Genomic DNA, 115,343 nt, shown 5'->3' on the forward strand with positions numbered 1-115,343 from the left:
CCGAATACGAAATCACCATGCAGAAAAAGTGGAAAGCGGAAAAAGTGTCCAGGATTACTTGACCACCACAGGCCGCCCCGCACAGGGGCAACGCTAATAGACCACTAACAATGCAAGGAAAGGCACGAAAGCCAGAACAAGGAAAGACCAACACCCCAAGAACAAGAACAAACAACCGCCGAGCAGGCCCCCCCTCCATCACTGTCGCACAACAACAACATCCCGCTGCGCCAACCAGCACCCCACCAAAACCTCCGACGACCGTCGGACCATTAATCCAACAAGTGAGACACACAGTCAATTTGAACGAGTAGCCCATGATATAGACACGCACCACGTGGAACCCACCGATAACGTTTGCGAAGCCTTAATCGACGGGCTATTCCACTGGAGCAAATGAAGCAAACAAACTGTTAATTCGAATTTAACATTTACACATTTTAAAAATGATTAGCTAAAATTTAACGCTTTCATAAACATTCGGAAAACGTTTGCGCCGCCTTAATCCCCCGGCTTCGTCGGCAAAAGTCCCCTTTCACGGCTACGACTCGCCGCCGCGGGCGCGCCCGATAGGGGAAATCCATTGTGAGATAAGGCGAAATACGCGTTAGAATGCGCGTCGATTCACCATCAATGGCCGCTTGTTCAAACGGCGCTCACGTGAATCCAGTCGGCAGTTATTGAATCCGATCGATTGTTCCCGGCGTATATGGGAACTGCCGGTAATTATCGGCGACGGGCAAGTCAGATCGGTAAATAAGGGCGCGCCATATTAACGGGTGCCCCGCATTGCCCGCCGCCAATAAAACATTCAAATAAAGATCGAGGACATATGCCAACGAGGATTCTGTCGATTTTCGGCACGCGGCCGGAAGCCATCAAAATGGCGCCGCTGGTCAAACAACTGGAAGCGGACGCCGGCATCGAGTCGGTGGTCTGCGTCACAGGCCAGCATCAGCAGATGCTCGATCAGGTACTCGATCTGTTTCAGATCCAGCCGCATCACAATCTCGCCCTGATGACCGGCAACCAGACGCTCAACGGTCTGGCGTCGCGCCTCATCGCTGCGCTCGACGACGTGCTCGCAAGCGTTCAACCCGATCGTGTGCTGGTCCACGGCGATACGACCACCGCGTCCGCGGCGGCGCTGGCCTCGTTTCATCGGCGGATTCCGATCGGTCATGTCGAAGCGGGACTGCGTACCGGCAACCTGATGCAGCCGTGGCCGGAAGAAATGAACCGCCGCGTGGTGGACGTCATGAGCGATCTGATGTTCGCGCCCACCGCGAGCTCGAAAGCGAACCTTGCCCACGAAGCGCTGCACGGCAAGATCATCGTGACCGGCAATACGGTGATCGACGCGCTGAATCTCACCACCGCGCGCATCGACAATGACGCCACACTGCGCGCCGAGCTCGACGCGCGCTTGCCGTTCCTCGACGGCGCGCTGCCGGTGTTGCTCGTCACGGGCCATCGCCGCGAGAGCTTCGGTGCAGGCTTCGCGAATATTTGCGCCGCACTCGCGGATCTGGCGGGGACCAACCGGGTCCAGATCGTCTATCCGGTGCATTTGAATCCGAATGTGCGCGGCCCGGTGCAGGAAACCCTCGGCACGGCGCGCAACGTACATCTGATCGATCCGCTCGACTACCTGGGTTTTGTGCGTCTGATGCAGCGGGCATCGATCATTCTCACCGACTCCGGCGGCGTGCAGGAAGAAGCCCCCGCGCTCGGCAAACCGGTGCTGGTGATGCGTGACGTGACCGAGCGTCCGGAAGCGGTGGCGGCCGGCACGGTTCGCCTCGTCGGCACGGAGCGCGAAGCGATCGTCCGCGCGGTGACGGCCTTGCTTGACGACGCTGGCGAGCGCGACGATTTCGCGCATCGCGTCAACCCATATGGCGACGGGCACGCATCGCAACGGATCGTCGCAGCGTTGACCGGGCGTCCGTTCGACGAGTTCGTGAGCGGCGGCGTCGGTGGGGCGGGGCAGGTTATGAACGCGCAGCGCGCGGAAGCTGTGCAATAGCGTCGCGCAGGGCCGCACGGCCAATGCAGACGGAAGTGGCTGCATTTCGTGCCGGTACGACCGCCGCGCAGGGCTATCGGACATTGGGGCCTGAATATGCCGGGCATGCGCGGACCGTACCGCGAACGCTCACTGGCCGCTGTCGAGAGCGACTAGGCTTAGCAAATGGCGAACTCCGGGCAAGGCCCGGGCATTGCCCCGGCAGGACCACCGGCAACGACGCTCGCCGTAGCGGGATCGCAGTTCCAGACAATCCATGCAGTGCGAATCAGCTTCACTGTTTGCGCGCTAATTAAGAGATAAACAACGTGACCTCCAATACGACAATGCGCCGCCTCGCGCGCCCCCGCCTGAATGCATTTGCCGTGCTGCTGTTGCTCGCCGCGGCGGCCCAGGCTCAACAACCGGCCGACGTCGCCGGCAGCTTCGCGCAACTCGGCAGCGGCCGTCTCGCAACGCGCACGGTGTCGCTGGCAGAACTGGGGATGCGCGATCCGGTCGTGCTGCGCGCGCCGGACGGTCGCCAGGAACTGTATCTGCCGGTGCCGGCCGGCGTGCCGTTGAGCGACGCGGCCTTGCAGATCGACGGCAGCTATCTGCGCGGCAATGGCGGACGCACGACCATGCTGGTGTCGCTCGACGGCGCACCGGTGCTCTCGCGCAGCCCGGCACAGGACCAGGGTGATGCGTCGGCGAATCTCGGTGTGGACGGCGCGGCGCGGCCGAGCGGTTTCGTGCGCGTGGGCCTCGACTGGTCGTCGGTGCTGAGCGATAACGTCTGTACCGATCAGACCGCGATCGGCAACGTCTGGCGCATCGCGCCGACTTCGCGCCTGACTTATCGCTACGATCCGGATGCGATCGTCGATCTGCGCAGCGCATGGAGCGCCTTGCCGCAAAAGCCGGTGGTGATGCTCGGCGCGAATACGCTCGCGGCGCCGGCGTTCGATGCAGGCTGGCGCGTCGAAGCGCTGCTGCAACGCGAAGGCCGCACGCCGGCAACGCGGGCGTGGCCGGCCGTAGGCGACACGGTCGATCTGAGCGACATCGAGGTGCCGGCGCCGCTGCGCGCCGTTCCGGCGTTTGCTGCGCTGGCCGCGGGCGGTTCGCACAAGCTGGCGAACCCGGCGGAAGCGGGGGCCTTGATCGCACTCACGCCGCGCTCGGCGTTCGCGCCCGACGTGATCGTCGCCGACGACACGGTGCGCAACACGCTGAAGACTTCCCTCGACGCCTTGCGCGAACAGGTCGTCAGCGCCGTGCCGGACGCAGGCGAGGCATTCGATGCATGGCGTGTCCGCACAATCGATCCGATCGCGAAGCCGCTCGCTTCGGGCGAAGTGCGCCTCGCTCACCTCGGTGGCCAGACCGCGATCGTGGTCGGCGATAACGACGGCGTGGCGGTCCTCGCACGCTCGTGGCGTCCGATTGACGTGACGAGCCGTCTCGTGGTTCATCAGATCGACACCGCACCGAACACGCGCGGCGACGAAATCGCACTGTCGCTGCTGGGCGGCCAGCCGCGCACGCTCGATGTGCAGGGCCGCGCCACCTGGGACGCGAGTTTCGATCTGGGCGCGGCGTCGGGCAACGGCAAGCTGCCGGGCACCGTGGTGCTCGACGTGGCCGCATCGCCGGCGCTGAACAACACCGCGCAAACCGCTTCGATCTATTTCAACGACGTGCTGATCGGCTCGCAATTGCTGACCGCCAATGGCAAACCGCAGCGCATCACCGCGCGCGTGCCGCATTACGCGCTCGCCCCGAACAACCTGCTGCGCGTGGTGTTCCAGCGTCAACCGGAAGGCGGCTGCCAGGCGCGCGGCCAGGGTCATCCGATTGCCGTGCTGCCGAGCAGCCATCTGACGCTCGCCGATGCGAAAGTCGGCGACGACTTCACCGGCATGGTGGCGCGGTTCGCGTCGGACGCGAATGTGATCGTGCCGGCCGCGTATCTGAACGACGCCACACAAGTGCTGCCGCGCATCGCGCGACTGGCGAACGCGAGCGGCATCGCGCCGACCCGTGCGACTTTCAGCGTCGCGCGTGATGGCGAAGCGGCGAGCCCGAAGGGCGCCTTCCTCGCAGCCGACGTCACGCTCGCCGATGAGAAGAGTCTCGCTCATCTGTCGAAAGACCGTCTGTCGCTCACCGATGCATCCGGCAAGATGCTGGCGGATATTTCGGGGTTGAACCGCGTCGGCGTGATCGAAGCGGTCAAGTCGGGCAACGTATCGGGCATCGTCTATCGCACGGTGGGCGACACGGCGGCGATCCTGCCGGCGTCGTTGCAACTGTCGCGCGGCGATGTCGCGATCGTCGACGGCAGCGGTACCTTGCGCCAGTTCGATACGCGTCATCCGGGTGAAGTGGTTGGCACAGACGACGTGGAAGGCCCGTGGTTCATGCAGAGCTGGGTACGCTGGGGCATCCCGGCCGGTCTCGTCGGCTTGCTGATCGTGTTGCTGCTGGTGGCCAGCGTGGCGCGCCGCAGGAATCAGGACAAGTCGTGAGCTTCGCGCTAATCAAATGGTATGCGGGCTACGCGGTAGCCCACTATTACCAGGGGCTCGAATACGTCGCGGCGTTCGTGGCGTTCGTCATCCTGCTATCCAGCCTCGACGATCTGTTCATCGACCTCTGGTACTGGACCCGTACGCTCTATCGCCACTTCACGGTGCAGCGCGCCTACAAGCCGCTCACCAGCGCGCAGCTGTATCAGCGCGCCGAGCAGCCGATTGCGATCATGGTGCCCGCGTGGCACGAGTACGACGTAGTCGCGGCGATGATCGAAGACATGGTGCGGGTGATGGACTACCGCAACTATGTGGTGTTCGTCGGCACCTATCAGAACGACCCGCAAACCATCGCCGAAGTCGAACGGATGCGCCGCCGCTATAAGCAGTTGCGTCGCGTGGAAGTGCCGCACGACGGTCCGACCTGCAAGGCCGACTGTCTGAACTGGGTGATCCAGGCGATCTTCAAGTATGAGGCAGAAGCGGGCGTCGAATTCGCCGGCGTGGTGCTGCACGACAGCGAGGATGTGCTGCATCCGGTCGAGCTGCGCTTTTTCAATTATCTGCTGCCGCGCAAGGACATGATCCAGTTGCCGGTGGCCTCGCTCGAGCGCAACTGGTTCGAACTCGTGGCCGGCACCTATATGGACGAGTTCGCCGAATGGCACGCGAAGGACCTGGTGGTGCGCGAGAGCCTGGTCGGCTCGGTGCCTTCGGCGGGCGTCGGTACGTGTTTTTCACGGCGCGCGTTACTCGCGCTGAACGCCGAAACCGACAACCAGCCGTTTAACACCGAGAGTCTCACCGAGGATTACGACGTCGGCGCGCGTCTCGGCAAGATGGGCATGCAATCGATCTTCGCGCGCTTTCCGGTGCAATTCGCCACGCGCCGCAAGGCGTGGTTCGGTCTCGGCAAGGAACGCGACATCACCGTGACGATGCCGCTTTGCGTGCGCGAATTCTTCCCCGATACGTTTCGCACCGCCTATCGGCAGCGCGCGCGCTGGACGCTCGGCATCGGCTTGCAAGGGTGGAAGCAGACTGGCTGGAGCGGTTCGCTTGCCAATCGCTATCTGCTGTTCCGTGACCGCAAAGGCATTGTTACCGCGTTCGTCGGCATCATCGCGTATGCGCTGGTGATCCAGTTTCTGCTTTTCGCCGGCGCCGATCTGCTCGGCTGGATGCCGGAGCTGATCGCTTCGCCGTTCGCCGATTCGCCCTGGCTGCAAGCGCTGCTGTGGGCCAACGGTTGCGCGTTGCTGTTGCGCGTGGGGCAGCGGATCTATTTCGTGACCCGTCTGTACGGCTGGGAGCACGGCGTGCTGTCCGTGCCGCGCATGGTGGTGGGCAACTTCATCAACTTCATGGCTGTCTCGCGTGCGTGGAAGATGTTCCTCACGCACCTCGTGACCGGCAAGCGCCTCGCATGGGACAAGACCATGCATGACTTCCCATCGGCCGACGGCTTTAACAATCGCCGTCAACGTCTGGGGGAACTGCTGCTGTCGTGGCAGGCCATTGATCCGGACAAACTCGAGCAGGCGCTCGGCGAAAGCCATGCGCGTGAGGCGCCGCTCGGCCGCGTGCTGATGGCCAAGGGCTGGCTCGACGAGGAAACCCTCGCGGAAGCGATTGCTTTCCAGTCTGATTTGCCGCGTGGCCGTGTGGCGCTCGAACGCATCAAGGACGATGCGAAGCGCTTGCCGCTCGAAGCGATCGTGCGCCATCGTGTGTTGCCGCAGGCCGACGCTGCGAATGGCCGCACGATTCTGCTGAGCGCGAGTCCGCTCGCCGAACCGGTGTTCGCGGAATTGAGCGCGCTGGTCGGTGGCGTGGTCGTGCAGGAGATCGTTCGTGAGGGCGAGATCGCCGCGGGGCTGCGCGTGTTGCGCGGCGTTGAGATCGCAGCGCCGGCGGGCGAGGGCGGGCAGGTGGGTACGGCGAGTGCGGTGGAAGATGGGGCAGCCGGCGCATCTTCGGCCGGCGCTGCCGAGTCTGTGCCGGCACGCAGCGTGCCGCTGATCGGCGATCTGCTGATCGAGCATGGCCACGTGCGCCGCGAGGCTTTCGAAGCGGCGATGCAGGACTACCGCCCGGATCGCCATGGCCGCATCGGCGACTACATGGTGGCGCGCGGTGTGATCTCGCGTGCCGCACTTGAGAACGTAATTGAGCAACAGCGCCGCCTTCAGGGCGCTCTGGCGGCATCCGAATGAGCGATTCTTTTTTCTTCCGCCGTGCGTGGATGGCGCGCGCTTCTTTGGCGGCTCCGGCCTCTGGCTCAACGGTGGCGTCTGCTGCCGCTTCCGCGTGCGCTGCAACGACGGGTTCGACGACAGCTTCAACGGCAACTTTGACTACGGCTTCGATTGCGGCTTCTGCATTTACGTTGCGTGGCGTCACTGCTGCAATGGTGGCCGGCGCGTTGTGCTTGAGCAGCGCCGTGGCGTTTGCGCAGAGCGCAGCAGCGACCTCATCCGAACACAATGCGCTGCCGTTGAGCGGCGCCGCCTACCGAGTGGCCCAGGACGCGTATGCCGCCTATGGGCGCGGCGACTACACTGGCGCGATCACGCGGGCACGCGAGGCGATTCGCCAGCGCCCCGATGTCGTGTCGTTGCGCGTCCTGCTCGCCAACTCGCTCGCTGCGCTTCGCCGTTATAACGAAGCAAGCCGTTCGCTCGGCGATGCGATCGCGCAGATCGGCCGCGATCCGGCGCTGGTTTCGCGGCGCAAGCAGATCGACGCGCTGAACGTGTCGACCCGCGCGGCCTCACGCGCCGGCCGTCAGCAACCGGGCGACCCGAACGCGCTGACCGGTGCTGCATTGACGGCCGCACAGCAGGCCTACAAAGCGTACGCAGCGAAGGATTTCTCGGGCACCGTCAGGTATGCGAACGAGGCAATCGCGCTGCGTCCCGAGCTGCTGCGCCTGCGCTTGCTGCTGATCGACGCGGCGAGCGCGGCCGGTCAGGACACCGATGCGTGGAACGCCGATCTCGATGCAACCGAACGTTTCGGCGACAACGACGAACTGCGCGTGAGGCGCAGCTTCATCGGCAGCCGTCTGGCGCCGAAGTCGTCGGGTGCGTCGTTCGCGGCGCGCAAGAAGGGCGACTACGTGGAAGCCGCCGCGCTCGCGCGCGAGGCGGTCGCCTATGCGCCGGATCTGGTTGGCTACCGCATTCAACTGATCGACACGCTGTTCGCCGCGAACGATCTGCCCGGTGTGCAAGCGGCGGCGAGTGCGGCCATTGCCGCCGACGATACGGAAATCATGCCGCTCACGCTGCGTGGCTACACGCTGGCCGCGCAGGGCAAAACGGCAGAAGCCGAGGCGGACTTCGCCAAGGCGCTGCACGCCAACGACGCGACCCAGCGCAACCAGCGCGTGGCGCGCGTGATCATTGCCGATGTGTGGATCGCGGAAGGACAGCCGCAGCGCGCACTCGATCTGCTCGCGCCGCTGAAGATGAATCGCGATGACACCGATCCGCCGATCGCTCTGCGCCGATATCAGGCGAGACAGTTGTTGGCGCATGCATCGAGCGCTTCGAACGCAACCAGCGCAGCGACCGTCCCAACGGCCTCATTCGATCCGGCCCGGCGCCCGGTCATCGACTGCGTCGTCGATCAGTTCGGCGCAAGCTGCGATGTCTACGCCGCGGATCCCGGTTTCACCGCGGCGCGCGCCACGGCTACCGCCGCAGCCGCAAACGACAAAACCGGTGCGGTCGGCTATGCACGCGAAGCGGTCAAGGCAGCTCCGGACGACCCGCAGCACCGTGTGGACCTGATCAACGCACTGAGCACGGCCGGCGACGATGCCGCCGCAACGCGCGAAGCGCAAAAGATGATCGATGCCGGCATGCTCGACGCCATGCCCGACATGACAGCCGCGTATATCGCGCAACGCGCCGGTAACAACAAGGTCGCGTACCAGCGCTTCAGCATGGCCGACAAGGCCGGCACCATGCCGGCCAGCGCCGCAGCCGACGCGGGCTATGCGGCGGTCCAGGCGCACCGCAATCGCGAAGCCGCCCAGTACTTCGAGCGCGCGATCGACGCGAGCGCTACGCCAACGGACGACACGCCGCCCGCCACACCGGCGCAACTGAACGAGATGCGCAGCGCGCACGCCGAGGCCACACGCAACTGGGGCTTCGACGCTTCGCTCAACTATCGCGGCGCGGGCATGCAGCCGGGCTATGCGTCGTCGCCGACGCCGGGCACGTCGAACAACTGGCAGGCCGGCGTGGAAGCTTACTGGCGTCCGTTCGGCAGTCTCGGCGATCGCATGTTCGAACTCTACGCGCGCGGCTATGAAAGTTTCGGCGTGAAGAACGGCGGCGCGAGCGGCATCGATACCTTGCAGGCCACCGTCGGCGCGCGCGCCAAGCCGTTCTCGCAGATCGATGCGATCGTCGCTTTCGAACGGATCATTCCGATCGGCTCGCAGGTCAATCCCGACTGGCTCGCGCGGCTCGCGTATTCGGGTGGCTACGGGATCGAGCGCCGGGTGGACGTGCCGTCGTGGTGGACCGCGCAGGTCTACGCTGAAACGGGCGCCTATCTGAACGCGGGATCGGTCTACGCGACTACCAATCTCGAACTGGGCCGCACCTTCCGCATGGATCGCTACAGCCCGAAGTGGACCGTGTTCCCGTATGCCGTGATCGGCGCGGACTACGACTCGAGTGTCAACCACAGCATTCCGCTCGGCGCGGGCGTGGGGATTTCGACGCGTTACTGGTTCCGCGACAGCAAATATGACGCACCGCGCTCGTATGTCGATCTGTCGGTGCAGTACCGCCTGAAGATCACGGGTGACGAACGCGCGCGCGGCGTGTTCTTCGGCGCGATCTACTCGTATTGACTCCGGATCAATCAAATGAAAAGAAACCGCTTGGGTAAATCGAAGGTGGCAACGGCAACGGTAATGACAGCGGCAGCGGCAGTGACCACAGCTGCGCTGCTGTCGGCCGGTGTGGCGCGCGCGGCTGCTGACGATGTCGCGAGTCTGTATGGGCCGCAGCCGCCCGCCAATGCGTCGTATCTGCGCGTGCTGAACGCATCGTCACAGGCAGTGCACGTCGCGCTTGCCGGCAGCGAAGCGCCGCAGACGCTCGCGCCGGGCGCGGTCACGCGCTTTAGCGTGCTGACGCAAGGCACGCCGGCTCGCGTCACGGTCGATGGCAAGGGTGTGGAGGATGCCGCCGGTTCGGGCAATGCGACGGCAAATACAACGGCTCGCGCAGGCGACGCTGTCACCGTCGCGCTGCGTCATGACGTGAAGGGATGGCATGCAACGCGGATCGTCGGCCGCTATGAGCGCGTCGACGGATTGAAGGCAACCTTGCGCGCGTTCAATTTCGCGCCCGGTTGCAGCGCGAAGATCGGCGTGGACGGCAACGGTCCGACGGTGTTTGCGCAAGTGGCCGCGGGTGCGCAGGATACGCGCGCCATTAATCCGGTCAGCGCGAAGCTGGTGGGACAGTGCGGCGCTGTGGCGAGCGCGGCGCTGCCGTTGCCGGCACTTGCTGCCGGCGATAGTTACAGCCTGTTTGTTACCGGAGATGCGGCAAAGCCGGTGTTAAGCGGCACGCGCGATGCGCTCGCGTGGCCGCCGGCCGCTAATTGAACGGCACGCGTTGGCGAAACGAAATAGCAGCAAGAAGTAGCAACAAGAAATAGCAGCAAGAAGTAGCGGGAACACCAACAGAAGGCCGCAACGCGGGCCGCGCTTCAGCGCGCGCCGTCGACGTTGTGCCACATGAGAGATGCTTCAAATCAGTCCGGGGAACACGACATGACCGACTCCTGCCGTTCGCTCTTCCAACCGCCCATCCAGGCCGGGCCACTCAACAACACGCGTCGCCGCCTGCTGCTCGCCCTGGCCGCGGCGCCGCTCGGCGGCGCGCTATCACTGCTGCCGCGCCGCGCGTTTGCCGCGGCGTCGACCAGTGTGATCGAGGGCCGCAATCTATGGCTGTATCCCGGATGGGAAAGTCTCACCGATGACGCAACGCCCGCGTGTCTGAAAGCCGTCGATCTGATTCATCAGGCGACGGACCAGCTGGCGGCGCGCGGCATCCGTAGCGTGATCGTGATCGCGCCGCTAAAAGCCCGTTCATGCCCGGAAAATTTGCCGGACGGCACTGCGATGTCCGCGGGTGTTGCGAGCCGCTACGCTGCGATCCGTACGCATGGCGCCTCGCTCGGCTTGCAGATAGTCGATGGCGACGGCGCGATCGCCGCGGTCGATGCTTCGCAGGAAAAGTACATTCGCGCCGATTATCACTGGAGCGGTCATTCCGCCGAAGCGGTCGCCGCGCGTGTCGCCAAACGCCTCACGGCGGCCGGTCCGCTGAAGGGCACGGCGGGCGCGGGCAGCCGGCTCGGCAAGTGGAACGAGGAAGTCCGTTATGGCGACCTCGCGGCTTTGCTGCCGCCGGAGCGCAAGAAAACGGTCGGCAAGGATCACTTCATCGTGCGCACGGTGGTGGCGTCGCCGGATCTCGTCGACGGCGGGCCGCCGGTTGTGCAGGTGGTCGGCAACAGCATGGTCCAGCCGTACCTTGGTTTTCCGCAGAAGCTTTCGAACGCGATCGATCGACCGGTCGGTTTGACGTGGACTTTCGGGGACACCGGTCCGTGGAAGACGCTCCTCAACTACGTCGAATCGCCGGCCTTCAAGGCGAATCCGCCGCAAGCGATCGTCTGGCAATTCAACGAAGGGCAGATGATGAATCTGCCGGGCGCGGCCGGGCAGTGGGACGCCGCTTCGGTCATGACTGACGATACCTTCCTCGCACGCCTCACCAAGGCTATCGCCTGATGAGCGAGTCAGTCGGACGCACGCCGGCGCGCACGGTGGGTCGCACAGCGGCGGGCTCAGCGGGCAACGAGACCGGCGCGGCGCACGGTCACGCTGCTGCGGCGGCGCCAGGGCCGCTTGCTGAGCCGCTCGCGCGGGCGCATCGGCGCGTCGCGTGGCTGGTTGCGCTGTTGCTCGGCCTGGGTTGCGCGTGCGCGCTGATGTCGCTTGTCATGCAGTCGCGCGACGGCGCGTCGTTCGATGTGCATGGCTGGCGTGACGGCAGCCTCGGCCGCAGTCTCGACCGCGCGATCGACGTGCCGTATGCGCGGTCGCTGCATCGCTGGCAAGCGGCAGCGCGTTACCGGTTGTTCGGCGACCTCGGACATCAGGTACGCGAGGGCTGCCCCGGCTGGCTGTTCTACGCAGACGGTCTGCGCGCGCCGGTGCAACCGGGACATGATCCCGTTGAGCGCGCCGATGGCGGCGACGCGCTGACCGATGCGCGCATCGCCTCGTTGCATCGTTACGCGGATGCGCTACGCAGCGCCGGGATTCAACTGGTGGTCGTGACGGTGCCCGACAAAGCGCGTGTGGAGAGCGAAGCGCTGTGCGGGCTGCGTCAGGACGCGCGAATAACGCAACGTCTGAATGTATGGAACCGCGCGTTGTCCGCGAGCAACGTCGCACACGTTGAATTGCTGCCGGCGTTGCAATCTGCACGTCCCGCGTTTTTCCGTACCGATGTGCATTGGAACGCGCGTGGTGCGCAAGCGGCTGCACAGATGGTCGGCGCTGCGGTGTTGCCCTTGCTCGGCAAACCTGGGGGTACCACATTCACGCACACGACGGCCCAACCCGCGCCGCGCATCGGGGATCTGCTTACGCTCGCCAATCTGAATGACGTGCCGGATGCGTGGCGCCCGGCGCCTGATGTCGTCGCTGCGGAAACGCTTCAGGCACAACGCACAGGCGGCCTGCTCGACGACGGTCCCGCCGCCGACGTGTTGCTTGCGGGCAGTTCGTTCTCGCGCCGCAGCGCGTTTGCCGAGCGCCTCGGCGAGCAGCTTGGCCGCGAAGTGTGGAACGTTAGCCTCGACGACGGCCAGTTCGATCGCGCGATGCAGGCGGTTTGGCGCGAGCGCGCCACATGGCCCAAGAGTGTGCGTGTGGTGATCTGGGAGATGTCGGAAGACGCGCTGTCGATGCCGGTTGATGTGGTGCCACCGTTAGGTGCTGTTCAGCGTGCAGTGAAAACTGATAACACCACGGTCGCTGCAGCTACGGCTACGGCTACGGCTACGGGTGCGGCCACGGCTACGAGTACGGCTACGGGTGCGGACACCAGGCCGGTCGTTGCCGCTCCGTCCGGCACCGCTCTCGCACCTGTCAGGCAGGACTGACCCCGATGCTATTCAATTCATTCATCTTCCTCACGCTGTTCTTGCCGCCGGCGCTGGCCGGCTACTACCTGCTTGGCCAGCGCATGCCACGCGCCGCGGCGGCGTGGCTCTGCGGTGCGTCGATCGTGTTCTACGGCTGGTGGAATCCGGCGTTTGTCGCCTTGCTGGTGGGGTCGATCGCGTTCAACTACGTGATGAGCTGTGCGATAGTCGCGGCGCCCGCACAGTCGGCTCGCCGCCGCTGGTTGCTCGGCCTCGCGATCGCCGCCGACCTCGCACTGCTGGTGCGCTACAAATATCTGGCGACGCTGCTAACCACACTCGTGCACGCAAGCGGCATCGCGCCGGCCGACTGGCTCGCGCACGGCATGCAGGATGTGATCCTTCCGCTCGGCGTGTCGTTTTTCACCTTCACGCAGATCGGCTATCTGCTCGATTGCAACGCGGGCATCGTCAAGGAGCGCGACCCGCTCGGCTACGTGCAGTTCGTCACGTTCTTTCCGCATCTGATCGCCGGGCCGATCCTGCATCACAAGGAAATGATGACGCAGTTCGCGCAGCCGGCCACGTATAAGCTGCGCGCGGAAAACCTGTCGATCGGTGCGTTCGTCTTCACGATCGGCCTCGCGAAGAAGTTGCTGTTTGCCGACACCATTGCACCGTTCGCCGACGCGGGTTTCGCCGCGCCGCACGAGTTGCAGTGGCTGGCTGCGTGGGGCACCTGCCTTGCTTACGCGCTGCAGCTTTACTTCGATTTCTCCGGCTATTCGGACATGGCCGTGGGCCTCGCGAAGATGTTCGGCGTGCGTTTCCCGCTGAATTTCAATTCGCCGTTCAAGGCGGCCAGCATCATCGACTTCTGGCAGCGCTGGCATATGACGCTCACGCGCTATCTCACGGCTTACCTGTACTACCCGCTGGCGATGCGGATCAACCGCAGCCGTGCGTTGCGTGGCCTGCCGATCGGGCGCCTCGCGCAACGCTCGACAAGCGGCTTTCTGTCGACGGTGGCTATGCCGACTTTCTACACGATGGCCTTGGCCGGCATCTGGCACGGCGCGGGTCTGCAGTATCTGATTTACGGCTTGCTGCACGCGTTGTATCTCACTGTGAATCACGCCTATCGGGCGTGGCGGGCGGCGGCCGCGCCGACAGTTGCGGCGAGTGTGACTGGGACAACTGCGGCGGGGGCGGCACGGGGCGCAGGGATGGCTGCTGGGCCGGCACGGGCGATCGGGAAAGCAGGAACAGTAGGGACAGCGGAGACGGTAGGGACGGTAGGGACAGCAGGGACAGCAGGGACAGCGGGAACAGCGGGAACAGCGGGAACAGCAGCGACAGCAGGAACAGCAGCTACAGCAGGAACAGCAGCGACAGCAGGAACAGCAGGAACAGCAGCGACAGCAGGAACAGCAGGGACAGCAGGGACAGCAGGGACAGCAGGGACAGCAGGAACAGCAGGAACAGCAGGAACAGCAGGAACAGCAGGAACAGCAGGAACAGCAGGAACAGCAGGAACAGCAGGAACAGCAGGAACAGCAGGAACAGCAGGAACAGTCGCGGGACTCACATTGAGTTTCAAAGCACGCGTTCGCCATGCCGGCAACGTCCTGCTGACCTTCGTGGCGGCGCTGGTCGCGTTTGCGTTTTTCCGGGCACATGGCGTTGGCGATGCGCTCGCGTTATTGCAGGGCATGGCCGGTTTGCGCGGTATCGAAGCGCTCGACTGGCCAGCCTGGAGCACCGCGAATATGGGCCTTGGCGAGTGGCTGCATCTGGTCGCCGGCCGCTCGATGCTCGCGTTGCAGATCGTCGCGTTGCTGGCGATCGTCTGGTGCACGCCGAATTCACATCAATTGATGGGCCGCTTCTCGCCGGCGCTCGACCGCGCGGCAAAAGGCTTGCCCGCAGCGCTGACATGGCGGCCCTCGCTGCGCTGGACCGCCGCCATGCTCGGCGTGCTGGTGTTCTGCGTCGCGCAGTTGCATGGCGAAGTGCGTTTTCTCTATTTCCAGTTCTGATTGCCGGAACGACGTTTGCGCAAGGAGCACACTATGACTCAACATGAAACGCTGCACGCCGATGTGGCGGCACTGGTCGAATCCGTCGTACTGCGCCTCGTGCGCGATGATGAATTGCTGCTCGAAACGGGGCTGGTCGATTCGGTGCTGGCCGTCGAAATCGTAATGGGCGTCGAAATGCAATTCGGCGTGCGGATTCCGCCAACCGAGATCGCCGAGCACCTTGCATCCGTGGATGCACTTTGCGCATTCATCGCCGCCAATCGCTAGGCGCGTCATGAGATTCGATCTGAGCGCGAACGGCTTCGCCGATACCGATGTTCGTGCCGACGCGTGGGCGGTGATCGGCGCCGATCGCGCGTTGCGCTGGCACGAGTTGTCGGAACAAGCCCACGCGTGGGCCAGCCTGGCGCGCGCACACGGTTTCGCTGCGGATGTGCCGGTGATCATCCGTGGTCACAAGGAGGCGGGATTTTTTGTGGCGATGGTGGGGGCGCTGCTGCTCGGCGCGCCGTTCGTGCCGGTCGATACGATCTATCCGGATGAACGGATGCAGCGCATCGCGAGCACGCTCGGCGCGCAGATGTACTTCGACGCGCATCGCGGCCGCTTCGTGAGTGTGAGCGGGCAGGGTGCGTGGATCGAATTTGACGCGGTAGAGGGGGAGGAAGGTTCGATTTCGGAGTCAGAGTCGGCTTCGACTTCGGCATCCGGATCGGGATCGACATTCGCGTCGACGTCGATGGCATCGCCATCGGCATCAGGATCTACATCGATATCGACAGCATCAACAGCACCAACACCGCCGGCATTGCACGAAAAAAACCTCGCATACGTGCTCTTCACCTCCGGCACGACCGGTGAACCCAAAGGCGTGCAGATCGGCCGCGAAAGCGTCGCCGCGCTGGCCGACTGGATGGTGGCCGATTTCGCGCTCGGCGACGCGCCGGTGTTCCTGAATCAGGCGCCGTTCAGTTTCGATCTGTCGATGTACGAAGTGTTCGGCACGCTCGCGCTCGGCGGCACCGTGGTGCTCGCCTCGCGTGCCTTGACGGCGCAAGGCGCGGCGTTTCTCACCACGCTCGCACGTCATGGCATGACCACATGGGTGTCGACACCGTCGTTTGCACAACAGCAACTACTCAACCCGCAGTTCTCGCAGGACGGTTTGCCTGCGCTCAGGACCTTCCTGTTCTGCGGTGAAGTTTTACCAGTCGCACTCGCGCGGCAATTACGCCAGCGCTTCCCATCCGCACGGATCATCAATACGTACGGACCCACAGAGGCGACGGTGGCCACCACCTGGATCGTCGTCGACGATGCGGTGCTCGCCCATCACGCGCGCCTGCCGATCGGCCATGCCAAGCGCGACGCCGAGGTATTCGTCGACGCTGGCGAATTGTGCATTGCCGGCGCGCACGTGATGCGCGGCTATCTGAACCGCGAAGACCTGAACGCGGCACGCATGTTCACTCACAACGGACAGCGGGCGTTTCGCACGGGCGATCTGGGCGCGGTCGACGGCGACGGACTGCTGTTTTGCCACGGACGTATCGACGATCAGATCAAGATGGGCGGCTACCGGATCGAATTGATGGAGATCGACGCAGCTTTGCGTGCACTGCCCGGCGCCGCGAGCGCCGCAGCCGTGCCGTTGCGGCGGCCGGACGGCTCGGTCGCGCGGATCGTCGCGTTCGTCGCAACCGGCAACGACGATGGCCGTCTGCCCGACGCGTTGCACGACTGGAAGACGCTGCTGGCCGCACGCCTGCCGTCGTATATGATCCCTTCAGAATTGCTCGCGTGTCGGTCCCTGCCGGTATCGGTCAACTTCAAGATCGATCGCGTGCAACTTGCTCAGGATTATCGTGACGTTCATTTCAAAGCACAGCGCCAGCACAATGCGTAATCCACACGAGGTTCAGACTCGGGAGGGCGAGCCGGTCTCGCCGCGCCGCCGCGCACTGCTGGCGGCGAGCGCGTGCGCCGCGCTCGTGTACGGCTGCTCGGCGCCAGGTACGGGCGACGCCGGCGCGTTGGCGCAGGGCGTGGTGTGGCAGCTCGACGACGATCATCTCGACCCGCAAGGCGACTGGAATCGCCTCGGGGTGGCGGATCTGCTGGTGCAATGGACGGCAGTGGACGGCATGTCGTTTCTGCCCGGCACCACCATGCAAACGTCCCGACGTCTGCCGGACTGGACACGGATTGCCGGCGAACCGTGGGCGCGCAATGTCATCGTCGGCCTCGCCGGACGTTTCGACGAAACCACGGCCCGTGCGCAGGTAGCGCAACTGGTCGAGCAATCGAAGCAGCTGGCGGCCGTGCGGCCTGCGGTTCACATCGATGGCTATTACTTTCCGGTGGAAATCGATCCGACCTGGAAGGACGCCGCCGCGCTCGCGCCCTTGCTAAACAAGCTGCCGCGGCCGCTGTGGATCAGTGTCTACGACAATTCGAATATCGGCGGCACGGCGCTCGCAGCGTGGCTGGACGGCTGGCTGCCGCGCGATGTCGGCGTGTTTCTGCAGGATGGCTGCGGTGTCTATGCGCGCGGCCCGGCTGCTGCGCGTGAGTATGCGGATGCATTGGCGGCGCGACTCGGCAAGGATCGTGTGCGGATCATCGCCGAGGCGTTTCGTCCCGCCCAGGGTGGGGCATTCCGCCCGGCGACGGCAGCCGAACTGTCGCCGCAATTGCTCGCGTATCGCGGCTACCGGACCTATCTCTTCGACGGGCCGCATTACGTGTCGGCGCAACTCGTGCAGGACCTGCTTGGCATGCAGCAGGTGCAGAAGTAGGGCGCCTGCCGGCAATCACCGCAACTGTGTCACCGCCAGCAGCAATACCATGCTGCCGATCGCGCCATCCAGCACGCGCCACGCCGTCGCGCGGCGAAACAGCGGCGCCAGCGCACGGGCGCCATAGCCCAGACCGATAAACCAGACCCCGCTTACCGCCATCGCGCCGAGCGCGAATGCCACCCGTGCGCCGTCCGGTTCGCGCGCGCCGGCCGTGCCGATCAGCAGGAAGGTGTCGAGATACACGTGCGGATTGAGCCACGTGAAGGCCAGCGTCATCAGGACGATCGGCAGCGCACGCTGCGCGGGGGCTGCTGCGCTCGTGCCTGGCGCCGTGCCGTCCGTCCTGGCGTCCAGTACCGCATGTCCCGGGCGCACCGCACGGCGCAGCGCGTTGATGCCGAACCACGCCAGATAGGCGAGCCCCACATACAGCATCGTGTGGACGAACACCGGATAGCGCTCCACCAGGACCGACGCGCCGCCGACGCCTGCGCCGATCAGGATGCAATCCGACAGCGCGCACAGTGCGACGATCTTGCCGACGTGCGAGCGCATGATGCCCTGACGCAACACGAAGGCATTCTGGGCGCCGATCGTCACGATCAGCGACGCGCACAGGGCAGCACCGTGGGAAAAAGACAGCCAATTCATAATCGATCCAGTAGACGGGGAAAGCGAACGAGGCTAGTCTGCGGTTTTGCTGCTCATAAGAGAAGCTAATTTACTTAATGCCGATTAAGGAACGCTAATGCTCGACTATGCGTTGCTCGATGCGCTGGCCGCCGTGGTGCGGCACGGTTCGTTCGACCGTGCGGCCAGCGAACTGAATGTGACGCCCTCGGCCGTATCCCAGCGGGTCAAGCTGCTGGAGGAGCGGGTGGGGAGCGTACTCGTGAAGCGCGGTCAGCCGTGTGTCGCGACTACCTCGGGGGCGCTGCTGTGCCGCCATACCGAGCGCGTGCTGTTGCTGGAAGCAGAACTGACCGGGCGGCTGCCGGCGCTGCCCGGCGCGTTGGTCGAACCGTGGCCGGCGCTGCGCGTGGCCGTCAACGACGACAGCGTGGGCACCTGGTTCATCGACGCGGTGGCCCAATTCTGTGTGGAACGGGAGATGCTGCTCGATCTGGTGATCGACGACCAGGACCATACCGCACAGCGGATTCGTGATGGCAGCGTGCAAGGCGCGGTCACCACGCAAGCCGAGCCGGTGCAGGGCTGCCGCTCGACGCGTCTTGGCCGGATGCGCTATCTGGCGGTCTGCACGCCGGCGTTTCGCGAGCGTCATTTTGCTGACGGCGTCACGCGCGAGTCGTTACGGCGCGCGCCGTGCGTCGATTTCAACCCGAAGGATCAGTTGCAGAAGCGCTTCATGCGCCGCATCACGCGCGCGGATCTGGATCCGCCCTTGCACTGGATTCCGCACGTCGCCGGTTTTTTGCGCGCCTGCGTGACGGGTATGGGCTGGGGCATGTGTCCCGAACGGATGATCGCGCCACATCTGGCCAGCGGCGAGTTGATCGAAGTGGCGCCCGGCAAGCATATCGATGTGGATCTGTACTGGCAGAGCTGGCGCCTGTCGATCGGCTGGCTCGACGATTTCGGCGCAGTGCTGCGCAAGCGGGCGACGGAGTTTCTCGATTGAGCGTCGTGGGCGGCGTTTTCTGAATCTGAGAATCTGAAAGACGCCGCCCGCGTTTGCTAATTTCAGTGCAAGCGGATCACCGGATGCACGCGTCGACGCAACCAGTGGCTCGCCGAATCGAGCGCCATGCGTGCGAAGCCGGTCAATGTCATCACGTGACGGCGATAGATGAGCTTGTAGACGGCAGTCGCCAGCCAGCCGTCGACGAACACCGGCTGCGTCAGCAAACTATTGCTCAGGCTGCCGATCGTGCCTTCGCGGCCGAAACCGACCAGCGTGCCGGCGTCGCGATAGACGAACTCCGGCAAGGGCTCTCCCGCTATCCGGCACTTCAATGCCCGCGCCAGAAACAGCGCCTGCTGGTGCGCGACTTGCGCGCGCGGCGCCAGAAACGCGTCCGCGTTTTCAGAAGAAGGGCAGGCCGCGCAGTCGCCGAGTCCGAATATATTCGCGTCGTTCGTACATTGCAGCGTGCGGTTCACCTGCACCTGTGCGTTGCGATTCACTGCGATGCCGTCCAGCGTGCGCAACACCGGCGGCCCAGCGATGCCGGCGGTCCAGATCGCGATGTCGCTGGCGAGCGGTGCGCCTTCATTCGTCAGCACGGCGTCGGCGCGCACTTCAGTGACGCGCGTGGCGTTTAACACGTCGACACCGAGACTGCCGAGCATCTTTTGCGCGCGCGCCGAGATCGTTTCGGACAGGGCGGGCAGCACGCGCTCGCTGCTTTCGATCAGACGGATGCGGAAGTCGCGCACGGGGTCGAGCGAAAACGGGCTATAGCGGTTCAACAGGCGCACCGTATCGCGCAACGCAGCGGCGAGTTCAACGCCCGTTGCTCCAGCGCCGATGATGTTGATCGACACTGGTGTGTCCGCCTGCGCGGTCCGTGCGCGTCGCGCATGATTCGCACGCAGACAGGCGTCGAGCAGCTTGCGGCGAAACGCTTCCGCATGGGCGACCGATTCGAGCGGCAACGCGTGTTCGGCCGCGCCGGGCACGCCGAAATATTGCGTGACGCTGCCCATGGCCAGCACCAGCGTATCGAATGCAAGTTGCCGTGACGGCAGGATTTCGCGGCCGTCGGCGTCGTGGAGCGCATTCAGTGTGATGTGCCGGTTCGTTCGATCGAGCGCGGCAAGCTCGCCCTGTTCGAATTCGAAGCCGTGCCGTTGTGCCTGCACTGCGTATTGCAATTGATGCGTGGCCGGATCGAGCTGGCCCGACGCAGCTTCATGCAGCAAGGGCTTCCAGAAATGCGTCGGCCAGCGATCCACCAGCACGATCTGCGCGAGACCGGCGCGTCCGAGCGTTTCCGACAGTCGCGTAGCGAGCCCAAGGCCACCGACGCCACCGCCGACGATCACGACGCGATGTGCCGCCGCTTGCTGCACGTGCTCCCGGTGTTGCGCGGTAGAGGCTCCCTGCTGATCGATTGCAGCCATGATCCGTATCCTCCTGAAGTTATCTTTGCCGAGCCGGCGAAGGCGTCCCGGGGCTATGTCCGGTATTCGTTCGCCTCATCTGTCGGGGCCAGTATAGAATCGGCTGAAACCGCAGCACAATTTAATGTTTATGCACAACATATAGGTTTTTACTTATGTTAAAAACTGCCACGTTTCGTCAATTGAAAGCCTTGCATACGGTCGCGAAGCTTGGCAGCGTGTCGCGCGCGGCCGAAGAATTGAAGCTCACACAGCCGGCTGTGTCGCTTCAGGTGCGCCTGCTCGAAGAGGCCGCGGGCGCGCCGCTATTGCAGCGGGTGGGCCGTGGCGTGCAGTTGACCGCTGCGGGCGAAATCCTCGCGCGCTATGCGCTGGAAATCCTCGATCTATGGAACGGCGCGGCGGACGATCTTGCGGCCTTGCACGGCGAGCAGGGCGGCACGCTGCGCATTGGCGCGATCACAACCGCCGAATATCTGATCCCGCCTTTTCTGGTGCGCTTTACGGAATCGCGCCCGCAAGTGAAGGTGCAATTCAAGGTCGGCAATCGCGCCGACATCATCCGCATGCTGGCCACGCATGAAATCGATCTCGCGGTCATGGGCAGCGCGCCGCGCGAATTGCGCACAGTGGCCACGGCGTTCGCCAAGCATCCGATGGCGTTCGTCGCCTCGCCCGCTCATGCGTTGATGAAGAAGAAGCGCCTGTCGCTGGACGATCTGCAGACCGCGAATCTGTTCGTGCGGGAGCGGGGCTCGGGCACGCGCTCGACGGTCGAGAATCTGTTTCGGCTCGCCGGCCACAAGCTGCATATCGGGTCTGAGCTATCGAGCAACGAAGCGATCAAGCAACTGGTCGAGGCTGGGCTGGGCATTGCGTTTCTGTCGCTGCATGCGTGTTCGCTGGAATTTCAGGCAGGCTTGCTGGCGTTATTGCCCTTGCCCGCGAATCCAATCGAGCGCGACTGGTACGTGATGCATGTGTCCGATAAACGCCTGCCACATGTCGCCGGACTGTTCCGCGATTTTCTGATCGAGCACGGCATGTCCGGCGCGGTGCCGGTCCCGCTGCCGACTGTTGCCGCTGCGAAACGGCGCCGTCAGACGCGTGAGGCAAGCGCGGTTTGAGGTACGGATTCTCGCTATTCGCTTCGACGTTTGCGTTCCGCCAGGCCCGAAGGAGGTCCCCGCGTGGCCTCCGGTTACATCCGTAGAACCTTATAGGACGGGCATTTCGGCTTACATCGCCCGCGATCGAAGTAAAGGTTGGGCGGGCGATATTTTTGCCCGCGCCGATTGTCTTTACAGTGACGTCCAGACATCCGAGAAAAGTGGACGCCGCATCCTCGTGGCGAGCCATTGTGATTGACCTGGCCGTTACAGGAGTTGGAGACAATGAGCAGCAACAGCATCACCCAAGTCGAAACATTCGGTTTTGAACGCATCCCGGATCGCTCGCGTTATGCGCGGCCGATCGATCTGTTCCGCTTGCTGTTCGGCGGTTGCAATACCTTTTCCACCTCGGTGCTCGGCAGCTTTCCGGTGCTGCTCGGTCTGTCGTTCAAGGCGGGCGTTTATTCGATCGTGCTCGGCGTGGTGATCGGCTCGTGCATTCTTGCGCCGATGGGCCTGTTCGGTCCGCGCAACGGCACGAGCGACCCGGTTTCGTCGGGTGCGCATTTCGGCATTCATGGCCGGATCGTCGGCTCCTTTCTGGCGGTGTTGACCGCCGTCGCGTTCTTCTCGCTGGCAGTGTGGAGTTCGGGCGACGCCCTCGTGGGCGGCGCGAATCATCTGCTCGGACTGCCGGTCAACTGGATGACGCTGAGCTTCGCGTACGGTCTCTTTGCGGTGCTGGTGCTGACGGTCTGCGTCTACGGTTTCCGCTTCATGCTGTGGGTCAACAAGATCGCCGTGTGGGCGGCGAGCCTGCTGTTCGTGGTCGGCATTGTGGCGTTCGCCGGGCCGTTCAATAGCGCGTACGCCGGCAAGGTGGCGCTCGGTTCGGTGGGTTTCTGGCCGGCCTTCGTGAGCGCTGTGCTGGTTGCAATGAGCAATCCGGTGTCGTTCGCCTGCACGCTCGGCGACTGGGCCCGCTATATTCCGCAGAACACGCCGAAGAAGCGCACGATCCTTGCAGTGATGCTCGCGCAACTGGCCACCTTCGTGCCGTTCTTCTTCGGTCTCGCCACCGCGACGATCATCGCCAGCAAGGCGCCGGATTTCATCGCCTCGAATAACTACGTGGGCGGCCTGCTGGCGATCTCGCCGAACTGGTTCTTTCTGCCGGTGTGCCTGATTGCCATCATCGGCGGGATGTCGACAGGCACCACCGCGCTGTACGGCACCGGGCTCGATATGTCGAGCATGTTCCCCAAGTTTCTGAACCGCGTGCGCGCCACGTTGCTGATCGGCAGCCTTGCCATCGGCTTCATTTTTCTCGGCCGCTTCGCGTTCAATCTGGTCGAAAGCGTGTCGACGTTCTCGGTGCTGATCAACGTCTGCAGTTGCCCGTGGATGGTGATCATGATTATCGGCTTCGTGACGCGGCGCGGTTTCTATCTGTCCGACGATCTGCAGGTGTTCAATCGCGGCGGACGTGGCGGTCACTACTGGTTCACGCACGGCTGGAACTGGCGCGCGATGGGCGCATGGATTCCGAGCGCGGTCATCGGCCTGTGCTTCGTCAATTTGCCGGATCAGTTCGTCGGCCCGCTCGGGCAGCTTGCCGGTGGTCTCGACATCAGCATGCCGGTTTCGCTGACGCTGGCCTGCGCGTTGTATATCGCGCTGCTGCAGTGCTTTCCTGAACCGGACGGCGTGTATGGGCCGCTTGGCCGACGCTGGTTGCGTAGCGGTCCGCAGCGCCATGCGACCGTGCACCCGGTGGTGCCGGCGACCAAGCTTAAGGCTGGCGGCGCGCAAATGAAGACGCAAATGAAGACGCAAGCGCAGCAGCGCGCCGTGCGACGTGAACGCGAAGAAGTGCTGGACACGCAGGACGCGGGTTGAATCGTGCGGCTCGAGGTGCTCACTGCAGGGCGCAGTGAGACGGCGCCGAACGCAGCAATCGAGGTTATTGGAAGCTGCGTAAAAGCGCCACAGAGGGCCGCATCGAAGCAACAGTCGCGCAGTAAATGCAATGGTATTCAAGTTGAGTAGGCAAACAAAATGAGCGAGTCAGTAAAGCGCGCGTTTGAAGGTGTAAAGCTGTTTCCGTTCTGGCTGGACAATCCGCGTGCACCGGCTGTCGAACGGGAGTTGATCGGTCCGACTTCCGCGGATCTGGTGATCGTTGGCGGTGGGTTCACGGGTTTGTGGGCCGCGATTCAGGCGAAAGAAGCCGACCCGTCGCTCGACGTCGTGCTGGTTGAAGCGGGGAAGGTGGCTTACGGCGCATCGGGTCGCCCGGGCGGGATCATTTCCACGTCGGTGATGCATGGTCTGCCGAATGCGACGCGCGTATTTCCGCAAGACCTCGACGTGCTGGAAAAGCTGGGCCAGGAGAATCTCGACGGCTTCAAGGAATCGTTGACGCGTTACGGCATTGAAGCGGACGTCGAATGGAATGGCGAGATGACAGTCGCGGTCGACCCGGGACATCTCGGTCATCTGAAAGGCGATTACGAACTGCACGTGGCCCACGGGCATGATGTCGTTTTGCTCGACAGCAAAGGTGCGCGCGAACAACTCGATTCACCGCTCTTCGCAGGCGCGATGTGGTCGCGCAATCGCAGCGGCACGATTCATCCGGCGAAGCTCGCATGGGGCCTGAAGGCCGCTGCGTTGAAACTCGGTGTGCGTTTGCACGAACACTCGCCGATCACGCGCATGGAAGATCTCGGCGCAACGATGATGGTGCACACCCAGGCGGGCAGCATCGAAACGCCACGCGTGCTGCTTGGCACCGGCACCGCAGACGTGGGCGTGACCGACATCAAGCGCCGTGTAATGCAGGTGCGCGACCACATCATCGCGACTGCGCCGTTGAGCGACGAGCAGTTGGCGCGCATTGGCTGGAACAATCGCCAGGGCATCTACGATACGCGTACGCAGCTCAATTATTTCCGTCTCACCAAAGACAACCGGATCATCTTCGGCGGCCGCGTGAGCTATCACTTCGGCGGCGATCCAAATCCGGCCGCGGATCGTGACGAGAGCACATACTACAAGCTCGCCGAGGCGTTCTACCGCACGTTCCCGCAACTGGACGACGTGCGCTTCACCCATGCATGGGGTGGCCCGATCGACTATTGCTCACGCGGTGCCGTGTTCGCGCGCCGCTATCACGGCGGCAAGAGCGTGTTCGTCGCGGGCTATACGGGTTTCGGCGTGGCGGGCAGCCGCTTTGGTGCGAAGATGGGGCTCGACATGCTGTGGAATCGCGAGACGCTGATTACGTCGCTGGATATTTCGCGCAAGGGGCCGTCGTACATTCCGCCGGAACCGCTGCGCTGGATCGCCGCGAAGATCACCTTCAACGCATTCGACGGCGCCGACGATCGCGGCGGCTGGCGGCGTCTCTGGATCAATTCGATCAAGGCGTTGGGCTTTCCGATGTAGTTGATGCGGGAGGTGTCGATGTGACTGGCGGTTTTTTATTCATTGCCGCCAGAATAAAAAAACCGCACCTTAAGGGGTGCCGCACCTTACGGTGCGGGGGTGCGGTTCTAGTTGAAGCAACGTTGCGATGCAGTATGAATCAACCGCAGTACACGATGCTGTACTTCTTGGTCGCTACCGGCATGTGCCACGTGCCCGAGAAGCCCTTGTGCAGGATGAAGGCGTCGCCGGCGGCATAGCGTTCGCTGCGGCCGTCGTCGCTGGTGATGACGACTTCGCCTTCGATCAGCACGCAGACTTCGTGGATCGGCAGATCGGCCAGCTTCAGCGTGCCCGCATCGCATTGCCATACGCCGGCGGACAGCATGTTGCTCGCGTCGGAGAATGCGTTGAGGGCGTGCGGCGCCTTGGCGCCTTCGAGAATGACGTCGGCGGGATCGTGCAAGGCGGGGTTCAGACCGGAAGCGCCGGGGCCTTTAGCGTCGATGCGGGTGAAAGTGATGGTGCTCATGTGTCTCTCCTGGTTAATGTGTTTCGAAAGCGAGTGATTCGATGACGGAATCGAAGCAGAACCGGAGTCTGAGCCAAAGCTGCGTAGCGATGAATTTCGATTTGAAGACATTCAGATTGAGCGGCGTCGATGTAAAGCATTCGATACCGCTCCCGGGCGCTTTGCCGGCCCAAGGTCTGACCCAACCATTCATGTAAAGGACAAGCCCATGCAACACGCCAAACAGTTTTATATCGACGGACAATGGGTCGATCCGCAAAACGCGGCTGGCGCTGCCACGCTCGACGTGATCGATCCGTCCACGGCTACCGCGTTCGCGCAGATTTCGCTCGGCAGCGCGGCTGATGTGGACCGTGCTGTAGCCGCGGCGAAGCGTGCCTTTCCGGCCTACAGCGAGACGACGATCGCGCAGCGCATCGATCTGCTGCAAGCGATCCTGGACGTCTACCGCAAGCGCTACGACGACATGGTGCATGCGATCAGCCGCGAGATGGGCGCGCCGCTGCAATATGCGAACGACGCGCAGGCATGGACCGGCGTCGCGCATCTGGAAACAATGATCCGCACGCTCGACACGTTCGAATTCGAGTACGTGAAGAGCAGCATTCTGATCCGCAAGGAAGCAGTCGGCGTGTGCGGGCTGATCACGCCGTGGAACTGGCCGGCCTTGCAGATCGCCACCAAGGTCGTGCCCGCGCTCGCGGCCGGCTGCACGATGGTGCTCAAGCCTTCTGAACTGGCGCCGCTCTCCGGCATCATCTTCGCCGAGATCCTCGACGAAGCGGGCGTGCCGGCCGGCGTGTTCAACCTCGTCAACGGCGAAGGCGCGACGGTGGGCGAGGCGATGTCGCGTCATCCGGATATCGACATGATGTCGTTCACCGGCTCGACGCGTGCGGGCGTGCAGGTCGCGAAGGCCGCGGCGGATACGGTCAAACGCGTGCACCAGGAGCTGGGCGGCAAATCGGCCAACCTGATTCTCGAAGATGCCGATCTGAAGCAGGCTGTGACGCGTGGCGCCCGTGCATGTTTCGACAACAGCGGCCAGTCGTGCGATGCGCCCACGCGCATGTTCGTGCCGCGCGCACGCCTCGCCGAGGCATTGGCATATGCGAAGGAAGCGGCTGAAGCCCTGGTGGTCGGTCCCGCGGATGCGAAGGGCATCGATCTCGGACCGGTCATCAGCGAGCAGCAGTTCGACAAGATCCAGCGGCTGATCGGCGTGGGCGTTGAAGAGGGCGCCACGCTGGTGGCCGGTGGCCCGGGCCGTCCCGAAGGATTGAAGGATGGTTACTTCGTCCGCCCGACGGTGTTCGGCAATGTCACGCCGAACATGACGATCGCGCGCGAAGAGATTTTCGGACCGGTGCTGTCGATCCTCGGCTACGACTCCGAAGATGAAGCGATCGCGATGGCCAACGACAGCCTCTACGGTCTCGCGGGCTATGTGCAGTCCGCCTCGATCGAGCATGCGCATGCCGTGGCGAAACGCCTGCGTACCGGCACGATCTATCTGAACTACGCGGACTACAACCCCGATGCGCCGTTCGGCGGCTTCAAGCAATCGGGCAATGGCCGCGAGTACGGCGAGTTCGGGCTCGAGGATTTTCTGGAGATCAAGGGCGTGGTGGGTTACGCGAGCTGAGGCTGCGCGACGGCCGGTCGGTGAGAGCCATCATCGCGTCGGCCGTTTTCCGATGGCGGTTCCAATCTGCGAACTCCGTTTGCGGGCGTCTATAATCTTTGCCGGAATTCGCCATCGGATCTTGAACCTGTGAAAACGACTATCGCTATTGCACTTGCGGCGCTTGCCCTGAGCGGCTGTATGTCCGCCGAAAAACAGGAAGCTCAGGCGCGTGACTTTACCCGCTCAGAGAACCTGCTCGATAGCGCCCAGCGTAACGCCGCGGTCGGGTGCGCGGATCAGGCGCAATGCGACAAAGCCTGGTCGCTCACGAAGGACTACGTGGCGGCGCATTCTTACACGTCGATCGTCCGCGCGGACGCGGTAGCAATCGAGACCGATGTGCCTGGCCGCTCGGGCCATGCGGTCTATTCGGCCACGCGCGTGGCCAAGGGCAGCGGGGCGACGATCACGCTGTACGCGCAGTGCCGTGGCATGTACGGCCAGGATCGCGCGATGGGCTCCGACTACGATGATTGCGTCAAGCAAATCGGTCCGACTCAAAACGGCTTCGTGCCGTATCTGAAGCAACACCTGTCCAGCCAGTAAAGAACGTACCTTCGAACGAACTTTCGAACGAACCTTCAGGTCGCGGAGTGACGCGACATCATCCGTTCGAATGCATCGACGATACGCTGCACGTATGGATTCTTGTGGGCGAGGGTGCCGGTTGCGCGTTCGAAGTGCGCCAGCATGGTCGCGTTCGCTTCGAAGATCAGCACCTGTCCGTCGGGCAGCACCGTGAAGTCGATTCCACCGTAGTCGAGATCGAGCCGTTTGCCGATCGCCGCGATCGCCTTCATGACACGCTCGCCGAGCGCAGTGTGCGGATTGTCGAGGAAGCGCCGCTCTTCCTCCAGTTTCCACGGATGCTGTTCCATGTCGGCGGAGTAGTAGTGCACCATCCAGTGCGGCGAAATCGCCAGATGGTAGGGAAACGGCTCCCGGTCGACAAAAATGATCCGGTATTTGCGGTAGAAACCGTCGGCGCTGCGATAGTCGCGAAACGCCGTGAGATAACAAACTTCGGTTTGTGCCGAGCGCCACGATTCGAGCGCGGCGGGACTCTCGCATAGCGTCAGCCCTTCGCCGCCGTGTGTCGCGGCAGGGCGCGCGAGGACCGGAAAGTCGATGCCAGCCGCCACGAGCTGGGCGTCAAGCGCGCTGTGTGAAGCTGGCGTGGTTTCGCTGCGTACGCAAGGCGCTACCTGCACGTCCGGCAATCCATCGAACAGGCTCGCGGTGTGATGCCGTTGGGTTCGGGCGATAGCGTCAGGCGGATTGAGCACGGGTCGCGCACAGCGCGAGACGAAGCGCGCGAGTCGCCTGGAGAGCGGGGCGGCGATATCCGCATCGCCGATCGCGTTGAACACGAGGTCGTAGGCGGGCAACTGCTGGTCTTCTTCGGCCGCGGCGTAGTCGATAGCGTATTTGATGCGGCAGCAGGTCGTGCTGGGCAGCAGGGCATCGAACGGCACATTGCCGGCAGTGTGTGCCGCGCAGAGGATCAGCACGCGGCGCTGCCCGGCGCCGCTTCCCTCGATAAAGACACGCTGGATCCGATAGGCACGTTCCCGATACGCGGCGGCTTCGCTTGCGCGTTCACCGTCTGCGAGGATGGCAGCCAGATTCTGGCAAGCGACCGCGACGTGGGGATCGAGCGTCAGAACGAGGCGATACCAGTATTCGGCGATCTCATGATCGCTTTTCATGAAGTATCCGGTCGCGACATCGCAGAGATTCGCGGTACTGGCGTTGGGTGCCGCAGCGGCGTAGGCGTCCAGCGTGTGGGCGGCGATCAGATGCGCGACTGCGGCCAGCTCGTCGCCGTCGGCGCGTCGCGTTTCGGCGAGCGCGCGGTGACGGGACGGGTCGAGCGAGGCGCTGCCGCCGGCATACCCCGCTGACGTGCTCGGAGGCTGTGCCTTGCGGTCGGCTTCGTTGTGGGGATTCTGGGTCACGGTCGATCGGGATAGCGGCAGGGCGACGCGCCGCTGCGCACTCGGAGCATAGCGGGCGTGCATGCGATTCAGCTTACAGCGCCGCGGGTCCGCCAGCCCGCCACCCCGCCACATCACTACAGCAGCAGTTCGATCGAATGAAACAGGCGGCGCAATTCAGGGTCTTGCGAGCGCGCGCCTTCGTCGACGACTTCGCGCAAACACTCGAGAAAACACGTGGCTGCCGGACTCGTCGGCGCGCCGCGGCGTGACGTGATGCTGACGATGGTTTCATCCACCGTCTCGCGCAAGGGCAGCGCCCATAGGTTTTCCTTCGCGATGAGCACCTCGACGAGCGGCCACGGAAAAATGCTGACCATGTCCGTTCGTGCGAGCAGGCCGAGCACGACCGAGAGCGAGTGCGCGAGGTGGATTGTGTGCGGCACCTTCATGCCGCGCTTGCGAAACAGATTGTCCGAGATCGACTCGCGGCTTGCCGGGTCCCAGTTGAGCACCCATTCGGCGTCCTCCAGTTCGAGCAGCGTGCGGCAACCCGCCTTCGGATGGTCACGCCGCGCACACACGGCCGAATGCGTTGAAAACAGCGGTACGTTGTGAAACTCCGATTGCGGCGAAGCAGGCGGCGGACGGCCGATCGAGAAGTCGAGACTGCCGTCGCGCAGACGCGGTTGCACGACGCCCAGCAGCCCCTCAAAAAATTCCAGTTGCACCTCCGGCATGCGCTGCCGGAAACGCTGCACGGTGGGCGGCAGAAAAGTCAGCGCCACCCACGGCGTGACGCCGATCGACAGTTTGCCGGCCGCCGCGCCGCGCATCGCCTCGATCTCCGCTTCCGCGCGCTGCAACTGACCGAGCACCAGCCGCGCATGCACGACCAGCGCGCGCCCGAACTCCGTGAACGCGACGCCGCTCGCGCCGCGCACCAGCAATGGCGCGTGCAGATCGGCCTCCAGTTCGCGCATGGCCTTGGTTACGGCGGCCGGCGAAAGGTCGAGCGAACGGGCGGCGGCCCGGATACTGCCGGTATCCGCAATGGCCGCTAAGGTGCTGAGTTGATGCAGTTTCATCTGGAAAACCCGTATATGGGTGGCAACCATAGGTTGCTGGCGCAACGATTCTACGCCTGCCGCTGGAAAATCGGCGTGGTTATGCTCGGTTCACGCTTTCATAGACGGAGACAACATCGTGAACACCATGGCCATCCCGGCGGGCATCGCCGAACTCGAAGACGAAATGATCGCGCTGCGCCGCCGCATCCACGCGCAGCCCGAATTGGCTTACGAAGAGTTCGCTACCGGCGACCTGGTCGCCGAGCGCTTGCAGGAGTGGGGCTACACCGTGCATCGCGGGCTGGGTCAGACCGGTGTTGTAGGGCAACTGAAAGTAGGCAATGGCACGCGCAAGCTCGGCCTGCGCGCCGACATGGACGCACTGCCGATCCACGAGACTACCGGCCTGCCGTACGCGAGCACCGTCCCCGGCAAGATGCATGCATGCGGCCATGACGGCCACACGGCGATCCTGCTGGCGGCCGCCAAGCATCTGGCGCAGGAAAAAAGTTTCGACGGCACGTTGAACCTGATTTTCCAGCCCGCTGAAGAAGGTCAGGCCGGCGCGAAGAAAATGCTCGAAGACGGCCTGTTCGACAAATTCCCGTGCGACGCGGTCTTCGCGATGCACAACATGCCCGGTTTCCCCACCGGCAAGTTCGGCTTCCTGCCGGGCTCGTTCATGGCTTCGTCCGATACGGTGATCATCAAGGTGACCGGCCGCGGCGGTCATGGCGCGGTGCCGCACAAGGCGGTCGATCCGGTGGTGGTGTGCGCGCAGATCGTGCTGGCTTTGCAGTCGATCGTGTCGCGCAACATTGCGCCGCTCGACATGGCGATCATCACCGTCGGTGCGATTCACGCCGGCGAAGCGCCGAACGTGATTCCTGAAACCGCGGAGATGCGCCTGTCCGTGCGCGCGTTGAAGCCCGAGGTTCGCGACTATTTGCAGGAGCGCATCACGGCGGTCGCCTGCGGGCAGGCGGCGGTGTTCGGCGCACGCGCGCATGTGGACTATCAACGACGTTATCCGGTGCTCGTCAACGATGCGCAGATGACCGGTCTCGCACGGCAGGTCGCGCTCGACTGGCTTGGCGAAGACGGCTTGATTGCCGACATGCAACCGCTGACCGGCAGTGAAGACTTCGCGTTCCTGCTGGAGCGTTGCCCGGGCAGCTACCTGATCATCGGCAATGGCGACGGCGAGGGCGGTTGCATGGTCCACAACCCGGGCTATGACTTCAACGACGACTGCCTCGCGACCGGCGCGGCGTATTGGGTGCGGCTTGCGCAGACGTTCCTTGTCTGAGGCAGATGGCATCGCGTTGAACTGAGGCCGTGCAAGGCTCCGAGGATCACGAATATCCGCGGGGCCATCGAGGCCGTGTTGGAGCCAGTCAGACCGTCCATCGCTTTCAGGCGCGCAAGGCCGCAGGTCTGCGCATTGGCAGGAAGGACACCATGGAGACACAGATGGACTATTCCGCTACACCGCAACCCGCAGGCACCGACGCGTTGAATCTCGGTGACGCGTCGGCCATGCCGCCGGCCAAACGCACGGGCCACGCCAAAGCGATTGCTGCGATCACGCTCGGCAACGGCCTCGAGTTTTTCGATTTCACGATCTACAGTTTCTTCGCAACGATCATCGGCAAGTTGTATTTCCCGGTGGAAGGGCAGCTTGCGCAACTGATGCTGGCGGTCGGCACGTTCGGCGTGGGATTCATCATGCGTCCGGTGGGCGGCATTGTGCTCGGCGCCTATGCCGACCGCGCCGGCCGCAAGGCCGCGATGAGTCTCACACTGTGGCTGATGACGCTCGGTTCGGCGATCATCGCGTTCGCGCCGACGTACGCGGCGATCGGCATCGCCGCGCCGTTGCTGGTGATCCTTGCGCGATTGATTCAGGGCTTCGCGCTGGGCGGTGAGATCGGTGCATCGACATCGTTGCTGCTTGAATATGGCAGCGACAAGACGCGTGGATTCTACGGAAGCTGGCAGTTCGTGAGCCAGGGCTTGAACACCGTATGTGGCTCGCTGCTGGGTGTTGCGTTGGCGGCGGCGCTGTCCACTTCGGCGCTGGAGAGCTGGGGCTGGCGTGTGCCGTTTGTGATCGGCATGGCGATGGGGCCGATTGGCATTTACATCCGGCGGCATCTGGACGAAACGTTGCCGGGCGTGGAAGACGGTACGGTTTCCGCGGCCCAGGCACCTGATGCACAGCCGGTTCGCAAGTTGTTCCGCGAACATTCGCGCGTGATCACGACCGGTGTGTTGACGACGATTGGCGGCACGGCCGCGAATTACATCGTGCTGTTTTATCTGTCGACCTACGCGATCCGGATTTTGCATTTCCCGATGTCGTCGGCGTTGTGGGCCGCGTGGACCGCGGCGATCGTGACGGTGATTTGCTCGCCGTTTGCGGGAGCGTTATCCGATCGCGTCGGGCGTAAACGTGTTTTGTGGATTTCGCGGGTGATGTTGATTGTTGCCGTGTATCCGGCCTTCATGATTATTAATGCTTTGCCTACGGTGCCGGTTTTGTTGTCTGTTGTTGCCGTGCTGGCTGTGTTTGTCGCGTTTACCGCGGTGCCTAATATCGTCATGTTGCCCGAGATGTTTCCGCGTGAGATTCGCGCTACCGGGATGTCGATTGTTTATTGTTTGGGCGTTTCGATTTTTGGCGGGTTTGCGCAGTTTTTTGCTACCTGGTTGATTCAGATTTCGGGGAGTAATCTGGCGCCTGCCTGGTATTTGATTGGGTGTGGGGTGGTGTCGTTGTTGCCGTTGCCGTTTATGCGGGAGACTGCAGGTAGGGCTATTGATTGATGGGGTTTTTTGCCTTTTGCGGCGGCATTTGGCCGTGTTCTTGGGGCTTTGGCCTTTCCTTGTTCTGGCTTTGGTGCCTTTCCTTGCATTGTTAGTGGTCTATTAGCGTTCCCCCTGTGCGGGGGGCACCTACTTTTCTTTGCCGGCTGCAAAGAAAAGTAGGCAAAAGAAAGCAGCTCAAACCGCTAATGCTAAGTGGGCACCGTAGTTTGCTTGGGGTAGTGGTGCATCTGGAATCTGGGTTCGTGCACCGGCATATGCTTGTGACAAGGGCGTCATACTTCCGGCGGCGCTGCGCGCGCCGAAGAGTACTTCTTAAAACCGATCGCTGTGGTTTTGCGCTCGCGTCTCGCCACTGGACCGTGGCTCGTCATTGCGTCGCCATCGTGATTGTATTCGGAGCGGCAACTGCAACCGCCTACGGCAGTCACAGTCACAGTCACAGTCACAGTCACAGTCACAGTCACAGTCACAGTCACAGTCACAGTCACAGTCGCAGCCGCGGCTGTGACGTGACGTGACGTGACCGGGACGGTGATTGCAGTACACCGACATATCGTTTGAGTCGGTTTTCCCGGGAGAGTGCAGAGGCGCGTCGCCGAGGCGAAGCCGACGGCCCTCACAAACCAAAACCGAAGCCCGTGGTTTCCCCTGCAGACCCGTCCGCGACGCACGTAGTGCGGAGTGGGAGCTGATGAGTCCTTTGTCACTAGCGCGGAACGTGGGAGAGCACGGATTCCAGTCGCACCACTACCCGCAGAAAACCACGGTGCCCACTTAGCATTAGCGGTTTGAGCTGCTTTCTTTTGCCTACTTTTCTTTGCAGCCGGCAAAGAAAAGTAGGTGCCCCCCGCACAGGGGGAACGCTAATAGACCACTAAAAATTCAAGGAAAGGCCAAAGCCCTAAGAACACGGCCAATGCCGCCGCAAAAGGCAAAAAAGATCATCTAACAGCCGACTTCCCATCCCCCAAAGGCTCCGCCTCCCCCTCCCCCCCCGCACCAGCATCCCGCGTCTCAGGCATCGCGGCCCACACCAGCAGCACGGCAAGTGCACCCGCCGCAGCAAGTCCAAAAAAGCTCACGGCGTTGCCAAAATGGTCCGCAACAAACCCGGCAGCCGTCGTGCTCAAAGTAGCCCCAATCCCCGCAGCCAACCCAAACAACCCGATACAAAGGTTATACCGCCCCTTCCCGCCGGCGACATCGGCGGCAATCAACGGCAGCATCACACCGAACACGGCCGCGCTCAGGCCGTCCAGCATCTGCACCGGCACCAGCAAATAAGGGCTGCTGATCCCGGCAAACAACAACGCCCGTATCGGCAACGCCGAAAACCCAAGCAGCAGAATCGGCCTGCGTCCCCACCGCTCGGCAGAGCGCCCAACCCATGGCGACATCATCGCCACAATCGCCTGCGGCACGATGATGCACGCGGCAATCACGAGCTGCACGTTGTCGCCCATGCCGGCCGTCACTTCACCCGCGGCGAGATTCAGCATCGCCGCATTCGACAAGTGGAACAGCACAATACAAGCCGCAAACAACAGCATCCGCTTGTCACGCAACAACTCGCGCAAACTCTCGCGCCGTTCGATCTGTGCCGGTGTCGGCCCAGCCTTCGGCAGCTCGATCGTGTCGGTACGCTGGATCATCGTCAGCGCAAAGAGCGCAGGGACCGCCAGCGCCGCGGTCAGCCAGAACACCGCGCGGGGTGAATAGTATTCGCCGAATACGCCCATCAGGCCGGCCGCGACGGCGCTGCCGATCGACGCCCAGCGCGCATTGCGTCCCAACCGGTCGCCCAGATTCGCACGCCCCACGAGAGCGAACGAAATGGCGGCCAATGCCGGCGTCAGCATGCAACTGGCAAACCCGTGGAACACCTCGGCGGCAATCACCGGCAGCACCGTCGGGCTCGCAGCGAGCAGCACCGCACTGAAGATGATCGCGAAGATCGCCCATGCAGCGGCGCCTTTCTTGTTGCGCAACGCGTCGACAGCAGCGCCGCCCGGCACCTGGCTCACCATCGCACTTATAGTGCCGACGGAGAGCGCCATGCCGATCTCGCCCTGGGTCCACTTGTGCGAGGCGAGATACGACGCAATGAACGGCCCGAAACCCGTCTGCACGTTGGCGACGAAAAAATTCAACCAATCGAGTGCACGCAAACTGCGCGCGGTGACTAAGGTCCGGCCTGTCATCGGGCCGCCCGTGCGTTGGAACCCGCCGTGACTGTGGCCGGCGCGGCAGAAGCTGCAGCGGCGGGAGCAGGCGCGGGAGCGGGAGCGGGTGGCGGCGCGGGCGACACCGCGCGGATCGGCTTGTCGCTGGCGTACGGCGGCGTCGCGTTGATCTGCGCATCGCTCAGATCGATCAGCGGATGCAGCTCCTTGTCTTTCGTAACGAAACGCAGGGCCGACCAGTTGGCGGCAATCGTGCGCCGCTCGGTGCTGACCATGCCGTTGACGTCGAGCACGACCGCCTGCGGCTGCGCGTTGGCGTCGATCAGCACGTCGATCACGCGGCCGACCTTGGCGCCGTTCGAGCGCTCGACGTCGGTGTCGATCAGCGGCAATTGCACGGCGGCGGACTTCGCCACGGGAGTCGGCGTGGCCGTCGCGTTGAGTGTGATCGGCGCGGTCTTCGCAGTGGGCGTGAAGCGGAACGCGCTCCACGGGAAATTGACCTTGCGATCGCCGACGCCGAGGAAGCCTTGCAGATTGACCACGATTTCGCGCGGCTTGCCGCTCGCATCGGCGATCAGATCGATCGCGCGGCCGACTACCTTGCCGTCGGGCTTCTGCACTTCGCTATCGAGCAAGGCACGCGCCTCGCTGCGCTCGATCGTGCGCAGCACGATCAGCGGCGCGGGCGCGGGCGGCGGCGGCGCGGGCGTGGCGACCGGCGGCGGAGGTTCGACCTTGCGCGGCTTGACGACCGGTTTTTTAGGCTTCTTCGGCTGTTCGGGTTCGGCCGCTTCAGTCTCGACGGGTTCCGGCGCGGAGGCGGCGACAGGCGCGCTCGCGGGTTCGACGGGCATCACCGTGGCGTCGACAATCGGCGCCTGTTGCGGGCCCCACAGCAGGCTGCAACCGGACAGCGCGAATAGCGCGAACACAGCAAGAAGCAGAAGACGCCAGGCAGGACGCGAAAAACCGCCGCTCATCAAGAAGGACTCCATGGGCCAGTGCGGACGGGCGCTGTGGACCGCCGCAGTTAAGTCACGCTTTAACTCAGGTAAGGGCCAGAGTGTAACCCGCGGCGCCGGGGCGGCCCGGTTTTGCAGGCTTTCTGACAGGTGTCCCCGGCGCACGATTCATGCCGCGTCGCGCGCTTCCGGCCACGACGTAGGCCCGTTTTTGCGCGCCGAACCCCTCAAAACCCTTTCACAACTCGATGACAAACCGTAGGTGTAAACGCGCGGAGCGTCCCCATGGTTTGCCGTCCCTTAAACGATATAAGCATCGCGACATGTCGAGCATGCCATTCATGCGATGGGAGACATATTTGTGTTGCCCTACATTTCGGGACAGCAAAAGAAGAACGGAGCATGCGGGTTGTCTGACGCATCGCCAGCCGACGTTCAAACCTTGCCACACCACATTAAATCAACGCAACGAGACGAACCTGATGGCGGCCGGAAACCGGGCCGTTTCAGCACGCTGATAAAGGAGGCACTCATCATGATGGAACCCCACGCCCAACCGATTTCTGAAGTCGGCGCCGAATCATTCGACGGAAAGGGCTTTCTCGACCGCTACTTCGAAATCTCTTCACGCGGCAGTTCGCAGCGTACGGAAATTGTGGCGGGCATCACGACCTTCCTCGCGATGGTCTATTCCGTGTTCGTCGTGCCGGGCATGTTCGGCCGCGCGGGCTTCGATACCAGCGCGGTGTTCGTCGCCGTGTGTCTGACCACTGCATTCGGCTCGCTGCTGATGGGCGTGTGGGCGCGTCTGCCGATTGCGATCGGCTGCGCGATTTCGCTCACCGCATTCACGGCGTTCGGCCTTGTGCTCGGTAAAGGTCTGCAGCCGAACGTCGCACTCGGCGCGGTGTTCCTGATGGGTGTCGTCTTCACCGGGATCTCGGTGACGGGCGTGCGTTCGTGGATTCTGCGCAATCTGCCGACGGGTATCGCTCACGGCACGGGGATTGGCATCGGCCTGTTCCTGCTCCTGATCGCCGCGAACGATGTGGGTCTGGTCGTCAAGAATCCGGGCGCAGGTTTGCCGGTGGCACTGGGCCATATCACGGCATTGCCGGCGATCATGTCGGTGGCGGGTCTGGCCGCGATCTTCGGTCTGGTGCGCCGTCGCGTGCCGGGTTCGATCCTGATCGTGATCGTCACGATCTCGCTGATTGCGCTCGCAATCGATCCGGCGGTGGCGTTCCACGGCGTGTTCGCACTGCCGTCGCTGAGCGCACCGGGTCACGCTTCGCTGATCGGCGCGATGGACATCAAGGGCGCGCTCTCGATGGCGGTCCTGCCTAGCGTGCTGGCACTCGTGATGACGGCCGTGTTCGACGCAACCGGCACGATTCGCGCCGTCGCCGGACAAGCCGGTCAACTCGACGAAAACGGCCGCATCATCAACGGCGGCCGCGCGCTGACGGCGGATTCGCTGAGCTCGATTTTCTCGGGCCTGCTCGGTGGCGCACCGGCTGCTGCCTACATCGAATCGACGGTCGGCGTGGCAGCGGGCGCGAAGACCGGCATGGCCGCAGCGGTGGTCGGCCTGCTGTTCCTGGTGGTGATGTTCTTCTCGCCGCTGGCCAGTCTCGTGCCTTCGTATGCAACGGCCCCGGCGCTGATGTACGTCGGCCTGCTGATGCTCTCGAACGTGAGCAAGCTGCATATGGACGACATGGTCGACGCGATGTCGGGCCTGATGTGCGCCGTCTTCATCGTGCTGACCGCCAACATCGTGACGGGCATCATGCTCGGCTTCGCAACGCTGGTGATCGGCCGCGTGGTGAGCGGCGAGTATCGCAAGCTGAATGTGGGCACGGTTGTCATCGCTGTCGTGCTGGTCGGTTTTTATCTCGGCGGTTGGGCGATCTGATTTTGCCGCATTGAGTTTCGCGCGGTTTGCTGTAACGCGAGAGTGGGGCGGGCTTGCCTTGCCGCTTCGCTCTAACGTGTAGTCGGTTGTTCTCCACCTTGACGCGGCGTATTGCAGAGTTTGAACTGCGGTGCGCCGCGTATCTTTTTTCCAGCGTCCCCTTCGCGCCGTCCTCTTCCTGCACGCTTTGAGAAAAGTGCGCACCTGTCCTTGACATCCTCACGCGTGTTTCTATACTTAACCCCATGGTTAAGTTTAATGAAACGTTACTCGATCGCACCTTTGCCGCGCTGTCCGATCCGACGCGGCGTGCGTTGCTCGCGCGTCTGTCTCAACTGAACGATCTGTCGGTCAGTGAGCTCGCCGAGCCGTTTGCGATGTCCTTGCCTGCGGTGATGAAACACCTCGACGTGTTGTCCGAGGCCGGTCTCATCACACGTAGCAAAACCGGCCGCACGGTGGCGTGCCGCCTGTCCGCCGGACCGATGGAGGAAGCCATGGAATGGCTCACTCGCTATCAGCGCTTCTGGTCCGAATCACTCGATCGTCTGGCCGCTTTTGTCGAAGAGGAACCGCCATGTCCGCCCAACCCAGCCTTACCCTCCAGCGTCGCCTCGACGCCGCGCCCGCCAAAGTCTTCCGCGCCTGGACGGAAGCGGCGCAATTCGTGAAATGGATGCATCCGACCGGCGCCGAGGTGATCCGCGCGGAAGTGGACGCACGCGTCGACGGGCGCTTCGCGGTCGGGTTTCGCAAGCCGGACGGCCAGCAGCTCGAAATCTATGGCCAGTATCGGGACGTGGTGCCCGACGCCAAACTGGTGTTCACCTGGACATGGCGTTCGAGCCCGGAGCAGGAGTCGCTTGTCACGGTGCTGTTGCGCCCGGACGGTGACGGTACGCTGCTGACGCTCACGCATGAACAGTTCATCAACGAAGAAGCGCGTGACCTGCATCAGTCCGGCTGGAGCTATGGCCTCGACGCACTGGAGCGCTACCTCGCCTGATTTCGCGTGATTTGTACTATCCAACCTGTACGACGCAGAGAAGGAGACGCACATGGAACCGCAACATCGTATCGGCACCAGGGAAGAATGGCTGGCCGCCAGCAAGGCGCTTCTGGTCGAAGAGAAAGCGTACACACGCGCCGGCGATGAACTCGCCCGCAAACGCCGGGCGCTGCCCTGGGTGAAGGTCGAGAAGACCTATGTATTCGAAACGCCGCAGGGTCCCAGGACGCTCGCCGATCTGTTCGGCGGCCGCAGCCAGTTGATCGTCTATCACTTCATGTTCGGCCCGGATTGGGAAGAGGGCTGTTTCGGCTGCTCGTTCGTGTCGGATCACATGGACGGCATCCTGACGCATCTCGAACATCACGACGTATCGTATGTAGCGGTCTCGCGTGGGCCGTTCGCGAAGATCGAGGCGTTCAAAAAACGCATGGGCTGGAAGTTTCCGTGGGTGTCGTCGAATGAGAGCGACTTCAATTTCGACTATCACGTGTCGTTCACGTCGGATGAGATCGCGAGCAAGAAGGGGTTCTATAACTTCACCGAGCAGGATGTCGGCATTGACGAGCTACCCGGTCACAGCGTGTTCTACAAGGACGCAGCGGGCAACGTCTATCACACGTATTCCACCTACGGGCGCGGCGGCGAGCAGTTCCTCGGCGCGTATGCCCATCTCGACGTGACGCCGAAGGGCCGCGAGGAAAAGAAGAATATGGGCGAGTGGCTCAAGCATCACGATCGCTATGAGGAGAAGGTGAGCGGTTGCGCCGCGTGCAGTTCCTGACGCGCGCCGGCCAGGAATAAGCGGGACGTCATGCCCCTTTGCGTCCCGCTTCATAGAACAGGGCGAACAACTCCGATTGCGAGTTGACGTTGAGCTTCGTATAGATGTGCTTCTTGTGCGCGCGCACCGTTTCGAATGAAATCGTCAATTTCTCCGCAATGGCGCGCGTTGAAAATCCGCTCAAGGTCAGCATCGCCACTTCCACTTCTCGCGCGGTGAGTGACGAGCGGCCGCCCGCCGACGACACCTGCTCGAAACGCGCGGCATAGGTAGGTGTATCCGCTGGGGCGTTCGTGTTGATACCTGCTTGCGTCACTGCCTCGCTCGAGGCCGGCTCCGGCGTATCGAATGTCTCATAGGGCAAACGCTGCCGCAGTAGCGCGATTACCCACGGCGCGCAGAGCGCGAGTACCGCCAGATCGCGCTCGCCGTAGCGCTGCGTTGCGCCCAGCGAGAACGCCAGCGTATGCCTTGCGTCTATCATGTAGTTGAAATGCACTTCATCGCCGACGATGTTTTTCCTGAAGTACCGCTGGTAGTAGTCGGTCATCGAGAAGTTGTCGGGCGCGACGTCCGCCAGCGTGACGAAGCCCGATGCGGGCTTCTCGGTCGCGGCGATATAAAACGGATCGAGTTGATAGAGCGCGGCGAGATAGTCCTGGAACATCACGTCTACCGTGCCGTCCGGTGTGGGCGATTCTGCGCAGACGAGCGGCGCCATGCCTGGCGTGAAGCGCAGGGCGACCCAGTTGTCGAACACGACATAGCGTTCGAGCGCGCGTGTGAGGCGAGTCCAGAACTGCGCGCTGTCGAGTGCTTCGATAACCGCGCCGATCTCACGATGAAAGGCCAGATCGCGCCATTCGAGTTCCATGCGTGCTCCGTTGAGGGTAACCCTGCCGGGTGATTACGGACAAAAATATGTCTGGTAATAATAGGCCCAACCTGAAACGCGGGCGCCTGACAACAGCCGCAATTTAACGCGAAGCAGATTGCTAAGCACCGGAGACAAAAATGCTTCAACTCGAACTGGCACAGATCCCAATCGTGGATGGCGCGGCAGGCGTCGGCGGTAAAAACGTGCAACGTGTGCTGCAAACCATCGGGCAACGCGCGGCCGGAACCGATCTGATCGTGTTTCCGGAGACCACGCTGTCGGGTTTTCCGACGCGCGACACCATCGGCGACGTGGCCGAACCGATCCACGGGCCATCGCTGACCGCCGTGCGCGACGCGGCGCGCGAAGCACGGGTTGCGGTGGCAGTCGGTCTCGCCGAGCGTGACGGCAGCCGCTTTTTCAACACCACGGTGCTGGTCGACGAACGCGGCGAGATCGCGCTGCGCTATCGCAAGACGCATCTGTGGGCGTCGGACGTCGGTGTATTCGAACCGGGCGACCGTTACGAAGTGTGCAGCTTCAAGGGCCTGACCGTTGGCCTGCTGGTCTGCTACGACATCGAATTTCCCGAAACGGCGCGTGCGGTTGCCTCGCTCGGCGCCGATCTCCTGATCGTGACGAACGGCAACATGGATCCGTTCGGGCCGGTGCACCGCCGGGCAATCGTGGCGCGCGCGATGGAGAATCAGATGTTCGCGGCGCTTGTGAATCGCATCGGTTCGGGCGACGACAATCTCACGTTCCCCGGTGAGTCGGCGCTGATCGATCCGTTAGGCGACGTGGTGTGCGACGCCGGCCACGAAGAAACGGTCCTGCGCGCCACGCTCGATCCCGCTCGTCTCGAAGGCGCGCGCGAACACTATCGTTATCTGCATGACGCGCGTATTGCGCTCGACCTCGCGACGCTGGACGGCGAGCAAGGGCAACGTGCGCGTGTGATCCGGGCGCGCTAAGGCGCGTGCGCAGGCCAGGCAGGTGCGCACATCTACGCGCATCACGTCAGGCAAAGAATCATCGGCGCGACTTCCGCGCACTCAGCAAGACTGATCGACAAAACCCGACCAGGGCGCGTTCAACGTCGCCCTCGCCGACGCTCGCCCATTCGCAAGAGGAGACACCGTATGACCCCGACATCCCCCACGGAGCGCGCCGGCGCACCTGCCGCGCCACAAAGCGCGCATCTGAAGCGCACACTCGGCCTGCCTTCGGTTTTGCTGTTCGGCCTCGCCTATATGGCGCCGCTGATCGTCTACGGCACCTACGGCGTGCTGGCGAGTGCCAGCAACGACACCGCCGCGCTCGCGTATCTGATTGCCCTGATCGCGATCGTGTTCACCGCGCTCAGTTACGGCAAGCTCGCGCGGCTTTTCCCGGTAGCGGGGTCAGCCTACACATACACGCGCAAAAGCTTCAATCCGCATCTGGGTTTCATGATCGGCTGGGCCACCTTGCTCGATTACTTTTTCTTGCCGATGGTGATCTGGCTGATCGGCGCCGCGTATCTCAGCGCCGCGTTTCCGCACATTCCGAGCTGGATCTGGATCGTCGCGTTCATTGTGTTGACGAGCGTGCTGAATATTCTCGGCATCGAACTCGCGAACCGTTTCAACATCGTGCTGATGGTCGTGCAACTCGCGATCGTCGCCTTGTTCGTTGTGCTGTGCTGCCACTACGTCACCGCGGCGGCCGGTCCCGGCGGCCTGATTTCGGCCGAGCCGTTTTTCAAGCCGCATGTGCCGTTCTCGGCGACGATGGCAGGCGCCGCGATTGCTGCTTATTCGTATCTCGGCTTCGACGCGGTGTCGACGTTGACCGAAGAAACGATCGCACCTGAAAAGACCATGCCACGGGCGATTGTGCTGATTGCGCTGATCGGCGGCGCGATCTTCGTGATCGCCGCGTACACGGTGCAGCTCGCGCATCCTGGTGCGGTGTTCAAGGACCCGGATTCGGCCGCCTTCGAAGTGGCGCGCAAAGTCGGTGGCGATATCTTCGTGACGGTGTTTCTGGCCGGCCTGATTCTCGCGCAGTTCGCCTCGGGCATCTCGGCGCAGGCAAGCGTGGGGCGTCTGCTGTATGCAATGGGGCGCGACGAAGTCTTGCCCAAACGCATCTTCGGTTTCGTGCATCCGAAGTTCAAGACGCCGGCGCTGAACATCGCGATCGCGGGTGCAATTGGGCTTGTCGCATTGAAGCTCGATGTGGCGACCTCGACCTCGTTCATTAATTTCGGCGCGTTTCTCGCGTTCACCGCGGTTAATCTGTGTGTGATCCGGCAGTTCTTCAACGCGAAGGGCAGTGCGAATGCGATGAGTGTGATCGGTGGTCTGCTGTTTCCGCTGGCTGGTGCGATTGCGGATATCTGGCTGCTGGTGAGTCTGGAGAAAACCGCACTGGTGCTTGGCGCAGTGTGGTTCGTGCTGGGCTTGTGCTATCTCGGCTGGATCACGCGCTGTTTCCGCCGCGCGCCGCCGGAAGTCGCGGTCTGATAAGTAATGGCGCTGCAGCGCGCAGCGCCGAACTCACAACGCCATATCGAAGGCGGGTTTGACGAACAGTTCAATCGCCATCACGATAAGGCTCATCACGGCCGCGGACAGCGTCAACGTGCCGTACTCGTCGTAGCGCGCATCGTATAAGCACGCTACGACGAAAATAATCGCCAGCAGGTTGGTGAGCCAGTCGAAATTCAACGCCAAGGTCATCGATCAAATCCGGGCTTACGCGCGACTCGTATCGTCGGATCGCGCTATTACGTGAGCCGGATTCTAGCGAGTTGAGCTTACGGATTTGCTACGCCTGGGCTTACATGGATTACGCCCCAGCGGGAGTCCCCTTAGGTTAATTCCCGAAGGACCTCACCTGGCGGCCATCATGTCGTGCTCGATCCAGTCGATCACCGACGTGCGTTTGGGCTGCCAGCCGAGCAGTGTGCGCGCACGCTCACCGCGCACCCGGCTGTTCGATCCCAGCCCGTACGAAGCCATTTCGTAACCCCATTCCTTCTGCGCTTCTGCGAGCGGCCAGTCTTGCGGCTCGCCCAGTTTCATCACGCGGGCAATCGCGGCGCTCATGTCGCGAAACGACGCCTCGCCGCTTTCGACGAAGTAGAAGGTGCCCGCCGGCGTCTTCTCCAACGCAAGGCGATAGAGTTCGGCGACGTCGCCGATATGCACGTTCGACCAGATGTTGCCGCCGCTGCCCACATGCCGCACCACGCCGCTCTTTTGCGCCTGACGCACGAGACGTGGCAGCTGCACGCTTGCGCTGCCCGGCACGTCGCCGTGGCCATAGATCAGCGTGTTGCACAGCACCGCCGAGCGGATGTTCCGCTGCGCGGCATCGAGTATGAGTTGATCGATGGCGACGCGTGCCGCTTTGTCCGCGGTCGGCACGGGCAGTGCGTCTTCGTGATAGATGCGCGCTTCGCCCGCTTCACCACCCGACGCGTCACCGACGATGCTCGAGCCACTCGTATGCAGAAACGGCTTGCCGGAACCGGCGAGGCCGTCGATCAGCGCTTTCACTGCGCCTTCATGGTCGCTGCTCGCGGCGTTGATGACTGCGTCGGCGGCTTTGGCTTCAGCAATCAGCAGTTCGCGGTCGTCGAGCGTGCCGATCACGGGTTCGATACCGAGGCGTTGCAACTCAGCGCTGTGTTCGGGCTTGCGGATCAAGCCGCGCACATGGTGGCCGGCGCGCACGAGGTGCGCCGCGATCGAACCGCCGATAAAGCCGCTTGCGCCAGTAATGAAAATCTTCAAGACGTTCTCCTAAGGTGGAAACATCGAAAATACGATGACATGGACGCAGTATCCGCCGTCTTGATTCTCGCAAAAAGCGTGTTAGTCTCAAATCAATCTTGACTTTAAATCAACAATGAAGACTTCCACCGACGAATTACTGGTGTTCGCGACGGTGATCGACTGCGGTTCGATCACGGCGGCGGCCGAGAAATTGCAGCAGACCGTCTCCGGCGTGAGCCGTGCGCTTACACGCCTCGAAAAGAAACTCGACACCGCGCTGGTGAGGCGCACCACGCGTCGTCTACAACTGACAGAAGAGGGCGAGGCGTTCCTGCGGCGGGCGCGGGCGATTCTCGATGCGATGGAAGAGGCCGAGGAATCCGTCACGCGCGGACGCGAGCGGCCTTCGGGGCGTTTGCGTGTCGATGCGGCGTCGCCGTTCATGCTCCATTGCGTGGCGCCTCATATGAAGGCGTTTTCGGCGCTGTATCCGGAGATTCGTCTGGAGTTGACGAGCAACGAGCGGATCGTCGATCTGCTCGAACAGAAGGTGGACATCGCGATCCGCATCGGCGCGCTGCAGGACTCGACCCTGCACGCACGCACCCTGGGCAGTAGCAAGCTGCGGGTGCTCGCGAGTCCGGCGTATCTGGCTGAATACGGCGAGCCGCGTTCGGTGGAAGCGTTGCGCTCGCACCGTCTGATCGGCTTCACGGCGCCGGAGCATCTGAATCGCTGGCCGTTGCGGACGGCTGGAAAGGGCAAGTCGGAGACGCTGAAGATCGAGCCGGCAATCACCGCATCGAGCGGCGAGACCTTGCGGCAACTGGCGTTGTCGGGATGGGGCATCGCCTGTCTCGCCGACTTCATGACCGCGGCCGACGTGCGCGAAGAGCGGCTGGTGCCGATTCTCGGCAACGTGCTGGTGGATGAGCGGCAGCCGGTGAGCGCGGTGTATTACCAGAGCGCGTCGCTGGCGGGGCGCGTGCAGTGTTTCCTGGATTTCATGGTGGCGCGGGTGAGGCTGTAGGGAACCGCGTCGAGTTTTTTGTCCGCTTGCTGCCCTGTATTTTGAACGTGTATATACAAGTTGCTTGTCGCGACGAACGAACGCGATGCGGCGCACGCGGACATCCGAAACGCCCGGCTCAAGCGAGATGTGTGCCACGTAAGCTCCCGGCTCTAATGGAAACCCCCAGGCCCGAAGCTGCAAAAACAAGTTGTATATACAAGCGAGCGTCGCTAAACTTCATCTTGAATTGTATAGACAAGACAGGACACAACACCATGATGATTCTGAAGCCCGGCTACCTGACCCTCCCGCAACTGCGCCAGATCGCTCGCGGGCACGTTGCGCTGCAACTCGATCCCGCCAGCCACGCCGCCATCGACGCCTGCGCTAAAGCCGTCGCCGATATCGCCGCGAAGGGCGAACCGGCATACGGTATCAACACGGGTTTCGGGCGCCTCGCCAGCACGCACATTCCGCATGACCAGCTCGAACTGCTGCAGCGCAATCTGGTGCTGTCGCACGCGGTCGGCGTGGGTGAGCCGATGTCGCGTCCGGTCGTGCGTCTGTTGATCGCGCTGAAGCTGTCGAGCCTCGGCCGCGGCCACTCGGGCATCCGCCGCGAAGTGATGGAAGCGCTGATCACGCTGTACAACGCCGACGTGCTGCCGGTGATCCCGGTCAAGGGTTCGGTCGGCGCATCGGGCGACCTCGCGCCGCTCGCGCATATGTCTGCAACCCTGCTGGGCGTCGGCGAAGTGTTCGCGAAGGGCGAGCGCATGCCGGCTACCGAAGGCCTCGCGCTGGTTGGCCTGAAGCCGCTCACGCTGCAAGCGAAAGAAGGTCTGGCGCTGCTGAACGGCACGCAAGCCTCGACCGCGCTCGCGCTCTACAACATGTTCGCGATCGAAGACCTGTTCCGCACCGCATTGGTGGCGGGCGCGTTGTCGGTGGATGCAGCAGCGGGTTCGGTCAAGCCGTTCGACGCGCGTATTCACGAACTGCGCGGTCATCAAGGCCAGACGGACGCGGCAGCTGCTTACCGTTCGCTGTTGCAAGGCTCGGGCATCAATGTCTCGCACGCCGATTGCGACAAGGTTCAGGACCCGTACAGCCTGCGCTGCCAGCCGCAAGTGATGGGCGCGTGTCTGGACCAGATGCGTCATTCGGCCGACGTGCTGCTGATCGAAGCGAACGCCGTCTCCGACAATCCGCTGATTTTCCCGGACACGGGCGAAGTGCTGTCGGGCGGCAATTTCCATGCTGAGCCGGTCGCATTTGCCGCTGACAACCTCGCGCTTGCCGTCGCTGAAATCGGCGCGTTGGCCGAACGCCGCATCGCGCTCCTGATCGACGCGACGCTGTCGGGCCTGCCGCCTTTCCTCGTGCGTGACGGTGGGGTGAACTCGGGTTTCATGATTGCTCACGTGACAGCCGCGGCACTCGCCTCCGAGAACAAGACGCTCGCGCATCCGGCTTCGGTCGATTCGCTGCCTACTTCGGCGAACCAGGAAGATCACGTTTCAATGGCCACGTTCGCTGCGCGCAAGCTTGGCGACATCGCTGAAAACGTCGCGAATATTCTGTCGATCGAGTTGCTCGCCGCCGCGCAAGGCGTCGATCTGCGCGCACCGCACAAGACCAGCCCGAGCCTGCAGAAAGTGATGGATGCCGTGCGCAAGGACGTCGCGCATTACGAGCTCGATCACTATTTCGCACCGGATATCGCGGCCGTTACGCGTCTCGTGCAGGACGGCACGATCGCGAAGCTGAGCCCGTTCTCGTTCGCGTCCGAGCAGTAAGCTCGAACATCACGTTTCAAGCACGCCAATCAAGCCAATGAACGCACCGGCCTATCAGGGCATCAAGGACTTCATCCTCGGCCGCATCCATGCGGGCGAATGGGCTGAAGGAGACCAGGTGCCCTCCGAAAACGAGCTCGCCCGTGAATTCAACGTCGCGCGCATGACGGTCAACCGCGCGTTGCGCGAGCTGACTTCGGAGCAGGTGCTGACGCGTGTGCAGGGCTCGGGCACATTTGTCGCCCGGCCCAAGTACGAATCGACTCTGGTGGCGATCCGCAGTATTTCCGACGAAATCGTCGCGCGCGGTCATCGCCATCAGGCGAACGTGCTGCACATCGGTGCGAGCATCGCCGACGAAGCGCTTGCCGAAGAAATGCAGGTGAGCGCGGGCAGTCCGGTGTTTCATTCACGCGTGCTGCATTTCGAAAACGACGAACCGGTGCAACTCGAAGAGCGCTGGGTCAATCCCGCGGTCGCGCCCGAGTACGCCTTGCAGGACTTCACGAACACCACGCCGAATCAGTATCTGGTGCGAGTGGCGCCGTTGCAGCGCGTCGAGTACCGCATCGAAGCCCTGGCTGCCGATGCTGATACCCGCGAGCTGCTGACGATGGATGAACTCGAACCGTGCCTCGTGCTGCATCGGCGCACGTGGTCGCAAAGCCAGGTCGCCTCGATCGCCAATCTCTGGCATCCCGGCAGCCGCTATCGCTTCACCGGACATTTCTGATTTCGCCGCTTTTAAAGACCCGTTTTTAAAGACCGTTTCCGACTCTTTTTCCTGAACTTCTCCCGCACATTTTCAAGCATCCCGAGGGCCACCATGAACAACCCGAAACACATCGACCCGCGTCTGGACCCGACCCGCACGATCCGCGCACCGCGCGGCGCGGAAAAGACCTGCAAGACCTGGATCGCGGAAGCCGCGTACCGGATGATCCAGAACAATCTGGACCCCGAAGTCGCTGAGCATCCGCACGCGCTGGTTGTGTACGGCGGTATTGGCCGTGCCGCGCGTAACTGGGATTGCTTCGATCAGATTCTCACGTCGCTGAAAGACCTCGAAGAGAACGAGACGCTGCTGATTCAATCGGGTAAGCCGGTCGGCGTGTTCAGGACGCATGCGGACGCACCGCGTGTGTTGCTGGCGAATTCGAATCTGGTGCCGCATTGGGCGACGTGGGAACACTTCCACGAACTCGATCGCAAGGGCCTGATGATGTACGGGCAGATGACGGCGGGCAGCTGGATCTACATCGGCAGCCAGGGCATCGTGCAGGGCACCTATGAGACTTTCTTCTCGGTGGCGAACCAGCATTTCAACGGCGATCCTTCGGGCCGCTGGATTCTGACGGGTGGTCTTGGCGGCATGGGCGGCGCGCAGCCGCTGGCCGCAACCATGGCCGGCTTCTCGATGATCGCGGTGGAATGCGACGAGACGCGTATCGACTTCCGTCTCAAGACCCGTTACGTCGACAAGAAAGCAGCGACGCTCGACGAAGCTCTCGCCATGCTGGAAGAAGCGAAGAAGGCAGGCAAGCCGGTGTCGATCGGTCTGCTCGGCAACGCGGCAGATGTGTTCGCCGAATGCGTGACGCGTGGCATCACGCCGGATTGCGTGACCGACCAGACCAGCGCACACGATCCGATTCATGGCTACCTGCCGCAAGGCTGGAATGTCGAAGACTGGCGCGAGCGTCAGAAGACGGTGCCGGACAGCATCGTGCTGCCCGCCAAGCAGTCGATGGCCAAGCAGGTGCAGGCGATGCTGACGCTGCAGGAACGCGGCGCGGCCACGCTCGACTACGGTAACAACATCCGCCAGATGGCGCTGGAAATGGGCGTCGAAAACGCCTTCGATTTCCCGGGCTTCGTGCCGGCGTATATCCGCCCGCTGTTCTGCGAAGGCAAGGGTCCGTTCCGCTGGGTCGCGCTGTCGGGCGATCCGGAAGATATCTACAAGACCGATGCGAAGGTCAAGGAATTGATCCCTGACGATCCGCATCTGCACAACTGGCTCGACATGGCGCGCGAACGTATTGCGTTCCAGGGCCTGCCGGCGCGGATCTGCTGGGTCGGCGTGAAGGATCGTTATCGTTTGGGCCAGGCGTTCAATGAAATGGTCCGGAACGGCGAGTTGAAGGCGCCGATCGTGATCGGCCGCGATCACCTCGATACGGGTTCGGTGGCGAGCCCGAATCGCGAAACCGAATCGATGAAAGATGGCTCGGACGCAGTCAGCGACTGGCCGTTGCTCAACGCACTGCTGAACACGGCAGGCGGCGCGTCGTGGGTCTCGCTGCATCATGGCGGCGGCGTGGGCATGGGCTTCAGCCAGCACTCGGGCGTCGTGATCGTCGCAGACGGCACCGATGCTGCGAAGGAGCGCCTCGGCCGCGTGCTGTTCAACGATCCGGCGACCGGCGTGATGCGTCACGCGGATGCGGGCTATGAACTCGCGCAGGAAACGGCGCGCGAGGCAGGCCTGAATCTGCCGATGCTGGGCCGCTGATCGTGGCGGTTGTCCCTAACGTGGCAACCACGACGCTCATCCGCGGCGCCGACCTCGTGGCGGCGCCGTGGAAGAACGGCGGCGGCGTCACGCGCGAAGTGGGGGCGTTTCCCGCCGGCGCAGGGCTCGATGCATTCACGTGGCGCGTGAGCATCGCCGACGTGGCGCAAGCGGGGCCGTTCTCGCGTTTCGCAGGTATCGACCGCACGCTGGTGTTGTTGTCGGGCGCGGGCATGCTGCTCGACGAAACGGACGACACCGGTGCTCATGCCGTGAAGACGTACGCGTTGACTCAGCCGCTCGATATCGCGCAGTTTGCGGGCGAAGCGAAAATCGACGCACGCCTTGTCGACGGCGCCACGCGCGACTTCAACCTGATGGTCCGCCGAGGCGCGGCGGTTGGCGAAACTGAGGTATGGCGCGGCACTACGCAACGTACCTTGTCCGCCGACGTGGTGTTGTTGTTCTGCGCAAGCGGCTCGGTTTCGGTCACGCTCGGTGGCGAAGCCCAACCGCAAGTGCTCGAAGCTGACGACACACTGCGCATCGACACACCGAACGTGCTGTCATGCGTGGTCGAGGGCGCGGGCGCATTGCTCGCGATCAGCATCCGCTACACGTGATCACCGCAACGATGACGACGATTCGCGTACGCGCTTAAATCCTGCCAAAGGCCCGGCAAAGGCTAGGCAAAGGCCAGGCAAGCGCGCCGCGAACCACCACAGACACGCAACGAGCTGCAAAGAGCACGCGATGAAGCAAACCGTCTGGCATCACCTGAAACTCTGCCCTGAGGGCGATCCCCAACACACGCTGCCCGATGCTGCGATTGCCGTTGAAAACGGCAAGATCGCATGGCTCGGCGCGGCGTCTGAATTACCGGCTCAATATGCCGCATGGCCGCGCGAAGATCTGCGCGGCGCGTGGGTGACGCCGGGTCTGGTCGATTGCCATACGCACCTCGTGTACGGCGGCCAGCGCGCGGATGAATTCGCGCAGCGTCTCGCGGGTGTCAGTTATGAAGAAATCGCGCGGCAGGGCGGGGGCATCGTTTCGACGGTGCGCGCCACGCGTGCCGCCGACGAAGACTCGCTGTTCCGTCAATCGGCCGCGCGCCTCGAACCGCTGCTCGCCGAAGGCGTCACCGCGGTCGAAATCAAATCCGGCTACGGGCTCGATCTCGCGAGCGAGCGCAAGATGCTGCGTGTCGCGCGCCAGTTGGGCGAGCGTTATCCGGTGTCGGTGTACACAACGTTCCTCGGTGCGCACGCCTTACCGCCTGAATTCGCGGGAAGAGCCGACGCGTACATCGACGAAGTCTGCAACACGATGCTGCCCGCACTCGCCGACGAAGGACTGGTCGACGCCGTCGACGTGTTCTGCGAGCGCATCGGTTTTTCGCTGGAACAAAGCGAGCGTGTGTTCCAGGCCGCGGAGCGCTATAAATTGCCGGTGAAAATGCACGCCGAGCAGTTGTCGAACGGCGGCGGCACGGCATTGGCCGCGCGTCACCATGCACTGTCCGCGGATCACCTTGAATTCCTCGACGAAGCGGGCGTCGCCGCGATGAAAGCGTCCGGCACCGTTGCCGTTCTGCTGCCGGGCGCGTACTACTTCATCCGCGAGACGCAATTGCCGCCTCTGGATTTGCTGCGGCGCTATGAGGTGCCGATCGCGATTTCGACCGACAGCAATCCCGGAACGTCGCCCACCACCTCGCTGTTGCTGATGATGAACATGGCGACCACGTTGTTCCGCATGACCGTGCCCGAAGTGCTGCAAGGCGTGACCACGCATGCGGCGCGTGCGCTCGGCAAGGCGGACCAGCATGGCTCGCTGCAAGCCGGGCGCGCGGCGGATTTTGCGGTGTGGTCGGTGGATTCGCTTGCCGAGCTGGCTTACTGGATTGGGCGTCCGTTGTGCGCGCGAGTCGTGCGCGCAGGCGAGACTGTTTATACACGGCGTGATTTGAGCTAGGGCCTGAGAGATGATGCAATCAAAACAATCACTATTCGCCGATCACGCCTATCTACCCGACGGCTGGCGCCGCAATGTGCTGCTGGAATGGGACGCTAACGGTACGCTGACATCCGTGACGCCCGATACGGCATCGGTTCCCGACGGTGTGCAAAAAGCCGCCGGCCCGGTGTTGCCAGGCATGCCGAATCTTCACTCGCATGCGTTTCAACGCGCAATGGCCGGCCTGACCGAATATCGTGCGAACGCAACGGACAACTTCTGGAGCTGGCGCGATCTGATGTACCGCTTCGCTGCGCGGATCACGCCGGAAGGGCTCGCTGCCGTCGCGCAGTGGCTGTACATCGAGATGTTGAAGGCGGGTTACACGTCGGTCTGCGAATTCCACTACGTGCACCACACGCCGGACGGCAGCCGCTATTCGAATCAGGCGGAACTGGCGCAGCGTGTAGTGGACGCCGCTTCAGCGAGCGGCATCGGTATGACAATGCTGCCCGTGCTGTATCAGTACAGCGGCTTCGGCTCGCGCCCCCCGCGCGAAGATCAGCAGCGTTTCATCAACACGCCGGAGAGTCTGCTCGATCTGCTCGGCACGGTGCGCGCGGCGCGTCCCGAGAGTGCGGCGTTGCGTTATGGCGTCGCGCCGCATTCGTTGCGTGCGGTATCGGCCGATTCTTTGCACACGTTGCTGAATGGCATCGATCGAACTGCGCCGGTTCACATCCATATCGCCGAGCAAACCGCCGAAGTCGACGCCTGCCTCGAAACCGAAGGTGCGCGGCCGGTGCAGTGGCTGCTCGATCGTTTCGACGTGGACAGCCGCTGGTGCCTCGTGCACGCCACGCATGTCGATGCGAACGAAACGCTGGCGCTCGCGAAGAGCGGCGCAGTCGCGGGTCTGTGTCTGACTACCGAAGCAAATCTCGGCGACGGCATTTTTCCGGCGCAAGAGTATCTCGACGCGCAAGGGCGCATCGGGGTCGGATCGGATAGCCATATCGGCGTCGACTGGCGGGCGGAATTGCGTTTGCTGGAATACGGCCAGCGCCTGACACGCCGTCAGCGCAATGTGCTGGCATCGGCGCAGGCCACGCATGTGGCCGATCGTCTGTTCGACGCGGCGCTCGAAGGCGGCGCGCATGCCACGGGTCGCGCAGTGGGTGCATTACAGGCCGGCCGTCGTGCCGACTGGCTGGTGCTCGACCCGGATCATTCGAGCATTGCCGAGCACGCGCCGAACGCGTGGCTCTCGGGCGTTGTATTCTGCGAACATGGCGAGACGCCGATTCGCGACGTCTACGCGGGCGGCGACAAGGTCGTGGACAATCGCCGTCATCGCGATGAAGAGGGCGCTTACGCGCGTTATCGCGGGGCGCTGGCCGATTTGCTCAAGTAAACTACTGACGCCGTTGGCTGAAGCCGCGTGCTGAAGCGAAGCGCTCGCATGAACGGCTGAACACGCTGAGCCTTCGATTTTTATCGATCCCATCGATTCCGGACTGACATGACTGCTTCGTCTACTACTACTCCGCCGGTTCTATCGCTGCATCAGGGAAGCTTGCCGTTGCTGATTTCGATCCCGCATCTGGGCACGCAAATCCCCGCCGATATCGCCGCAACGATGACACCGGTCGCGCAGCGCACTGACGACTGCGACTGGCATCTCGACCGTCTCTACGCGTTTGCGAAACGCATGGGCGCGTCGATCCTCGCGCCGACCTACGCGCGTTACGTGATCGACCTGAACCGTCCGCCCGACGGCGCGAATCTGTATCCGGGGCAGGACACCACCGGCTTGCTGCCGGTCGATACCTTCGACAAGGAACCCTTGTACCTCGACGGCCATCTGCCGGACGACGCCGAAATCGCGCGTCGCCGCGAGGCTTACTGGAAGCCCTATCACGACGCGCTAACGGGTGAGATTGCCGCGCTGAAGGCGAAGCACGGCAAGGTGCTGCTGTGGGAAGCGCATTCGATCCGCTCGCACGTGCCGCGTTTTTTCGAAGGCCGTCTGACGGATTTCAACTTCGGCACGTCGAACGGCGCCAGCGCGGTGGCCGGATTAGGCGAGGAACTGGCTGCTGTGGTCGAGCGGCATGGCGGTTATTCGTCGATTGCCAATGGGCGCTTCAAGGGCGGGTATATCACGCGGCAGTACGGGCAGCCGTCGCAGGGCGTGCATGCGGTCCAGCTCGAGTTGTCGCAGATTACGTATATGGAAGAGCAGATGCCGTATGCGTATGACGAAACGCTGGCGTTGAAGATCGAGCCCTTGCTGGAAGAGCTCGTGATGACGGCGTTGGAGCGCGTTAAAGCAGCCTAAAGCGGCTTAACGGCGGCAGCTTGATGGCAGACGCCTCACTTCGCTGCCGTCATGGGTATCCATTTCATCTTTTCCACGCGGTTCGCCGCGCTTCGCATTCCGCGAGGCCGCGACCGCGTCGGCTCACACCGCAAAGGTGTAACAGCATGTGTCCGTGATTGCATGCTGCGGCGTTCGCGCCGAACGTATAGAGCGTCGCAGGTTTCGCTGAAGCTCTGACTGAAGCCTCGTCAGAGCGGAGCCGGTGGAGCGGCTACAAAAAAGCCCCGCTTGTGGCGAGGCTTTTCGATGCGCGCGCGGTATGGGGCGCTGCGTAACGCTCAGTGGCAGCGACGTTCCCAGTGATGGTGGACGCGCACCTTGTGGCATTCGCGGTGGTGCTCGTAAGCTTGAGCGGGAGCGATCGCGCTCAGGGCGACGATCGTTGCTGCGACGGCGAGGACAATTTTCTTCATTACAAAATCCTTAAATCATGGTGGTGGTGCTAACGCTGCAGCACGTGGCGTGCCACAACGGGTCGAAAGGATGCCACACATCGGGCGCGCAGCGAAGGAACGCTGACCGAATGCATGGGTCAACTCAAAACGCCTGCCTTCGTGGCGTTTTATCCCCGGGCAGCGGCGCGCCATAGCGTGTCATTTCGATACCTCGACAGTCGCGGGATGCGCGCGGGCATTGCGCCCCATACGCTGAAGCGGCTACCCTTTCAGAACGATGACGTGTGAAAAGCGCGTCGTCCGTACATCGGGCAAAAAGATGGAAGACCCAGCGATGGAAGATTCCGACGAATTGCTACTCCCGGTCTGGCGAGCGAACCTGGTGCTGCTGACCCGTGAGGTCGGCGCCGCGACGCGTCTCGCGCGCATGATGACCTTTTCAGCCAGCTACCTCAAATTGATGCTGTCCGGCCAGCGCGAATTCAGCGAGGAGTTCGTGCGCGGTATCGAAGCGGTCACCGGCTTGCCGGCCGGCTGGATGAACGTGTCGCATACCGAGCAGGACATACCGGCCAACGCGCGCGAAGCGATCGACAACGAACAGCCGCTTGCGCGTTTTCGCGGCACGGCGCATCCGGTGCGCAAGAAGACGGTGCTGCGGCCACCCGAGCCGATTTTCGGCCAGACGGCGCCGGCCAAACGCGTGGAAGAAGAGACACTCGACGCCGAAGCGCATCGGCGTCAGGCTCACTTCCGCAAGGTCCGCGATCTGGCGATACAGGACGTGCGGCGTTTCGAGCGCCATTTGAGTCATGCACCGGTGGAGCTTGCGTCGGTGCGATCGAAAGTGGAGGACGTGATTGCCGCGGCCGATCTCGACGACCCGATTCAGGCCGACCTGGCGGGCCGGCTCGAGCAGATTGAAAAGCATCGGCACTTGCTGCTCAGGCATGTGGAGCGCTTGCAGGCTTTGCTTGCGCAGATTGGGGGAGGGGATTGAAGCTTGCAGCCGGGCGTCGTTGTTGCATTCAGGCTTGTTGAACCAGTTAAACCTGTTGATCGTCCGGCCGCAACCTAGCGCCTGCGTCGCGCGTGAAATTCCGCCTCGAGCGTCCACGTCACGCCATCCTGCGCCAGTGCGACGCCGGTCCAGCGGAACGAATCCCTCGTGATATCGGTGAAATTCCACCGAATCGGCGTGCCGTTCGCGTGGGTGCCGATCTGCACGAGATCATCGCCGATGCGCCGGCCGATCAGTTCATCGCGCTGACCGGTCAGCGGATTCATGTAAGTCACGCGCCAGGCGCGCAGCGCCGGGTCCCACACGCGCAGCGTGGTGCCGTACATCGTGTCGGCGGCCGTGAGCCCCGCATGATGTTCGCGGCAGGGCGGCATGATCCACACGTCCTGCACGGCGCGGCCCTCCAGCACCCAGCCGAAATGAATCTCACCGCGGCGGCGCGCGTTGCCGAGGTCGACGCGGTAATGCAGCACGTCCATGTCCCAACTACCGATCAGCCAGCCGTAGAGGTCGTCGGCGGCGTCGATGTCGGCGGCTCGCGCCGGGGCGCTCAAGGCGGTGTGAAAGCGGCAATCGACGGTGTCATCCAGCATGTTCATCGTATGTGCTCCTTCGGGTGTCCGGTGAAAGCGGCATTGCGATAACAGGCAGAACCGCGACGACCGCCGATGTGCTAAAACGACGATACGGACTCAGCCGAGGTGCATCTTGGGGAAAATTGCCGTCACTTTGCAGCAGGCGCTCGCACAGCGCGCGCGGGAAGGCACGCGCGGCAGCACGAACGCGCGTCCGCTGGCCCAGGGCGCGAGCTGGGATGTCGCGGACATCCTCTGCACCTTCGGTCCACGCGATCAGCCGTTCGAGGAACGGCACGCGGGCGTGTGCATCGCGATGGTGGTGGCCGGTTCGTTCGGCTACCGGACAGCGACGGGACGCGCGTTGCTGACCCCCGGCGCGCTGTTGCTCGGCAATACGGGTGACTGCTTCGAATGCGGCCATCGGCATGCACCCGGTGATCGCTGCATTGCCTTTCGCTATGCGCCAGCGTACTTCGAGCGGCTGGCCGCGGACGCGGGCATCGCGAGCGGCGATCTGAACTTCAGGCGCGCGCGCATTCCGTCGTTACCTGCGTTGTCGCCGCTAATCGCGCGGGCCTGTGCCGGCGCCCTCGATACGGGCGGTGCGGTGTGGGACGAACTCGCGGTCGAAGTGGCCGTCTCGACGCTCAAGGCGGCGGGTGCATTGAAGCGCGCGGAACCGCCCGCAAGCGCCGTGGCCTGGTCGCGCGTAGCGCAGACGGTGCGCCTGATCGACGACACGCCAGGCGCTGCGCATACGCTGACGAGCCTCGCTGCCGCGGCGGGTCTGAGCGAGTTCTACTTCTTGCGCACGTTCCAGCGCGTGACTGGCGTGACACCGCATCAATATGTGCTGCGCGCGCGCCTGCGAGCGGCGGCCTTGCGCCTTCACGACGACAGCGCGAAGGTCGTCGATATCGCGTTCGACTGCGGCTTCAACGATCTGTCGAATTTCAATCACGCGTTTCGCGCGGAATTTGCGTCGAGTCCGCGTGCGTGGCGCGCGCGAGGCAGGGCGCGTCGCGCATGACGCGGTGGTTCGTGTTCGTTGAGCTAGCCGCCGCGTTGGCGCTGGTTGCGGGTGCAACCGTCGCGCAGGCTGAGGGGAGTGTTTCGAGCGCCTCCAGCACCCCAAACGACGACCTCTCCCCCTCGACGACGGAGCGCGACGTCCACCTCTTCGTGATCCAGAAAGACGGCTCCGTCGAAGAACATGACGACACGGTCCTGCGGGCCAACACGACGAGCGGCGTCGACGATATCGCGCAACGCTACGTGTGGTTCAACAAGGACATCGAGCGGGTGCAACTGCTGACCACGGAAACGATCGATTCGAACGGCGTCGCGCATCCGGTCGGGCCTGAAGCGATCCGCGACGTGCAGGAGCCCCGCTCGGCGGGCGCGCCGAGTTTCGAAGACGGCGTGTTGCGCACCGTGATCTTTCCGGGCGTCGAACCCGGCTCGCGCGTGCATCTGGCGTTTCGCAAGACGCGCACGAAGCCCCTGCAGGCCGGCACGTTCGCCTATCTGGTCGAACCGACGCGCGAGCCTGTCGAGATGCAGCGCCTGATCTTCGACCTGCCCGCCGACGTGCCGCTTTATGCCGACGCGCGCGGCTACGTCGCGCTGCAGCCCGTCACGGCGAACGGCCGCACCCGCTACGAGTTCGATTACCAGCACGGTCCGTATGCGCCGCTCGAAGCGGGCGCGGTGGGCTATGCGAACTGGGGCGACCGGCTGATGGTGTCGACCGTGCCGGACTTTGCGAATTTCGCCGCGCGTTATCGCGGTCCTGCTGCCGACGCCACGATGAGCGACCCGGCCATCGTTCAACTTGCGCGGAGCCTGACCGCGGAGGCAAGCGATCCGCGTGCGAAGGCGCAGATCCTGTACGACTGGATGCGCCTGAATATCCGCTACGTTGCGCTGTTTCTCGGCGAGACGGCGGCGATCCCGCATAAGGCGATCGACATCCTGCACAACCGCTATGGCGACTGCAAGGACCACGTCGCGTTGTACAGCGCGCTTCTCGCCGCGGTCGGCATCCGCAGCGAGGCTGTGCTGCTCAATCTCGGGCCGTACTACAGTTTGCCGGCGGTACCCGGCTACGGCGAGAGCGCGATCAATCATGCAATCGTCTGGATTCCTGATCTATCGCTATTTGCCGACACCACGGCAGGAGGCATGAGTTTTGGTTATTTGCCGCCGAGCGTGATGGACCGGCCCGTTTTGCTGGTCGACGAGGGTGTATTGGCGCGCACGCCGGCCACGCAGTTGCGCGAGCGCACGGCGCGCCTGCAGATCGATATCGATGAGAGGGGGGCGGCGAACTACGCCTATCGCGTGGAAGATGCCGGCTATACCGCGGAGCTCGAACGCAATATGTTTCGGCGGGTAACGAGGCAGCGCACGCAACAGATTGCGGCGAATCGTCTATTGCTGACGGGCCTGCATGGCACAGCGCAGTTGCGCACGGACGATCTGAGTTCGACCGATGGACCTTTTTCCACCTCGATGCAGGGACGGGTGCCACATTTTGTCTGGACTGATGGGACGACAGCAGTGCCGGCCCTGACGAGCTTATCGGGCGGAATGGCCGGGCAGGTGCAGGCGTGGCTGGCGGAGCCTTCGCGCACGCAGCCCTGGGCGTGCATCGGCGGGGAATTCGATGAAACGCTGGCCATGACACTGCCGGGGTTCGCCCGCGTGACGGATGTGCCGCCAGACGCCGCGGTGAAGGATCGTTTCCTCGAGTTTTCTTCTCACTACGTGTTCGATCCTGCCACGCGGGTCTTGCAGGTCAGGCGACACCTGCGCGCCGCGTTCGGCCATCAGATGTGCTCTGCGGCCGACTTTGCCGGCGTGAAGGATGATCTGATCCGGATCGAGCGGGATCTCGACGCCGAGGTGGTGTTGAAGGCAGTCAGGTAGGTGCGGCATCGACCGTGCCGACGGCAGCGGCGGTACTTCTTTACCGCCGCTGCCGCATGAACAGCAACGCCGTCATGGGCAACAAGAGACGCTCAGCTTAACTTCCGCTCTTGGTCACGATAGGCACCCAGGCGCCGTTCTTGACCTGATACAGCGTGGAAGCGCCGCTTTTCAACGCCCCGGTGCTATCGAACGAAATCTTCCCGGTCACGCCGTCGTAATCGAGTGCCTTGAGCACCGGCCGGTAGACCGCCGGCGAGGTGGATTTTGCCTGCTGCATGGCCTTGATCGCGGCCCATGCCCCGTCATATCCAAACGGCGCGTACGACAGGATATCCACCCCGAAGCGCTTCTTGAACTTCGCGGAGAAGTCCTTGCCGCCCGGCAACTGGGCCAACGGCCTGCCGTATTCCCAGGCCATCGCGCCTTCGGACGAGTCGCCGGCGAGCTTGATGAAGTCCTGGTCCATCACGCCGCCGCCGCCCACCAGTTGCGCGTTCATCCCCAGTTGCTTCATCCGCTTCGCGAAGCCGGCCGCCTGCGTATCGAGACCGCCGAAGAAAATCAGATCGGCGTTAGTCGCCTTGATCTTGGTGATCTGCGTGCTGAAGTCCACCGCATGATTGTCGGTGTATTCGCGCGTCACGATGGTGCCGCCGTGCGCCTTCACCGCCTTCTCGAACTCGTCGGCCTCGCCCTGGCCGAACGCGGTGCGGTCGTCGATGATCGCGATGCGTTTGGCCTTCGTTACCTCGACGGCGTAGACGCCCGCGTTGCCGGCGTTCTGCGCATCGGTGGAGATCACCATGAAGGTGTTCGCGAAGCCGCGCCCGGTGATGATCGGGTTGGTGGCGGCCGGGTCGATCACAGGAATGCCGGCCTGCTCGTACACCTGGGAGGCAGGAATCGTCGTGCCCGAATTGAAGTGGCCCACGACCACCGAGACGCCGGCGTCGACCAGCTTCTGTGCGGCCTGCACGCCGACGCGCGGGTCGGCCTGGTCATCTTCGGAGACGAGCTGGAATTGCGCGACCTTGTCGCCGATCTTGATCTTCTGGGCGTTGGCTTCCTCGATGGCAAGCCGGACACCGTTCTCCAGATCTTTCCCGTAGCCCGCGTTGGCGCCTGTCAGCGGTGCGGCGAAGCCGATCTTTACCGGCAGGTCGTCGGCGAAACTGGCCAGCGGCGCGATCGCGAAGGCAGCGCCAACGAACAGTGCAAGCGGTTTCAGCGTGTTGCGAAGACTCATGGTCTTTCTCTCCATCGACAGTTTCAGGTGTGAAAGCAGTAAGGCGGTAACGCTGGATCGACGCGCAAGCATGGGTTCGACTTCGCATGGCGCGCGTCATCAAGAGTACGGACGATCGGTCGCCATCAACAATGCTGGAATACGCCGGTAGGAAGAACCCTTGGGGCGTGCGCAATGGCGTTCACATGCCGGTCAATCTGGCGCGAATATAGAAAGCCAATTTGCGACCGTCTTGGCAGTTCGCGGCGCTTTGAATGAGCATTTCGGCATAGCCCGCACAGCGCTTGGGCTGGCGGCCTGTCAGCGGCGGCGTGCGGGTGCGGATTGCGGCATATGCTTAAGAAGCATGGGCCGCTGCGCGGGTGGGTAAACGGGGGGAATGCAGCCTGCTTGTTAAGGCCTGGGTTACGGCTTGCGGATGATGCTCGAGAAACCGGCGCGAGCGCGCCGGCCTGAAACTACATTCTCACTGCTCGCCTTGCTGGCGCAGCAACTCTTCACGCAGACGCAGCAGGGGCGCCTTGGTTTCGTCGTCGGCCCAGGTGTCGAGATCGTCGATTGCGCGCTGGCAGCCGTCGAGCACCAGGTCGATGTCCACCGGAACGCCGTTGTTCAGCGCGAATTCGATGGTCTCGGCGAACTGCTGGCACTCGTCCTCGCCGTACGAAATGTCGAGGTTGTCGGCGATGATTTCGGCGATGTTGCTGCGCGCCTTGTCGTCGGGCGTCACCATTTCGACGATGCCGCGCGCCACCGCCGGCGAATAGAACAGCGCGATGTCGAGCCACTGTGCGGGATCGAAGTCGGCCTGGTCGAACTGGTTCTCGAAGTACTCGATCGCTTCCTGCTCGTGCGCTTCGTCCGCGTCGACACTGACGCACAACTGCTCAAAAAATTCTTCCCGCTCGCTGCGGATATAACCGTCCATCGATGCCTCGTCTGCTGAATGCCGGATGCCTGAAAATTGAGGCGCGGGCGGGTAGCGGCCCGCGCCTGCTCGGCACGCATTATAGGACCTAAGCCGTTTCCGCCACCCACGCGTCGAACCATTCACGCGGTTGCGCGATTTCGTTTTGCGCCGCCACCAGTTCCAGTTCATAGCGCCCGGCCTGCCATGTCGCTTTCACGACGGCGTTCACGGCGGCCAGCGTGTGCTCGAAGGCCGAGCGGATCGAATCGCCCAGCAGCGTGCGGGCGACGAAAACCGCGCTCGTCAGATCGCCGACGCCCACCGGCTGCCGCGCGAACGGATAGAGCGGACGCTGGCCCATCCAGGCCTCGCGCTCGGTGACGACCAGCATGTTGAAACGGTCGGCGGGACTGTTGCGATCGAGCAGGTGTTTCACCAGCATGAGCTTCGGCCCGCGAGCGATGACCTCGCGGCACGCGGTCACGGCTTCTTCGAGCGTCTCGATCTCGCGGCCCACGAGCCGCTGCAACTCGGTATGGTTCGGCGCCATCGCGTCGGCGACTTCCGGCATGGTGCGCACGAGAAATTCCTGGATGCCCGGTTCGACCTTGCAGCCGCTCGCGGCGCCCATCACCGGATCGCAGAAGTACCACGCGCGCGGATTGGCGGCCTTCACGGCCTTGACGATCTCCAGCACCGCTTGCGCCTGCTCGGGCGTGCCCAGATAGCCGGACAGCACGGCGTCGCAGCGCGGCAGCATGCCGATCGCGCCGATCCCCTCGACGAGCTCTTCCATCTGCGAGGCCTCGATCGCGCCGCCGGTCCAATGGCCGTATTGCGTGTGGTTCGAGAACTGCACGGTATTGAGCGGCCAGACATTGACGCCGAGCCGCCGCATCGGGAATTCGGCCGCGCTATTGCCCGCGTGCCCGAAGACGACATGTGACTGGATGCTCAGAACGTTTTTCGTCATGGTGTGGCCCGCGCAAGCGTGGTGCGCGATCAAAGAGAACAGAAGGATGGCCGCGGTAACGAACCGGCTTTGGCCGGGCGCCTGAAGCGGCGTGACTGTATTTCGTGACTGTGTTTCAGATGGTGCAAGAAAAATGCGCGATCTGCATAGTCAGGAAACAATACATGAGTTTGTCACGCGCGAGTCGATCCGTCCCCGAGTTGTTGCGTCCAACCATCAAACGGGGCCGCCTGGGAGAACTACGACGAAGGCTTGTGCGAGGGCGTCGGCCGCGCTAAATCCGGCACTCAGCGACTCGGGTAGTCGCTGAAATGGTGCGCGGCAGCGATTCAGGCGAGTTCCCGATACAAGGCCAGATAGCGCTCGGCCGAGGCGCCCCAGCCGAAATCCTGATGCATCGCGCGACGTTGCGTGGCTTTCCACTCGGTGCGCCGGTCATAGAGCGCAAACGCGCGGCGGATCGCCGCCGCAATGCCCTTCGGCTCGAATCGTTCGAATACGAAGCCTGTAGCGAGGTCCTCGGCGAGATTTTCGAGCGATGCGTCCACAACGGTATCCGCGAGGCCGCCGACGCAATGCACGAGCGGCAGCGACCCATAAGCCAGCGCATACAGTTGCGTGAGCCCGCAGGGCTCGAAGCGCGACGGCACCGCGATCACGTCGCTACCCGCGACGATCGTATGCGCGAGCGTTTCGTCAAAACCCAGTTCGACCGCCACCGATTCCGGATGCGCGTGCGCGGCGCGTTTCAAACCGTTTTCGAGCGCCGGGTCGCCGGTGCCGAACACCACAAGCTGACCGCCGCGTTTGACAATTTCCGGCACCGCCTCGAGCAGCAGGTCAAGGCCTTTCTGTTCGGTCAGCCGGCTCACCACGCCGAATAGCAGCGCATCGCTTTTCTGCGCGAGGCCGAAGCGCTTTTGCAGCGCCTCCTTGCAGGCCAGTTTGCCGGCCAGACGGGTGTCCGTGTAGTGATCTTCGAGCAGCGCGTCGGTAGCGGGATTCCACACCGAGTAATCGACGCCGTTCAGGATGCCGCTCAGATCGTGCGAGCGATGGCGCAGCAAGCCGTCGAGCCCGCCGCCTTGGGCGAGAGTCTGGATTTCGCGGGCGTAGGTGGGGCTGACGGTGGTGATGCGGTCGCTGTAGTAAAGGCCAGCCTTGAGAAACGACAACTGCCCATAGAATTCGACGCCGCGCATGCTGAAGAAGTCGTCAGGCAGCGCTAGCTGGCCGAACTGATGCGCCGGAAACACGCCCTGATACGCGAGGTTGTGCACCGTAAAGACGCTGCGCGCGAACGAGCGGCCGTGCTGCCGTTCAGCCGCCTTCAGATAGGCGGGCGCGAGTCCGGCATGCCAGTCGTGCGCATGGACGATCTGCGGTGCCCACGCCGGGTCGAGGTGCTGTGCCAGTTGGGCCGCGACCCAGCCGAGCAGGGCGAAGCGTTGCGCGTTGTCGCCGTACGGTACGTGTTCGTCATTCAGATAGGGGTTGCCGGGCCGGTCGTACAGCGAGCCCGCGCGGATTACGTAGACGATCAGGCCGTTCGACGGCAGCGTGCCCTGTTCGAGCGTGACGCCCGGCGAGTCGAAGCGGCGGCCCAGCTGCGCCACCGGCCGCAAGTCCGTCAAGCCGGCGACCACCGCCGGAAAGCCGGGCAGCAGCACCCGTACGTCGGCGCCGCGCTCGATCAGCGCGGGCGGCAACGCGCCCGCGACGTCGGCGAGACCGCCCGTTTTGAGGAGGGGATACAGCTCGCTTGCGACGTGCAGGGCGCGAATCGTCATAGGCTCGGTCTCGTTCCTGTTAGTGCGGGTTTGCGGCAGGTCCGCGGCAGTTTGCGCGGGCGGCAAGACGGGCGGCCGGCTATTGGCTGTTGGCTATTAGCCAGCCGGTAGCCAGCCCGTTCGTTTTGCCGCCCCGGCGACGACTACGTTCCCCTCTGCCGCAGTGCGTCGGGCGTGACCAGCACGACGCCGTCGTCGGTGCGATAGAAGCGTTCGGCGTCCGCCGCCGGATCTTCGCCGATCACCGTGCCGTCCGGAATGGTGCAGCCGCGGTCAATCACCACTTTCTGTAGCCGGCAACTCGCGCCGACGGTGACCTGCGGCAATAAGACTGCCTCATTGATATTACAGAACGAACTCACTTTGACGTTCGATGACAACACCGAACGTGAAATCTGCGAGCCGGAAATCACACAGCCGCCGCACACGATCAGGTTGTTGCCGGTGCCTTGCAGACCTTTCATATCGCGTACGAACTTGGCGGGTGGCAACTGCTCCTGATACGTCCAGATCGGCCAGTTGCGGTCATACAGGTCGAGCGTCGGGATAGTGGAGGCAAGATCGAGATTGGCGGCCCAGTAGGCGTCGATCGTGCCGACGTCGCGCCAGTACGGCTCGACCGTCGGGTCCGACGACACGCACGACATGCTGAACGGATGCGCGATCGCCGTGCCTTGCGTGACGACGCGCGGCAGGATGTCCTTGCCGAAGTCGTGATCGGTGTCGACGCTCGAGATGTTCTCTTCGAGCAGCGAATACAGGTAATCGGCGCTGAACACGTAAATGCCCATACTGGCGAGCGCCGAATCCGGGCGGCCCGGCATGGCGGGCGGGTCGGCGGGTTTTTCGACGAAGCCGGTCACGCGGCGGTTTTCATCGACAGCCATCACGCCGAAGGCCACAGCGTCCATGCGCGGCACCTCGATACAGCCGACCGTGCAATCCGCGCCGCTTTCCGCGTGATCCGCGATCATGCGTGTGTAATCCATCTTGTAGATGTGGTCGCCCGCCAGCACCACCACGTATTTCGGCCGGATCGAGCGGATGATGTCGAGATTCTGGAACACGGCGTCCGCGGTGCCGCGGTACCAGTGGGCGCCTTCTACCCGCTGCTGCGCCGGCCAGAGATCGATGAATTCGCCGAATTCGCCGCGCAGGAAGCCCCAGCCTCGCTGCAGGTGGCGCAGTAGCGAGTGCGCCTTGTATTGCGTGACCACCGCAATGCGGCGGATGCCGGAGTTCAGACAGTTGGAGAGCGCGAAGTCGATGATCCGGTATTTGCCGCCGAAGTGCACCGCTGGTTTGACGCGCTTGTTCGTGAGCGGCCCGAGCCGCGTGCCCCGTCCGCCCGCGAGGACGATGGCGAGGGTGGTGCGTTGCAGATCGTTCAGCCGTGCCGGAGTTTCCATGTCTGTCTCCTTTGTTGACCGGGTTGGCGTGTGGACGGGCGTTAGCGCTTTGGCTGCCGGCCAGAATTCGCATGTCCGCAGGAGGTAGCGCTTTAGCGCTTACTCCTGCCCCATGGCGCGAACTCTGAGCCCATGCCTGGCACTTATTCCAGCCTCACAGCGCTTACTCCGGTCCCTTGCAAGATAGTTGCTGATTGGTATGCCCCGGGTGGTCTTGTTATCTCGCTCTGCGTTATTGATTCGTGCTGCCAGGCGGCTTTCGTCTTCGCGGGCCCGTCTGCTAGTTCTAGCACTGATTTGCCGCGGGCGAATAGTCTGAATTGTGCGGATGCAACTCGCGCGGCCGTCTTGCGAACGATCAACCCTTGTGCGGGACGCATCCGTGCGCCACGACACATAGGGCGCAAGGCGAACCGTCGCAATATGCGTGCCACACCGGCCGGCGCCGCCTGAGCCTGCGCGCGCGGCAGCAGAGTCCGCCGGAGCGTCGTAGAATCGGCCGCTCCGAACGGGGTGCGGGCGTTGCTTTCCAGCGTCCGGAGCCTGCATGCTTCCCGCCGATTTCCCTTTGCAAGAAAACGATCGATGAATCTTCGCCGTCAGTCTTTGTTCGCCATCTTGAGCGCCTGCGCGCTAGCCACTGCGTCCGGTGCATTCGCCGCTACGCCCGCCAGTGGGGCTGTTGTGGGTAGTGCGGCCAGTTCGGGGCATTCGGGTGGTTCGGGTGGATCTCACGCCCAGCCCGGTTCCGCGGTTACCAGCGCCGCTCCGGCTGCGGCCGTCGACAACGGCGGTCCGGCGTACGGCCCCGAGTTGCAGGGCTTCAACTATCCGGCGCCGGTCGAGCAATACGACTTCACTTCGCAAGGTGTGGCGCTGCACATGGCGTACCTGGATATCGAGCCGGAGCATGCGAACGGTCGCACAGCCGTATTGCTGCACGGCAAGAACTTTTGTGCGGCGACGTGGGACGCGACCATCCATCGTCTGAGCGACGCCGGTTACCGCGTGATCGCGCCGGATCAGATCGGGTTCTGTAAATCAAGCAAGCCCGAGCACTATCAGTACAGCTTTCAGCAACTCGCGCGCAATACGCATGCGCTGCTCGAATCGCTCGGCGTGACCAATGCGACCGTGATCGGCCATTCGACCGGCGGCATGCTCGCGATCCGCTATGCCCTGATGTATCCGCATGAAACGCAGCAACTGGTGCTGGTCAATCCGATCGGGTTAGAGGACTGGAAGGCGAAAGGTGTGCCGTCTTTATCGGTCGACCAATGGTACGAGCGCGAGTTGAAGACGACGGCGGACAGCATTCGCCGTTACGAGCAGGCGACCTATTACGCCGGCCAGTGGCGCGCCGACTATGAGCCGTGGGTACAGATGCTGGCGGGGATGTACCGCGGCCCAGGCAAACAGATCGTGGCGTGGAATTCCGCGTTGCTGTACGACATGATTTACACGCAGCCTGTTGTGTACGAGCTGGGCCACTTGAGCATGCCGACGTTGCTGCTGATCGGCCAGAAGGACACGACCGCGATCGGCAAGGATGCTGCGCCGCCTGAGGTGCGCGCGAAAATCGGCCATTACCCAGAACTGGGCAAGGCCGCCGCGAAGGCGATTCCACACGCGACGCTCGTCGAATTCGCCGATTTGGGGCACGCGCCGCAGATGCAGGACCCGCAGGCGTTTCATAAGGCGCTGCTCGATGGGCTGGCGGCGGTGCCGGCTAATCGGTGAGTTTTAGCGCGGGGATGAGCCTGGGTCCAAGCCGGGCCTATGGCGTGAGATCAAGTTGAAGCGCTTTAGCCGAGATCAGACCTCAACGCATGAGCTTCATTTGAAGTTTGGAATTGAGTTTGAACTCGCACGGCGCTGACGGAGCGAGGTGAGCGTTGCGACTGGGCAACCTGATGCACGTGTACTTAGGGTAGCCAGCCAATCGACGAAAAAAGAAGGGCGGCCTGTGCTGATACAGGCCGCCCTCTTTTATCACTTGCCTGCGTTGTTACTTACCGGCACCCAACTCTTCGCGCACTTGCGCACCGATCTCAAACGAGCGCAGCCGTGCTGTGTGATCGTAGATTTGCGCGGTCAGCATCAATTCATCCGCACCGGTCTGATCGATGACCGACTGCAGTCCTTCGCGAACCGTATCGCGATCGCCGATTACGGAGCAGGCGAGCGAATGCGCAACGCCGTTCAACTCCATCTCCGACGCTTCAATCCGCTCGACCGGCGGCTGCAATTGACCGGGCGTGCCGCGCCGTAGATTGACGAACTGCTGCTGCAGCGAGGTGAACAGACGTCGCGCTTCCTCGTTGCTATCGGCGGCGAACAGATTGACGCCGACCATGGCGTACGGCTTGTCGAGCGTCGCCGACGGGCGGAATTGCTCGCGATAGACCTTCAGCGCCGTGAACATGTGATCGGGCGCGAAGTGCGACGCGAATGCGAACGGCAGACCGAGCGCCGCCGCCAGTTGCGCGCTGTACAGCGACGAGCCGAGCAGCCACAGCGGCACATGAAGGCCTGCGCCGGGGACTGCGCGAATACGCTGACCCGGCACGGGGTCGGCGAAATAGCGTTGCAACTCGACGACGTCGTCGGGAAACGACTCCGCGCTATTTTGCAGATCGCGGCGCAGCGCGCGGGCGGTGCTTTGATCGGTACCGGGTGCGCGGCCGAGGCCCAGGTCGATGCGATCCGGATAGAGCGAGGCGAGGGTACCGAATTGTTCCGCGATGACGAGCGGAGCGTGGTTGGGCAGCATGACGCCGCCGGAGCCGACGCGGATTTTCTTTGTCCCACCGGCGACGTGGCCGATCACGACAGCGGTGGCCGCGCTGGCGATGCCGGTCATGTTGTGGTGTTCTGCTAGCCAGAAGCGGCGATAGTTCCAGTTTTCCGCATGCTGGGCGAGGTCCAATGTGTTTTTGAACGCGTCCGCGGGGGTGGCGCCTGCGATGACTGGCGATAGGTCCAGGACCGAAAAGGGGATCATTTTCTGTTCATTTGCTGATTCGGGCGCTTTCGCGCGATGGGGCATTGTGGCAAAGGTTTTGGTTTTCTGCTGATCGCGTGGGGATGTCCACGTTCGTGGAAGGGGGTTATTGGTTTGTTGCCTTTGGCGGCGGCATTTGGCCGTGTTCTTAGGGCTTTGGCCTTTCCTTGCATTGTTAGTGGTCTATTAGCGTTCCCCCTGTGCGGGGGGGGCACCTACTTTTCTTTGCCGGCTGCAAAGAAAAGTAGGCAAAAGAAAGCAGCTCAAACCGCTAATGCTAAGTGGGCGCCGTGGTTTTCTGCGGGTAGTGGTGCATCTGGAATCTGTGTTCGTGCCCCTGCATACGCCAGTGACAAGGGCGTCATTCTTCCGGCGGCGCTGCGCGCGCCGAAGCGCCATTCATAAAACCGCCCGCTACGTTTTGATGCTCACTCCTCGCCAGCGGGCCGTGGCTCGTCTTTGCTCCGCCACCGCCACCGCCACCGCCACCGCCACCGCCACCACAGCCGCAGCCGCAGCCGAGACCGAGACCGAGACCGAGAGCGAGAGCGAGAGCGAGACCGTGATTGCGGGGCACCGACAAATCATTTGAGGTAGGGGTTCCCGGGTGAATGGAGGAGCACCTCGCCGAGGCGAAGCCGACGGCCCCCACAAACCTCAACCGAAGCACTTGGTTTCCCCGGCAGACCCGTCCGCGACGCACGCAGTGCGAAGTGGGAACTGATGAGTCCTTTGTCACTAACGCCGAATGCGCGAGAGCACAGATTCCAGTCGCACCACTACCCGCAGCAGACCACGGACCCCACTTAGCATTAGCGGTTTGAGCCGCTTTCTTTGCTTATCTTTCTTTGCGGCGGCAAAGAAAGTAAGTGCCGCCCCGCACAGGGGCAACGCCAATAGACCACTAACAATACAAGGAAAGGCCAAAGCCCTAAGAACACGGCCAAATGCCGCCGAACAGGCAACCAACTCAAGACCCCCCACAGCCGCAGGCAAAAAAACCAGACCAAGCCCAGCGCCGCCCCCAATCTGTTACATGCAATTCCGATATAGATATGTCCGATCAATATTTAACAACCGCATGTAGCGCTGCTACCTTAATCCCCTCGAACAGAGCACCGCATCCATTCAGGAAACCCACCGCCCCGCCGGGCAAAAAACCACCCTGGGAGACACCACCGTGTCCATCGAATTCATCGGCATGATCCAGACCCGCAAGGTGTCCGAGACCCACGCCCCGCAAGGGCCGATCATCGACATCGACTACGTGGAGCAATTCGCCCGCGCTCACGAAGCCGCGGGCTTCGACCGCATCCTCGTGCCGCATCATTCGACGAGCCCCGATGCGCTCCTCACCGTCGCCCACGCGGCCAGCGTCACGAGCAAAGTGCATTTCATGTTGGCCCATCGCCCGGGCTTCGTCTCGCCCACGCTCGCCGCGCGTCAACTGGCGACACTCGATCACTATTCGGGCGGCCGTCTCGCCGTCCACATCATCTCCGGTGGCGACGACGCCGAACAACGCCGCGACGGCGATTACCTGTCGCACGACGAACGCTACGCCCGCACCGACGAATACCTGCACATCCTGCGTCGCATCTGGACTGAAGCGAAACCCTTCGATCACAACGGTCAGTACTATCGTTTCGAACAAGGCTTCTCCGAAGTGAAGCCGGTGCAGCAACCCCATATCCCCGTATATTTCGGCGGCGCATCCGCGCCTGCGCTCGAGATCGCCGGACGGCATGCGGACGTCTACGCGCTGTGGGGCGAATCGAAGGCGCAAGTGCGCGAACAGGTCACCCGCGTGCGTGCCGAAGCCGCTAAACACGGCCGTAACGTGCGTTTTTCCGTGTCGTTCCGGCCCATCCTCGCCGCTACCGAAGCAGCCGCGTGGGAGCGCGCGGAGCATATCCTCGAAGAAACGCGGCGGCTGCGCGCGGCGCAAGGCCTCGGCGTCGGCGGCCCGGCGCAAAGTGAAGGCGCGCGGAGGCTGCTCGCGGCATCGGGTGGGTCGGATCGCGTCGATGAACGTCTGTGGACCGGCGTCGCCAAGGAAATCGGCGGACGCTCGAATTCGACTGCGCTCGTTGGCACGCCGGAACAGGTCGCCGAAACGCTCGCGGAGTATTACGCGCTCGGCGTGTCGACCTTCCTCGTGCGCGGATTCGATCCGCTCGAAGACGCCATCGACTATGGCCGAGAACTGATTCCGGCCACTCGCGAACGGATCGCGCGCGTCGAGCGCGTGGCCGCCTGAACGGAGCCGCGATGACCGATCTGTCCGCCGCGTTGCAAAACACCCCGACGCCGCCAAGTACTCACGCGCTGCAAAACACGCCGCCGCCAAGTACTCACGCGCAACAAGAGACCCTGGCGCCGCAAAGCGCTCCCACGCTGCAGGGCGCTGCCGCACCACTAACCTCTAGCCCGCTGCAAGACACCCCAGCGCCGCAAAGCGCCCCCACGCTGCAAAGCGCTGCAGCACCACAAACTGCTAGCGCGCAGCAAGACACCCAGGCACCACAAAGCCCCCCTACGCTGCAAAACACCGCAGATACACCGCCGCTCCAGCGTCACGCGCCGCTGCGCAAATTCTGGTTCGACGACGTCCCGCCGCGCGCCAGCATCGCGGCTGAACGGCGCTATCGGCAGGAGCGGCTCGCCGTGGCGTTTCGCCTGTTCGCCCGCTATGGTTTCGATCAGGGTCTCGCCGGTCATATCACCGCGCGCGATCCGGAGTGGCCCGATCACTTCTGGGTCAATCCGTTCGGCAAGCACTTCAGCCGCATCCGCGTGTCCGACCTGCTGCTGGTGAATTCAGAAGGGGAGATCGTGGTTGGCGAGGGGCCGCTGAATCAGGCTGCCTTCGCGATTCACGCGGCGATTCATGAGGCGCGCCCCGATGTCGTCGCTGCCGCGCACACGCATTCGCTCTACGGCAAGACATGGTCGACGCTCGGCCGCACGCTCGATCCGTTGACGCAGGACTCGTGCGCGTTCTATCAGGACCACGCCTTGTTCGACGACTTCCGCGGCGTGGTGCTCGATACCGACGAAGGTGCGCGCATCGCCGCGGCGCTGGGCGAACGAAAGGCGGTAATCCTGAAGAATCACGGCATCCTCACAGCGGGTCCAAGCGTCGAGGCGGCCGCCTGGTGGTATATCGCGCTCGACAACGCCTGCCATGCGCAATTGCTCGCCGAAGCCGCGGGCACGCCGCAAGCCATCCCGCACGACGTCGCCACGCTCACGCACGAACAGGTCGGCCGCCCCGGTGGTGCACTGTTTGCGTTCCAGAGCCTGCTGGAAGGGCTGGTCGAAGCCGAGCCCGACGTCCTTACCTGAGCACCCCATAAGATGACCCAACGTTTCGATTCGCCGGTTTCGCTCCGGCGCCGCCGGCTCGTGTCCGCGCTGCCGGTCGCGCTGTCTGCGTCATTCCTCGGCGCAACAGGCATAGCTTTGATTTCGACGGCAGCCGCAGCAGCCACACCGGCAGCAAGCGAGAAAGCCGATCCGCCTGTCGATCTCAGCAAGGTCCGTTTGCGCGTTGCAACCTACAAAGGCGGCGACGCTACGTTGCTGAAAACGGCAGGCCTCGCGGACACGCCATATACCATCGACTGGTCCGAATTCCAGTCCGGCAACGCGATGGTCGAGGCGATGAACGGCGGCTCGCTCGATATCGCCTCCGGCAGCGAAATCCCGCCGATCTTCGCGCGGCTGCAGAACGCTCAGGTACGCGTGATCGCCGTCTACAAGGACGACGTCAACAATCAGGTGGTGCTGGTCCCGAAAGGCTCGACGATCCGCTCGATCGCCGATCTGAAGGGCAAACGCGTCGGCTATCTGCGCGCCACCACGACGCATTACTACCTGCTGCGCATGCTCGAAGATGCGGGGCTATCGTTCAGCGATATTCAGGCCACCTCGCTCGCGCCGCGTGACGGTTTCGCGGCTTTCAACGCCGGTTCGCTCGATGCGTGGGCGATCTACGGCTACAACGTGCCGCTCGCGATCTCGCAAGCCGGCGCGCGCGTGCTGAAAAACGCCAACGGCTATTTGTCCGGCAATTACCTGTACTACGGCCATCCGTCGGTGCTTGCCGACCCGCAACGGCGGGCCGCGTCCGCGGATCTGCTGGTGCGCCTGCAACGCGCCTGCACGTGGTTCGGCCAGCATCAGGATGCGTACGCGAAAGTGTTGTCCGCCGAGTTGCGAGTGCCTGAGGAGGCGATCCGCTCGTTGTATCGCAACCAGAGCCAGGCGCGCCGCGTGACCGGCGTCACGGCGGCGGACATCGCCAGCGAGCAGCAGGTTGCCGATACGTTCGCGCGCGCCGCGGTCATCGACCGGCATGTCGACGTCGCACCGTTATGGACCGACACCTTCAACGCCGCGCTCGCCCGCGGTGCGTGACAAATTCAAGTCAACCCACATTCTGAACATTCGATGACTCAAGCCTTGAGACCGGACCGGCTGCGCGCGTTCGTCGGCCGGATTGCGTCGCTCGTCGACGAGCGCGCGCCCGAAGCGCATCTGCTCGACGCCGGCGGCGCCGCGCTGCGCGAGCTGATCGCTCACGACGACTGGTTGCCCGACGCCTTCGCGCAACCGGACCCCGAGCGCTATCAACAATTCCTGTTGCACGCGGATTCGCAGCAGCGCTTTTCTATCGTAAGTTTTGTATGGGGGCCGGGCCAGTCGACGCCGGTCCATGACCACACCGTATGGGGTTTGATCGGTGTGTTGCGTGGTGCGGAAATTGCTCAGGGATATCGCATCACGCCAGACGGCGCGCTGGAAGAAAAGGGGGCGGCAAAGCGCCTCGATGCCGGCGCGGTGGATGCCGTGTCGCCGCGCATCGGCGACATTCATCGTGTGAGTAATGCTTTTGACGATCGTACGTCGATCAGCATTCACGTGTACGGTGGAAATATTGGCGCGGTGACGCGTTCCGTCTATCCGGCCGGCGGAGGCCGAAAAACCTTTATCTCCGGCTACTCGAACGATGTGTTGCCGAATATCTGGAATGTTTCGAAGGAGTCCCTGATCTCATGAGTTTCGCTACAGAATTCCGTACCCGATCATTCAAAGACGTGCGCCGCGCACTGCTCGAGCGTGAAGAAATCGCGCTCGTCGACGTGCGCGAGGAGGATCCGCACGCACGCAGTCATCCGTTGTTCGCGGCCAACCTGCCGCTCTCGCGACTCGAACTCGAAGCGCCGGTGCGTCTGCCGCGCCGCGACGTGCCGGTCGTCGTGTTCGACGATGGCGAAGGGCTTGCCGAACGCGCCGCACGCCGGCTGAGTGAGCTGGGCTATACCGATGTCGCGTTGCTCGATGGCGGTTTGCAAGGCTGGCGCGAGGCGGGCGGTGAGCTGTTCCAGGACGTCAACGTGCCGAGCAAGGCGTTCGGCGAACTGGTTGAAAGCGAGCGCCATACGCCGTCGCTCGGTGCGCCGCAAGTGCTGGCGCTGCTCGATCATGAAGCCGATGTGGTGGTGCTCGACGCACGCCGCTTCGACGAATACCAGACCATGAATATTCCCGGCAGCATCAGCGTGCCTGGCGCGGAACTGGTGCTGCGTGCGCGGCAGCTCGCGCCGAATCCCGCCACGCGGATCATCGTCAATTGCGCCGGGCGCACGCGCAGCATCATCGGCGCGCAGTCGCTGATCAATGCAGGCGTGCCGAATCCGGTCGCGGCGCTGCGCAATGGCACCATCGGTTGGACGCTTGCGGGTCAGGCGCTCGCGCACGGCAGCTCGCGCCGCTTCGAGCCGATTGCCGACGACACACTTCGCCTCGCCGCCGCCGATTCCGCTCGCGGGGTGGCGGATCGCGCCAGGGTAGGCCGCACGTCGCGCGACGAAGCGCGTCGCTGGGCCGACGAAGCAGTACGCACCGTCTATCGCTTCGACGTGCGGACGCCGGAAGAATACGAAGCGGGCCACGTGCCCGGTTTTCGCAATGCGCCGGGCGGTCAACTCGTGCAGGAGACCGATATGTTCGCGCCGGTGCGCGGCGCGCGCGTGATCCTCGCCGACAACGACGGCGTGCGCGCGAATATGAGCGCGTCGTGGCTCGCGCAGATGAACGTCGAGGTGTATGTGGTGGACGGCCTGGGCAACGCGGACTTCAGCGAAAAGGGCGCCGCGCCCGCCGCGCGCCTTGCACCCACGCCGCCTGTTGTCGAAGAAATCACGCCGGCCGGACTGGTGACGCTGCTGCAATCGCCCGGCACCGTCGTGCTGGATTTCACGACCAGCGCGAACTATGTGAAGCGCCATATTCCGGGCGCATGGTTCGCGATTCGTGGGCAACTCGCCGAAGCGTTGCGCAAGCTGCCGGATGCGCAGCGTTATGTGGTGACCTGCGGCAGCAGTCTGCTTGCGCGCTTTGCCGCGCCTGAGTTGGCGGCGCTGACGGGCAAGCCGGTGCAGGTGCTAACCGGCGGCACGAACGCGTGGATTGAAGCGGGCTTTGCCGTGGAGAGCGGTGAGACGCGGCTGGCGTCGCCGCGCATCGATCGCTATCGTCGTCCGTATGAGGGAACCGATAACGCGCGCGAAGCGATGAACGCCTATCTGGAGTGGGAGTATGGCCTCGTTGCCCAGCTTGGGCGCGATGGTACGCACGGTTTTCGCGTGATCTGACGCGCAAGCGGCGCGTGGCTCAGGCCGCGCGCTGTGCTCGCGCTTCCTTGAATTGCCGCTCGATCGCCGCGCCGAAGCGTTCGACCGGCTGCTGCAGTTTGCCCAGCACGCGCGGATGCACGAGCCAGATATCGATAAGCGGCTTGAAGTCGCTCATCGACACGATGTCGAGTGCGTTCGCGTGAGCGCTGGCGTGCAGCAGCGGTAAGGGCACGAGGCCGAGACCGTTGCCGTCGGCGATCAGTTGCAACTGCAGTTCGGTGCCGAGCGTTTCCAGATTGAGCTTGAGCGCAAGCCCGAGACCTGTCAGCGTGCGTTGCAGGCCGTCGCGAAAGCCGCATCCATCTGGATTCAACACCCACCCGATCGACTGGCATTCCGCCAGCGTGTGCGTGCGTTTTTTCAACATGCCTTTCTGCGCAACCACCGCCAGTTTGATGCGGCCGAGCGAGCGGGCCGACAGGATCTCGTCGAAGGTCTTGTTGCTGGGCAGCAGGATCGCGGCGGCATCGAGTTCGCCCTGTTCAACGCGTTGCAGAAGCTGGCTGCCCCAACCGGTCGACGCGCGCGCCTGCAGATCCGGATAAGCCGACTTGAGGCCGCGCATCGCATCGGTCAGCGCGATATCGGCAATGGTCTGCGCGACGCCGAGGCGCAGCGTGCCCACCGGCGGCGTGTCGGCGGCGACGATCTCGCGCAGCACGTCGAGTTCACGCTGGATCACGCGGCATTGTTCGTAGACGATGCGACCCGTTGCTGTCGCCTTGAGCGGACGTGTATTGCGGTCGAGCAATTCCACGCCGAGCGCCTCCTCGAAATTTTGCAGGCGGCGCGTGATCGCGGGCTGCGTGAGGCCGAGTGAGAGCGCAGCCTGTTGCAACGACTGACAGCGAATGACGGTGACGTAGGCGTCGATTTCATCGATCTTCATGATGAGCGGTGACTTGATGAGTGCGCAACGAAGCGCAAGATTCGTGCGTTCGATGATACCTGTATCGATGTGTGCGCACGCCTCGCCGGTCAATAAAATTCGCATATTTGCTTAGCAGAATAATGCGTTTGTCTTATACAGATGCGTGCCTTATCGTCGATAGCACATTATCTGAATGCTACGACGTAATCGCCACCATGCCGACTCCCGGTTCTTCGTTCTCCGCCTCATCTGTCTTGCAACGTGCGTTGCTCAAACCACTCGGCGCGGCTGCGCTTGCACTGCGCGCGATGCTTTGCGCAACGCAGTCTTATGCGGCGGATCTACCGGTGCTCAAAGTCGGCGACCAGTCCTTGCAAACACGCGGCATTCTCGAAGCATCCGGACAACTCAAAGACTTGCCGTACAAGATCGAGTGGTTCAACTTTCCTGCCGCGCAACCGCTTGGCGAAGCACTGAATGCCGGCGCGGTGGATGTCGGCGGACTGGGCGATGCGCCGCTCGTGTTCGCGCTCGCAGCCGGCGCCCGGGTGCGTGCAGTCGCGGCAACCCGGTCGAATCCGCTGGATCTTGCAATCGTCGTCGGCGCGCAATCGCCGTTGAACGATGCAGCGAGCCTGAAGGGCAAACGCATCGCCACAACGCGCGGCTCGATCGGCCACTATCTCGCGCTCGCCGCATTGAAGAAGGCCAATGTGCCGGTCAGCGACGTCACGTTCGTGTTCCTCGCACCAGCCGATGCGAAAGCGGCGCTGGCGTCGGGCAGCGTCGACGCATGGTCGGTGTGGGACCCATACACCGCGCTCGGTGAAGCGCGCGATCACGATCGCATCATCGCCAACGGCGTCGGCCTGTCCGAAGGGCTCAGCTATCAGGTTGCGACCGAACGCGCGATCGCGGACAAGCGCGCGCAGCTTGCCGACTTCCTGCGACGCGTGGCGATCGGCCAGCGTTGGGCGCTTTCGCATCCCGACGAAGTAGCGGCGATGCAATCAAAAGTCACTGGCCTGCCGACCGATGTGCTGAAAACCGTCTATCAGCGCGGCCAGGTGCATCCGGTTGCGATCGACGACAGTGTCGTCAGCGCGCAGCAGCGCACCGCCGATACCTACGAAGCCGCCAACGTGATTCGTGCGCATCTCGACGTGCGTACGAGCTTCGATCGCAGCTTCCCGCTGCCCTGATCCTTGATGCGGCCTGCCGGAGTCCTCGCATGAATGCCCCGATTGCAGATAGCGCGGTGACGCGCCGTCATCCACCGCTCGATAGCGATGCGTTCGACGCACTGCTTGCACGGCTCACGAGCGAGTTCGCTGCCGGTGCGGCTCACCACGACCGCACAGCCGAATTTCCGCACGCCAATCTGACGCGCCTGCATGAATTCGATCTGCTCTCGCTGACGGTGCCCGCAGCGCTTGGCGGCGCGGGTGCGAGCTTGCCGCAGGCCTTGAAGGTGGTGCGCGCGGTGGCGCGCGGCGAGCCGTCCACGGCACTCGTGCTGGTGATGCAATACCTGTTTCATCATCGCCTGCAGGGCAACCCGCATTGGCCCGTCGAACTGCGTGAACGTGTGGCGCGTGAAGCGGTACGCGATGGCGCCTTGATCAACTCGCTGCGCGTCGAGCCTGAGTTGGGCACGCCGGCACGCGGCGGTTTGCCATCGACGATTGCGAAGCGCAGCGCCGATGGCTGGATCATCGACGGCAGCAAGCTGTACTCGACCGGCAGTCCAGGTCTAACGTGGCTTGCGGTATGGGCGCGCAGCGACGAGACGCCGCCGCGCGTCGGCGTGTGGCTGGTGCATCGGGAGACGCCGGGCGTGCGGGTCGGCAGCGAGTGGAATCATCTCGGCATGCGCGCCACGGGCAGTCACGAGCTTGTGTTCGACAACGTGTTCATACCAGCCTCTCATGCGGTTGACGTTCATCCGCCCGGCGAGCCGGGCGCGGGACTCGATGCGCTTGGCTTCGCGTGGATGAGCGTGCTGTTGTCGGCCGTGTATGACGGCGTCGCGCGGGCCGCGCGCGACTGGTTCGCGCAATGGGCCGCTGAACGCACGCCCGGTAATCTCGGCGCGCCGCTCGCGAGCCTGCCTGCGTTTCAGCAGACGCTTGGCCGCATCGACGCGCTTCTGTTCAGCAATCGCGTGCTGCTCGACGCAAGCGCGCACACAGAACACGTGACACTCGATGAAGCGCCGCTCGTCAAATACACGGTGACGAATCAGGCCATCGAGGCGGTGCAACTGGCCGTCGAGGCGAGCGGCAATCCCGGCCTGAGTCGTGACAATGCGCTCGAGCGTCACTATCGCGACGTGCTGTGCGCGCGGATTCATACGCCGCAGAACGACTCGGTGCTGCAAGGGGCAGGGCGTGCGGGTTTCGCTGCGTATGTCCACGCGTAGGGGGAACCGCGCGACCGCCGCGCAAACCGGGCGCAGCGCCTGCGCGGTCACTGCAAATCCTCTGCCAATTCGGTGTAAACGCGCTCTCGTTTAAATCCGCCAATCCGTTTAGATTAGCTCCACTTGGAAGGCTTATCGAGGGACCAGGGCGGCCAAACAAGCAGCGGTCCGCCATTCCGGCGACGGCGCAAGGTCAGAGGCCAAGGTCTCTGACCGCTTCGCCCGGGACCGGACCGCTGCGCGTCGTCCGCAATGCTGCATTTCAGGCGGCTGTTCAGCCGCTCTTTGGTTTCCGGTTTGACCGTATCGACCGACTTGGCGACGCTTTGCACAGCGTCGCCTTTTTGTTTGTGGCGCCGGTTTCTCGCATTCCACAGCAATCCATGTCGCACGGCGGCCTTTGAGCGCATTGCCTGCCTCGCTCGCGGTTTTTCGCGCACGCGGTTATCCTGTAGTACACCCTACACAATGGGATGCGGGCGAATTGCCGCTTCGCGTCCGTACAGGAAACTCGCTGTGAGCCTGAAACTGCTTACTGTCGCGATGCTGGCCGCGTGCGTTGCACTGACCGGTTGCGACGACCAACAGAGCGACCGCGCCGTGCAAAAACTCAAGGAATTCTTCAACGCAGTCAAGCCGGATGCGTTGCTACTCAAGAATATGACGCCGGGCATTACCACCGAGGCGCAGATCCGCGATCAGATGGGTAAGCCGGAAACCGAACGCACGTTTACCGATGGTTCGAAGCGTTTCGAATATCCGCGGGGCCCGCAGGGGCTGAACACGTACATGGTCGACATCGACCGTGACGGCAAATTGCAAGCCATTACGCAGGTGCTGACCGCCGACAACTTCGGGAAGATTCGCATCGGCATGACTGAAGACGAAGTACGCCGCCTGCTCGGCAAGCCAGGCCAGGTCGCCGTGTTTCCGCTCAAGCCGGAAACCGTGTGGAGCTGGAAATGGCGCGAGGGCGGTGTGACTGAAGAAGGCATTTTCAACGTGCACTTCGACCAATATCAGAAGGTGTACACGACATCGCGCTCGGACGTGATACGCGGGCGCTAGCCGGCAAAAGGCGGGGAACACATGATACATCGACGTCGATACAGCCGGATCGGGCTGGTGTTGGGGGGCGGCGCAGCACGTGGCTGGGCGCATATCGGTGCGATTCGCGCGTTGCACGATGCGGGCATCAAGCCGGATGTGGTGTGCGGCACGTCGATCGGTGCGCTGGTGGGCGCCGTGTATGCCAACGGCGATCTCGACTGGCTCGAGGAGTGGGTCTCCAGGCTCACGTGGCAAACCGTGGTGCGGCTGCTCGATCTGCGTTTTTCGGGCGGCTTGCTGGGCGGGCGCAAGGTGATCCAGATATTCGCGGACAAATTCGACGGCCGCTCGATCGCGCAATTGAACATGCCGTTCGCGGCGGTGGCCACCGAGCTCGATTCGGGCCGCGAGAGCTGGTTACAGGACGGCAGTGTGGTGGACGCGGTGCGCGCCTCGATTGCGATTCCGGGGATTTTCACGCCGGTGTATCACAACGGCGTGTGGCTGGTGGACGGCGGCTTGAGCAATCCGGTGCCGGTGTCGGTGGCGCGCGGCATGCGGGCGGACTGCGTGATCGCGGTCGATCTGAACAACGACATTCTGAATGGGCGCGATTTTGGTGGCGCGGCGGTCGAAACGCCGGCAATCGATCCGGATGCGCCGCCGCCGGTCGCGTTGCGGCGTAATGGGAAGCCCTGGCCGCGCTGGCTGGCACCTGCCGAGGGGCGGGCTTCCGATGATGTGCGGGTGGCGCCGGCGCCGAGTGCGCGGGTGCCGTCGATGCTGAGTTCGATCGCGCAGAGTATCGACATCATGCAGGTGCGGATTTCGCGGAGCCGGCTGGCGGGTGAGCCGGCGGATATTCTGATTCAGCCACGGCTGGGCGGAATGGGGATTTTTGATTTTCATCGCGCTGGGCCCGCGATGGAGGAGGGGCGTGCTGCTGTTGAGTATATGTTGCCGGCTATTCGGGCTCGGCTGGGGATTGAATGACGGTTTGGTTTTTTGCCTTTTGCGGCGGCATTTGGCCGTGTTCTTAGGGCTTTGGGTTTTCCTTGTTCTGGCTTTGGTGCCTTTCCTTGCATTGTTAGTGGTGTATTAGCGTTCCCCCTGTGCGGGGGGCACCTACTTTTCTTTGCTTGCCGCAAAGAAAAGTAGGCAAAAGAAAGCGGCTCAAACCGCCAATGCTAAGTGGGCGCCGTGGTCTGCTGCGGGTAGTGGTGCATCTGGAATCTGGGTTCGTGCACCGGCATGCTCTTGTGACAAGGGCGTCATACTTCCGGCGGCGCTGCGCGCGCCGAAGAGTACTTCTTAAAACCTCCCTCTACGTTTCATTTCCTACGCCTCGCCGACGGGCCGTGGCTCGTCTTTGCTCCGCCACAGCCACAGCCACCACAGCCGCCACAGCCGCCACAGCCGGAACCGGAACCGGGACCGAGACCGAGACCGAGACCGTGACCGTGACCGTGACCGTGACCGTGACCGTGACCGAGCTTGCGGGGCACCGACAAATCAATTGAGGTAGGGGTTCCCGGCGGAATGCAGGAGCGCGTCGCCGAGGCGAAGCCGACGGCTCCCACAAACCTCAACCGAAGCCCGTGGTTTCGCCCGCAGACCCGTCCGCGACGCACGCAGTGCGGAGTGGGAGCTGATGAGTCCTTTGTCACTAGCGCGGAATGTGCGAGAACACGGATTCCAGTCGCACCACTACCCGTAGCAGGCTACGGTGCCCACTTAGCATGAGCGGTTTGAGCCGCTTTCTTTTGCCTACTTTTCTTTGCGGCAAGCAAAGAAAAGTAGGTGCCCCCCCGCACAGGGGGAACGCTAATAGACCACTAACAATGCAAGGAGAGGCACCAAACCCAGACCAAGGAAACACACCAAAACCCAAAAACCACAACCAAACAAAGACACACCGCAGGCCCCACCTATATCGAAAAAGCGACCCAAAACTTGCTAAATCGCGGCAGCGCAGACAGCGAGTCACGCGCCTTGCAAACCGATATCCCCCGCAAAACCAAGCCCTGCCAGCGCCCAAGCCGCGGCAAACACCCCATTGCTGCACCGCAGCACGCCAATCCTTTCACTTTGAGAAATTAATTTCCGCTTGCGAGACTCCGCGCCATGCCGGATGAGTCGGGCAGGCATACCCCGCCCCCATCCATGACATCCTCAATAAAACCTGGATGGAGACACGCGTGTTCCTTTACGGCTTTGGTCCGGTGTTGCTGGCCGGCACGATCCAGACGATCGAGCTGTCCGTCCTGTCGCTGGCAGCCGCCGTGCTGCTCGGCCTCGCGGGCGCGGCGGCGAAACTCTCCTTCAACCGCCCGCTCAGGGCAATCGCCACCGGCTATACGACGCTGATCCGCTCGGTGCCCGACCTCGTGCTCATGCTGCTGCTGTTCTACAGCATCCAGATCGCGGTCAACAATCTCACCGATGCGCTCAATCTGCCGCAGTTCGATATCGATCCGTTCGTGGCCGGCGTGCTGACGCTCGGCTTCATCTACGGGGCGTATTTCACCGAAACCTTCCGCGGCGCGTTTCTCGCAGTGCCGCGTGGCCAGCTCGAAGCGGGCAGTGCCTACGGCATGAGCGGCGCTCGGGTCTTCACGCGCATCCTGTTTCCGCAGATGATGCGCTTCGCGCTGCCGGGCATCGGCAATAACTGGCAAGTACTGGTCAAGGCGACAGCGCTGGTGTCGATCATCGGTCTCGCCGATGTCGTCAAAGCCGCTCAGGACGCCGGCAAGAGCACCTTCAACATGTTTTTCTTCATTCTGGTCGCCGCGCTGATCTATCTGGCGATCACCACCGCGTCGAATCTCGTGCTGATCTGGCTGGAAAAGCGCTATTCCATCGGCGTGCGTCACGCGGAGCTCTAAGACCATGATCGACATTCTCAATCAATTCTGGCGCGCGTTCCTGTACTGGGATGGTCAGCGCATGTCCGGTCTCGCCGTCACGCTGTGGCTGCTGGTGGCCTCGATCGGGATCGGCTTTTTCATGGCGATTCCGCTTGCAGTGGCTCGCGTGTCGAAGAAGCGCTGGCTGTCGACGCCGGTGCGTCTCTACACGTACGTGTTTCGCGGCACGCCGTTATACGTGCAACTGCTCCTGATCTACACCGGCATGTACAGCCTCGAATTCGTGCGCTCGCATCAGTTGCTCGACGCGTTTTTCCGCAGCGGTTTTCACTGTGCGATTCTCGCGTTCGCCCTGAACACCTGTGCGTACACCACCGAGATTTTCGCCGGCGCGATCCGTTCGACTTCGCACGGCGAAGTGGAAGCGGCCCGTGCTTATGGCATGAGCTGGTTCACGATGTACCGCCGCATTGTGATACCGTCCGCGCTGCGCCGGGCGCTGCCGTTGTACAGTAACGAAGTGATCCTGATGCTGCACGCCACCACGGTCGCGTTTACCGCTACGGTGCCGGACATCCTTAAGGTGGCGCGCGATGCGAATTCCGCCACGTATCAGTCGTTCGATGCGTTCGGCCTCGCGGCGCTGATTTACCTGGTGGTGTCGTTTGGGCTGGTGGCCTTGTTCCGTCGCGCGGAGCGGCACTGGCTGGGTTACCTGGCGGTGCGTACGCACTGAGCAGGCATGTTTCGATTGAGCGGCGCGGCAGGTTCGCGCCGTCACGTAGATTGATCCGTATTTTCAAAGGGAGAGCATCTTGCTCCACACGACTCAAACCGAAGCTTGCAAGCTCGCCGTCCAGGACATCCACAAGCGCTATGGCGACAACGAAGTGCTCAAAGGCGTGTCGCTGAACGCAAACAAGGGTGACGTGATCAGCATCATCGGCGCGAGCGGATCGGGCAAGAGCACCTTCCTGCGCTGCATCAATTTCCTGGAGCGGCCGAACGCGGGGCAGATCGTCGTCGACGGCGAAATGGTCAAGACCAAGGCCGACCGCGCGGGCAATCTGGAAGTGGCCGATCACAAGCAGTTGCAACGCATCCGCACGAAGCTGGCAATGGTGTTCCAGCACTTCAACTTGTGGGCGCACATGAACGTGATCGAGAACATTGTCGAAGCGCCGATTCATGTGCTCGGCATGTCGCGTCGCGAAGCCGAAGAACGGGCGCGCGAATATCTCGAGAAGGTCGGTCTCGCGCCGCGTCTGGAAAAGCAGTATCCGTCGCATCTGTCGGGCGGTCAGCAGCAACGGGTCGCTATTGCGCGTGCGCTGGCGATGAATCCCGACGTGATGCTGTTCGATGAACCGACATCCGCGCTCGATCCCGAACTGGTCGGCGAAGTGCTGAAAGTGATGCAGAAGCTCGCCGAAGAAGGCCGCACGATGATTGTCGTGACACACGAAATGGGCTTCGCGCGCAACGTGTCGAACCATGTGATGTTCCTGCACCAGGGCCGCACGGAAGAAGAGGGCTTGCCCGCTGAAGTGCTGACCACGCCGCGCAGCGAACGGCTCAAGCAGTTCCTGTCCGGCAGCCTGAAGTAACGCGCGGCTCGCGCATTCCGCGTTTTACTGACAAGTGATGGCTCGCACGTCTAACCCGGCTCGCACCACGCAGGTCGCCATCGTCGCCTTGCCGCCGGTGTCGATGTCGGGCGTCGGGCCGATTGTCGACGCGCTCAATCTCGCCAACGAAATCGACGGCCGGGCGCTATATCGCGTACAGGTGTGTTCGTGGGACGGCCGCGCGGTACCTTTGTCGGGCGGCGCGCAATGGCCGGCCGATGCCGCATTCGGCGATGCGATTTCGTGCGACTGGCTGATCATCGTCAGCGAACGGTTCCAGCAATTCGCCGACTACCGGCTGTTTCTGGCAAGTTTGTCGCGCGTCGGGCAGCGCACACCGCTCGTCACGGGCATTCATCACGGTGTCTGGTGGCTGGCGATGGCGGGGCAATTGTCCGGCTATCGTGTGAGCGTCAACTGGGAAACCTATCAGCAGTTCTCCGAGCAGTTCGAGCGCTCGATCGTCACTCAGCAAATCTTTGAAATCGACCGTGATCGCGCAACCTGCGCGGGCGGTCAGGCGACCGTCGACTTCATGCTGGCGATGATCGGCCGCGATCACGGGCCCGAATTGGCGGACCGGATTGCGGACACGCTTGGTGTCGGCGTGTTGCGTGCGGGCGAAGAGCGTCAGCGGATTCCGTTTGTGACCGCGCCGGGCGAGCGTCATCCGCGTTTGAACGATGCGCTGATGCTGATGGAAGCGAATATCGAAGATCCGCTGACCACCGATGAAATCGCCGGTCTCGTCGGTGTCTCGCGGCGTCAGTTGGAGCGTCTGTTCCGTCAGTATCTCGGCTCGATGCCGTCCAAATACTATCTGGGGCTGCGTCTTTCGAAAGCGCGCACGCAGTTGCAGCGCACCAGCAAATCGGTGGTGCAGATCAGCCTTGCTTGCGGATTTTCGTCGGCGGCGCACTTTTCGAATGCTTATCGCGAACGCTTTAATGTCACACCACGCGAGGATCGTCGTAACTGGATCGACAAGCAGACCGGCGCGACCGGCGCCGGGGCCAGTGAGCCGCGCCCGGCTGCGTTGATCGAGCCGCCCGATACGGCGGAATAGGCTAGCAGGACAAGTAAGCTGAACAAGCGGCGAAATGGAACAGCCGAACCGGTAAGTCAGCGAGGCAAGCAAGCCGGCCAGGCGAAATAAACGGCCGGGAAACTGGCAGTTTGCGACCTGCCAGTGACATGCCGTGCGACATATCCGCCGGAAGCTCATAGAAAGCGTCGCGTATGCGCAAGACGTATTGCGTGCGGTTTCCTACACTACGTGTATTACCTCTCACCTGTAACGAGAATTTGCCATGAACGACCTGACTGTGACACGCCAGACCTTCGACGAAGTGATGGTGCCGGTGTTTTCGCCCGCCGCCTTCGTGCCGGATCGCGGTCTCGGCTCACGCGTCTGGGATACGCAAGGCCGCGACTATATCGACTTCGCCGGCGGTATCGCCGTCACCGCGCTCGGTCATGCCCATCCTGAACTGCTGAAAGTCCTGCACGACCAGGGCGGCAAGCTGTGGCACATCGGTAACGGCTACACCAACGAGCCGGTGCTGCGTCTCGCCAAGCGCCTCGAAGACCTGACTTTCGCCGACCGCGCGTTCTTCGCCAACTCGGGCGCTGAAGCGAACGAAGCGGCTTTGAAGCTGGCGCGCCGCGTCGCGTTCGAGCGCCATGGCGCCGATAAGGTCGAAATCATCTCGTTCACGCAGTCGTTCCATGGCCGTACGTTCTTCACGGTGAGCGTCGGCGGCCAGCCGAAGTATTCGGAAGGCTTCGGCCCGGTGCCGGCCGGCATCATCCATCTGCCTTACAACGATATCGAAGCGGCGAAGAAAGCGATCGGCGCGAAGACCTGTGCGGTGATCGTCGAGCCGATCCAGGGCGAGGGCGGCGTGATCCCGGCCGATCCGGCGTTCCTGAAGGCGCTGCGCGAAGCCTGCGATGAGCACGGCGCACTGCTGATTTTTGACGAGGTACAAACGGGTGTGGGCCGCAGCGGCTATTTCTACGCGTACCAGGACACCGGCGTGACGCCGGACATCCTGACCACCGCAAAGGCGCTCGGCAATGGCTTCCCGATCGGCGCGATGCTGACCACCAACGAACTGGCCGCGCACTTCAAGGTCGGCGTGCATGGCACGACCTACGGCGGCAATCCGCTGGGCGCGGCGATCGCGGAGAAGGTGGTCGAGCTGATCAGCGATCCGAAGGTGCTCGAAGGCGTGCGTACGCGCAGCGATGCTTTGAAGGGCCAACTCGCAAAGCTCAACGAACGCTTCGGTCTGTTCAAGGAAGTGCGCGGCAAGGGTCTGTTGATCGGTGCTGAATTGACCGATGCGTTCAAGGGCCGCGCGAAAGATTTCGTCACGGCTGCGGGTCAGCACGGCGTGATCATGCTGATGGCGGGTCCGGACGTGCTGCGTTTCGTACCTTCGCTGATCATGCCGCGCGACGACATGTACGAAGGTTTCGCGCGTCTGGCCAAGGCGATCGAAGAGATCGTCGGCGCAAAGACTGAAGCCGCGTCGAAGTGAACCACGGCAGCGAGCTCAAGCACTGAATCATGCGTCACATTCAACAGGAACGATGATGCTCTTCGTACGCCCCGGCCGCCTCGCCGATCTCGATGCGCTCGAACATATGGCGCGCACCGCGCAACCGGTGCTGCATTCGCTGCCGCACGACCGGGGCGCGCTCGAAGCGCGCGTCGCGTTGTCGGAAGACTCGTTTCGCGCGGATGTCGATTTTCCGGGCGAGGAGTTCTATCTGTTCGTGCTCGAGGATGCACAGAGCGGCAAGCTGATGGGCACGGCGAGCATTGTCGCCGCCGCCGGTTACTCGGACCCGTTTTACGCGTTTCGCAATGACGCACTGATTCATGCATCGCGTGAATTGCACGTGAATCGCAAGATCCACGCGCTGACCATGTCGCATGAATTGACGGGCAAGAGCCGGCTGGCGGGCTTCTATATCGACCCGTCGCTGCGTGGCGATGCCGCCGCGCATTTAATGTCGCGGGCGCGAATGATGTATATCGCCGCCAATCGCAAGCGCTTTACGCCGGAAGTGTTCTCGCTTCTGCTGGGCGTCACAGACGATTCAGGCGTGTCGCCGTTCTGGGAAGCAGTGGGGCGCAAGTTCTTCGGCCGCAATTTCGCTGACATCGAAATCGAATCGGGTGGCCGCAGCCGCACCTTTATCGCCGAAGTGATGCCGACCTATCCGATCTATGTGCCCTTGCTGCCGGAAGCGGCGCAGCGGGTGCTCGGCGAGCCGGATTCGAAGGCGCTGCTCGCGTATGACATTCACCTCGAAGAAGGCTTCGAGACGGATCGCTTCATCGACATTTTCGACGCCGGCCCGGTGTTGACCGCGCAGGTGGATCGCAGCGCGTGCGTGACGCGAAATGAAACACGTGTGGTGCGCGAAGCCGGCGCCGCTGCCGAGGGCTCGACCTATCTGATCGCGCATAACGGTGCGGATGGCGAGTTCCGCTGCGTGCTCGATACCTTGTCGGGCGAAAAGGCGACCGGCGCGTCGTTGTCGCATGCGGCGCGCGCCGCACTCGGCGTGCAGGAGGGCGACGCGGTACGCTGCGTGCCGCTGCATCAGCCGCATCAGGAAGAATTGACGGGAGACGCACGATGATCGTCGTTCGTGTAGTGCAACGAGGCGATGTGGACGCGCTCATGCGGCTCGCGCAGGAGACCGGCCCCGGTCTCACCACTTTCAAGCCGGATCGCGATGCGTTGGCGGCGCGCGTTGAGCGTGCCCGCCGCACGACGGAAGACAAGGCCGAGCCGCACGAAGCCGGTTACTTCTTCGTGATGGAAGACACCGATACGGGCGACGTGGCCGGTGTGTGCGGTATCGAAACTTCAGTTGGGCTGCAGCAGCCGTTCTACAACTATCGCGTGAGCACGGTGGTGCACGCGAGCCAGGACCTCGGCATCTGGACGCGCATGCGCGCGCTGAACATTTCGCATGACCTGACGGGTTACGCCGAAGTGTGTTCGCTGTTCCTGAGCCCGCGTTATCGCACGAGCGGCGTCGGCGGTTTGCTGTCGCGTTCGCGCTTCATGTTTCTCGCGCAGTTTCGCGAGCGCTTTCCGCAGCGTCTGTGCGCGGAATTGCGCGGCCATTTCGATGCGGAAGGCACCTCGCCGTTCTGGCGCGCGGTCGGCTCGCATTTCTACCAGATCGATTTCAATGCGGCGGACTATCTGAGTTCGCACGGCCGCAAAGCGTTTCTCGCCGAGCTGATGCCGCGCTATCCGGTGTATGTCGAACTGCTGCCGGAAGAGGCGCAGGAATGCGTCGGCCTCACGCATAACGACACGATTCCGGCGCGCCGCATGCTCGAATCGGAAGGGCTGCGCTACGAAAATCACGTCGATATTTTCGATGCGGGTCCGGTGCTCGAATGCCATATCGCCGACTTGCGCACGGTGCGCGAAAGCGTGGTGGTGCCGGTCGAAATCGCCGACGTGCCGGCGGGCGCGCCCCAGGATGCGCCGCGTTCGATGGTATCGAATACTTCGCTGGGCGATTTTCGCGTAGGCGTGGCCGCAGGCGTGCCGCAAGACGGCGTGTTCCGTATGAGCGCCGCCGAGGCGGCCGCACTCGACGTCAAGGCAGGCGACCCGGTTCGGGTGCTGCCGCAGAAACACAAACAAGGATGATCATGAGCGAGCTTTTCATCGACGGCGAATGGGCCGCCGGCACAGGACCCGCATTCGCGTCGCGCAACCCGGGTACGGGCGCGACGGTATGGGAAGGCAATAGCGCCTCGGCGGACGACGTCGATCGCGCAGTGCGCAGCGCGCGCCGTGCGTTCGCGGCGTGGTCGGCCTTGAGCCTCGACGAACGTTGCGGCGTGGTTCGCCGCTTCGCTGCACTCGTGACGGAACGCAAGGAAGCGCTGGCCGAAGCGATCGGCCGCGAGACCGGCAAGCCGCTGTGGGAAGCGCGCACTGAAGCGGCTTCGATGGCGGCGAAGGTTGAAATTTCGATTCAGTCGTACAACGAGCGCACCGGCGAAAAGCGTTCGCCGATGGCTGACGGCACGGCTGTCTTGCGGCATCGTCCGCATGGTGTGGTTGCGGTGTTCGGGCCGTATAACTTTCCGGGGCATTTGCCGAACGGGCATATCGTGCCGGCGCTGATCGCGGGTAACGCGGTGGTGTTCAAGCCGTCGGAGCTTGCGCCGGGCGTGGCGGCTCTCACGGTGCAGATCTGGCGCGATGCGGGCTTGCCCGCCGGCGTGCTGAACCTCGTGCAAGGCGAGAAAGAGACGGGGATTGCGCTCGCCAACCACCGGCAGATCGACGGCCTGTTCTTCACGGGTAGTTCGGATACCGGAACATTGCTGCACAAGCAATTCGGTGGCCGTCCGGAGATCGTCCTCGCGCTGGAGATGGGCGGCAACAATCCGCTCGTGATCGGACCGGTGGTGGATGTCGACGCCGCTGTGCATCACACGATCCAGTCGGCGTTTCTGTCGGCGGGGCAGCGTTGCACGTGCGCGCGCCGTATCTTTGTACCGAACGACGCGTTTGGTGACCGCTTTGTAGAACGCCTGACCGAAGTGACGTCGCGCATCAGCGTCGGCGAATACAATGCCGATCCGCAACCGTTCATGGGCGCGGTAATTTCCGCTCGTGCGGCTTCGCGTCTGGTCGCGGCCCAGGAGCGGCTCCTCGCCGACGGCGCGAAAGCACTGCTGAAGATGGAGCAGCGCGATCCGAAACTCGGCTTCGTCACGCCCGCGATTCTCGACGTGACCGCGGTGAAGGACTTGCCGGACGAAGAGCATTTCGGACCGCTGGCACAGATCATTCGTTACGGCACATTTGACGAAGCGCTCGAGAAAGCCAACGATACCGAGTTTGGTCTCTCAGCCGGCCTGCTCGCCGACGATGAAACCCTGTGGACGCATTTCCAGCGCACCATCCGCGCGGGCATCGTCAACTGGAACCGGCCGACTAACGGTGCCTCGTCGGGCGCGCCGTTCGGTGGTCCGGGACGTTCGGGCAATCACCGGCCGAGCGCGTTCTACGCTGCCGACTACTGCGCGTATCCGATGGCCTCCGTCGAGAGCGCGCAACTGCAAATGCCCGCGAGCGTTTCGCCGGGCCTTCAATTCTAAGGATCGACGATGCAAGCCACTGAAGCCAATTTCGACGGTCTCGTCGGCCCGACCCACAACTACGCCGGGCTTTCGTTCGGCAATGTAGCGTCGCAGAACAACGAGAAGTCGGTCGCAAATCCGAAGGCCGCTGCCAAGCAGGGCCTGCGCAAGATGAAGCAGTTGGCCGATCTCGGCTTTCATCAGGGCGTGCTGCCGCCGCAGGAGCGTCCTTCGATGCGTCTCTTGCGCGAACTCGGTTTTTCGGGCGACGACGCGACGGTGATCGCACGCGTCGCCAAAGACGCGCCCGAGTTGCTGGCCGCCGCAAGTTCGGCTTCGGCAATGTGGACCGCGAATGCGGCGACGGTGAGTCCGTCGGCCGACACGCACGACGGCCGTGTGCACTTCACGCCGGCCAATCTGTGCAGCAAGCTGCATCGCGCGATCGAGCATGAGTCGACGCGCCGCACCTTGCGTGCGATTTTCAGCGACGCGGATCGTTTTGCTGTGCATGAAGCGCTGCCCGGCACGCCGGCACTCGGCGACGAAGGCGCGGCGAACCACACGCGTTTCTGCTCGGAATACGGCACACGTGGCGTCGAATTCTTCGTGTATGGCCGCAGCGAATATCGTCGCGGACCGGAGCCGAAGCGTTTTCCCGCACGTCAGACCTTCGAGGCGAGCCGCGCGGTCGCGCATCGTCACGGTCTGGCTGAAGCGGCCACGGTGTACGCACAGCAGAACCCCGATGTGATCGACGCGGGCGTGTTCCATAACGACGTGATCGCCGTCGGCAACCGCAATACGCTGTTCTGCCATCAGCTCGCATTCGTCGAACAGCAGGCGGTGTACGACGAACTGCGCACAAAGCTCTCCGGGTTGAAGGCCGACTTCAACGTGATCGAAGTGCCCGACGCGCAGGTGAGCGTGTCCGACGCGGTTACGTCGTACCTGTTCAATAGCCAGTTGCTGACGCGCCCGGACGGCAAGCAGGTGCTGGTGGTGCCGCAGGAATGCCGCGAGAACGAGCGCGTGGGCGCCTATCTGGACGATCTGACTTCGCACACTGGTCCGATCGACGACGTGCTCGTGTTCGATCTGCGCGAAAGCATGAAGAACGGTGGCGGTCCGGCATGCCTGCGTCTGCGCGTGGTGCTGAACGATACGGAGCGCGCGGCAGTGACGCCTGGCGTGTGGATCAACGACAAGCTGTTCGGCCGGCTCGATACGTGGATCGAAAAGCACTATCGCGATCGTCTTGCACCGTCCGATCTGACCGATCCGCAATTGCTCGCCGAGTCGCGCACCGCGCTTGATGAACTGACGCAGATTCTCGGGCTGGGTTCGCTGTATGACTTCCAGCGCTGAGCACGGTATGCCGGTTTCGATGCTCGACGATTTCCTTGCCTACACATTGGCGGGGACGCGGCCCGGCGCGCAGGAAATGCAGGGCGTGTGCGCCAACAACGGCAACGGCGTGCGCTGGTCATGGCTCGACGACGGCGTGCTGCTTATGGAGCCCACGGTGCGGGATGAAGGTATCCGCAGCGTGCTTGTCTCCGCAGGCGTGCATGGCGATGAAACCGCGCCAATTGAACTGCTGTCGTATCTCGTGCGCGATATCGCACGAGGCGAGGCCGCTTTATCGTGCCGCCTGCTGGTGATTCTCGGCAACGTCGACGCCATGCGTGACGCTTGCCGTTATCGCGATGACGATCTGAACCGACTCTTCAGCGGACGGCACGAGCAGGTGCCGCACAGTCACGAAGCGCCGCGCGCGGCGGCGTTGGAGCGTGCGGCAACGCAGTTCTTTGCCACGGCATCGCAAGCGCCGGGCGCGCGTTGGCATATCGACATGCATACGGCGATCCGCCCCTCGGCTTTCGAGCAATTCGCCTTGTTGCCACACACCGGCAAGCCGTTTTCGCGCGCCATGTTCGAATGGCTCGGCGAAGCGCACATCAGCGCCGTCCTGCTGCATACGACCAAGGGCAACACGTACTCGCACTTCACCGCGCATGCGTGTGGCGCCGAAGCGTGCACGCTCGAACTCGGCAAGGTGCGCCCGTTCGGGCAGAACGACTTGACACGTTTTGCAGGCGCGGATGAAGCGCTGCGTCGTCTGCTGGCTGGTACAAAGAACGGCAACGCGCCCGTGACAATGCCGCGCGTGTTCACAGTGATCGACCAGCTCACCAAGCAAAGTGAAGCATTCGAATTGCTGGTGGCCACGGATGTGCCGAATTTCACGCCCTTCGTGAAAGACACGGTACTCGCACGCGATGGCGAATATCGCTATACCGTGCGTCACGATGAGGAACGTCTTGTGTTCCCGAACGCGACGGTCAAGCCGGGTTTGCGCGCCGGCTTGATGGTGATCGAGACGACACAGGACACGCTGTCCAAGCTCGTTTAGACGCTTTATTGCAGAGCAGAACGTTGCGCGCCTTTTTGCGCGCAACGTCTCATACCAAACCGCTTACGCGGCTTGCGTCGCGGTCTGACTGATTAGTCCTTCGGCGATCATCGCTTCGCGCACCTTCGGCCGCGCCGCGACGCGCGCCAGATACTTACCCAAATGTGGATACTTGCTCAGATCCACCGACAGCATCCGCGCCCAGCTCAACACCGTGAACGCGTACGCATCGGCGACTGAGTACTCTCCAGTGAGATAGTCGCGTGACGTGAGTACACCCTCGAGTTCACTGAAGCGTGTAGCGAGTTTTGCCAGACATTCGGCCTTCGTCGATTCGGCTGTCTCCTGATGCCAAAGCCAGGGGCTGAATGTCTTGTGCAACTCCGTGCTGATATAGGTAAGCCATGCGACTGCTTCGAGACGCTGCGGCGTTCCGGCGGCCGGCAACAAGACGCGCTCCGGCGCGAGATCGGCGATGTATTGCAAGAGCGCCGCGCCTTCCGTATGACGCGAACCATCGGCGAATTCGATGAGCGGCACATAACCGCGCGGTGAGATTGCATAGTAATCGTCGCCGTTGGCGAGCTTGTGCGTTTGCAGGTTGACCTTGACGGTGTCGAAGTCGAGCCCGGCTTCGCGCAGGGCAATGTGAACGGCCAGCGAGCAGGCGCCCGGCGAATAGTAGAGTTTCATGGTGTCACCGCTATAAACGAGAGTGAAGTCCCGGCAGGTGCCGGTGGCAAGGCTCGTCGGCCGACAAGTCGATGTGGTAAAAGTAGCCCGGATCGCATTCAGAATAAACAGGCGGCTTGCCAAACCATGCGTGCAAAAACGCAATACGAACTGACTTCGGCGGATACCCAGACCATTCTCGCGCTGGTGCGCGCCGGCACGCTGGCGGAAGCGGCGCAGCGTCTGGGCATGGACGCGTCGACGATTTTTCGCTCCGTGCAGCGGATCGAACGCGGGCTTGGCCAGCGCCTGTTCGAGCGTTCGCGCAGCGGTTATCGCGCGACGCCGCTCGGCGCGCAACTGGCGCGTCATGCCGAGCGCATCGAAAGCGAGTTGGCGGCGGCGCGCTCGACGGTGCAGGCGAGCAGTGACCGCGTGTCCGGCAGTGTTCACGTGACGACCACCGATACCGTTCTCTACGGTCTCCTGCTGCCTGCGCTGCATGATTTCGCGGCGCTGCACCCCGCGTTGTCGTTCGAACTGACGGCGACCAACAGCCTCGCGAGCCTGACCAAACGCGACGCCGACATCGCCGTGCGCGCCACGCGCCGCGCGCCGGATCATCTGGTCGGCAAACATGTGGGCCCGCTGCGCATCGCCGTATTTACCGCAAAGGCGAGTGGGATCCGGGCAAGCGACGCCGATGCGCTGTCACGCTGCGATTGGGCGGCGCCGGACAGCTCGCTCGGCGATCATCCTTCGGTTTTGTGGCGCAAGCGTCATTGTCCGACGGTCGAGCCGCGTTACAAGACCAACAGCGTGATGGCGGTGTTCGAACTGGTGGTGCAAGGGTTCGGTGTCGGCATCTTTCCCACCTTCCTCGCGCGCGGCCGCGACGATCTCGTGCAACTGACTCCGCCGCTCGACGAAGCCGAATCGCAGGTCTGGGTGCTGGCGCATCCGGAGTCGCGTCATCTGCCGCATGTCGCGGCGGTCTACACGCATCTGTCGCAACGGCTCGGCAGCGATTTCGCGGCCGGCGACGGCGCGGTCTGACGCGTATCCGGACGCTTTTGTTTGCCTGAGCACGACACGAAATTGCGCCTTTATGCGCGCCGAACCGGCTTCGTCTAACGAGGCACGCGTCTATGTGCCCGCCAGGCGTGCTGTGCGAAGCCTGTACAATCCCGCCCTCGCGGCTGTTGCGCTGCACCACACTGGCCGCACGAGTTTGAATCGCATTTTTGGCGCGGCAATCATGCTGGCCCGGATTCGGCTCCGTCTTATTCAATACCGTAGAGGAACACCCGTAATGAAGATGAATTGGCGAAACATGGCTGCGCTCGCGCTGTTCGCGACGGCAACGATAACGGCAGGCACCGCCTCGGCAGCGGATATCAAGGAAGTGCGCTTCGGCGTCGAGGCGTCGTATGCGCCGTTCGAATCGAAGTCGCCGTCGGGCGAGCTGCAAGGTTTCGATATCGACATCGGCAATGCCGTGTGTGCAAAGCTGAAGGCGAAATGCGTGTGGGTCGAGAATTCGTTCGACGGCCTGATTCCGGCGTTGGAAGCACGCAAGTTCAACGCGATCAACTCGGACATGACGATCACGGAACAGCGCCGCCAGGCCATCGACTTCACCGATCCGATCTACACGATCCCGAATCAGATGATCGCGAAGAAGGGCAGCGGTCTGCTGCCTACGGCGGCTTCGCTCAAGGGTAAGCACGTCGGCGTGTTGCAAGGCACGATTCAGGAGACGTATGCGAAGGCGCGCTGGGCGCCGGCCGGCGTCGACGTCGTGCCGTATCAGACGCAGGATCAGATCTATGCCGATCTCGCATCGGGCCGTCTGGACGCTGCATTCCAGGACGCGGAAGCCGCTTCGAAGGGCTTTCTGAAGAAGCCGCAAGGCGCGGGCTTTGATTTCGCGGGCCCGGCCGTCAGCGACGAGAAGCTGCTCGGCGCGGGCGTGGGCTTTGGCCTGCGCAAGGGCGACAAGGCGTTGAAGGACGCAGTGAACCAGGCGGTCAAGGAACTGAAGGCCGACGGCACGATCGACCGCTTCGCTGCGAAGTACTTCGACGTGAAGGTCGTGTTGAAGTAACGCGTTATGTATCTCGCCTAATGCAAACGGCCGCTGATGCGGCCGTTTGCATTTTTGGCGACGCTTGAAGCGTCATTGGCCTGACGCGTATCTCAGCCTTGCTTCATGTGCTTCATCTGCACGGCATCCACGCGCCGTGCATGCCGTGGACGCCGCACGGCGACAAACGGTCAGCGAACGTTCGCTTCAGGCTGATCCAGATAATCGAACACCACTTCACCGAGTCCTAGCGTCAGATCGGCAATCAGATGCCGCGCCTCGACGATTTCGAGCACCGGCAATTCTGCGACCGGCGCCAGCGCATGGTGTGCCAGTTCGAGGGATGCGGGACCCGTCCATGCGCCTTTAAGGGTGATGTCCTGCAGGTAGTAGCGCACCAGTTCGCAAATGCGCGGTGTGCCGTCCACGTGAGGGATGACTTTCAGCAGGAAGTTCGGCGTCTCCAGACGCTTCTGTTGCTGCGCAAGATCCAGTTGCCGATGCTTGTAGCCCATCGTGCCGGTGGCGATGCGCACGGGGCCGTAATCGAGCGTGCCGACGAGCGTGTCGGTATGGACTTCCAGCACCGGCGAGGCGAGCTTCTTCGGAAAGCCCCACAACTCACGGCCGCCGGCGATCGGTGGATGGTCGTCCAGATACATCGCCAGCGTATAACCACCTGCCACGCCGTTGTACGACACCGGGATCACCTGACCGCTTTCCGTGTAGTCGCCGAAGCCGGTCGAATCCGGCATGCGAATGAATTCGTAATGAACGAGCGGCTCGCCGATCTGCAGCGGCTCGGGCACCACGGCGCGCAGTTTGTCCGGATCGGTGCGGTAGGTGATGATCAGAAATTCCCGGTCGACGAAACGATACGGACCCATCGGAAACGCCGGGCTCGTGATCGGCATCGCGAATGCATTTGACAGCACGCTTTTGACGTCCATGATTTTCCTTGGTGGTTAAAGGCTTGTGGTGGAACGCTTTTGCACTGCACAAGAGTATCGTCGATTCTTTCCTTCTCTTCAGCGAGACTGGTTGCCAAATATTTCGAGATATTGCAGCGTTGACATGTCCGGGCGCATCGGCCTGCGCTAAAATCGGCGGGCGCACCGCACGCGCTAAGGGTCTCGGGGCCTGGACGTGCGCGATGGGTGCAGCAAAAACCAAAATACAGCAGGAAGCGCCAGGGCGGCGCTTAGCGGGGGACCAGAATGACCACCATCGCAATCGAGAATCCCAGCCATACGGGGGCTGCGGACGATGCGCAACTGAATGCCAGCTTCGCGCGCCAGCCGATTCTGAATCGGGACGGCATGCTATGCGGCTATGAGATCAAGGTGCGCGCGCCGGAATTGCCGGTGAGCGCCGACTCCGACGCGGGCGCAGCATCGGCCGCCGATCCGGCTGCCGACGCTTTGCCGGGCCGTGCGCCCGAGCCGGCGCAACTCGTCGCGCGAGCCGTGATTCGCGGTTTGATGCAAGGCAATGTGCGCGGTGCGCTTACCGGGCATCCCGCTTACGTCGACGTAAGCCGCGAGATGCTGTTCGACGATTCGATCCAGCATCTGCCCACTGACCGCTTCATGTTCGAATTGTCGCCGTCGATCCTGGTCGACGATGCGCTGATTGAGCGCATCGTTAAATTGCATGGGCGGCGCTATCGCTTCGTACTCGATGAAGTGACGCAGCCCGATGAAACGTTTGCGAGGCTGCTGCCTTACGCGGAAGTCGTCAAGATCGATTTCACACGGGCGTCGAAAGCGCTGTTGCCCAAGTTGACGAGCGTGCTCAAGTCCGCGGGCAAGCTGCTGATCGCGCTGGGTCTCGACGCACAGAGCGATTTCGAGGAGGCACATGCTCTCGGTTTCGACCGTTTCCAGGGCTACTTCTTCGCGCGTGCGCAGACCTCGACGACGCGGCGTGTCAGCGCGCCGCGGCATGCATTGCTAAATCTGCTGCAACTGTTGTCGGGCGACCCGACCGTTGCGCAACTCGAAGCCGAACTCAAGCTGAATCCTGTGCTGGTCATGCATCTGATGAAGCTCGCGAATTCGAGCGGCCTCGCCGTCGGCCACAAGGTCACGACGCTGCGCGAAGCGATCAACGCGACCGGCACGAATCGGATCGCGCGCTGGACGCAATTGCTGTTGTACGCGGACGGCCGCAAGGTTGCGCTCGAGGACGATCCCCTGCTGCAACTCGCGGCGACCCGGGCGCGCTTCATGGAACTGGCGATCGAACGCTTGCCCGAAGCAGGGCGTGACGAAGCCGATGCAGCGTTTCTGACCGGCGTGTTTTCGTTTGTCGATGCGGTGTTCGGCGGCTCGCTCGAAAGCACGCTGAATGTGCTGACGCTATCGCGGCCGATTCAGGCGGGCATCCTGCATCGGCAAGGCGTGTTGGGGTTGTTGCTGACCGCGGTCGAAGCACTCGAACGCGGGGCGTGGGATGAACTCGATGCCTTGTGCGCGCGCTTGCAGCCGTTGACGGTGGAAGAGATCGCGCTGCTTGGATTGGCGGCGGGGGCGTGGGCCGGGGTTGCGGATCGGAGTGCGGAGGGGTTGGAGCGGATCGAGGATTGAGGGGGAGGCGTCGGTTGGCGAGTTGCTGGCTGATGTGCGTTGAACTCCGGGTGGGAATGTGGCGGCGCGGATTGATGTGGTCTTCCCTGAATGTCGATTGATAGGTGCAGGCAATTCATTGCATTGCAAAACGGCGAAGCACGGCTTCGCCGTTTTGCGTTTACGGCGTGCCATGCCTTGAACGAGCACCAGGCTGAAGGTTGAGCCAATCACTTTCCTTGAATTCTGACGACGCTGTCAGAAGGGGCCGATAGCGCATTTTGGCTAGGTGGGATAGATTCGCTGCCGATTCTTTCGGTGTGAAAGGATTGGTTGCTGGTCTAACGGCGCCACCGATCATCGTCGATCGTTCTGGCAAAGTTCGCCGGGGCTTTCAGCATTTGCAATTCAGAGACCGGCCCGCTGCGATTCTCGTCGGTCGTGCGGACTTTGAATGTCGGGCAGAGAACTGGTGTGATGTGAGCCAAGATAGACGAGTTTCTCCTAGGTATAGCTCTCGTACCGTCTCGTATTGCAAGGTTTAGAAAATATCCAGCGGCGGATAGGGCTTCTCCAGAACTATCGCCAGGCGAAGGAGGCGTAATGGATTTTATTGTTTGGTTCTTCCTCGACGTACTCTGTTGGGGTGTCGGGGCCTTCGGGTTGAAGGTTTTATCTTTTGGAAGACTAAGAGTTTCGAAGTTGGAGCCGGAATGGGTTGCCGGATTTGGAGCTGTTGCTATAACTGTTACGTTTGCTTCGATGATTTACATGATCAAAAAGGGGCTTTGATCTGCGAATTGCAAGTCGCGTCAAATGTCGGGTAGAGCAGCGCGGAAGTCTTGAGCGATAAAATCTGGTAATAAAAATCTTAATCTACTCTATCCTTTCTAAGGAAAATTTAGAGAGCGTGCGGTTGTCGATAAATGATGAAGGATGTCGGAAATTCCCGTCAGAGAGTCGACGATACTGTTTTTTATTTGGGAATTTTCCTCGCTCCATCGAGAAAAATCTCATGGTGCGACTCGGGGTCAGACCGGTACATTCGCTCGGTAGGTTAGTTCCTTTCCAAGCGGAAGGGCAATGGTGGTGACATGACTTTTGTGCCAGATTTTTTGCATTGGCAGGCTGAGTCACGTCCGGATTTTAGTGAGGCGAATAGGAGGGTATGCGGTGGTGAAAAAGATTACATATGCGGGGCTTCTTTTCGCAGTTGCTGCTGCCGGCTGGGCTGTGATATTCGCTCGTAGTCCAGGACAGATATTTCCGGGAGAGATGGCCTGGGTATTCTATCTTGTCGCAATCCCTGTATTTGCACAGTGCGGAATATTCGTGGAGAAGTCGTTTCGGAGTGCTTTTTGGAAAGATGGAATCCCAGTTTCGCCGATTTTGGAGAAAAAATGGAGTGATCAGTACTTTGTCATCCGAGGAATTTGCGGGCAGAACAGAAAGTTTGGGACAGTGACAACCTCATCTGAAAATTATAAGTATGAATCGTTGTACAACTTGTCGTGCAGTGGTATTTCGGCAGTTGTGATGTCAAAAACTATAAAAATTGGAAAGGTACTGATTGCTGCGGTAGTTGTACTCGTTGTTATAAAAATTATTACGTCCCCAGTTATTCAGAGCGGAGCCTTAACAGTCAAAGGTGAATTGGCAAAAAGTTGGCCGTTAGTCTGGTTTGTGGTTGGGAGTCTGCAGTTGGCGCTATTTATGTGCATAACGCTTATTTTATATTGGATGTTTTCGAAAATCACTTGTTTAATTCGGGGTGAAAAATGAGTATGTTCACGATCGTAACTAATACAGGGATTGTTGTAATTGAAGTCGCGCCCTCCCTAGGGCGGCGTTTACTCGACAATCTTATCCGCAACACCGACGCAGGGGCGAACCTGTACGGCCAGGCTCTGGGAAAGGCGAGTGACGCGACATCATTGTATGACATGGTAAATTCGGTTACTGCTGGCCTAATGGGTGGCGACGTAAGCAACAGTATTAAGTCGGTGGGAGGATTCGCATTCGGAGTCGCGACGGGCGCTGCAACTCAGGCAGCGGTGAATGTTGTACTTGGTGGATTGGCTGGTGGCGCGCTGGTGACAAATCCCGCCGGATGGGCAGTGGTGGCCGGTGCAGGGGCAGGCATATTAGTTGGGTACTACGCGGACCAGTACTATAAAAATAACTATGACGCAGCCATGCAGGAGGCGGGTGAACTTGCTCAGAAGATCAACGATGCTATTTTCGGTGACGGTGACGGTGACGGTGACGGTGACGGTGACGGTGATGATTCCGCGGAAGATGGCAAGCTAAAGACATACGACCCCACGGGTGCGTACGATCCTTCGAAGAGTAATGGAAGCCCGGGCGGGGGTCTCCCGTTCGATCTTGGCCGCAATATTCACGATTTTTTTAAATGGCTCTCGCAGTCATTGAATCTTGTCGATCCCCTCATCCTGGACATCGACGGTGACGGTATCCACACGACTAACCCAGACAATTCCAACGCCTACTTCGATTTCGATGGCAGCGGCAGCCGTACCCATACCGGCTGGATCAGCACGGGTGACGGTTTCCTCGTCCTCGACCGTAACCACAACGGAACGATTGACTCTGGCGCAGAACTGTTCAGTAATTTCACCCCGCTCGCAAACGGCACGCTTGCCGCGAACGGCTTCGACGCACTCCGCGAGTTCGACCTGAACAGAGATGGTGTCATCGACCGCAACGACGCCATCTGGTCGTCGCTGAGAATCTGGCGCGATGCCAACGGCGACGGCACTTCACAATCTGGTGAACTGCTCAGCCTCGACGAACTCGGCATTGTCTCGATCAATCTGAGTAAAGACGCCACCATTCGCACGCTTGAAAACGGCAACATGGTGCGAGGTTCCGGCTCGTTCGTGCAAATGGTAGATGGTGTTCCCGTCGAGCGGGACATGCAGGAAATCTGGTTCGGCCAGGACACGCTGCACCAGCGGTTCGACACGGCCATCCCGCTGCGTGACGACGTCATCGCAATGCCATACGTACAAGGCGCCGGTAATGTGCGAGATCTGTGGCAGGCCGCCAGCCTGGATACACCCGAAGGCACCGCATTGCGCGCACTGCTCGACCAAATCACGCACGCAAAATCGGCGGCCATGCAACAGGCGCTGATGGAGCCGTTGCTGAAGGCCTGGGCAGCGACATCGGGCATGACGACGTCACAGTCGCTTAAGGACGCAGGCAAACGGACTATTACCGGGTACGCCAGCGACGTCGACTGGATCGGCCGCCTTACCGTACTCGAAAAAATGTCGGGCACGATGCTGGGGGCCAATAGCAGCGGAACGGTGAACCTGTCAGGCACGCGCGGTCAGTATGTTTCGAACGCATGGTCGACACTAGTTGAGTCAGTCTATAGGGCCGTCGCAATGCAGACGGTCTGGAAGCCGTACCTCGATGCCATCGTCTACGAGGTGAACGACGGCGGGCAAGTGCAGGCCGACTTCAACGGCATGATGTCGAAGCTGAAAGCGGCGGAAACCGTGACCGGCGCAACGGATGTCGCGTTCATACTGGCCGGACTGACGAGAGCATTTGGTGTGAACTGGTTGCAGCAGGGGTTCGACATTGGCGCGGAACTCCGCACCTATGTCGAGGCACATCAGAGCGATGCGATGCGCGAAGCGCTTGGTCAACTAGGCGTCTTGTTCGGCGATGGCACACTGAACGGTAAGTCCACCGGCTCCTCGGGCAGCATCCTAATCGGCTTCGCTGGCAAGGACGTGCTGAACGGCGGTGACGGCGACGACATCCTGTTGGGCGGCGACGGCAACGATACGCTTTACGGTGGCGCTGGCGATGACGTGCTTGATGGTGGCGCAGGTGATGACCTGTTAGTCGGAGGTACGGGCAGCGACACCTATCTGTTTGGACGGCGCTCGGGTAACGACACGATCGAAGAGGCCTACGACTTGTATGGCAACGACACGGACGTGGTGGTCTTCGACGCAGACATCAGGCCGCAGGACGTGACGGTGCGTCGTGATGGCCAAGGCTCGGATCTGCTGCTCACGTTGTCCGGCTCCAACAACGTCTTGCGTATCAAGATGCAGTTTTACCAGAGCGGTCTGTTTTTCCCCTACGGCATCGAACTGTTCAAGTTTTCCGACGGTACGATCTGGACCAAGCAAGATGTCGCCCTGATGGCGTTGCAAGGCACGCCGGGCAACGACGTGCTGGTTGGCTACAACGGCGACGACATACTCGACGGCGGTGCAGGCAACGACTTGCTGATCGGCGGCGCAGGCAGCGACACGTATCTGTTCGGCCGGCATTCCGGAAACGACACGATCGAGGAGGCTTACGACTTGAACAGCAAGGATACCGATGTCGTGTTGTTCGACGCCGATATCCGTCCGGAAGATGTCACCGTGCGTCGCGACGGCCAAAATTCGGATCTACTACTCACGATCGCCGGTTCGAATAACGTGTTGCGTGTGAAGATGCAGTTCTATCAGAGCGGTCTGCTATTCCCCTACGGCATCGAACAGTTCAAATTCGCCGACGGCACGATCTGGACGAAGCAGGACGTCGCTCTGATGGCGTTGCAGGGCACGCCGGGCAACGACGTGCTGGTTGGCTACAACGGCGACGACATACTCGACGGCGGTGCAGGCAACGACTTGCTGATCGGCGGCGCAGGCAGCGACACGTATCTGTTCGGCCGGCATTCCGGAAACGACACGATCGAGGAAGCGTACGATCTGAACGGCAAGGATACCGACGTCGTGGTCTTCGACGCCGACATCCGTCCGGAGGACGTCACCGTGCGTCGCGACGGCCAAAGCTCGGATCTGCTGCTCACGTTGTCCGGTTCGAACAACGTGTTGCGTGTGAAGATGCAGTTCTATCAGAGCGGTCTGCTATTCCCCTACGGCATCGAACAGTTCAAATTCGCTGACGGCACGATCTGGACGAAGCAGGACGTCGCCCTGATGGCATTGCAGGGTACACCTGGCAACGACGTGCTGGTTGGCTATAACGGCGACGACATACTCGACGGTGGTGCAGGCAACGACTTGCTGATCGGCGGCGCAGGCAGCGACACGTATCTGTTCGGCCGGCATTCCGGAAACGACACGATCGAGGAAGCGTACGATCTGAACGGCAAGGATACCGACGTCGTGGTCTTCGACGCCGACATCCGTCCGGAGGACGTCACCGTGCGTCGCGACGGCCAAAGCTCGGATCTGCTGCTCACGTTGTCCGGTTCGAACAACGTGTTGCGTGTGAAGATGCAGTTCTATCAGAGCGGTCTGCTTTTCCCCTACGGTATCGAACAGTTCAAGTTCGCCGACGGCACGATCTGGGACAAGCGGACCGTCGCGTTGATGGCGTTGCAGGGCACGCCCGGCAACGACGTTCTGGTTGGCTACAACGGCGACGATGTGCTCGACGGCGGCGCAGGCAACGACTTGCTGATCGGCGGCGCGGGCAGCGACACGTATCTGTTCGGCCGGCATTCCGGAAACGACACGATCGAGGAAGTGTACGACCCGAACGGCAAGGATACCGACGTCGTGCTATTCGACGCGGATATCAAGCCCGGCGACGTCACCGTGCGTCGCGACAGTAACAGTTCGGACCTTCTGGTCACGCTGTCGGGTTCCGACAATGTACTGCGAATCAAGATGCAGTTCTACGAGAGCGGTTCGACGCTGCCGTATGGAATAGAGCAGTTCCGTTTCGCCGATGGCACCACGTGGGATAAAGCAACGATCAACGCAAAGGCGTTAGCGGCGGGGCCTAAGCTAATGTCGTCGATGCGAACCTTCGAGCCGGATCCAATCGACCCATCGGCATACATCGAAAGCAAACTGGACCTGCTGATCCAGACAATGGCGAGCATCGCGCCGCCGTCGTTATCCGACTCGGCATGGCAGCAAAGCGCAACGCAAGCGCTGACACCGCCGGTAGCAGTGAACTGTTTCTAGTTCGTTTCGCCATCGTTAGGTCGCGCGACGCTTATGTCGTGCGACCTGCTTACCCGTAGCCGCAGCACGCAGAAAGCAATACCCCAATGCAACCCGATGCCGTCCCGACTACCCCGCATAGCGAATATACGCAGCAGTCTCCGCTCAATTCTGACGCTCTCTCTATCGACCCCGGCATCTTCTGCCTCGTCATGTTGGCCCGCTTTCATGGCATGGCGGCGGATCCGGATCAACTGGCGCACGAATTCAAGCCCGGGGTAGCGCCTTTCAATACAACACAACTCCTGCTTGCCGCAAAATCGCTCGGACTTAACGCGAAACACACAAAAGTCCGCTGGGATCGTTTGGATCGGCTCGCACTGCCTGCTGTCGCCATCGACCAGACAGGCAACTTTTTCGTTATCGGTCGCATAGAAAAGAACAAGGCGGTGATCCAGCGCCCCGACGCTGCACAGCCCGTCTCAATCGAGATCGAACTATTGAAACAGGATTGGCCCGGAGAGGTGATCCTGTTCGCTTCACGTGCGTCGACGCTCGGCGAGATGACGAAGTTCGACTTCACCTGGTTTATTCCGGCGTTAATCAAGTACAGGCGTCTTCTGTGCGAGGTGCTTGTTGTCTCGTTCTTTATCCAGGTCTTGGCTCTGATCACGCCGCTGTTCTTTCAGGTCGTGATGGACAAGGTACTGGTCCATCACGGGTTGACCACACTTGACGTGATCGCCGTCGGACTCACGATCGTCGTGCTATTCGATGTTGCGCTCACCGCGCTGCGTAGCTACGTGTTCGCGCACACCACGAGCCGGATCGACGTTGAACTCGGGGCGAGCCTGTTCCGTCATCTGCTCAAATTGCCGTTGGCGTATTTCCAGGCACGACGCGTCGGCGATTCAGTCGCGCGCGTTCGCGAGTTGGAGAACATTCGCGCGTTTCTGACCGGTAACGCAATCACGCTTGTGATGGATCTGTTGTTCTCATTCGTCTTCATCGCAGTGATGCTTTTTTACAGTGGTTGGCTCACGCTGATCGTGCTTGTCTCACTACCGTGCTATGTCCTGCTCTCAGTAGTTTGCACGCCAATGCTCCGTCGGCGACTAAATGAGAAATTTGCTCGCAGTGCGGAAAATCAGTCGTTTCTCGTCGAAACGATCAGCGGTATCGACACAGTCAAATCGATGGCGGTCGAGCCGCAGTGGACGCGTCAATGGGACAACCAGCTTGCAGCCTATATCGGTGCGACTTTTCGCGCGTCGACTGTAGGCATTTGGGCGAGCGGTGGTGTCAGCCTCGTGAACAAGCTCGTCACTGTCGCACTAATGTGGGTCGGGGCGCGGCTCGTGATCGACAGCAAACTCACGGTCGGTGAGTTGATCGCATTCAACATGCTGGCCGGTCAGGTGGCGGGGCCGATCATGCGGCTCGCCCAGTTGTGGACCGATTTCCAGCAAACGGGCATTTCAGTCGCGCGTCTGGGCGACATTTTGAACAGCCGCACGGAAGCGGCCGGTGCGAAAAGTGCACTGCCTGCTGTCAAAGGTCGTATCGAACTGGAGAAGGTCGTATTTCGCTATCGGGCAGACGGTCCGGCTATTCTTAGCGGTGTGAACCTGTCGATCGCAGCGGGCGAGGTGATCGGCATCGTCGGGCAGTCGGGATCGGGCAAGAGCACGCTGACCAGGCTGGTGCAGCGGCTCTATACGCCGGAGGGTGGTCGTATCACGATCGACGGGCAAGACCTCGCGTTGATCGACACGACTTCGTTGAGGCGCCAGGTCGGCGTTGTATCCCAGGAGAACGTACTTTTCAGCAGGAGCATTCGCGACAACATCGCGCTGACCGATCCAGGTGCGCCGCTCGATGCGGTGATACATGCCGCAAAACTGGCCGGCGCGCATGAGTTTATTGTTGGCTTGCCGGAAGGATATGACACACCGGTCGGCGAACATGGCTCGACGCTCTCGGGCGGTCAGCGGCAGCGCATCGCCATTGCCCGGGCGCTGATGCATGAGCCACGCATTCTGATCTTCGACGAAGCGACCAGCGCACTCGATTACGAGTCGGAGCGTATCGTACAGGACAACATGCGGGCAATCTGCCGGGGACGGACGGTGCTGGTGATTGCACACCGCTTATCTGCTGTACGGCGGGCAGATCGGATCATCGTGATGGAGCGCGGCGCGATCATCGAGCAAGGTCCACACGACGTGCTGGTCGCGGCAAAAGGCGCCTACGCGAAGCTTTGGAATCTGCAGGCGGGCGTATGACAGTCCGTGCTCTGCTCTGGCTAGGGGCAACCTGGGATCTGGCGCGCCACTATCAGAAAGTGTGGCGTGCGGCGTGGCAGGCCCGCGAGCGGAACGCCCCGCAGTGGTCAGCCGACGAATCTGAATTCCTCCCTGCCGCACTGGAGTTGCAACGTCGGCCCGTTTCGCCGTTGCCACGCGTTGCGATGGCTGCAATCGTCTCTCTACTGTTGATTGCCTTGCTTTGGGCGGTCTTCGGCAAGATCGATATTGTCGCAACCGCACAGGGAAAGATCGTGCCGGATGGCCACGCGAAGATCATCCAGTCGATAGAAACCGCGAAAGTTACCGCGATATATGTCAGCGATGGCAAGCTCGTAAAAGCTGGCGATGTGCTACTCGAACTGGACTCGACGGCATCGTCGGCGGATCGATTGCGTTTGCGCGATGACTGGGCTGAAAGTTGGCTTGGCGCGGCGCGAGCGCGCGCGTTGCTCAACGGTATCGATAGCGGCATAGCTCAGCACATCGATATTTCAGCCAGCATGGATGTGCCGGCCGGCGTGATGCCAACGCGAGCGCGGGTCGAGCAGGAGCAGCGTTTCCTCGATGGTGAACTGGCCGAGTTTCGTTCCAGGCTTGCGCGTCTCGATGCGGAAATCGCGCGCAATGCCGCCGAGCTTCAAACAGTGGGTTCGGTAATCCACAGGTTGCAAAGCACGCTGCCAATCGCGCGAAGCAGAGAGGCCGATTTCGACGAACTGGCGGCTAAGAATTACGTATCCCGTCACGAATATCTCGACAAGCAGCAAATCCGTATCGAGCAGGAAGGGGAGTTGGCGGCACAAAAAAGCCGTATCGGCGAAATTGGGGCGGCGATCTTGAGTGCGCGGCGCCAGCGCGAAGAACTAGTCGCTTCGACGCGCCGTGCGACGCTCGAAAATCTGGGCACCGCGACGCAAAAGGCGGCCGAGCTTCGCCAGGAATACATCAAGGCGGATGCGCACGACCGCCTTATGACACTCAAAGCGCCGGTGGACGGCGCCGTGCAGCAACTCGCGGTGCATACGGTCGGTGGTGTCGTGACGGCCGCTCAACCTTTAATGGTCATTGTTCCAGGCGAACGCCCTGCCGAAATTGAAGCGTTTCTGGAGAACAAGGACATCGGCTTTGTTGCTGTAGGACAACCTGCCGCCGCGAAGATTGAGACCTTTCTCTATACCCGCTACGGCACGCTGCCAGCCGAGGTGGCTAGCGTGTCGCACGACGCGATTGAGGACGAAAAGCGCGGCTTGATCTACGCTGTACGGCTCAAACTGAGTCAGTCGAGCATGATGATCGATGGTCAGCGTGTAGCGCTTAGTCCGGGCATGGCGGCGAGTGTTGAGATCAAAACGGGTAAGCGCCGATTGATCGAGTATTTTTTGAGCCCGCTACTGACGCGGGTTGACGAGAGTTTGCATGAGCGCTGATTTCGCTTGCCTCGCACTCGGCAAGAGATTTGCCGTGCACAACGTCTTTGCCATTGTTGCCGCGCTCTCGTCAACTTGCTCGTTTGCGCAATCTGTCACAAACGATTTTGATCCGCTGCGCACGCAGCGCGAAATTATTGCGCCAGTCGCGGCGCGCGTGCCGGAAGCGGTCGGCGTGGCACCTTGCGAGTTCGATTTGCCGGGCTCGGCGTTGCGGCTGGACGATGTGGCGACGCGCGCATTGTGCCGCAATCCGCTTACTCGCCGGGCGTGGGCGAGCGCGCAGGTGCAGGCTGCGCGCCTGGGCGAGGCGAAGGCTGCGCAATGGCCGACCTTGTCAGGCGTTGTGAGCGGTTCGCTCAACCGTGGCAGTACGGCTTCGGCGAACGCGTGGGCATCGCAGGAGACGTACAACGGTCCCACCCGGGCGGCCGAATTGGCGCTCGAATGGGTGGTGTTCGATTTTGGGGCGTGTTCGGCGGAGGTCAGGAAAGCGCGTGAATTGATGATCGCGGCAAACCAGTCGTTCAATGCCGTCGTGCTCGATGTGCTATATACGAGCGCCCGGGATTATTTCGCTGCCGTAACCGCGCGGGCGCAAGCCGAAGCAGCACGAGAAGCAGAATCCAACGCCGCGCAAAGTCTTGCGGCTGCACGTGCCCGGATGCGTTCAGGGGTCGCGTCGATCGCTGACGAGTTGCAGGCACGCACGGCACATGACCAGGCAATGTTGAGTGTTGTTAAGGCGAATAGCGGGTTGCACGAAGCAATCGGCACGCTGGCAATCGACATGGGTCTGAGTCCGGACGTATCGATTGAACTGGCAACGGTGCCGACTACCATGGAGCTGACGGCGCCGCAATTGGACGCCATAAAAACGCTGCTGGATCAGGCGCTCGAAGATCATCCGCGTTTGCTGGCGGCTCGCGCCGAGTTGCACGCTACCGAGGCCTCAATCGATAGCTCGCGTGCGCAAGCGTTGCCGAGCGTTCGTCTCCAGGCCGGGTTGTCGGGCAGTAACCGGCCCGCGGCTACGATCGGCAATGCAGGCGGAGGATCTTCGACGTCGCGCAGCAGTTACGTCGGTATCCGGGTCACGATCCCATTCTTCGAGGGTTTCGGATCGACTTACCGGATTCGCGAGGCAAGGGCGCAAGCTGAACTTCAGGAGGCGAACGTCGCCGAAACCGAGCAGCAGGTTGCATTGAATGTCTGGAAAAGCTACGAGGCGGTGCGGGCGGGTGCGCAGACCATGCTCCAGACGCAAGCCTTGCAGGGAAACGCGGGCCTGGCTTTCGATGCGGCGCAGGCGCGCTACAAAGCCGGCGTGGCAGGCATTATCGAACTGCTGCACGCGCAAGACGCGCTGATCGCCGCTAACCACCAACGCATCGCAACCCAATCCGACTGGTTCGTTGCTCGCCTGAGTCTGGCGGCGAGCCTCGGCAAACTCGACTTAGGGCAAACACAAAACCGGTGAGAGTGAAGCACCGTGATCAACGATCACGCCACGTCTTCACATCATCTCCATTGCCTGCATCTGCCCCAGGCCAAAAAAACGTCCTAACTCCTTGGCTAACTCATTCAACGCGCTCATTTCCTTCTGGGATATTCGTCGTGGCTCCTGCGTATGAGACCAGTCGCCATATAGCAGCGCCACCGTCTGATCGGTATCGTCGACTACCGGTAGCAGCACGAAGGCGCGCGCGTCGTCGAACGAACGGCGGAACCACTCCGGTAGCCGCGCGACCATTTTCGGGTCGCGTGCGTTCTCAATGAAAATGCCGACCGAGTTCGCGATCGCGAGATGAAACACGTCGGGTTCGAAGGCGGTATTGAACGATAGCTTCGGCAGTGCCGCGTCGATCTTCGGACCGAGGCCGAGGCGCGCCTTGAAGGTGCCGTTGCTGTGTTTGACGAACACCACCGTGCGCGCAAAGCCAAGCGCCGCCAGCACGGTTTCAGCGGCCAGCGCGAGGGCCGGCGCGAGCGCGCTGCCGTCGGGCAGGCCGCGCAGATCGCCCACCCCCGCCGCGATGCGCGCTTCCGGATTGAGCGCCTCGCGCGCGATCGCGTCCGCATTGGCGCGCAACTCGACGATCTCGCGCATCACGCCGTCGCCGCCTTCTTCACGGGCGAGCGCGATGCTCATTCCATGCAGCACGTCCGGATCGGTATTCAGTGCGTGGCTGTATTCCTGCGCCAGTTCGGCGATGCGTTCTTCGCGCTCCCAGTCCGGCATGTTCTGCTGGGTCAGCACGTCGGCGACCGCAGTCGAATAGTTGGTGATGGCGCGCAGCCACTGCACCTGGCGCGGCTGTTCGACGTCCAGCGGATCGAACTCGCCCATGCCGGAGCGGATCATGTCCGGCAGGCGCCAGCGGACTGCGGCTTCGGCGCCGATTTCGTCGAACGTGACGCCGAGCACCAGCACGCAGGCATCGGCTTCGAGGGTGCCGTCGTCGATATGGCGGCGGATCTGATCCCACTCGGCGTCCAGATAGAACACCACCAGCAGCTTGCCGATCTGCCGCATCAGCGTGCAGACCACGGCTTCTTCGCCGGCGCGCAGATCGCCGCGCTCAGTGAGCTTGCGCGCGACGCAGCCTGACAGCAGCGTGCGGTTCAATTCGAGTTTCGCGTCGATACGGCGCGGCGCGCTGTGATGAAAGTGATCGACGATTTTCAGACCGACCACCAGATGGCCGACCGCGTCCATGCCGAGCACCATCAGCGCGCGCGACACGGTGGTGATGTTGCCGCCGAACGCCATGTACATGGCCGAGTTGGCCAGGCGCAGCACTTTTTGCGTCAACGCGAAATCGGACAACACGACCTGCACGAGGCCGGTGAAGTCGAGGTCGTCGTTGTTCATCGCCGCCATGGTGGTGCGCAACGACTGCGACAGCATGGGGAAATCGCCGCGCTCGCTCATTCGCGTCCAGAGCCGGTCGAGCACCGCCGCCTTTACCATGTGAGTCCCGCCAAAGCCATACATGTTCCAATGAGTGCCACACCGGCACGGGGCCGGCATCTTCCGCTGCGCACGAAGTTTGCCCGCGTCATTATGCGGTGTGCAGGTGAAGCGTGCGCGCTTCGAAACGTTGTGCAAGTTCGTCGGAGGGCAACGCCTTGCAGACGAGCCATCCCTGAATGTGGTCGCATCCCATCTCGGTGAGCAGGCTGCGTTGCGCTTCCGTTTCGACGCCCTCGGCAACCAGTTCGAGATCGAGCGTTTGTGCAAGCCCGACGACCGCGCTAACGATTGCCTGATCGTTCCGGGAGGTTAGCAGATTCTCGACAAAACTCCTGTCGATCTTGAGCTTGGCCAGCGGGAATCGTTGCAGGTAAGCCAGACTCGAATAACCGGTGCCGAAATCGTCGACGGCAAAGCGGATGCCCATCGCCGTCAATTCTTCGAGCAAACCCTTGGCATGCGCCGGGTCGTGCATCAGCAGGCTTTCGGTGATCTCGAACACAAGGCGGCGCGGATCGATGCCCGTCAATTCGATCGCTTCGCGCACGCTGTCCTTGAAACGCGGATCGCGGAACTGCTGCGGCGACACGTTGACGGCGACGTATTGCAACGATATGCCCCGAGCATCCCACTGGATCAGCTGCATGCAGGCAACCTTCAACACCCAGTTGCCGAGGAAGTTGATCAGGCCGATCGATTCCGCGAGCGGAATGAACATCGAAGGAGGCACGAGGCCGTGCACGGGATGCGACCAGCGGATCAGCGCTTCGACGCCGACCACGCCGTGCGTGCGGCTGCTCGTGATCGGCTGGAAGTGCAGCGAGAACTCGCCGTTGCGCACGCCGTCGTAGAGATCGGCCTCCAGCTTCAGGCGCTCGGCGTCGGCGGGGTTGTCGTCCGGTACGTAGAAGGCGAGCGTGTTGCCGCCGGCCGCCTTCGCCTGGAGCAAGGCGTGGTCGGCCCAGCGCAGCAGGTGGGTGTCGTGGGCGGCGTCGTCGTTCGCGTGCCGCACGTCGGGATAGAGCGCAATGCCGATGCTCGCCGACAAATGCACCTGCTGGCCATTGAAAACGTACGGTTGCTGGATCGCGGTCAGCAGGCGGCGCGCCAGCGCTTCGGCCGCGGCGGCCGCGTCGGTGCGGCTCGCGGCGGGCTTCACGAGGATCGCGAACTCGTCGCTGGCGACACGCGCCACCGTCTCGTTCGGGCTCGTCATGTTCAGCAGACGCCGCGCTGTGTCGCGCAACATCTCGTCGCCGGCGTCGTAGCCGAGCGCGCGGTTCACGCGTTGATAGTCGTCGAGATCGAGCAGCAGCAGCGCGGCCGGCGTGCCGTGGGCGTCGGCCTGCTGCTGCGCGTCGAGCAGCGCGGGGATCAGCGCCGGCTGATTGGCCAGGTTGGTCAGGCGGTCCAGGTGCAGCGCCTGGGTCAGGCGTTCCTCGGTGGCGCGCCAGGCCGACACGTCGAAGCCGGCGATCGCATAGCCTTCGACGCCGTCATGCAGGCTGCGTACCACGCGCAGTTCGACGGTGATCGGGTAGGTCAGCGACTTGATGAGCCCGAGCGTGGCCTTTTCGACGTTGCCCGTGGCGGTGGCGCGCGTCAGCAGCGCATCGAGGCGCGGCACGTCGGCAGGCGCCACGAGATCGTGCAGGGTGATGGTCTCGAGATACTCGCGGTGATAACCGATGAAGCGCAGGCTCGCGTCGGAAACATAGAGGAAGCGCAGGCCCTCGTCGATGTGCGCCAGAAGGTCGACGGCGCCGACCACCTGTTCCAGTTGCGCAGTGCGGCTGGCGCCGGTCTGCGGTTTGCCGGGGGCATGCCGGCCGAACGCACGAAACCGGTCGATGACCGTGCGCAAGGAGCCCCGGCGGGGCGCGGTGATCCTGTTCGCTTCCATGTTTGTCGCTGGCAACCTGTGTTCGTCTGCAGGCGGGGCGGCATACTGCCCGCCGTATTCGGGCGGTTGAGAGGTATCAGGCCGCCCCATCAGAACAAGATAACGACCCCCGGCGGAAAATCTTTAGCGCCTGCTGTAAAAAACAAATGGTAAGGGAACGGCGGTGTAGCCCGGCGACCTCGCGAGGGCGATTCAGTTAAAGTGGACTGGCTTCGTTTCCGTTAATACGTCAAACCTGCTGTGCAGCGACGGCGATGACGACGCTGCACGGCTTTCCGAACACTTGCACCGATGATCCATGTCTGAACGTCACTTTGTCAGGGCCACCCCCCGGCACATCGAGGTGCTCGAACAAGGTGCCGAGGACGCCGACCCGGCGTCCGGAGCACAGTTCGTTTATCTGGGACGCCAGCCGATTCTCGATCGCGACGGCGCGCTCAATGCTTACGAATTATTGTTTCGATCCGGCGCGCATAACTATGCCGAGGTCAGCGACGACGCGCAGGCGACGGCGCAGGTCGTGGCTCGCGCGATTGGCGGGATTGGTGTAGCGGCCGTGCTGGGCCAGCACCGCGGCTTCGTCAATATCGACCGCGCGCTGCTCTTTAACGACATCGTCCATCTGATGCCGCCCGAGCGCTTCGTGCTCGAGATCCTCGAAACCGTCAAGTTCGATGCGCATCTGGGCCGCCGGCTGACCGAATTGCGCCGCGCCGGCTTCCAGGTGGCGCTCGACGACGTCAGCGAACTGTCGGACGAGCTGCTCGCCGCGCTGCCGCACGCCGACATCGTCAAGATTGACTTCCTCCAGACCGAGCGGTCCGCGCTGGCCAAGCTGGCGTCGACCGTCCGCGGCCATGGCAAAACACTGATCGCCGAGAAGGTCGAGACGCGCGAAGACTTTTTGCTGGCTCGCGACCTCGGCTTCGATCTGTTCCAGGGATACTTCTTCGCGCGGCCGCAGGTGCTGGCCGCGCCGCGCAACCGCTCGCCGCGCCCCGGCCTGCTGCGTTTGCTGGCGCTGTTGTCGCGCGATGCGGGGATCACGGAGCTCGAAGCGGAGCTCAAGCAGAACCCGAGCGTGGTGGTGCAACTGCTGCGCCTCGTCAATTCGAGCGCATTCGGGCTGGGGCGCAATATTGCCTCGCTGCGTGAGGCCATCATCGCCACCGGCACACGGCAGATTGCGCGCTGGGCGCAACTGCTGCTGTACGCGGACAGCGGCGATCTGCCGTGGCGCGCCGATCCGCTGGTGCAGCTGGCCGGCACGCGCTCGCGTTTCATGGAACTGGCCGCGGGGTGCCTGCGCCCGTTCGATGACGATTTTGCCGATGCCGCTTTCATGACCGGCATTTTTTCTCTGGTCCACGTGGTGCTCGGCAGCACGCCGGCGGCTGTGCTCGAGAAGCTCGGCCTGGCCCCACAGATTCGCGAAGCGATCGTCACGCGCGGCGGCGCGCTCGGCACCTTGTTGCGGATTGCCGAAGCGGCGGGCGAGGGCGCCGATGCCGCGCTGATCGCAGGCGGACCCGATGCGCCGCCCGGCTTCGCAGCGCTGACGCCCGAGGTGCTGGCGGAGCTGAACCTGTCCGCAGCGGCATGGTTTGGCGCGCATATCGAAGAAGCCGCCTGATGCATCCTCCGAGCAGTTTCTGACGTACCTTATCTGTACGTGTTCCAATAGCGTATTGAGGTTGCCGAGGGTCGGCTGGACGCCGTGACCTTCGGCTTATTGCACTGACTGCGTGCATTAACGTTTCGAGGGGACTGCAGATGAAGAGAAAACTCATTCCGATGACACTGGCGGCTGTCTTGTCGGTGGGATTCGCGATGCATTCGCTGACGGCTTCAGCCACGCTCAAACCGGGCGATGTCGCGCCGCCGTTTACCGCGGATGCTTCGCTCGGCGGCAAGACCTATACGTATTCGCTGGCCGACGAGCTGAAGAAAGGGCCGGTAGTGCTGTATTTCTATCCGGCCGCCTTCACGAAGGGCTGCACGATCGAAGCCCACGAGTTTGCCGAAGCCGTCGACGAGTATAAGAAATATGGCGCGACGGTGATTGGCGTATCGCACGACAACATCGACACCTTGACGAAGTTTTCGGTAAGCGAATGCCGCAGCAAATTCCCGGTGGCGGCTGATGCCGATTCGAAGGTAATCGGCGCCTACGACGCTGGCATGCCGATGCATAGCTCGATGGCCAATCGTGTGTCGTATGTGATTGCGCCGGACGGCAAGATCATTTACGAGTACACGAGCCTGTCGCCGGAGAAGCACGTCGAGAACACGCTGAAGGCGGTGAAGGACTGGGCGGCGGCGCATAAGCAGCCGTAACGGTTGGGCTTTACGCGGCGGCGCATTTTTCGCAATGGATTTTTGCCATGAGGATCGGGCGTTGCTCGTGCTAGCCTGAGTTTTTTTGCCGGGTGAGCTTGCGATGCCGATTCTCGTAGTGTTGATTGCGCTGATCGCGGTGGTGTATGGGGCCGTGCGGGCGTTTTATGCCTTGCAGGCGGCGTTTGGGTTGGTTGTTGCTGTTGGGGTTGCTGTTTTTGTTGGGTTGCTTTTGATCGCTGCGGTGGTTTATTGGTGGCGGCGGAGGAAGGAGGTCGCTCCTAATGTTCGCGATGGT

General features: G+C 62.4%; 92 protein-coding genes (1 of these 92 running past the window's edge). 68 read left to right on the forward strand and 24 right to left on the reverse strand.

Going from position 1 to position 115,343, the window contains the following annotated elements; genetic code table 11:
- The first annotated feature begins 832 nt into the window (after positions 1-832).
- The 11 genes from wecB to R8871_RS27225 all read left to right on the forward strand — a co-directional run bounded on the left by wecB (position 833) and on the right by R8871_RS27225 (position 17,587).
- Complete coding sequence (gene wecB / locus R8871_RS27175; RefSeq protein ID WP_175053237.1) at positions 833-2,029, forward strand: non-hydrolyzing UDP-N-acetylglucosamine 2-epimerase; 1,197 nt, start codon at positions 833-835, stop codon at positions 2,027-2,029.
- Positions 2,030-2,355: 326 nt separating this feature from the next.
- The gene (locus tag R8871_RS27180; protein ID WP_175053540.1) at positions 2,356-4,542 is read left to right on the forward strand and encodes a cellulose biosynthesis cyclic di-GMP-binding regulatory protein BcsB; all 2,187 of its coding nucleotides are present in this window, start codon (positions 2,356-2,358) and stop codon (positions 4,540-4,542) included.
- Complete coding sequence (locus R8871_RS27185; protein ID WP_175053238.1) at positions 4,539-6,761, forward strand: glycosyl transferase family protein; 2,223 nt, start codon at positions 4,539-4,541, stop codon at positions 6,759-6,761. The genes R8871_RS27180 and R8871_RS27185 overlap by 4 nt, the downstream gene beginning before the upstream one ends.
- Positions 6,758-9,421, forward strand: coding sequence for an NfrA family protein (locus tag R8871_RS27190; RefSeq protein ID WP_175053239.1), 2,664 nt, complete (start codon positions 6,758-6,760; stop codon positions 9,419-9,421). Before R8871_RS27185 ends, R8871_RS27190 begins: the two co-directional genes overlap by 4 nt.
- Before the next feature lie 15 nt (positions 9,422-9,436).
- The gene (locus tag R8871_RS27195) at positions 9,437-10,186 is read left to right on the forward strand and encodes an alginate O-acetyltransferase AlgF (protein WP_175053240.1); all 750 of its coding nucleotides are present in this window, start codon (positions 9,437-9,439) and stop codon (positions 10,184-10,186) included.
- A gap of 168 nt (positions 10,187-10,354) precedes the next feature.
- On the forward strand, positions 10,355-11,383 hold the full coding sequence (locus tag R8871_RS27200) for an alginate O-acetyltransferase AlgX-related protein (protein WP_175053241.1): 1,029 nt from the start codon (positions 10,355-10,357) through the stop codon (positions 11,381-11,383).
- Positions 11,383-12,765 (forward strand): alginate O-acetyltransferase AlgX-related protein, encoded by a 1,383-nt coding sequence (locus R8871_RS27205; protein ID WP_175053242.1) that lies wholly within the window; start codon positions 11,383-11,385, stop codon positions 12,763-12,765. Before R8871_RS27200 ends, R8871_RS27205 begins: the two co-directional genes overlap by 1 nt.
- A 5-nt stretch (positions 12,766-12,770) precedes the next feature.
- The gene (locus R8871_RS38530) at positions 12,771-14,786 is read left to right on the forward strand and encodes an MBOAT family O-acyltransferase (RefSeq protein WP_246287766.1); all 2,016 of its coding nucleotides are present in this window, start codon (positions 12,771-12,773) and stop codon (positions 14,784-14,786) included.
- Between the two features lie 33 nt (positions 14,787-14,819).
- Positions 14,820-15,056: an acyl carrier protein gene (locus tag R8871_RS27215; protein ID WP_054040591.1), complete on the forward strand. Its 237-nt coding sequence runs from the start codon at positions 14,820-14,822 to the stop codon at positions 15,054-15,056.
- Between the two features lie 7 nt (positions 15,057-15,063).
- Positions 15,064-16,695: an AMP-binding protein gene (locus tag R8871_RS27220; RefSeq protein WP_175053243.1), complete on the forward strand. Its 1,632-nt coding sequence runs from the start codon at positions 15,064-15,066 to the stop codon at positions 16,693-16,695.
- Positions 16,688-17,587 carry an alpha-amylase family protein gene (locus R8871_RS27225; RefSeq protein ID WP_175053244.1) on the forward strand — a complete coding sequence of 300 codons (900 nt, stop codon included), beginning with the start codon at positions 16,688-16,690 and terminating at the stop codon, positions 17,585-17,587. Before R8871_RS27220 ends, R8871_RS27225 begins: the two co-directional genes overlap by 8 nt.
- A gap of 15 nt (positions 17,588-17,602) precedes the next feature.
- On the opposite strand, the gene R8871_RS27230 is transcribed toward R8871_RS27225, so the two are convergent.
- A complete protein-coding gene (locus R8871_RS27230; protein ID WP_175053245.1) occupies positions 17,603-18,241 on the reverse strand; it encodes a LysE/ArgO family amino acid transporter in 639 nt (212 codons plus the stop codon).
- Between the two features lie 97 nt (positions 18,242-18,338).
- On the opposite strand from R8871_RS27230, the gene R8871_RS27235 reads away from it, so the two are divergent.
- On the forward strand, positions 18,339-19,232 hold the full coding sequence (locus R8871_RS27235) for a LysR family transcriptional regulator ArgP (RefSeq protein ID WP_175053246.1): 894 nt from the start codon (positions 18,339-18,341) through the stop codon (positions 19,230-19,232).
- 62 nt (positions 19,233-19,294) lie between these two features.
- Here R8871_RS27235 and R8871_RS27240 read toward each other — a convergent pair whose 3' ends face one another.
- On the reverse strand, positions 19,295-20,677 hold the full coding sequence (locus tag R8871_RS27240; protein ID WP_175053247.1) for an NAD(P)/FAD-dependent oxidoreductase: 1,383 nt from the start codon (positions 20,675-20,677) through the stop codon (positions 19,295-19,297).
- Between the two features lie 155 nt (positions 20,678-20,832).
- Between R8871_RS27240 and R8871_RS27245 the strand changes: the two genes are divergently transcribed.
- From R8871_RS27245 to R8871_RS27255, 3 genes are all read left to right on the forward strand, one after another.
- On the forward strand, positions 20,833-21,804 hold the full coding sequence (locus tag R8871_RS27245; protein ID WP_175053248.1) for a LysR family transcriptional regulator: 972 nt from the start codon (positions 20,833-20,835) through the stop codon (positions 21,802-21,804).
- 267 nt (positions 21,805-22,071) lie between these two features.
- On the forward strand, positions 22,072-23,688 hold the full coding sequence (locus R8871_RS27250) for a purine-cytosine permease family protein (protein ID WP_246287768.1): 1,617 nt from the start codon (positions 22,072-22,074) through the stop codon (positions 23,686-23,688).
- Positions 23,689-23,847: 159 nt separating this feature from the next.
- Complete coding sequence (locus R8871_RS27255; RefSeq protein ID WP_175053249.1) at positions 23,848-25,239, forward strand: NAD(P)/FAD-dependent oxidoreductase; 1,392 nt, start codon at positions 23,848-23,850, stop codon at positions 25,237-25,239.
- Positions 25,240-25,378: 139 nt separating this feature from the next.
- On the opposite strand, the gene R8871_RS27260 is transcribed toward R8871_RS27255, so the two are convergent.
- Positions 25,379-25,750 (reverse strand): cupin domain-containing protein, encoded by a 372-nt coding sequence (locus tag R8871_RS27260; RefSeq protein ID WP_054040615.1) that lies wholly within the window; start codon positions 25,748-25,750, stop codon positions 25,379-25,381.
- A gap of 208 nt (positions 25,751-25,958) precedes the next feature.
- On the opposite strand from R8871_RS27260, the gene R8871_RS27265 reads away from it, so the two are divergent.
- The gene (locus tag R8871_RS27265; RefSeq protein ID WP_175053250.1) at positions 25,959-27,395 is read left to right on the forward strand and encodes an aldehyde dehydrogenase family protein; all 1,437 of its coding nucleotides are present in this window, start codon (positions 25,959-25,961) and stop codon (positions 27,393-27,395) included.
- Positions 27,396-27,524: 129 nt separating this feature from the next.
- A complete protein-coding gene (locus R8871_RS27270; protein ID WP_175053251.1) occupies positions 27,525-27,983 on the forward strand; it encodes a hypothetical protein in 459 nt (152 codons plus the stop codon).
- A 35-nt stretch (positions 27,984-28,018) separates the two neighbouring features.
- Here R8871_RS27270 and R8871_RS27275 read toward each other — a convergent pair whose 3' ends face one another.
- Together R8871_RS27275 and R8871_RS27280 are read right to left on the reverse strand one after the other, a co-directional pair.
- Positions 28,019-29,395 (reverse strand): ATP-grasp domain-containing protein, encoded by a 1,377-nt coding sequence (locus R8871_RS27275; protein WP_175053252.1) that lies wholly within the window; start codon positions 29,393-29,395, stop codon positions 28,019-28,021.
- Positions 29,396-29,511: 116 nt separating this feature from the next.
- On the reverse strand, positions 29,512-30,462 hold the full coding sequence (locus R8871_RS27280) for a LysR family transcriptional regulator (protein ID WP_175053253.1): 951 nt from the start codon (positions 30,460-30,462) through the stop codon (positions 29,512-29,514).
- A gap of 118 nt (positions 30,463-30,580) precedes the next feature.
- Here R8871_RS27280 and R8871_RS27285 point away from each other — a divergent pair, with 118 nt between their 5' ends.
- Both R8871_RS27285 and R8871_RS27290 read left to right on the forward strand, forming a co-directional pair.
- Positions 30,581-31,753: a M20 aminoacylase family protein gene (locus R8871_RS27285; protein ID WP_175053254.1), complete on the forward strand. Its 1,173-nt coding sequence runs from the start codon at positions 30,581-30,583 to the stop codon at positions 31,751-31,753.
- 164 nt (positions 31,754-31,917) lie between these two features.
- Positions 31,918-33,273 (forward strand): MFS transporter, encoded by a 1,356-nt coding sequence (locus R8871_RS27290; protein WP_175053255.1) that lies wholly within the window; start codon positions 31,918-31,920, stop codon positions 33,271-33,273.
- A 944-nt stretch (positions 33,274-34,217) separates the two neighbouring features.
- On the opposite strand, the gene R8871_RS27295 is transcribed toward R8871_RS27290, so the two are convergent.
- Positions 34,218-35,477 (reverse strand): MFS transporter, encoded by a 1,260-nt coding sequence (locus R8871_RS27295; protein WP_175053256.1) that lies wholly within the window; start codon positions 35,475-35,477, stop codon positions 34,218-34,220.
- The gene (locus R8871_RS27300) at positions 35,474-36,442 is read right to left on the reverse strand and encodes a PRC-barrel domain-containing protein (RefSeq protein ID WP_175053541.1); all 969 of its coding nucleotides are present in this window, start codon (positions 36,440-36,442) and stop codon (positions 35,474-35,476) included. The genes R8871_RS27295 and R8871_RS27300 overlap by 4 nt, the downstream gene beginning before the upstream one ends.
- A gap of 517 nt (positions 36,443-36,959) precedes the next feature.
- On the opposite strand from R8871_RS27300, the gene R8871_RS27305 reads away from it, so the two are divergent.
- From R8871_RS27305 to R8871_RS27320, 4 genes are all read left to right on the forward strand, one after another.
- Positions 36,960-38,342, forward strand: a complete 1,383-nt coding sequence (locus R8871_RS27305; protein WP_175053257.1) for an NCS2 family permease — start codon at positions 36,960-36,962, stop codon at positions 38,340-38,342.
- A gap of 245 nt (positions 38,343-38,587) precedes the next feature.
- Positions 38,588-39,013, forward strand: coding sequence for an ArsR/SmtB family transcription factor (locus tag R8871_RS27310; RefSeq protein ID WP_175053258.1), 426 nt, complete (start codon positions 38,588-38,590; stop codon positions 39,011-39,013).
- The gene (locus R8871_RS27315; RefSeq protein WP_175053259.1) at positions 38,920-39,348 is read left to right on the forward strand and encodes an SRPBCC family protein; all 429 of its coding nucleotides are present in this window, start codon (positions 38,920-38,922) and stop codon (positions 39,346-39,348) included. The genes R8871_RS27310 and R8871_RS27315 overlap by 94 nt, the downstream gene beginning before the upstream one ends.
- A gap of 52 nt (positions 39,349-39,400) precedes the next feature.
- On the forward strand, positions 39,401-40,135 hold the full coding sequence (locus tag R8871_RS27320) for a DUF899 domain-containing protein (protein ID WP_175053260.1): 735 nt from the start codon (positions 39,401-39,403) through the stop codon (positions 40,133-40,135).
- 28 nt (positions 40,136-40,163) lie between these two features.
- On the opposite strand, the gene R8871_RS27325 is transcribed toward R8871_RS27320, so the two are convergent.
- Positions 40,164-41,009 (reverse strand): response regulator transcription factor, encoded by an 846-nt coding sequence (locus R8871_RS27325; protein WP_175053261.1) that lies wholly within the window; start codon positions 41,007-41,009, stop codon positions 40,164-40,166.
- Between the two features lie 140 nt (positions 41,010-41,149).
- Here R8871_RS27325 and R8871_RS27330 point away from each other — a divergent pair, with 140 nt between their 5' ends.
- Both R8871_RS27330 and R8871_RS27335 read left to right on the forward strand, forming a co-directional pair.
- Entirely contained in the window at positions 41,150-41,986 is an 837-nt protein-coding gene (locus tag R8871_RS27330; RefSeq protein WP_175053262.1) for a carbon-nitrogen hydrolase family protein, read from the forward strand.
- Between the two features lie 168 nt (positions 41,987-42,154).
- Positions 42,155-43,522 carry an APC family permease gene (locus R8871_RS27335; protein WP_175053263.1) on the forward strand — a complete coding sequence of 456 codons (1,368 nt, stop codon included), beginning with the start codon at positions 42,155-42,157 and terminating at the stop codon, positions 43,520-43,522.
- A 33-nt stretch (positions 43,523-43,555) separates the two neighbouring features.
- On the opposite strand, the gene R8871_RS27340 is transcribed toward R8871_RS27335, so the two are convergent.
- Both R8871_RS27340 and R8871_RS27345 read right to left on the reverse strand, forming a co-directional pair.
- Complete coding sequence (locus R8871_RS27340) at positions 43,556-43,738, reverse strand: hypothetical protein (RefSeq protein WP_175053264.1); 183 nt, start codon at positions 43,736-43,738, stop codon at positions 43,556-43,558.
- Between the two features lie 153 nt (positions 43,739-43,891).
- Complete coding sequence (locus tag R8871_RS27345; protein ID WP_175053265.1) at positions 43,892-44,797, reverse strand: NAD-dependent epimerase/dehydratase family protein; 906 nt, start codon at positions 44,795-44,797, stop codon at positions 43,892-43,894.
- Positions 44,798-44,912: 115 nt separating this feature from the next.
- Between R8871_RS27345 and R8871_RS27350 the strand changes: the two genes are divergently transcribed.
- The 8 genes from R8871_RS27350 (at position 44,913) to hutG (ending at position 54,405) form a co-directional block, all read left to right on the forward strand.
- Positions 44,913-45,809 (forward strand): LysR family transcriptional regulator, encoded by an 897-nt coding sequence (locus tag R8871_RS27350; RefSeq protein WP_175053266.1) that lies wholly within the window; start codon positions 44,913-44,915, stop codon positions 45,807-45,809.
- A 257-nt stretch (positions 45,810-46,066) separates the two neighbouring features.
- The gene (hutH, locus tag R8871_RS27355; protein WP_175053267.1) at positions 46,067-47,590 is read left to right on the forward strand and encodes a histidine ammonia-lyase; all 1,524 of its coding nucleotides are present in this window, start codon (positions 46,067-46,069) and stop codon (positions 47,588-47,590) included.
- A gap of 37 nt (positions 47,591-47,627) precedes the next feature.
- A complete protein-coding gene (gene hutC / locus R8871_RS27360; protein WP_054040559.1) occupies positions 47,628-48,323 on the forward strand; it encodes a histidine utilization repressor in 696 nt (231 codons plus the stop codon).
- 93 nt (positions 48,324-48,416) lie between these two features.
- Complete coding sequence (gene hutU / locus R8871_RS27365; protein ID WP_093646762.1) at positions 48,417-50,105, forward strand: urocanate hydratase; 1,689 nt, start codon at positions 48,417-48,419, stop codon at positions 50,103-50,105.
- A 20-nt stretch (positions 50,106-50,125) separates the two neighbouring features.
- Entirely contained in the window at positions 50,126-50,728 is a 603-nt protein-coding gene (locus tag R8871_RS27370) for a HutD/Ves family protein (protein WP_246287772.1), read from the forward strand.
- Positions 50,729-50,858: 130 nt separating this feature from the next.
- The gene (gene hutI, locus R8871_RS27375; protein WP_175053269.1) at positions 50,859-52,082 is read left to right on the forward strand and encodes an imidazolonepropionase; all 1,224 of its coding nucleotides are present in this window, start codon (positions 50,859-50,861) and stop codon (positions 52,080-52,082) included.
- Positions 52,083-52,092: 10 nt separating this feature from the next.
- Positions 52,093-53,478 carry a formimidoylglutamate deiminase gene (locus R8871_RS27380; protein ID WP_175053270.1) on the forward strand — a complete coding sequence of 462 codons (1,386 nt, stop codon included), beginning with the start codon at positions 52,093-52,095 and terminating at the stop codon, positions 53,476-53,478.
- Positions 53,479-53,586: 108 nt separating this feature from the next.
- Positions 53,587-54,405: an N-formylglutamate deformylase gene (gene hutG, locus R8871_RS27385; protein WP_175053271.1), complete on the forward strand. Its 819-nt coding sequence runs from the start codon at positions 53,587-53,589 to the stop codon at positions 54,403-54,405.
- Between the two features lie 320 nt (positions 54,406-54,725).
- On the opposite strand, the gene R8871_RS38765 is transcribed toward hutG, so the two are convergent.
- Positions 54,726-54,860, reverse strand: a complete 135-nt coding sequence (locus R8871_RS38765) for a hypothetical protein (protein ID WP_281370256.1) — start codon at positions 54,858-54,860, stop codon at positions 54,726-54,728.
- Between the two features lie 316 nt (positions 54,861-55,176).
- On the opposite strand from R8871_RS38765, the gene R8871_RS27390 reads away from it, so the two are divergent.
- Positions 55,177-55,842: a hypothetical protein gene (locus R8871_RS27390; protein WP_175053272.1), complete on the forward strand. Its 666-nt coding sequence runs from the start codon at positions 55,177-55,179 to the stop codon at positions 55,840-55,842.
- Positions 55,843-55,916: 74 nt separating this feature from the next.
- Here the strand turns inward: R8871_RS27390 and R8871_RS27395 are convergent, their stop codons facing one another.
- Positions 55,917-56,462: a hypothetical protein gene (locus R8871_RS27395; protein WP_175053273.1), complete on the reverse strand. Its 546-nt coding sequence runs from the start codon at positions 56,460-56,462 to the stop codon at positions 55,917-55,919.
- 109 nt (positions 56,463-56,571) lie between these two features.
- Between R8871_RS27395 and R8871_RS27400 the strand changes: the two genes are divergently transcribed.
- Together R8871_RS27400 and R8871_RS27405 are read left to right on the forward strand one after the other, a co-directional pair.
- A complete protein-coding gene (locus R8871_RS27400) occupies positions 56,572-57,471 on the forward strand; it encodes a helix-turn-helix transcriptional regulator (protein WP_175053274.1) in 900 nt (299 codons plus the stop codon).
- Entirely contained in the window at positions 57,468-59,372 is a 1,905-nt protein-coding gene (locus R8871_RS27405; protein ID WP_175053275.1) for a DUF3857 domain-containing transglutaminase family protein, read from the forward strand. The genes R8871_RS27400 and R8871_RS27405 overlap by 4 nt, the downstream gene beginning before the upstream one ends.
- 97 nt (positions 59,373-59,469) lie before the next feature.
- On the opposite strand, the gene R8871_RS27410 is transcribed toward R8871_RS27405, so the two are convergent.
- From R8871_RS27410 to glgC, 5 genes are all read right to left on the reverse strand, one after another.
- On the reverse strand, positions 59,470-60,621 hold the full coding sequence (locus tag R8871_RS27410; RefSeq protein ID WP_175053276.1) for a branched-chain amino acid ABC transporter substrate-binding protein: 1,152 nt from the start codon (positions 60,619-60,621) through the stop codon (positions 59,470-59,472).
- 466 nt (positions 60,622-61,087) lie between these two features.
- Positions 61,088-61,549 carry a hypothetical protein gene (locus R8871_RS27415; RefSeq protein ID WP_175053277.1) on the reverse strand — a complete coding sequence of 154 codons (462 nt, stop codon included), beginning with the start codon at positions 61,547-61,549 and terminating at the stop codon, positions 61,088-61,090.
- A gap of 88 nt (positions 61,550-61,637) precedes the next feature.
- Positions 61,638-62,504, reverse strand: coding sequence for a pyridoxal kinase PdxY (gene pdxY / locus R8871_RS27420; protein WP_175053278.1), 867 nt, complete (start codon positions 62,502-62,504; stop codon positions 61,638-61,640).
- Between the two features lie 329 nt (positions 62,505-62,833).
- Positions 62,834-64,294, reverse strand: a complete 1,461-nt coding sequence (glgA, locus tag R8871_RS27425; protein WP_175053279.1) for a glycogen synthase GlgA — start codon at positions 64,292-64,294, stop codon at positions 62,834-62,836.
- A gap of 143 nt (positions 64,295-64,437) precedes the next feature.
- Entirely contained in the window at positions 64,438-65,703 is a 1,266-nt protein-coding gene (gene glgC / locus R8871_RS27430) for a glucose-1-phosphate adenylyltransferase (RefSeq protein WP_175053280.1), read from the reverse strand.
- 585 nt (positions 65,704-66,288) lie between these two features.
- Between glgC and R8871_RS27435 the strand changes: the two genes are divergently transcribed.
- The gene (locus R8871_RS27435; RefSeq protein ID WP_175053281.1) at positions 66,289-67,443 is read left to right on the forward strand and encodes an alpha/beta fold hydrolase; all 1,155 of its coding nucleotides are present in this window, start codon (positions 66,289-66,291) and stop codon (positions 67,441-67,443) included.
- 268 nt (positions 67,444-67,711) lie between these two features.
- On the opposite strand, the gene R8871_RS27440 is transcribed toward R8871_RS27435, so the two are convergent.
- Positions 67,712-68,707: an LLM class flavin-dependent oxidoreductase gene (locus R8871_RS27440; RefSeq protein WP_175053282.1), complete on the reverse strand. Its 996-nt coding sequence runs from the start codon at positions 68,705-68,707 to the stop codon at positions 67,712-67,714.
- 361 nt (positions 68,708-69,068) lie between these two features.
- Positions 69,069-69,284, reverse strand: a complete 216-nt coding sequence (locus tag R8871_RS27445) for a hypothetical protein (protein ID WP_175053283.1) — start codon at positions 69,282-69,284, stop codon at positions 69,069-69,071.
- Between the two features lie 603 nt (positions 69,285-69,887).
- On the opposite strand from R8871_RS27445, the gene R8871_RS27450 reads away from it, so the two are divergent.
- The 5 genes from R8871_RS27450 (at position 69,888) to R8871_RS27470 (ending at position 75,369) form a co-directional block, all read left to right on the forward strand.
- Positions 69,888-70,967: an LLM class flavin-dependent oxidoreductase gene (locus R8871_RS27450; protein ID WP_175053284.1), complete on the forward strand. Its 1,080-nt coding sequence runs from the start codon at positions 69,888-69,890 to the stop codon at positions 70,965-70,967.
- A 281-nt stretch (positions 70,968-71,248) separates the two neighbouring features.
- Positions 71,249-72,055 carry a class II aldolase/adducin family protein gene (locus tag R8871_RS27455; RefSeq protein WP_175053542.1) on the forward strand — a complete coding sequence of 269 codons (807 nt, stop codon included), beginning with the start codon at positions 71,249-71,251 and terminating at the stop codon, positions 72,053-72,055.
- A gap of 12 nt (positions 72,056-72,067) precedes the next feature.
- Positions 72,068-73,129, forward strand: coding sequence for an ABC transporter substrate-binding protein (locus R8871_RS27460; protein ID WP_175053285.1), 1,062 nt, complete (start codon positions 72,068-72,070; stop codon positions 73,127-73,129).
- 33 nt (positions 73,130-73,162) lie between these two features.
- Entirely contained in the window at positions 73,163-73,771 is a 609-nt protein-coding gene (locus tag R8871_RS27465) for a cysteine dioxygenase family protein (RefSeq protein ID WP_175053286.1), read from the forward strand.
- Positions 73,768-75,369 (forward strand): rhodanese-related sulfurtransferase, encoded by a 1,602-nt coding sequence (locus tag R8871_RS27470; RefSeq protein ID WP_175053287.1) that lies wholly within the window; start codon positions 73,768-73,770, stop codon positions 75,367-75,369. Before R8871_RS27465 ends, R8871_RS27470 begins: the two co-directional genes overlap by 4 nt.
- Before the next feature lie 19 nt (positions 75,370-75,388).
- Here the strand turns inward: R8871_RS27470 and R8871_RS27475 are convergent, their stop codons facing one another.
- A complete protein-coding gene (locus R8871_RS27475; RefSeq protein WP_175053288.1) occupies positions 75,389-76,300 on the reverse strand; it encodes a LysR family transcriptional regulator in 912 nt (303 codons plus the stop codon).
- A gap of 197 nt (positions 76,301-76,497) precedes the next feature.
- Between R8871_RS27475 and R8871_RS27480 the strand changes: the two genes are divergently transcribed.
- The 14 genes from R8871_RS27480 (at position 76,498) to astE (ending at position 92,810) form a co-directional block, all read left to right on the forward strand.
- Positions 76,498-77,484: an ABC transporter substrate-binding protein gene (locus tag R8871_RS27480; RefSeq protein WP_175053289.1), complete on the forward strand. Its 987-nt coding sequence runs from the start codon at positions 76,498-76,500 to the stop codon at positions 77,482-77,484.
- A 29-nt stretch (positions 77,485-77,513) separates the two neighbouring features.
- The gene (locus tag R8871_RS27485) at positions 77,514-78,704 is read left to right on the forward strand and encodes an acyl-CoA dehydrogenase family protein (RefSeq protein ID WP_175053290.1); all 1,191 of its coding nucleotides are present in this window, start codon (positions 77,514-77,516) and stop codon (positions 78,702-78,704) included.
- A gap of 516 nt (positions 78,705-79,220) precedes the next feature.
- Complete coding sequence (locus R8871_RS27490) at positions 79,221-79,772, forward strand: hypothetical protein (protein WP_175053291.1); 552 nt, start codon at positions 79,221-79,223, stop codon at positions 79,770-79,772.
- 21 nt (positions 79,773-79,793) lie between these two features.
- Positions 79,794-80,747, forward strand: coding sequence for a patatin-like phospholipase family protein (locus tag R8871_RS27495; RefSeq protein ID WP_175053292.1), 954 nt, complete (start codon positions 79,794-79,796; stop codon positions 80,745-80,747).
- Positions 80,748-81,952: 1,205 nt separating this feature from the next.
- Positions 81,953-82,642 (forward strand): ABC transporter permease, encoded by a 690-nt coding sequence (locus R8871_RS27500; RefSeq protein ID WP_012432581.1) that lies wholly within the window; start codon positions 81,953-81,955, stop codon positions 82,640-82,642.
- 4 nt (positions 82,643-82,646) lie between these two features.
- On the forward strand, positions 82,647-83,360 hold the full coding sequence (locus R8871_RS27505; protein ID WP_054043065.1) for an ABC transporter permease: 714 nt from the start codon (positions 82,647-82,649) through the stop codon (positions 83,358-83,360).
- A 79-nt stretch (positions 83,361-83,439) separates the two neighbouring features.
- Positions 83,440-84,231, forward strand: a complete 792-nt coding sequence (locus R8871_RS27510) for an ABC transporter ATP-binding protein (RefSeq protein WP_054043063.1) — start codon at positions 83,440-83,442, stop codon at positions 84,229-84,231.
- Between the two features lie 37 nt (positions 84,232-84,268).
- On the forward strand, positions 84,269-85,318 hold the full coding sequence (locus tag R8871_RS27515) for a GlxA family transcriptional regulator (RefSeq protein ID WP_175053293.1): 1,050 nt from the start codon (positions 84,269-84,271) through the stop codon (positions 85,316-85,318).
- A gap of 244 nt (positions 85,319-85,562) precedes the next feature.
- Entirely contained in the window at positions 85,563-86,798 is a 1,236-nt protein-coding gene (locus tag R8871_RS27520) for an aspartate aminotransferase family protein (RefSeq protein WP_175053294.1), read from the forward strand.
- Between the two features lie 55 nt (positions 86,799-86,853).
- A complete protein-coding gene (gene aruF / locus R8871_RS27525; protein WP_175053543.1) occupies positions 86,854-87,912 on the forward strand; it encodes an arginine/ornithine succinyltransferase subunit alpha in 1,059 nt (352 codons plus the stop codon).
- Positions 87,909-88,946, forward strand: coding sequence for an arginine N-succinyltransferase (gene astA, locus R8871_RS27530; protein ID WP_175053295.1), 1,038 nt, complete (start codon positions 87,909-87,911; stop codon positions 88,944-88,946). The genes aruF and astA overlap by 4 nt, the downstream gene beginning before the upstream one ends.
- A gap of 2 nt (positions 88,947-88,948) precedes the next feature.
- Complete coding sequence (gene astD / locus R8871_RS27535) at positions 88,949-90,412, forward strand: succinylglutamate-semialdehyde dehydrogenase (protein ID WP_175053296.1); 1,464 nt, start codon at positions 88,949-88,951, stop codon at positions 90,410-90,412.
- A 9-nt stretch (positions 90,413-90,421) separates the two neighbouring features.
- Positions 90,422-91,762 carry an N-succinylarginine dihydrolase gene (gene astB / locus R8871_RS27540; protein WP_175053297.1) on the forward strand — a complete coding sequence of 447 codons (1,341 nt, stop codon included), beginning with the start codon at positions 90,422-90,424 and terminating at the stop codon, positions 91,760-91,762.
- On the forward strand, positions 91,746-92,810 hold the full coding sequence (gene astE / locus R8871_RS27545; RefSeq protein WP_246287774.1) for a succinylglutamate desuccinylase: 1,065 nt from the start codon (positions 91,746-91,748) through the stop codon (positions 92,808-92,810). Before astB ends, astE begins: the two co-directional genes overlap by 17 nt.
- Before the next feature lie 63 nt (positions 92,811-92,873).
- On the opposite strand, the gene gstA is transcribed toward astE, so the two are convergent.
- Positions 92,874-93,503: a glutathione transferase GstA gene (gene gstA / locus R8871_RS27550; protein WP_175053298.1), complete on the reverse strand. Its 630-nt coding sequence runs from the start codon at positions 93,501-93,503 to the stop codon at positions 92,874-92,876.
- A gap of 126 nt (positions 93,504-93,629) precedes the next feature.
- Between gstA and R8871_RS27555 the strand changes: the two genes are divergently transcribed.
- Positions 93,630-94,538, forward strand: coding sequence for a LysR family transcriptional regulator (locus R8871_RS27555; protein ID WP_175053299.1), 909 nt, complete (start codon positions 93,630-93,632; stop codon positions 94,536-94,538).
- 256 nt (positions 94,539-94,794) lie between these two features.
- Positions 94,795-95,589 (forward strand): ABC transporter substrate-binding protein, encoded by a 795-nt coding sequence (locus R8871_RS27560; protein ID WP_175053300.1) that lies wholly within the window; start codon positions 94,795-94,797, stop codon positions 95,587-95,589.
- Positions 95,590-95,759: 170 nt separating this feature from the next.
- Here the strand turns inward: R8871_RS27560 and R8871_RS27565 are convergent, their stop codons facing one another.
- Positions 95,760-96,518: an acetoacetate decarboxylase gene (locus R8871_RS27565; protein WP_175053301.1), complete on the reverse strand. Its 759-nt coding sequence runs from the start codon at positions 96,516-96,518 to the stop codon at positions 95,760-95,762.
- A gap of 267 nt (positions 96,519-96,785) precedes the next feature.
- Here R8871_RS27565 and R8871_RS27570 point away from each other — a divergent pair, with 267 nt between their 5' ends.
- From R8871_RS27570 to R8871_RS27600, 7 genes are all read left to right on the forward strand, one after another.
- Positions 96,786-98,156 carry an EAL and HDOD domain-containing protein gene (locus R8871_RS27570; RefSeq protein ID WP_175053302.1) on the forward strand — a complete coding sequence of 457 codons (1,371 nt, stop codon included), beginning with the start codon at positions 96,786-96,788 and terminating at the stop codon, positions 98,154-98,156.
- Positions 98,157-98,738: 582 nt separating this feature from the next.
- The gene (locus R8871_RS27575; protein ID WP_175053303.1) at positions 98,739-98,927 is read left to right on the forward strand and encodes a hypothetical protein; all 189 of its coding nucleotides are present in this window, start codon (positions 98,739-98,741) and stop codon (positions 98,925-98,927) included.
- Between the two features lie 384 nt (positions 98,928-99,311).
- Complete coding sequence (locus tag R8871_RS27580; protein WP_175053304.1) at positions 99,312-99,917, forward strand: hypothetical protein; 606 nt, start codon at positions 99,312-99,314, stop codon at positions 99,915-99,917.
- Between the two features lie 272 nt (positions 99,918-100,189).
- Positions 100,190-104,113 (forward strand): calcium-binding protein, encoded by a 3,924-nt coding sequence (locus R8871_RS27585; RefSeq protein ID WP_175053305.1) that lies wholly within the window; start codon positions 100,190-100,192, stop codon positions 104,111-104,113.
- Between the two features lie 86 nt (positions 104,114-104,199).
- Complete coding sequence (locus R8871_RS27590) at positions 104,200-106,377, forward strand: type I secretion system permease/ATPase (RefSeq protein ID WP_175053306.1); 2,178 nt, start codon at positions 104,200-104,202, stop codon at positions 106,375-106,377.
- A 185-nt stretch (positions 106,378-106,562) separates the two neighbouring features.
- On the forward strand, positions 106,563-107,828 hold the full coding sequence (locus R8871_RS27595; RefSeq protein WP_246287776.1) for an HlyD family type I secretion periplasmic adaptor subunit: 1,266 nt from the start codon (positions 106,563-106,565) through the stop codon (positions 107,826-107,828).
- Positions 107,818-109,308, forward strand: a complete 1,491-nt coding sequence (locus tag R8871_RS27600; RefSeq protein WP_175053308.1) for a TolC family protein — start codon at positions 107,818-107,820, stop codon at positions 109,306-109,308. Before R8871_RS27595 ends, R8871_RS27600 begins: the two co-directional genes overlap by 11 nt.
- A 36-nt stretch (positions 109,309-109,344) precedes the next feature.
- Here the strand turns inward: R8871_RS27600 and R8871_RS27605 are convergent, their stop codons facing one another.
- On the reverse strand, positions 109,345-110,802 hold the full coding sequence (locus R8871_RS27605; RefSeq protein WP_175053309.1) for an HDOD domain-containing protein: 1,458 nt from the start codon (positions 110,800-110,802) through the stop codon (positions 109,345-109,347).
- Between the two features lie 91 nt (positions 110,803-110,893).
- Positions 110,894-112,708, reverse strand: a complete 1,815-nt coding sequence (locus R8871_RS27610; RefSeq protein WP_175053310.1) for a putative bifunctional diguanylate cyclase/phosphodiesterase — start codon at positions 112,706-112,708, stop codon at positions 110,894-110,896.
- 298 nt (positions 112,709-113,006) lie between these two features.
- Between R8871_RS27610 and R8871_RS27615 the strand changes: the two genes are divergently transcribed.
- The 3 genes from R8871_RS27615 to R8871_RS27625 all read left to right on the forward strand — a co-directional run.
- Complete coding sequence (locus R8871_RS27615; protein ID WP_175053311.1) at positions 113,007-114,341, forward strand: EAL and HDOD domain-containing protein; 1,335 nt, start codon at positions 113,007-113,009, stop codon at positions 114,339-114,341.
- A gap of 140 nt (positions 114,342-114,481) precedes the next feature.
- On the forward strand, positions 114,482-115,045 hold the full coding sequence (locus R8871_RS27620; RefSeq protein WP_175053312.1) for a peroxiredoxin: 564 nt from the start codon (positions 114,482-114,484) through the stop codon (positions 115,043-115,045).
- A 103-nt stretch (positions 115,046-115,148) separates the two neighbouring features.
- A protein-coding gene (locus tag R8871_RS27625) for a hypothetical protein (RefSeq protein WP_175053313.1) crosses the window boundary here: on the forward strand, positions 115,149-115,343 show its beginning. 270 nt of this gene lie beyond the right edge of the window; only the first 195 of its 465 coding nucleotides appear in the window; it begins with the start codon at positions 115,149-115,151; its stop codon lies off the right edge, out of view.

Source organism: Paraburkholderia sediminicola (assembly GCF_902859805.1).
GTDB lineage: Bacteria > Pseudomonadota > Gammaproteobacteria > Burkholderiales > Burkholderiaceae > Paraburkholderia > Paraburkholderia sediminicola.

Coding starts and splice junctions, on each gene's coding strand:
- wecB (WP_175053237.1), top strand. CDS start 833: ATGCCAACGAGGATTCTGTCGATTTTCGGCACGCGGCCGGAAGCCATC.
- R8871_RS27180 (WP_175053540.1), top strand. CDS start 2,356: ATGCGCCGCCTCGCGCGCCCCCGCCTGAATGCATTTGCCGTGCTGCTG.
- R8871_RS27190 (WP_175053239.1), top strand. CDS start 6,758: ATGAGCGATTCTTTTTTCTTCCGCCGTGCGTGGATGGCGCGCGCTTCT.
- R8871_RS27195 (WP_175053240.1), top strand. CDS start 9,437: ATGAAAAGAAACCGCTTGGGTAAATCGAAGGTGGCAACGGCAACGGTA.
- R8871_RS27200 (WP_175053241.1), top strand. CDS start 10,355: ATGACCGACTCCTGCCGTTCGCTCTTCCAACCGCCCATCCAGGCCGGG.
- R8871_RS27205 (WP_175053242.1), top strand. CDS start 11,383: ATGAGCGAGTCAGTCGGACGCACGCCGGCGCGCACGGTGGGTCGCACA.
- R8871_RS38530 (WP_246287766.1), top strand. CDS start 12,771: ATGCTATTCAATTCATTCATCTTCCTCACGCTGTTCTTGCCGCCGGCG.
- R8871_RS27215 (WP_054040591.1), top strand. CDS start 14,820: ATGACTCAACATGAAACGCTGCACGCCGATGTGGCGGCACTGGTCGAA.
- R8871_RS27220 (WP_175053243.1), top strand. CDS start 15,064: ATGAGATTCGATCTGAGCGCGAACGGCTTCGCCGATACCGATGTTCGT.
- R8871_RS27225 (WP_175053244.1), top strand. CDS start 16,688: ATGCGTAATCCACACGAGGTTCAGACTCGGGAGGGCGAGCCGGTCTCG.
- R8871_RS27230 (WP_175053245.1), bottom strand. CDS start 18,241: ATGAATTGGCTGTCTTTTTCCCACGGTGCTGCCCTGTGCGCGTCGCTG.
- R8871_RS27235 (WP_175053246.1), top strand. CDS start 18,339: ATGCTCGACTATGCGTTGCTCGATGCGCTGGCCGCCGTGGTGCGGCAC.
- R8871_RS27240 (WP_175053247.1), bottom strand. CDS start 20,677: ATGGCTGCAATCGATCAGCAGGGAGCCTCTACCGCGCAACACCGGGAG.
- R8871_RS27245 (WP_175053248.1), top strand. CDS start 20,833: ATGTTAAAAACTGCCACGTTTCGTCAATTGAAAGCCTTGCATACGGTC.
- R8871_RS27250 (WP_246287768.1), top strand. CDS start 22,072: ATGAGCAGCAACAGCATCACCCAAGTCGAAACATTCGGTTTTGAACGC.
- R8871_RS27255 (WP_175053249.1), top strand. CDS start 23,848: ATGAGCGAGTCAGTAAAGCGCGCGTTTGAAGGTGTAAAGCTGTTTCCG.
- R8871_RS27260 (WP_054040615.1), bottom strand. CDS start 25,750: ATGAGCACCATCACTTTCACCCGCATCGACGCTAAAGGCCCCGGCGCT.
- R8871_RS27265 (WP_175053250.1), top strand. CDS start 25,959: ATGCAACACGCCAAACAGTTTTATATCGACGGACAATGGGTCGATCCG.
- R8871_RS27280 (WP_175053253.1), bottom strand. CDS start 30,462: ATGAAACTGCATCAACTCAGCACCTTAGCGGCCATTGCGGATACCGGC.
- R8871_RS27290 (WP_175053255.1), top strand. CDS start 31,918: ATGGACTATTCCGCTACACCGCAACCCGCAGGCACCGACGCGTTGAAT.
- R8871_RS27295 (WP_175053256.1), bottom strand. CDS start 35,477: ATGACAGGCCGGACCTTAGTCACCGCGCGCAGTTTGCGTGCACTCGAT.
- R8871_RS27300 (WP_175053541.1), bottom strand. CDS start 36,442: ATGAGCGGCGGTTTTTCGCGTCCTGCCTGGCGTCTTCTGCTTCTTGCT.
- R8871_RS27305 (WP_175053257.1), top strand. CDS start 36,960: ATGATGGAACCCCACGCCCAACCGATTTCTGAAGTCGGCGCCGAATCA.
- R8871_RS27310 (WP_175053258.1), top strand. CDS start 38,588: ATGGTTAAGTTTAATGAAACGTTACTCGATCGCACCTTTGCCGCGCTG.
- R8871_RS27315 (WP_175053259.1), top strand. CDS start 38,920: ATGTCCGCCCAACCCAGCCTTACCCTCCAGCGTCGCCTCGACGCCGCG.
- R8871_RS27320 (WP_175053260.1), top strand. CDS start 39,401: ATGGAACCGCAACATCGTATCGGCACCAGGGAAGAATGGCTGGCCGCC.
- R8871_RS27325 (WP_175053261.1), bottom strand. CDS start 41,009: ATGGAACTCGAATGGCGCGATCTGGCCTTTCATCGTGAGATCGGCGCG.
- R8871_RS27330 (WP_175053262.1), top strand. CDS start 41,150: ATGCTTCAACTCGAACTGGCACAGATCCCAATCGTGGATGGCGCGGCA.
- R8871_RS27335 (WP_175053263.1), top strand. CDS start 42,155: ATGACCCCGACATCCCCCACGGAGCGCGCCGGCGCACCTGCCGCGCCA.
- R8871_RS27340 (WP_175053264.1), bottom strand. CDS start 43,738: ATGACCTTGGCGTTGAATTTCGACTGGCTCACCAACCTGCTGGCGATT.
- R8871_RS27350 (WP_175053266.1), top strand. CDS start 44,913: ATGAAGACTTCCACCGACGAATTACTGGTGTTCGCGACGGTGATCGAC.
- hutH (WP_175053267.1), top strand. CDS start 46,067: ATGATGATTCTGAAGCCCGGCTACCTGACCCTCCCGCAACTGCGCCAG.
- hutC (WP_054040559.1), top strand. CDS start 47,628: ATGAACGCACCGGCCTATCAGGGCATCAAGGACTTCATCCTCGGCCGC.
- hutU (WP_093646762.1), top strand. CDS start 48,417: ATGAACAACCCGAAACACATCGACCCGCGTCTGGACCCGACCCGCACG.
- hutI (WP_175053269.1), top strand. CDS start 50,859: ATGAAGCAAACCGTCTGGCATCACCTGAAACTCTGCCCTGAGGGCGAT.
- R8871_RS27380 (WP_175053270.1), top strand. CDS start 52,093: ATGATGCAATCAAAACAATCACTATTCGCCGATCACGCCTATCTACCC.
- hutG (WP_175053271.1), top strand. CDS start 53,587: ATGACTGCTTCGTCTACTACTACTCCGCCGGTTCTATCGCTGCATCAG.
- R8871_RS38765 (WP_281370256.1), bottom strand. CDS start 54,860: ATGAAGAAAATTGTCCTCGCCGTCGCAGCAACGATCGTCGCCCTGAGC.
- R8871_RS27390 (WP_175053272.1), top strand. CDS start 55,177: ATGGAAGATTCCGACGAATTGCTACTCCCGGTCTGGCGAGCGAACCTG.
- R8871_RS27395 (WP_175053273.1), bottom strand. CDS start 56,462: ATGAACATGCTGGATGACACCGTCGATTGCCGCTTTCACACCGCCTTG.
- R8871_RS27405 (WP_175053275.1), top strand. CDS start 57,468: ATGACGCGGTGGTTCGTGTTCGTTGAGCTAGCCGCCGCGTTGGCGCTG.
- R8871_RS27410 (WP_175053276.1), bottom strand. CDS start 60,621: ATGAGTCTTCGCAACACGCTGAAACCGCTTGCACTGTTCGTTGGCGCT.
- R8871_RS27415 (WP_175053277.1), bottom strand. CDS start 61,549: ATGGACGGTTATATCCGCAGCGAGCGGGAAGAATTTTTTGAGCAGTTG.
- pdxY (WP_175053278.1), bottom strand. CDS start 62,504: ATGACGAAAAACGTTCTGAGCATCCAGTCACATGTCGTCTTCGGGCAC.
- glgA (WP_175053279.1), bottom strand. CDS start 64,294: ATGACGATTCGCGCCCTGCACGTCGCAAGCGAGCTGTATCCCCTCCTC.
- glgC (WP_175053280.1), bottom strand. CDS start 65,703: ATGGAAACTCCGGCACGGCTGAACGATCTGCAACGCACCACCCTCGCC.
- R8871_RS27435 (WP_175053281.1), top strand. CDS start 66,289: ATGAATCTTCGCCGTCAGTCTTTGTTCGCCATCTTGAGCGCCTGCGCG.
- R8871_RS27440 (WP_175053282.1), bottom strand. CDS start 68,707: ATGATCCCCTTTTCGGTCCTGGACCTATCGCCAGTCATCGCAGGCGCC.
- R8871_RS27460 (WP_175053285.1), top strand. CDS start 72,068: ATGACCCAACGTTTCGATTCGCCGGTTTCGCTCCGGCGCCGCCGGCTC.
- R8871_RS27465 (WP_175053286.1), top strand. CDS start 73,163: ATGACTCAAGCCTTGAGACCGGACCGGCTGCGCGCGTTCGTCGGCCGG.
- R8871_RS27470 (WP_175053287.1), top strand. CDS start 73,768: ATGAGTTTCGCTACAGAATTCCGTACCCGATCATTCAAAGACGTGCGC.
- R8871_RS27475 (WP_175053288.1), bottom strand. CDS start 76,300: ATGAAGATCGATGAAATCGACGCCTACGTCACCGTCATTCGCTGTCAG.
- R8871_RS27480 (WP_175053289.1), top strand. CDS start 76,498: ATGCCGACTCCCGGTTCTTCGTTCTCCGCCTCATCTGTCTTGCAACGT.
- R8871_RS27485 (WP_175053290.1), top strand. CDS start 77,514: ATGAATGCCCCGATTGCAGATAGCGCGGTGACGCGCCGTCATCCACCG.
- R8871_RS27495 (WP_175053292.1), top strand. CDS start 79,794: ATGATACATCGACGTCGATACAGCCGGATCGGGCTGGTGTTGGGGGGC.
- R8871_RS27505 (WP_054043065.1), top strand. CDS start 82,647: ATGATCGACATTCTCAATCAATTCTGGCGCGCGTTCCTGTACTGGGAT.
- R8871_RS27515 (WP_175053293.1), top strand. CDS start 84,269: ATGGCTCGCACGTCTAACCCGGCTCGCACCACGCAGGTCGCCATCGTC.
- R8871_RS27520 (WP_175053294.1), top strand. CDS start 85,563: ATGAACGACCTGACTGTGACACGCCAGACCTTCGACGAAGTGATGGTG.
- aruF (WP_175053543.1), top strand. CDS start 86,854: ATGCTCTTCGTACGCCCCGGCCGCCTCGCCGATCTCGATGCGCTCGAA.
- astA (WP_175053295.1), top strand. CDS start 87,909: ATGATCGTCGTTCGTGTAGTGCAACGAGGCGATGTGGACGCGCTCATG.
- astD (WP_175053296.1), top strand. CDS start 88,949: ATGAGCGAGCTTTTCATCGACGGCGAATGGGCCGCCGGCACAGGACCC.
- astB (WP_175053297.1), top strand. CDS start 90,422: ATGCAAGCCACTGAAGCCAATTTCGACGGTCTCGTCGGCCCGACCCAC.
- astE (WP_246287774.1), top strand. CDS start 91,746: ATGACTTCCAGCGCTGAGCACGGTATGCCGGTTTCGATGCTCGACGAT.
- gstA (WP_175053298.1), bottom strand. CDS start 93,503: ATGAAACTCTACTATTCGCCGGGCGCCTGCTCGCTGGCCGTTCACATT.
- R8871_RS27555 (WP_175053299.1), top strand. CDS start 93,630: ATGCGTGCAAAAACGCAATACGAACTGACTTCGGCGGATACCCAGACC.
- R8871_RS27560 (WP_175053300.1), top strand. CDS start 94,795: ATGAAGATGAATTGGCGAAACATGGCTGCGCTCGCGCTGTTCGCGACG.
- R8871_RS27565 (WP_175053301.1), bottom strand. CDS start 96,518: ATGGACGTCAAAAGCGTGCTGTCAAATGCATTCGCGATGCCGATCACG.
- R8871_RS27570 (WP_175053302.1), top strand. CDS start 96,786: ATGACCACCATCGCAATCGAGAATCCCAGCCATACGGGGGCTGCGGAC.
- R8871_RS27575 (WP_175053303.1), top strand. CDS start 98,739: ATGGATTTTATTGTTTGGTTCTTCCTCGACGTACTCTGTTGGGGTGTC.
- R8871_RS27590 (WP_175053306.1), top strand. CDS start 104,200: ATGCAACCCGATGCCGTCCCGACTACCCCGCATAGCGAATATACGCAG.
- R8871_RS27595 (WP_246287776.1), top strand. CDS start 106,563: ATGGCTGCAATCGTCTCTCTACTGTTGATTGCCTTGCTTTGGGCGGTC.
- R8871_RS27600 (WP_175053308.1), top strand. CDS start 107,818: ATGAGCGCTGATTTCGCTTGCCTCGCACTCGGCAAGAGATTTGCCGTG.
- R8871_RS27605 (WP_175053309.1), bottom strand. CDS start 110,802: ATGGTAAAGGCGGCGGTGCTCGACCGGCTCTGGACGCGAATGAGCGAG.
- R8871_RS27610 (WP_175053310.1), bottom strand. CDS start 112,708: ATGGAAGCGAACAGGATCACCGCGCCCCGCCGGGGCTCCTTGCGCACG.
- R8871_RS27615 (WP_175053311.1), top strand. CDS start 113,007: ATGTCTGAACGTCACTTTGTCAGGGCCACCCCCCGGCACATCGAGGTG.
- R8871_RS27620 (WP_175053312.1), top strand. CDS start 114,482: ATGAAGAGAAAACTCATTCCGATGACACTGGCGGCTGTCTTGTCGGTG.